At 72.3% G+C, this 109,488-nt stretch carries 111 protein-coding genes, 5 tRNA genes and 2 pseudogenes (1 of these 118 only partly in view); 76 read left to right on the top strand and 42 right to left on the bottom strand.

Annotated elements, in window-relative coordinates:
- The 3 genes from ACFQO7_RS15365 to ACFQO7_RS15355 form a co-directional block, all read right to left on the bottom strand.
- On the bottom strand, nt 1-1,616 hold the 5' portion of the coding sequence (locus ACFQO7_RS15365) for an MMPL family transporter (protein WP_376806961.1). The gene continues 439 nt to the left of window position 1, outside the view; the window shows 1,616 of its 2,055 coding nt (coding positions 1-1,616); the start codon lies at nt 1,614-1,616; the stop codon falls past the left edge of the window.
- Nucleotides 1,617-1,820: 204 nt separating this feature from the next.
- A complete protein-coding gene (locus tag ACFQO7_RS15360) occupies nt 1,821-2,474 on the bottom strand; it encodes a response regulator (RefSeq protein ID WP_376806960.1) in 654 nt (217 codons plus the stop codon).
- Nucleotides 2,471-3,724, bottom strand: a complete 1,254-nt coding sequence (locus ACFQO7_RS15355; RefSeq protein ID WP_376806959.1) for a sensor histidine kinase — start codon at nt 3,722-3,724, stop codon at nt 2,471-2,473. The genes ACFQO7_RS15360 and ACFQO7_RS15355 overlap by 4 nt, the downstream gene beginning before the upstream one ends.
- 171 nt (nt 3,725-3,895) lie before the next feature.
- Between ACFQO7_RS15355 and ACFQO7_RS15350 the strand changes: the two genes are divergently transcribed.
- From ACFQO7_RS15350 to ACFQO7_RS15340, 3 genes are all read left to right on the top strand, one after another.
- Nucleotides 3,896-4,156, top strand: a complete 261-nt coding sequence (locus tag ACFQO7_RS15350; protein ID WP_376806958.1) for a Prokaryotic metallothionein — start codon at nt 3,896-3,898, stop codon at nt 4,154-4,156.
- Nucleotides 4,157-4,392: 236 nt separating this feature from the next.
- Nucleotides 4,393-4,608 carry a hypothetical protein gene (locus tag ACFQO7_RS15345; protein ID WP_376806957.1) on the top strand — a complete coding sequence of 72 codons (216 nt, stop codon included), beginning with the start codon at nt 4,393-4,395 and terminating at the stop codon, nt 4,606-4,608.
- A 104-nt stretch (nt 4,609-4,712) separates the two neighbouring features.
- Nucleotides 4,713-7,523, top strand: a complete 2,811-nt coding sequence (locus ACFQO7_RS15340; protein WP_376806956.1) for an ATP-binding protein — start codon at nt 4,713-4,715, stop codon at nt 7,521-7,523.
- 17 nt (nt 7,524-7,540) lie between these two features.
- Here the strand turns inward: ACFQO7_RS15340 and ACFQO7_RS15335 are convergent, their stop codons facing one another.
- Nucleotides 7,541-8,746 (bottom strand): cytochrome P450, encoded by a 1,206-nt coding sequence (locus ACFQO7_RS15335; protein WP_376806955.1) that lies wholly within the window; start codon nt 8,744-8,746, stop codon nt 7,541-7,543.
- A 414-nt stretch (nt 8,747-9,160) separates the two neighbouring features.
- Here ACFQO7_RS15335 and ACFQO7_RS15330 point away from each other — a divergent pair, with 414 nt between their 5' ends.
- From ACFQO7_RS15330 to ACFQO7_RS15270, 13 genes are read left to right on the top strand one after another with little or no spacing between them, the layout of a single operon-like run.
- Nucleotides 9,161-9,754 (top strand): hypothetical protein, encoded by a 594-nt coding sequence (locus tag ACFQO7_RS15330; RefSeq protein ID WP_376806954.1) that lies wholly within the window; start codon nt 9,161-9,163, stop codon nt 9,752-9,754.
- The gene (locus tag ACFQO7_RS15325) at nt 9,748-10,680 is read left to right on the top strand and encodes a hypothetical protein (RefSeq protein ID WP_376806953.1); all 933 of its coding nucleotides are present in this window, start codon (nt 9,748-9,750) and stop codon (nt 10,678-10,680) included. Before ACFQO7_RS15330 ends, ACFQO7_RS15325 begins: the two co-directional genes overlap by 7 nt.
- Before the next feature lie 46 nt (nt 10,681-10,726).
- The gene (locus tag ACFQO7_RS15320; protein ID WP_376806952.1) at nt 10,727-11,398 is read left to right on the top strand and encodes an SAF domain-containing protein; all 672 of its coding nucleotides are present in this window, start codon (nt 10,727-10,729) and stop codon (nt 11,396-11,398) included.
- A 10-nt stretch (nt 11,399-11,408) separates the two neighbouring features.
- The gene (locus ACFQO7_RS15315) at nt 11,409-12,203 is read left to right on the top strand and encodes a ParA family protein (RefSeq protein WP_360528570.1); all 795 of its coding nucleotides are present in this window, start codon (nt 11,409-11,411) and stop codon (nt 12,201-12,203) included.
- Complete coding sequence (locus tag ACFQO7_RS15310; RefSeq protein WP_376806951.1) at nt 12,200-13,702, top strand: CpaF family protein; 1,503 nt, start codon at nt 12,200-12,202, stop codon at nt 13,700-13,702. The genes ACFQO7_RS15315 and ACFQO7_RS15310 overlap by 4 nt, the downstream gene beginning before the upstream one ends.
- The gene (locus ACFQO7_RS15305; protein WP_376806950.1) at nt 13,699-14,601 is read left to right on the top strand and encodes a type II secretion system F family protein; all 903 of its coding nucleotides are present in this window, start codon (nt 13,699-13,701) and stop codon (nt 14,599-14,601) included. Before ACFQO7_RS15310 ends, ACFQO7_RS15305 begins: the two co-directional genes overlap by 4 nt.
- Entirely contained in the window at nt 14,598-15,479 is an 882-nt protein-coding gene (locus tag ACFQO7_RS15300; RefSeq protein ID WP_376806949.1) for a type II secretion system F family protein, read from the top strand. Before ACFQO7_RS15305 ends, ACFQO7_RS15300 begins: the two co-directional genes overlap by 4 nt.
- 14 nt (nt 15,480-15,493) lie before the next feature.
- Nucleotides 15,494-15,709 (top strand): hypothetical protein, encoded by a 216-nt coding sequence (locus ACFQO7_RS15295; RefSeq protein WP_376806948.1) that lies wholly within the window; start codon nt 15,494-15,496, stop codon nt 15,707-15,709.
- Nucleotides 15,640-16,131, top strand: coding sequence for a TadE/TadG family type IV pilus assembly protein (locus ACFQO7_RS15290; RefSeq protein ID WP_376806947.1), 492 nt, complete (start codon nt 15,640-15,642; stop codon nt 16,129-16,131). The genes ACFQO7_RS15295 and ACFQO7_RS15290 overlap by 70 nt, the downstream gene beginning before the upstream one ends.
- Nucleotides 16,128-16,565 (top strand): TadE family protein, encoded by a 438-nt coding sequence (locus ACFQO7_RS15285; protein WP_376806946.1) that lies wholly within the window; start codon nt 16,128-16,130, stop codon nt 16,563-16,565. Before ACFQO7_RS15290 ends, ACFQO7_RS15285 begins: the two co-directional genes overlap by 4 nt.
- The gene (locus ACFQO7_RS15280) at nt 16,562-16,969 is read left to right on the top strand and encodes a hypothetical protein (RefSeq protein WP_376806945.1); all 408 of its coding nucleotides are present in this window, start codon (nt 16,562-16,564) and stop codon (nt 16,967-16,969) included. The genes ACFQO7_RS15285 and ACFQO7_RS15280 overlap by 4 nt, the downstream gene beginning before the upstream one ends.
- Nucleotides 16,970-17,013: 44 nt before the next feature.
- Nucleotides 17,014-19,182 (top strand): LysM peptidoglycan-binding domain-containing protein, encoded by a 2,169-nt coding sequence (locus ACFQO7_RS15275; protein WP_376806944.1) that lies wholly within the window; start codon nt 17,014-17,016, stop codon nt 19,180-19,182.
- Between the two features lie 44 nt (nt 19,183-19,226).
- Nucleotides 19,227-20,168, top strand: a complete 942-nt coding sequence (locus ACFQO7_RS15270) for a S41 family peptidase (RefSeq protein ID WP_376806943.1) — start codon at nt 19,227-19,229, stop codon at nt 20,166-20,168.
- A gap of 51 nt (nt 20,169-20,219) precedes the next feature.
- Here ACFQO7_RS15270 and ACFQO7_RS15265 read toward each other — a convergent pair whose 3' ends face one another.
- Nucleotides 20,220-20,648 (bottom strand): NUDIX domain-containing protein, encoded by a 429-nt coding sequence (locus tag ACFQO7_RS15265; protein ID WP_376806942.1) that lies wholly within the window; start codon nt 20,646-20,648, stop codon nt 20,220-20,222.
- Between the two features lie 265 nt (nt 20,649-20,913).
- On the opposite strand from ACFQO7_RS15265, the gene ACFQO7_RS15260 reads away from it, so the two are divergent.
- The 4 genes from ACFQO7_RS15260 to ACFQO7_RS15245 all read left to right on the top strand — a co-directional run bounded on the left by ACFQO7_RS15260 (nt 20,914) and on the right by ACFQO7_RS15245 (nt 23,838).
- Nucleotides 20,914-21,681 (top strand): putative protein N(5)-glutamine methyltransferase, encoded by a 768-nt coding sequence (locus ACFQO7_RS15260; RefSeq protein ID WP_376806941.1) that lies wholly within the window; start codon nt 20,914-20,916, stop codon nt 21,679-21,681.
- 134 nt (nt 21,682-21,815) lie between these two features.
- Nucleotides 21,816-22,115 (top strand): DUF6412 domain-containing protein, encoded by a 300-nt coding sequence (locus tag ACFQO7_RS15255; RefSeq protein ID WP_376806940.1) that lies wholly within the window; start codon nt 21,816-21,818, stop codon nt 22,113-22,115.
- A gap of 101 nt (nt 22,116-22,216) precedes the next feature.
- Nucleotides 22,217-22,942 (top strand): YidC/Oxa1 family membrane protein insertase, encoded by a 726-nt coding sequence (locus ACFQO7_RS15250; protein ID WP_376806939.1) that lies wholly within the window; start codon nt 22,217-22,219, stop codon nt 22,940-22,942.
- A gap of 53 nt (nt 22,943-22,995) precedes the next feature.
- A complete protein-coding gene (locus ACFQO7_RS15245; protein ID WP_376806938.1) occupies nt 22,996-23,838 on the top strand; it encodes an AbfB domain-containing protein in 843 nt (280 codons plus the stop codon).
- A gap of 477 nt (nt 23,839-24,315) precedes the next feature.
- On the opposite strand, the gene ACFQO7_RS15240 is transcribed toward ACFQO7_RS15245, so the two are convergent.
- Nucleotides 24,316-27,168, bottom strand: a complete 2,853-nt coding sequence (locus ACFQO7_RS15240) for an ATP-binding protein (protein ID WP_376806937.1) — start codon at nt 27,166-27,168, stop codon at nt 24,316-24,318.
- 140 nt (nt 27,169-27,308) lie between these two features.
- On the opposite strand from ACFQO7_RS15240, the pseudogene ACFQO7_RS15235 reads away from it, so the two are divergent.
- Both ACFQO7_RS15235 and ACFQO7_RS15230 read left to right on the top strand, forming a co-directional pair.
- Nucleotides 27,309-27,692 (top strand): annotated as a pseudogene (locus ACFQO7_RS15235) (metallophosphoesterase); the annotation flags it as partial.
- A gap of 453 nt (nt 27,693-28,145) precedes the next feature.
- Nucleotides 28,146-29,363 carry a saccharopine dehydrogenase family protein gene (locus tag ACFQO7_RS15230; RefSeq protein WP_376807032.1) on the top strand — a complete coding sequence of 406 codons (1,218 nt, stop codon included), beginning with the start codon at nt 28,146-28,148 and terminating at the stop codon, nt 29,361-29,363.
- A 69-nt stretch (nt 29,364-29,432) separates the two neighbouring features.
- On the opposite strand, the gene ACFQO7_RS15225 is transcribed toward ACFQO7_RS15230, so the two are convergent.
- Nucleotides 29,433-29,870 carry a hypothetical protein gene (locus tag ACFQO7_RS15225; RefSeq protein WP_376806936.1) on the bottom strand — a complete coding sequence of 146 codons (438 nt, stop codon included), beginning with the start codon at nt 29,868-29,870 and terminating at the stop codon, nt 29,433-29,435.
- A gap of 229 nt (nt 29,871-30,099) precedes the next feature.
- Between ACFQO7_RS15225 and ACFQO7_RS15220 the strand changes: the two genes are divergently transcribed.
- A complete protein-coding gene (locus ACFQO7_RS15220; protein ID WP_376806935.1) occupies nt 30,100-31,692 on the top strand; it encodes a cellulase family glycosylhydrolase in 1,593 nt (530 codons plus the stop codon).
- Between the two features lie 244 nt (nt 31,693-31,936).
- Complete coding sequence (locus tag ACFQO7_RS15215) at nt 31,937-34,657, top strand: PQQ-dependent sugar dehydrogenase (RefSeq protein ID WP_376806934.1); 2,721 nt, start codon at nt 31,937-31,939, stop codon at nt 34,655-34,657.
- A 227-nt stretch (nt 34,658-34,884) separates the two neighbouring features.
- Here ACFQO7_RS15215 and ACFQO7_RS15210 read toward each other — a convergent pair whose 3' ends face one another.
- Nucleotides 34,885-35,796, bottom strand: a complete 912-nt coding sequence (locus ACFQO7_RS15210) for a LysR family transcriptional regulator (protein ID WP_376806933.1) — start codon at nt 35,794-35,796, stop codon at nt 34,885-34,887.
- Between the two features lie 70 nt (nt 35,797-35,866).
- Between ACFQO7_RS15210 and ACFQO7_RS15205 the strand changes: the two genes are divergently transcribed.
- Entirely contained in the window at nt 35,867-36,787 is a 921-nt protein-coding gene (locus ACFQO7_RS15205; RefSeq protein WP_376806932.1) for a DMT family transporter, read from the top strand.
- A 203-nt stretch (nt 36,788-36,990) separates the two neighbouring features.
- Here the strand turns inward: ACFQO7_RS15205 and ACFQO7_RS15200 are convergent, their stop codons facing one another.
- Genes ACFQO7_RS15200 through ACFQO7_RS15185 form a run of 4 tightly spaced genes read right to left on the bottom strand, consistent with a single transcriptional unit; the run spans nt 36,991 to nt 40,571 of the window.
- Entirely contained in the window at nt 36,991-37,932 is a 942-nt protein-coding gene (locus ACFQO7_RS15200) for an acyl-ACP desaturase (protein WP_376806931.1), read from the bottom strand.
- A gap of 56 nt (nt 37,933-37,988) precedes the next feature.
- Nucleotides 37,989-38,720 (bottom strand): lysophospholipid acyltransferase family protein, encoded by a 732-nt coding sequence (locus ACFQO7_RS15195; protein WP_376806930.1) that lies wholly within the window; start codon nt 38,718-38,720, stop codon nt 37,989-37,991.
- Nucleotides 38,659-40,002, bottom strand: a complete 1,344-nt coding sequence (locus ACFQO7_RS15190; protein WP_376806929.1) for a PucC family protein — start codon at nt 40,000-40,002, stop codon at nt 38,659-38,661. Before ACFQO7_RS15190 ends, ACFQO7_RS15195 begins: the two co-directional genes overlap by 62 nt.
- Entirely contained in the window at nt 39,999-40,571 is a 573-nt protein-coding gene (locus ACFQO7_RS15185; protein ID WP_360528639.1) for a helix-turn-helix domain-containing protein, read from the bottom strand. Before ACFQO7_RS15185 ends, ACFQO7_RS15190 begins: the two co-directional genes overlap by 4 nt.
- Nucleotides 40,572-40,792: 221 nt before the next feature.
- On the opposite strand from ACFQO7_RS15185, the gene ssuE reads away from it, so the two are divergent.
- Complete coding sequence (ssuE, locus tag ACFQO7_RS15180; RefSeq protein ID WP_360528642.1) at nt 40,793-41,326, top strand: NADPH-dependent FMN reductase; 534 nt, start codon at nt 40,793-40,795, stop codon at nt 41,324-41,326.
- A 146-nt stretch (nt 41,327-41,472) separates the two neighbouring features.
- Nucleotides 41,473-42,042 (top strand): DUF4291 domain-containing protein, encoded by a 570-nt coding sequence (locus tag ACFQO7_RS15175; RefSeq protein ID WP_376806928.1) that lies wholly within the window; start codon nt 41,473-41,475, stop codon nt 42,040-42,042.
- An 86-nt stretch (nt 42,043-42,128) separates the two neighbouring features.
- Here ACFQO7_RS15175 and ACFQO7_RS15170 read toward each other — a convergent pair whose 3' ends face one another.
- The gene (locus ACFQO7_RS15170) at nt 42,129-42,632 is read right to left on the bottom strand and encodes a macro domain-containing protein (RefSeq protein ID WP_376806927.1); all 504 of its coding nucleotides are present in this window, start codon (nt 42,630-42,632) and stop codon (nt 42,129-42,131) included.
- A gap of 85 nt (nt 42,633-42,717) precedes the next feature.
- On the opposite strand from ACFQO7_RS15170, the gene ACFQO7_RS15165 reads away from it, so the two are divergent.
- Nucleotides 42,718-43,272, top strand: a complete 555-nt coding sequence (locus tag ACFQO7_RS15165) for an NADAR family protein (protein ID WP_376806926.1) — start codon at nt 42,718-42,720, stop codon at nt 43,270-43,272.
- Nucleotides 43,273-43,316: 44 nt separating this feature from the next.
- Nucleotides 43,317-44,183, top strand: a complete 867-nt coding sequence (locus ACFQO7_RS15160; RefSeq protein WP_376806925.1) for a hypothetical protein — start codon at nt 43,317-43,319, stop codon at nt 44,181-44,183.
- Between the two features lie 111 nt (nt 44,184-44,294).
- On the opposite strand, the gene ACFQO7_RS15155 is transcribed toward ACFQO7_RS15160, so the two are convergent.
- A complete protein-coding gene (locus tag ACFQO7_RS15155) occupies nt 44,295-44,978 on the bottom strand; it encodes a GntR family transcriptional regulator (protein ID WP_376806924.1) in 684 nt (227 codons plus the stop codon).
- A gap of 77 nt (nt 44,979-45,055) precedes the next feature.
- Here ACFQO7_RS15155 and ACFQO7_RS15150 point away from each other — a divergent pair, with 77 nt between their 5' ends.
- From ACFQO7_RS15150 to ACFQO7_RS15140, 3 genes are all read left to right on the top strand, one after another.
- Nucleotides 45,056-45,922: an amidohydrolase family protein gene (locus ACFQO7_RS15150; RefSeq protein WP_376806923.1), complete on the top strand. Its 867-nt coding sequence runs from the start codon at nt 45,056-45,058 to the stop codon at nt 45,920-45,922.
- The gene (locus tag ACFQO7_RS15145; RefSeq protein WP_376806922.1) at nt 45,919-46,761 is read left to right on the top strand and encodes a fumarylacetoacetate hydrolase family protein; all 843 of its coding nucleotides are present in this window, start codon (nt 45,919-45,921) and stop codon (nt 46,759-46,761) included. Before ACFQO7_RS15150 ends, ACFQO7_RS15145 begins: the two co-directional genes overlap by 4 nt.
- Before the next feature lie 147 nt (nt 46,762-46,908).
- A complete protein-coding gene (locus ACFQO7_RS15140; protein WP_376806921.1) occupies nt 46,909-48,462 on the top strand; it encodes an integrin alpha in 1,554 nt (517 codons plus the stop codon).
- Between the two features lie 68 nt (nt 48,463-48,530).
- On the opposite strand, the gene ACFQO7_RS15135 is transcribed toward ACFQO7_RS15140, so the two are convergent.
- Together ACFQO7_RS15135 and ACFQO7_RS15130 are read right to left on the bottom strand one after the other, a co-directional pair.
- Nucleotides 48,531-49,268: an SDR family NAD(P)-dependent oxidoreductase gene (locus tag ACFQO7_RS15135; RefSeq protein WP_376806920.1), complete on the bottom strand. Its 738-nt coding sequence runs from the start codon at nt 49,266-49,268 to the stop codon at nt 48,531-48,533.
- Nucleotides 49,261-50,568 (bottom strand): enolase C-terminal domain-like protein, encoded by a 1,308-nt coding sequence (locus ACFQO7_RS15130; RefSeq protein WP_376806919.1) that lies wholly within the window; start codon nt 50,566-50,568, stop codon nt 49,261-49,263. The genes ACFQO7_RS15135 and ACFQO7_RS15130 overlap by 8 nt, the downstream gene beginning before the upstream one ends.
- Before the next feature lie 124 nt (nt 50,569-50,692).
- Here ACFQO7_RS15130 and ACFQO7_RS15125 point away from each other — a divergent pair, with 124 nt between their 5' ends.
- From ACFQO7_RS15125 to ACFQO7_RS15100, 6 genes are all read left to right on the top strand, one after another.
- Entirely contained in the window at nt 50,693-51,373 is a 681-nt protein-coding gene (locus tag ACFQO7_RS15125; protein ID WP_376806918.1) for a (Fe-S)-binding protein, read from the top strand.
- Between the two features lie 141 nt (nt 51,374-51,514).
- Entirely contained in the window at nt 51,515-52,948 is a 1,434-nt protein-coding gene (locus ACFQO7_RS15120) for a lactate utilization protein B (protein WP_376806917.1), read from the top strand.
- Entirely contained in the window at nt 52,935-53,507 is a 573-nt protein-coding gene (locus tag ACFQO7_RS15115) for a LutC/YkgG family protein (RefSeq protein ID WP_376806916.1), read from the top strand. Before ACFQO7_RS15120 ends, ACFQO7_RS15115 begins: the two co-directional genes overlap by 14 nt.
- A complete protein-coding gene (locus tag ACFQO7_RS15110) occupies nt 53,504-54,499 on the top strand; it encodes an aldo/keto reductase (protein ID WP_376806915.1) in 996 nt (331 codons plus the stop codon). Before ACFQO7_RS15115 ends, ACFQO7_RS15110 begins: the two co-directional genes overlap by 4 nt.
- A 189-nt stretch (nt 54,500-54,688) precedes the next feature.
- Nucleotides 54,689-54,883 (top strand): hypothetical protein, encoded by a 195-nt coding sequence (locus tag ACFQO7_RS15105; protein WP_376806914.1) that lies wholly within the window; start codon nt 54,689-54,691, stop codon nt 54,881-54,883.
- A 292-nt stretch (nt 54,884-55,175) separates the two neighbouring features.
- On the top strand, nt 55,176-56,366 hold the full coding sequence (locus tag ACFQO7_RS15100) for a hypothetical protein (RefSeq protein WP_376806913.1): 1,191 nt from the start codon (nt 55,176-55,178) through the stop codon (nt 56,364-56,366).
- A gap of 110 nt (nt 56,367-56,476) precedes the next feature.
- On the opposite strand, the gene ACFQO7_RS15095 is transcribed toward ACFQO7_RS15100, so the two are convergent.
- Nucleotides 56,477-56,695 carry a hypothetical protein gene (locus ACFQO7_RS15095; protein ID WP_376806912.1) on the bottom strand — a complete coding sequence of 73 codons (219 nt, stop codon included), beginning with the start codon at nt 56,693-56,695 and terminating at the stop codon, nt 56,477-56,479.
- A gap of 124 nt (nt 56,696-56,819) precedes the next feature.
- Here ACFQO7_RS15095 and ACFQO7_RS15090 point away from each other — a divergent pair, with 124 nt between their 5' ends.
- The 4 genes from ACFQO7_RS15090 (at nt 56,820) to ACFQO7_RS15075 (ending at nt 59,838) form a co-directional block, all read left to right on the top strand.
- Entirely contained in the window at nt 56,820-57,548 is a 729-nt protein-coding gene (locus ACFQO7_RS15090) for a sulfite exporter TauE/SafE family protein (protein WP_376806911.1), read from the top strand.
- A 34-nt stretch (nt 57,549-57,582) separates the two neighbouring features.
- Nucleotides 57,583-58,086 (top strand): GNAT family N-acetyltransferase, encoded by a 504-nt coding sequence (locus ACFQO7_RS15085; RefSeq protein ID WP_376806910.1) that lies wholly within the window; start codon nt 57,583-57,585, stop codon nt 58,084-58,086.
- A 124-nt stretch (nt 58,087-58,210) separates the two neighbouring features.
- Nucleotides 58,211-58,576 carry a YciI family protein gene (locus ACFQO7_RS15080; RefSeq protein WP_376806909.1) on the top strand — a complete coding sequence of 122 codons (366 nt, stop codon included), beginning with the start codon at nt 58,211-58,213 and terminating at the stop codon, nt 58,574-58,576.
- Nucleotides 58,573-59,838, top strand: a complete 1,266-nt coding sequence (locus tag ACFQO7_RS15075; RefSeq protein WP_376806908.1) for an RNA polymerase sigma factor — start codon at nt 58,573-58,575, stop codon at nt 59,836-59,838. The genes ACFQO7_RS15080 and ACFQO7_RS15075 overlap by 4 nt, the downstream gene beginning before the upstream one ends.
- A gap of 125 nt (nt 59,839-59,963) precedes the next feature.
- Here ACFQO7_RS15075 and ACFQO7_RS15070 read toward each other — a convergent pair whose 3' ends face one another.
- Nucleotides 59,964-60,257, bottom strand: coding sequence for a CBU_0592 family membrane protein (locus ACFQO7_RS15070; RefSeq protein WP_376806907.1), 294 nt, complete (start codon nt 60,255-60,257; stop codon nt 59,964-59,966).
- 16 nt (nt 60,258-60,273) lie between these two features.
- Nucleotides 60,274-61,182, bottom strand: a complete 909-nt coding sequence (locus ACFQO7_RS15065) for a cyclase family protein (protein ID WP_376806906.1) — start codon at nt 61,180-61,182, stop codon at nt 60,274-60,276.
- Between the two features lie 72 nt (nt 61,183-61,254).
- Between ACFQO7_RS15065 and ACFQO7_RS15060 the strand changes: the two genes are divergently transcribed.
- The gene (locus ACFQO7_RS15060; RefSeq protein WP_376806905.1) at nt 61,255-62,172 is read left to right on the top strand and encodes a LysR family transcriptional regulator; all 918 of its coding nucleotides are present in this window, start codon (nt 61,255-61,257) and stop codon (nt 62,170-62,172) included.
- Between the two features lie 97 nt (nt 62,173-62,269).
- On the opposite strand, the gene ACFQO7_RS15055 is transcribed toward ACFQO7_RS15060, so the two are convergent.
- The gene (locus ACFQO7_RS15055) at nt 62,270-63,673 is read right to left on the bottom strand and encodes a serine/threonine-protein kinase (protein WP_376806904.1); all 1,404 of its coding nucleotides are present in this window, start codon (nt 63,671-63,673) and stop codon (nt 62,270-62,272) included.
- Nucleotides 63,674-63,927: 254 nt separating this feature from the next.
- On the opposite strand from ACFQO7_RS15055, the gene ACFQO7_RS15050 reads away from it, so the two are divergent.
- From ACFQO7_RS15050 to ACFQO7_RS15035, 4 genes are all read left to right on the top strand, one after another.
- Nucleotides 63,928-64,734, top strand: coding sequence for a lytic polysaccharide monooxygenase (locus ACFQO7_RS15050; protein WP_376806903.1), 807 nt, complete (start codon nt 63,928-63,930; stop codon nt 64,732-64,734).
- Between the two features lie 103 nt (nt 64,735-64,837).
- Nucleotides 64,838-65,419 carry a DUF305 domain-containing protein gene (locus tag ACFQO7_RS15045; protein WP_376806902.1) on the top strand — a complete coding sequence of 194 codons (582 nt, stop codon included), beginning with the start codon at nt 64,838-64,840 and terminating at the stop codon, nt 65,417-65,419.
- A 116-nt stretch (nt 65,420-65,535) separates the two neighbouring features.
- Complete coding sequence (locus ACFQO7_RS15040) at nt 65,536-66,057, top strand: RNA polymerase sigma factor (protein ID WP_376806901.1); 522 nt, start codon at nt 65,536-65,538, stop codon at nt 66,055-66,057.
- Nucleotides 66,054-66,503, top strand: coding sequence for a hypothetical protein (locus ACFQO7_RS15035; protein ID WP_376806900.1), 450 nt, complete (start codon nt 66,054-66,056; stop codon nt 66,501-66,503). The genes ACFQO7_RS15040 and ACFQO7_RS15035 overlap by 4 nt, the downstream gene beginning before the upstream one ends.
- A gap of 110 nt (nt 66,504-66,613) precedes the next feature.
- On the opposite strand, the gene ACFQO7_RS15030 is transcribed toward ACFQO7_RS15035, so the two are convergent.
- Together ACFQO7_RS15030 and ACFQO7_RS15025 are read right to left on the bottom strand one after the other, a co-directional pair.
- Nucleotides 66,614-67,618, bottom strand: a complete 1,005-nt coding sequence (locus ACFQO7_RS15030) for an acetylxylan esterase (protein ID WP_376806899.1) — start codon at nt 67,616-67,618, stop codon at nt 66,614-66,616.
- 6 nt (nt 67,619-67,624) lie between these two features.
- The gene (locus tag ACFQO7_RS15025) at nt 67,625-68,680 is read right to left on the bottom strand and encodes a LacI family DNA-binding transcriptional regulator (protein ID WP_376806898.1); all 1,056 of its coding nucleotides are present in this window, start codon (nt 68,678-68,680) and stop codon (nt 67,625-67,627) included.
- A 313-nt stretch (nt 68,681-68,993) separates the two neighbouring features.
- On the opposite strand from ACFQO7_RS15025, the gene ACFQO7_RS15020 reads away from it, so the two are divergent.
- From ACFQO7_RS15020 to ACFQO7_RS14990, 7 genes and pseudogenes are all read left to right on the top strand, one after another.
- Nucleotides 68,994-69,983, top strand: a complete 990-nt coding sequence (locus tag ACFQO7_RS15020; RefSeq protein ID WP_376806897.1) for an ABC transporter permease — start codon at nt 68,994-68,996, stop codon at nt 69,981-69,983.
- The gene (locus ACFQO7_RS15015) at nt 69,980-70,867 is read left to right on the top strand and encodes a carbohydrate ABC transporter permease (protein WP_376806896.1); all 888 of its coding nucleotides are present in this window, start codon (nt 69,980-69,982) and stop codon (nt 70,865-70,867) included. Before ACFQO7_RS15020 ends, ACFQO7_RS15015 begins: the two co-directional genes overlap by 4 nt.
- 50 nt (nt 70,868-70,917) lie before the next feature.
- A complete protein-coding gene (locus tag ACFQO7_RS15010) occupies nt 70,918-72,552 on the top strand; it encodes an ABC transporter substrate-binding protein (protein ID WP_376806895.1) in 1,635 nt (544 codons plus the stop codon).
- A gap of 66 nt (nt 72,553-72,618) precedes the next feature.
- A complete protein-coding gene (locus tag ACFQO7_RS15005; RefSeq protein WP_376806894.1) occupies nt 72,619-74,166 on the top strand; it encodes a GH39 family glycosyl hydrolase in 1,548 nt (515 codons plus the stop codon).
- Complete coding sequence (locus tag ACFQO7_RS15000; RefSeq protein ID WP_376806893.1) at nt 74,159-74,836, top strand: YesL family protein; 678 nt, start codon at nt 74,159-74,161, stop codon at nt 74,834-74,836. The genes ACFQO7_RS15005 and ACFQO7_RS15000 overlap by 8 nt, the downstream gene beginning before the upstream one ends.
- Nucleotides 74,837-74,857: 21 nt before the next feature.
- A pseudogene (locus ACFQO7_RS14995) lies at nt 74,858-75,217 on the top strand (beta-galactosidase trimerization domain-containing protein); the annotation flags it as partial.
- Nucleotides 75,200-75,451 carry a Beta-galactosidase C-terminal domain gene (locus tag ACFQO7_RS14990; protein WP_376807031.1) on the top strand — a complete coding sequence of 84 codons (252 nt, stop codon included), beginning with the start codon at nt 75,200-75,202 and terminating at the stop codon, nt 75,449-75,451. The pseudogene ACFQO7_RS14995 and the gene ACFQO7_RS14990, both read left to right, overlap by 18 nt.
- A 109-nt stretch (nt 75,452-75,560) precedes the next feature.
- Here ACFQO7_RS14990 and ACFQO7_RS14985 read toward each other — a convergent pair whose 3' ends face one another.
- Together ACFQO7_RS14985 and manD are read right to left on the bottom strand one after the other, a co-directional pair.
- Nucleotides 75,561-77,654, bottom strand: a complete 2,094-nt coding sequence (locus ACFQO7_RS14985) for an alpha-glucuronidase (RefSeq protein ID WP_376806892.1) — start codon at nt 77,652-77,654, stop codon at nt 75,561-75,563.
- Nucleotides 77,644-78,867, bottom strand: coding sequence for a D-mannonate dehydratase ManD (gene manD / locus ACFQO7_RS14980; RefSeq protein WP_376806891.1), 1,224 nt, complete (start codon nt 78,865-78,867; stop codon nt 77,644-77,646). Before manD ends, ACFQO7_RS14985 begins: the two co-directional genes overlap by 11 nt.
- A 98-nt stretch (nt 78,868-78,965) precedes the next feature.
- Here manD and ACFQO7_RS14975 point away from each other — a divergent pair, with 98 nt between their 5' ends.
- The gene (locus tag ACFQO7_RS14975; RefSeq protein WP_376806890.1) at nt 78,966-79,700 is read left to right on the top strand and encodes a FadR/GntR family transcriptional regulator; all 735 of its coding nucleotides are present in this window, start codon (nt 78,966-78,968) and stop codon (nt 79,698-79,700) included.
- A 39-nt stretch (nt 79,701-79,739) separates the two neighbouring features.
- Here the strand turns inward: ACFQO7_RS14975 and ACFQO7_RS14970 are convergent, their stop codons facing one another.
- The gene (locus ACFQO7_RS14970) at nt 79,740-80,705 is read right to left on the bottom strand and encodes an alpha/beta hydrolase (protein WP_376806889.1); all 966 of its coding nucleotides are present in this window, start codon (nt 80,703-80,705) and stop codon (nt 79,740-79,742) included.
- A 140-nt stretch (nt 80,706-80,845) separates the two neighbouring features.
- Entirely contained in the window at nt 80,846-81,745 is a 900-nt protein-coding gene (locus ACFQO7_RS14965; protein WP_376806888.1) for a LysR family transcriptional regulator, read from the bottom strand.
- Nucleotides 81,746-81,899: 154 nt separating this feature from the next.
- Here ACFQO7_RS14965 and ACFQO7_RS14960 point away from each other — a divergent pair, with 154 nt between their 5' ends.
- Genes ACFQO7_RS14960 through ACFQO7_RS14945 form a run of 4 tightly spaced genes read left to right on the top strand, consistent with a single transcriptional unit; the run spans nt 81,900 to nt 83,418 of the window.
- Nucleotides 81,900-82,259 carry a DUF1801 domain-containing protein gene (locus tag ACFQO7_RS14960; RefSeq protein WP_376806887.1) on the top strand — a complete coding sequence of 120 codons (360 nt, stop codon included), beginning with the start codon at nt 81,900-81,902 and terminating at the stop codon, nt 82,257-82,259.
- Nucleotides 82,259-82,651, top strand: coding sequence for a VOC family protein (locus tag ACFQO7_RS14955; RefSeq protein WP_376806886.1), 393 nt, complete (start codon nt 82,259-82,261; stop codon nt 82,649-82,651). The genes ACFQO7_RS14960 and ACFQO7_RS14955 overlap by 1 nt, the downstream gene beginning before the upstream one ends.
- Before the next feature lie 56 nt (nt 82,652-82,707).
- Nucleotides 82,708-82,905: a hypothetical protein gene (locus ACFQO7_RS14950; RefSeq protein WP_376806885.1), complete on the top strand. Its 198-nt coding sequence runs from the start codon at nt 82,708-82,710 to the stop codon at nt 82,903-82,905.
- Nucleotides 82,906-82,932: 27 nt separating this feature from the next.
- Nucleotides 82,933-83,418 (top strand): RICIN domain-containing protein, encoded by a 486-nt coding sequence (locus ACFQO7_RS14945; protein ID WP_376806884.1) that lies wholly within the window; start codon nt 82,933-82,935, stop codon nt 83,416-83,418.
- A 57-nt stretch (nt 83,419-83,475) separates the two neighbouring features.
- Here the strand turns inward: ACFQO7_RS14945 and ACFQO7_RS14940 are convergent.
- From ACFQO7_RS14940 to ACFQO7_RS14925, 4 genes are all read right to left on the bottom strand, one after another.
- A tRNA-Val gene (locus ACFQO7_RS14940) sits at nt 83,476-83,550 on the bottom strand.
- A gap of 13 nt (nt 83,551-83,563) precedes the next feature.
- Nucleotides 83,564-83,634, bottom strand: a tRNA-Cys gene (locus ACFQO7_RS14935).
- A 27-nt stretch (nt 83,635-83,661) separates the two neighbouring features.
- A tRNA-Gly gene (locus ACFQO7_RS14930) sits at nt 83,662-83,734 on the bottom strand.
- Between the two features lie 95 nt (nt 83,735-83,829).
- Entirely contained in the window at nt 83,830-84,912 is a 1,083-nt protein-coding gene (locus tag ACFQO7_RS14925) for a CapA family protein (RefSeq protein ID WP_376806883.1), read from the bottom strand.
- A gap of 152 nt (nt 84,913-85,064) precedes the next feature.
- Between ACFQO7_RS14925 and ACFQO7_RS14920 the strand changes: the two genes are divergently transcribed.
- A tRNA-Gly gene (locus ACFQO7_RS14920) sits at nt 85,065-85,137 on the top strand.
- Nucleotides 85,138-85,366: 229 nt separating this feature from the next.
- Here ACFQO7_RS14920 and ACFQO7_RS14915 read toward each other — a convergent pair.
- Nucleotides 85,367-85,909, bottom strand: coding sequence for an RNA 2'-phosphotransferase (locus tag ACFQO7_RS14915; RefSeq protein ID WP_376807030.1), 543 nt, complete (start codon nt 85,907-85,909; stop codon nt 85,367-85,369).
- A 106-nt stretch (nt 85,910-86,015) separates the two neighbouring features.
- On the opposite strand from ACFQO7_RS14915, the gene ACFQO7_RS14910 reads away from it, so the two are divergent.
- On the top strand, nt 86,016-86,525 hold the full coding sequence (locus ACFQO7_RS14910) for a SigE family RNA polymerase sigma factor (RefSeq protein ID WP_376806882.1): 510 nt from the start codon (nt 86,016-86,018) through the stop codon (nt 86,523-86,525).
- Nucleotides 86,522-87,883, top strand: coding sequence for a TolB family protein (locus ACFQO7_RS14905; protein ID WP_376806881.1), 1,362 nt, complete (start codon nt 86,522-86,524; stop codon nt 87,881-87,883). The genes ACFQO7_RS14910 and ACFQO7_RS14905 overlap by 4 nt, the downstream gene beginning before the upstream one ends.
- On the opposite strand, the gene ACFQO7_RS14900 is transcribed toward ACFQO7_RS14905, so the two are convergent.
- A complete protein-coding gene (locus ACFQO7_RS14900) occupies nt 87,818-88,210 on the bottom strand; it encodes a hypothetical protein (RefSeq protein ID WP_376806880.1) in 393 nt (130 codons plus the stop codon). The two genes, ACFQO7_RS14905 and ACFQO7_RS14900, sit on opposite strands and share 66 nt — an antisense overlap.
- Nucleotides 88,207-88,659: a GNAT family N-acetyltransferase gene (locus ACFQO7_RS14895; RefSeq protein WP_376806879.1), complete on the bottom strand. Its 453-nt coding sequence runs from the start codon at nt 88,657-88,659 to the stop codon at nt 88,207-88,209. The genes ACFQO7_RS14900 and ACFQO7_RS14895 overlap by 4 nt, the downstream gene beginning before the upstream one ends.
- A gap of 70 nt (nt 88,660-88,729) precedes the next feature.
- Here ACFQO7_RS14895 and ACFQO7_RS14890 point away from each other — a divergent pair, with 70 nt between their 5' ends.
- Entirely contained in the window at nt 88,730-88,954 is a 225-nt protein-coding gene (locus ACFQO7_RS14890) for a hypothetical protein (RefSeq protein WP_376806878.1), read from the top strand.
- 56 nt (nt 88,955-89,010) lie between these two features.
- Here the strand turns inward: ACFQO7_RS14890 and ACFQO7_RS14885 are convergent, their stop codons facing one another.
- From ACFQO7_RS14885 to ACFQO7_RS14870, 4 genes are read right to left on the bottom strand one after another with little or no spacing between them, the layout of a single operon-like run.
- On the bottom strand, nt 89,011-89,598 hold the full coding sequence (locus ACFQO7_RS14885; RefSeq protein ID WP_360528798.1) for a GTP-binding protein: 588 nt from the start codon (nt 89,596-89,598) through the stop codon (nt 89,011-89,013).
- The gene (locus ACFQO7_RS14880) at nt 89,579-89,968 is read right to left on the bottom strand and encodes a DUF742 domain-containing protein (RefSeq protein WP_360528801.1); all 390 of its coding nucleotides are present in this window, start codon (nt 89,966-89,968) and stop codon (nt 89,579-89,581) included. Before ACFQO7_RS14880 ends, ACFQO7_RS14885 begins: the two co-directional genes overlap by 20 nt.
- Nucleotides 89,958-90,368: a roadblock/LC7 domain-containing protein gene (locus ACFQO7_RS14875; RefSeq protein WP_230686981.1), complete on the bottom strand. Its 411-nt coding sequence runs from the start codon at nt 90,366-90,368 to the stop codon at nt 89,958-89,960. The genes ACFQO7_RS14880 and ACFQO7_RS14875 overlap by 11 nt, the downstream gene beginning before the upstream one ends.
- A 1-nt stretch (nt 90,369) precedes the next feature.
- Entirely contained in the window at nt 90,370-92,613 is a 2,244-nt protein-coding gene (locus ACFQO7_RS14870) for a sensor histidine kinase (protein WP_376806877.1), read from the bottom strand.
- Nucleotides 92,614-92,935: 322 nt separating this feature from the next.
- Between ACFQO7_RS14870 and ACFQO7_RS14865 the strand changes: the two genes are divergently transcribed.
- On the top strand, nt 92,936-93,775 hold the full coding sequence (locus ACFQO7_RS14865) for a hypothetical protein (RefSeq protein WP_376806876.1): 840 nt from the start codon (nt 92,936-92,938) through the stop codon (nt 93,773-93,775).
- 238 nt (nt 93,776-94,013) lie between these two features.
- Here ACFQO7_RS14865 and ACFQO7_RS14860 read toward each other — a convergent pair whose 3' ends face one another.
- Complete coding sequence (locus ACFQO7_RS14860) at nt 94,014-94,595, bottom strand: hypothetical protein (protein ID WP_376806875.1); 582 nt, start codon at nt 94,593-94,595, stop codon at nt 94,014-94,016.
- A complete protein-coding gene (locus ACFQO7_RS14855) occupies nt 94,592-95,086 on the bottom strand; it encodes a SigE family RNA polymerase sigma factor (protein ID WP_376806874.1) in 495 nt (164 codons plus the stop codon). Before ACFQO7_RS14855 ends, ACFQO7_RS14860 begins: the two co-directional genes overlap by 4 nt.
- 123 nt (nt 95,087-95,209) lie before the next feature.
- Between ACFQO7_RS14855 and ACFQO7_RS14850 the strand changes: the two genes are divergently transcribed.
- From ACFQO7_RS14850 to ACFQO7_RS14830, 5 genes are all read left to right on the top strand, one after another.
- Nucleotides 95,210-96,535, top strand: coding sequence for an SWIM zinc finger family protein (locus tag ACFQO7_RS14850; RefSeq protein WP_376806873.1), 1,326 nt, complete (start codon nt 95,210-95,212; stop codon nt 96,533-96,535).
- A gap of 103 nt (nt 96,536-96,638) precedes the next feature.
- Nucleotides 96,639-98,126, top strand: a complete 1,488-nt coding sequence (locus tag ACFQO7_RS14845) for a DUF5691 domain-containing protein (protein ID WP_376806872.1) — start codon at nt 96,639-96,641, stop codon at nt 98,124-98,126.
- A complete protein-coding gene (locus ACFQO7_RS14840; RefSeq protein WP_376806871.1) occupies nt 98,123-99,211 on the top strand; it encodes an ATP-binding protein in 1,089 nt (362 codons plus the stop codon). Before ACFQO7_RS14845 ends, ACFQO7_RS14840 begins: the two co-directional genes overlap by 4 nt.
- Complete coding sequence (locus tag ACFQO7_RS14835; RefSeq protein WP_376806870.1) at nt 99,208-101,601, top strand: DUF5682 family protein; 2,394 nt, start codon at nt 99,208-99,210, stop codon at nt 101,599-101,601. Before ACFQO7_RS14840 ends, ACFQO7_RS14835 begins: the two co-directional genes overlap by 4 nt.
- The gene (locus ACFQO7_RS14830) at nt 101,598-102,749 is read left to right on the top strand and encodes a VWA domain-containing protein (RefSeq protein ID WP_376806869.1); all 1,152 of its coding nucleotides are present in this window, start codon (nt 101,598-101,600) and stop codon (nt 102,747-102,749) included. Before ACFQO7_RS14835 ends, ACFQO7_RS14830 begins: the two co-directional genes overlap by 4 nt.
- A 220-nt stretch (nt 102,750-102,969) precedes the next feature.
- Here ACFQO7_RS14830 and ACFQO7_RS14825 read toward each other — a convergent pair whose 3' ends face one another.
- Complete coding sequence (locus ACFQO7_RS14825; RefSeq protein WP_376806868.1) at nt 102,970-103,398, bottom strand: TIGR02611 family protein; 429 nt, start codon at nt 103,396-103,398, stop codon at nt 102,970-102,972.
- A gap of 292 nt (nt 103,399-103,690) precedes the next feature.
- On the opposite strand from ACFQO7_RS14825, the gene ACFQO7_RS14820 reads away from it, so the two are divergent.
- Together ACFQO7_RS14820 and ACFQO7_RS14815 are read left to right on the top strand one after the other, a co-directional pair.
- Complete coding sequence (locus ACFQO7_RS14820; protein WP_120318938.1) at nt 103,691-104,122, top strand: SsgA family sporulation/cell division regulator; 432 nt, start codon at nt 103,691-103,693, stop codon at nt 104,120-104,122.
- A gap of 206 nt (nt 104,123-104,328) precedes the next feature.
- A tRNA-Val gene (locus ACFQO7_RS14815) sits at nt 104,329-104,403 on the top strand.
- 94 nt (nt 104,404-104,497) lie between these two features.
- On the opposite strand, the gene ACFQO7_RS14810 is transcribed toward ACFQO7_RS14815, so the two are convergent.
- Entirely contained in the window at nt 104,498-105,706 is a 1,209-nt protein-coding gene (locus tag ACFQO7_RS14810) for a tyrosine-type recombinase/integrase (protein WP_376806867.1), read from the bottom strand.
- A 258-nt stretch (nt 105,707-105,964) separates the two neighbouring features.
- Between ACFQO7_RS14810 and ACFQO7_RS14805 the strand changes: the two genes are divergently transcribed.
- Both ACFQO7_RS14805 and ACFQO7_RS14800 read left to right on the top strand, forming a co-directional pair.
- Complete coding sequence (locus ACFQO7_RS14805; protein WP_376806866.1) at nt 105,965-106,327, top strand: hypothetical protein; 363 nt, start codon at nt 105,965-105,967, stop codon at nt 106,325-106,327.
- Between the two features lie 93 nt (nt 106,328-106,420).
- Nucleotides 106,421-107,245: an ATP-grasp domain-containing protein gene (locus ACFQO7_RS14800; RefSeq protein WP_376806865.1), complete on the top strand. Its 825-nt coding sequence runs from the start codon at nt 106,421-106,423 to the stop codon at nt 107,243-107,245.
- Nucleotides 107,246-107,302: 57 nt separating this feature from the next.
- Here the strand turns inward: ACFQO7_RS14800 and ACFQO7_RS14795 are convergent, their stop codons facing one another.
- Nucleotides 107,303-107,833 carry a DUF4240 domain-containing protein gene (locus ACFQO7_RS14795; protein WP_376806864.1) on the bottom strand — a complete coding sequence of 177 codons (531 nt, stop codon included), beginning with the start codon at nt 107,831-107,833 and terminating at the stop codon, nt 107,303-107,305.
- Between the two features lie 129 nt (nt 107,834-107,962).
- On the opposite strand from ACFQO7_RS14795, the gene ACFQO7_RS14790 reads away from it, so the two are divergent.
- The 3 genes from ACFQO7_RS14790 to ACFQO7_RS14785 are packed head-to-tail and all read left to right on the top strand — an operon-like array spanning nt 107,963 to nt 109,393.
- Nucleotides 107,963-108,646 (top strand): hypothetical protein, encoded by a 684-nt coding sequence (locus ACFQO7_RS14790; RefSeq protein ID WP_376806863.1) that lies wholly within the window; start codon nt 107,963-107,965, stop codon nt 108,644-108,646.
- Nucleotides 108,647-108,898: a DUF7710 domain-containing protein gene (locus ACFQO7_RS37790; RefSeq protein WP_465252385.1), complete on the top strand. Its 252-nt coding sequence runs from the start codon at nt 108,647-108,649 to the stop codon at nt 108,896-108,898.
- Between the two features lie 45 nt (nt 108,899-108,943).
- A complete protein-coding gene (locus ACFQO7_RS14785) occupies nt 108,944-109,393 on the top strand; it encodes a hypothetical protein (protein ID WP_376806862.1) in 450 nt (149 codons plus the stop codon).
- Nucleotides 109,394-109,488 lie beyond the last annotated feature (95 nt).

Genomic DNA, 109,488 nt, shown 5'->3' with positions numbered 1-109,488 from the left:
ACCAGCGAGCGCAGCAGCACGATCAGCACGCCCAGCACGACCGCCAGGATCAGCGGGATGAGCAGGCGCAGGTCGGCGTCCATGGTGGTGTTCTCGTCGAGTTCCTGCGCGGTCGCGCCGCCGACCAGGGCCGCCGGGTCGACGGTGTGCACGGCGTCGCGCAGCCGCAGCACCGTCTGCTCCGCCCGGTCGCTGGACGGCGCGTCGGCGAGCACGATGCGCAGCCGGGTCCAGCCGCCCGCCGGGGACGGCTCCGCCGCGCCGACCTCGGCGACGCCGGGCAGGGCGCGCAGCGTGCCGGTGACCTGCGTGGCCGTGGCGGTGTTGGTGTACACCTCGGTGGGATCGCCGGAGCCGGCGGGGAAGTGCTCGGCGAGGGCCTCGAAGCCGCGTACCGAGTCGGGTTTGGTCACGAACGACTCGGACTGGCGCAGGCCGGTGCCGAGGGTGGTGGCCGCGAGGCTGAGCGCGGCCAGGCCGAGCGCGGTGACGATCCAGATCGGGCGGGCGTGCCGGGACACGAACTCCGCCGTGCGCGCCCACAGGCCCGGTCCCCGGGCCGGCGCCGCGGTGTCGCGTACCGCGGGGATCAGCGGCCAGAACACCCGCCGCCCGCACATCACCAGCAGGGCGGGCAGCAGGGTGGTCATCGCCAGCAGCGCCGAGACGATGCCGAGCGCGGCGACCGGGCCCAGGCCGCGGGTGGAGTTCAGCCCGGCGGCGAGCAGCGTGAGCAGCGCCAGGATCACCGTGGCGGCCGACGCGATGATCGCGGGCAGGCTGTGCCGCAGGGCCAGGCGCATCGCGTGCCGGTGGTCGGCGTGCCGGGTCAGCTCCTCGCGGTAGCGGGAGATCAGCAGCAGCGCGTAGTCGGTGCCCGCACCGAAGACCAGCACGGTGAGGATGCCCGCGCTGGCCCCGTTGACGACCAGGCCGAGGTACTTCGCGCCGACGTAGACCAGGGCGCTCGCGAGCTGGCTGGCGACGCCGACGGCGACCAGCGGCACCAGCAGCAGCACCGGGCTGCGGTAGGTGAGCAGGAGCAGCAGCGCGACCACGCCGACGGTGACGCCGAGCAGCGTGGTGTCCAGCGAGTCGAACGCGGCGTCGAAGTCGGCCCCGGCGGCCGGTCCGCCGGTCATCCACGCGCCCAGGCCGGCGGGCAGCCCGTCGGCCAGCACCGCGCGGGCCTGGTCGAGCACCGGGCCGATCGCCTCCTCGGCGGCCTGCTCCGGGCTGAGCGGCACGGTGACCAGCAGCGCCGCGCCGTCCTGGGACGGGATCGGCGGGGACACCGGGCCCGCGGCGAGGGCGGCCAGCGCGGTGGCGTCGGCGGTGGCCGCGTCGCGGTCGGCGGTGGTGAGGCCGCCGTCGCGGGCGTACACGAGCAGCAACTGCTCCGGTTCGGCGGCCGGGAACTCGCGGGCGGCCAGTTCGAGCGCGCGGGTCGACTCGGCCGAGGCGGGCAGCCAGGAGCTGAGGTCGTTGGTCTCGACGTCGCCGACCTTGGCGAACATGGTGGCGGACACGGCGACGATCAGCCAGCCGACCAGCACGGACCAGGCGGTGCGGCGGCCGGCGGGGGCGGTGGCGATCCGCTGCCAGGCGGAGGACATGGGAGGCCTTCCTGTTCGGGTTCGAGAACCCGAACAGGTTCGCGGCCCACCCCCGTCGCGCACATCAACGCGGGCGCGTATCCGCGCCTACGTCACCCCGCGCCCTCACCGCGCCTACCCCCTTGCCGCAACTCTTAAAGAGTCGCGGCTTCGGACGGAGAGGATCGGCCCAAGTCTTTAAGAGTTGCGAAAGGAGGGGGCGGGTCAGGGGTGGGGGATGGGGAGGCCGGATTGGTAGGCGATGACGACGAGTTGGGCTCGGTCGCGGGCGTGGAGTTTGATGAGGGCGCGGCTGACGTGGGTGCGTACGGTGGCGGGGCTGACCACCAGGCCCGCGGCGATCTCGTCGTTGGACAGGCCGGTCGCCACCCAGCCCACGATCTCCCGCTCCCGCTCGGTGAGCAGGTGCAGCTCGGGGTGTACGCGCAGCGGCGGAGCCGCCCCCGGCGTCGCGCCGAACCGCTCGATCACCCGGCGGGTCACCGTCGGCGACAGCAGCGAGTCCCCGGCGGCCACCACCCGCACGGCGCGCAGCAGCTCGGCCGGCTCGGCGTCCTTGGTGAGGAAGCCCGACGCCCCGGCCCGCAGCGCCTCGAACACGTACTCGTCCAGCTCGAACGTGGTCAGCACGATCACGCGGGTGGGCCCGTCGAGGCGGCGCAGCACCTCCAGCCCGTCCATCCGCGGCATACGGATGTCGAGCAGCAGCACGTCCGGCCGCTGCTCGGCGACGAGGTCGAGCGCGCCGAGCCCGTCCTCGGCCTCGCCGACGAGTTCGAGGTCGGGTTCGCAGCTGAGCAGGGTGCGCATGGCCAGCCGCAGCAGTGCCTGGTCGTCGGCGAGCGCGACCCGGATCATGCGACCCCGCCCGGCACGGGCAGCGGGTTGCCGGCCGTGCTCGGCTCGGCGGCGCTGTCCGGGTGCGGGTTCACGGCCCCGCGCTGCGGTCCGGGGACCCGGGGTGCCGGGTCGGGGGCGTCGCCGTACGGGAGCACGGCGCGCACCTCGAAGCCGCCGCCGGGCAGCGGGCCCGCGTCGAGCGCGCCGTGCAGGGCGCGGGCGCGTTCGCGCATGCTGTCCAGGCCGGAGCCGCCGGGCAGCGGGGTTCCGCCACGGCCGTCGTCGGTGACGGTCAGTGCCACCTCGTGCGGGCCGTAGGTCACCTCGACGGTGGCCCGCCGGGCGGCGGCGTGGCGCAGCACGTTGGTCAGGGCCTCCTGCGCGATGCGGTATCCGGCCAGGTCGACCGCGTGCCGCAGCGGCCGGGCGGTCCCGTGCACGGTGAGCCGGACCGTGAGCCGGTCGGAGGTGGTCGCCGCGGCGAGTTCGGGCAGCAGGCCCAGCCCGGCCGCGGGGCGCTCGGGGGCGGGGCAGACGCCGGTGAATGCGGACAGGGTGACCCGCAGTTCGTCCAGGGCGGCGGTGCCGGCCTGCCGGATCGCCCGCAGCGACTCCTCGACCTGCGGCGCGGTGTCCGGGCTCCGGCTGAGCACGTGCAGGGCCGCGCCGGCGTTCATGCTGATCACGGCGAGGCTGTGGCCGACCACGTCGTGCACCTCCTGGGCCATGCGCAGGCGCTCCTCGTACGCGTGCCGCCGTCGCTCCTCGATCGCCGACTGCTCCAGCGAGTGTCGCCGCACGCGCACCGCGATGCCCGCGATCAGCGGGGTGGCCAGCCAGAAGGTGGTGGTGGCCAGGTTGAACAGCACCCCGTCGGGTTCCTTCTCGACCCACGCGCTCAGCCAGACGTAGAGCACGACGAGCACGGACGTCACGGTGACGGACCAGCCCGTGCCGCGCCAGGCGGCCAGCGAGTACACGGTGATCATGACGTACAGGAACAGCGGTCCGTACGGGTAGCCGGCGCCGATGAACACGGTGACCACGGCGAAGGTGACGGTGCAGGCGAGCACCGCCCAGCGGCGGCGCACCACCAGGGCCAGGGCGCCGAGGGCGAGCAGCGCCAGCGCGGTGGTGTCCAGCCGGAGCCGGTCGGGCTGCTCGCTCTGCGTGGGGAACGAGCAGCCGATCACCAGGACGCCGACGACCAGTGCGAACAGGGTGTCGGCGAGCTGGGGGCGGGCGGCCAGGCGTTGGAGCAGGTGCACAGGTGCGAGGTTACGGAGTCGGCGGGTCCGGCCGCATCCGCGCGGGGGCGTACGTCGAGCTGCGTACGCAGCGGATCACACCGGTGGTCGGGGCAAATGGGTTGTTTTGCCGATAACCGGCGGTGACTGACCGGAGACTGTTCATGGATACGCCGATGGGAGGGGTTGTCTGTGGGCACGTGTGAGGTCTGCAAGAACGACTACTGGCTGTCGTTCGAGGTGCACACCGCGGGTGGCGCGGTGCACGTCTTCGACTCGTTCGAGTGCGCGGCGCACATGCTGGCGCCGGTGTGCGAGCACTGCGCCTGCAAGATCATCGGGCACGGGGTCGAGGTGTCAGGGCATTTCTACTGCTGTGCGCACTGCGCCCGGTCGGCCGACGCGCGGGAGGGTTTCAAGATCCGCGACGCCGTCGGTGTGCATCCGGGCTGAGACCTCCGGGTGCTCGAAGGCTCCGTTTCTGCCGAAGACCGGCGCGAACGGAGCTTTTCCCTATAAAAAGGGTATGAGTCGGGCGGACAGTACCGCCGGGTGGCGGATGTTTCGCTGCGCCGGGTGCCGGATCGTGGATGTCACGGAAGCACCGGCGCTCGTCGCTCCGCCATGCGGGCAGGCAGGCCAGGGCCTCCGCACCGACCACGACACGAGCCGGCAGCTGGGAGATGAGCATGTACGTCACCGCGGACCACGCACTGTGCCTGATCGACCAGGCCGTGGCCACCGGCGGCGCGACCGCCCACGACGCCGGCTCGCTGCGCTCGGCGATCCGGGAGGCGTTCGCCAGCAACGCCCCCGTCGAGCACATCGCCACCCGTGCCCGCACCTCCATCCATGACGTGCTCACCGTCGTCAACGAGATGTACGCCGGACGCGCGGACCACTGACGTTCCTCGCACCCATCCCAACCCCACCCCGAACACGGCGGCCCACCCGCCACGTTCGGCCCCATGGCGCCGCCTGGGACATGCCTGACGACTAGGCTTGTCCCATGGCGGCGCCTGTGTTCGTGGGCCGCGATGCCGAGGTCGAACTCCTGCGAGGGCTGGCCCGATCGGCGGCCGCCGGAACCGGCTCCGCGATCCTCGTCGAGGGCGAACCCGGCATCGGCAAGACCAGCCTGCTGGACGCGGCCGCGGCCGAGTGCGGGCGGCTCGGCATGCGGGTGCAGCGGGGCGCGGCCGAGGACCTCGAACAGCGGCTGCCCTTCTCCGCCATCGGCGCGTGCCTCGGGCTGCTGACCGTCACCGACGATCCGGCCCAGGCCCGGGTGGCGCGGCTGCTGCGCGGCGAGGGCGTGCTGGCGCTGAGCGCGGCCGCGGCCAACCACCAGCTCGCGGTCACCGAGGCGATCCTCGACCTGGTCGACGCCTGGTGCGCGGCCGGCCCCGTCGCGGTCATCGTCGACGACGTGCAGTGGGCCGACCCGGCCAGCCTGGTGGTGCTGCACCGCCTCGGCCGCGGCATCGACGAGTACCCGCTGCTGGTCGTGGTCGCCACCCGGGCCACCGGCCGCGCGGAGGCCGCCGGGCTGCTGCGCAGCCTGCAGTCGCGCGGCGCCGACCTGGTCGAACTGGCCGCGCTGCCCGAGAACGCGGTCACCGCGCTGGTCACCGACCGGCTCGGCGCGCCGCCGGGTCCGCGGCTGGCCCGGCTGGTGGCGGGTGCGGGCGGCCACCCGTTCTACGTCACGGAACTGCTGGCCGCGCTGACGCGCGAGGACCGGATCCGGGTGGTGCGCGGCACCGCGGAACTGACGCCGCACGCCGCCGACGCGGGTATGCCGCGCTCGCTGCTCGACATGATCATGCGCAGGCTGTCCTTCCTGCCCCGCAAGGAGCGCGAGACGCTGCAGCAGGCGGCCGTGCTGGGCCGCGCCATCGACGTCGGAGAACTGGCGGCGGTGCTGGAGATGCCGCCGATGGCGCTGTCGGAGGTCATGTTCGCGGCGCTGGACGCCGGCGTGGTCGTCGACGCCGGGCCGTACCTGGAGTTCCGCCACGCGCTGATCCGCCAGGCGCTGTGCGAGGGCGTGCCCGCGCAGATGCGCACGGCGCTGCACCTGCGCGCCGGGCAGGTGCTCACCGCGTCCGGGGCCCCGGTGGAGCGGGTGGCCGAACACCTGGTCGCGGGCACCGCCCTCGACGCGGCGACGCTGGACTGGCTGGTCGCCTCCGCCGACGAGCTGATGGCCCGCGCCCCCGCCACGGCCGTACGGCTGCTGCGCCGGGCGCTGGCCGCGGTGTCCGAGGACCGGGCCGGGGAGCTGCGTTTCCACCTGGTGCGGGCGCTGATCTGGGAGAGCAGCCTGGGCGAGGCCGAGCAGACGGCCCGGGAGGCGATCCGGCTCGACCCCGACCCGCACCGGCGCAGCACGCTGTACTGGCTGCTCATGGACGCGCTGTTCCGGCAGGGCCGGCAGGCCGAGGCGGTACGGGTCGCGACGGCGGCGCTGGCGGCCGACGACCTGCCCGCAGCCGACGTCGGGCGCTTGCATGGTTTCTGCGCGAAGTGCCGGTTCTTCCTGCGCGAACATCCGGCGGCCGCGTCCGCCGCGGCGCTCGCGATCACGCACGGCGAGCAGGCCGGCGACGGGTACGCGGTGGGGCTGGGGCGGCTCGTGCAGGGTGTGCTGCGTTTCGTCGAGGGCGACATCGGGCAGGGGCTGGCACTGAGCGAGCAGGCCATCGCCGACCTCGGCCGGGGCGTGCTGCCGGACATGCCCGCGGGCCAGTGCGTGCTGCGCGGCTACTGCCTGCTGCAACTGGACCGGTTGGACGAGGCCGAGCAGGAGCTGGCCGACGCGCTGGCGAGCAACCAGCGTTACGGCGGGCCGTACCTGACGCTGGTCCACGCGCTGCGGGCGCAGCTGCGCTTCCTCACCGGGGCCTGGGACGACGCGCTCGCCGAGATCGAAGCCGGGCTGGAGTATCCGGACCCGCTGGGCGACAAGCCGTGGCTGCGCGGCCTGCGCCGGCTCATCGCGATCCACCGCGGCGAACCGGTGCCGGAGGCGACGATCGTGGCGCAGGGCCAGGGCGGCGCGGCCGAGGCGCAGTACGTCTACCTGGACACCTGGGCGCGGGTGCTGCAGGAGGAGCCCGCGCGGGCGTTGCACTGCCTCGACCTGTTCTACCCGTTCTGGGAGCACGCCTCCGCGCGGGATCACCTGCCGCACCGGGTGATGTACCACATCTGCCCCGACCTGGCCCGGCTGGCGGCCGCGGCGGGCGACCGGGACCGGGCCGCCGCGCTCGTCGCCAAGACCGAGGAGTTGGCCGCCGCGCAGCCCGCGGTGAGCCTGACCGCGACCGCCCAGCTGTGCCGAGGGCTGGCCGAGGATGACCCGGAGCTGCTGATGGCCGCCGCGGAGTCCTATACCGCCTGCGGCTGGCGGCTGTACGAGGCGCAGGCCCGCGAGGACGCCGCCGTGGCGTACGCGGCGCGCGGCGAGTCCGAACCGGCGCGTGCCGCGCTGACCCGGGCGCTGGACCTCTACGCCGCGATGGACGCCAGACGCGACATCTTCCGGGCCGACGCGCGGCTGCGCCGGCTCGGGGTGCGCCGCGGCCGGGCCGGTTCCCGCAAGCGCCCCAAACACGGCTGGGAGGCGCTCACCGAGACCGAGCACCGGGTCGCGCTGCTGGTCGCCTCGGGTCTGTCCAACCCCGACATCGCCGCGCAGCTGTTCCTGTCCCGGCGCACCGTCCAGTCGCACGTGTCGAGCATCCTCGCCAAACTCGGCATCCACTCCCGCGTCGAACTCGCCGTCACCGCCCACCAGCGCACCGGCTCCACCTGACGCCCGAGCGGCGCGGGTCAGGACCAGCGGAGGTGCAGGGGCAGGACGCGGGCGCCGGTCATCAAACGCGGGTCGTAGAGTTCGACGCCGTCGGCGACGGCCAGGTCGGCGCAGCGGCGCAGCAGGGTCTGCACGGCGATGCGGCCCTCCAGCCGGGCCAGCGGCGCGCCGATGCAGAAGTGGATGCCGTGGCCGAAGCTCAGGTGCGGGTTCGGCGTACGCGCGATGTCGAAGGTGTCCGGCTCGACGAACTGGGCGGCGTCCCGGTTGGCCGAGGCCACCCACAGGATCAGCACCTTGCCCGCGGGCACCTGCCGCTCGCCGACCATGGCGGGGGCGGTGGTGAGCCGGGCCAGCCGGGGGAACGGCGAGCGGTAGCGCAGCACCTCCTCCAGCGCGGCCGGGACGCGCTCGGGGTCCGCACGCAGCGCGGCGGCGGCCCCGGGGTTCGCGTCCAGGCAGAGCACCGTGTTCGTGAGCAGCGTCGTCGTGGTGATGTGCCCGGCGATGAGCAGCACGCCGAGGAAGCCGACGATCTCCTCGTCGGTGAGGTGCTCGCCGTCGACCTCGGCCTCGATCAGGGCGTTGGTGAGGTCGTCGGCCGGGTTCGCGCGCCGCTGCCGGATGTGCGCCAGCAGGTAGTCGATCATGCCGCGCAGCCGCTTGCCGGCCTGCTGCATCATCTGCTCGTCCGGGATGACGGTGTCCGGCACCTGCGCGCTGAGCAGCTCGTCGGCCCAGCGCCGGAAGACGTCGCGGTCGCTTGCGGGCACCCCGATCAGCTCGGCGATCACCGTCACCGGCAGCGGGTACGCCAGCGCCTGCACCAGATCGACGCGCTCCCGTCCGGCCACCTGGTCGAGCAGCTCGTCGGTGATCGTCTCGATGCGCGGGGCGAGCCCGGCGACCACCCGCGGGGTGAACGCCTTGCTCACGATGCGGCGCATCTTGGTGTGCTGGGGCGGGTCCATGCGCACGAAGTTGCCGCGGCTGAACAGCTCGATCTCCTCCTGCGGCGGGACCAGCCCGGTCAGGTCGGAGGAGAAGACCGCCGGATCGGAGAGCACCTTCTCGATGTCGGCGTACCGGAAGACCTGGTAGGCGCCGTAGTGCTCGTCCCAGCTGACCGGGTCGCGCTCGCGCATCCGGGCGAACCAGCCCAGCACCTCGTCCAGCCGTCCGGGCACCTCGGCGAAGCTCGTGCTCTTGTCGACAGTCACCACAGCCATCACTCCCCGTCGATAACTTTGTCATCTTACCGGTGTATCACAGGCATTTTGCCTGATATGCGGAAGTGATCATGTTTTCCGGTGCGCGCGGAGCGGTGCGCCAGTCGCCCCGCACCGTCGCATTCATGACGCGGGGCGCTGCACTTACCATTTGTCATGTTCGATGGATCGAAGGCCGCTGTCAGGGGAGCTTTCCGCGCCGACGAGACGATCGAGATCGGAATGATCGTGAGTCGTAAATGGAAGATCTGATGACAAACACTGTCCGTGTGGCTATTCCTCACCCCTTGTTATATCGGCGGAGTTCATCGTACGATCGGCCGTCTGATGCGGGGGGATCCGCTTACATCGCAACGACTTCTGGCAGGTGAAGGACTCAGCGAGGCTCGTCGGGGACGAGGGGGGCGCATGATTCCGTACAGCCGAAGAGGACGGTCGGTCGCCGCCGCGGCCCTGCTGGCCGCTGCCTCTCTGGTGGCGTTCACCGGGTGCGCGGCCGAGGTGCCGATGCCCGAGACGCCGCCGACCCAGGCCGCGGTGCGCTCGTCGCCCGGCCCGAAGCTCAGCGACGACCAGCAGCGCACGGTGGACACCGCCTGGACGGCGTTCCAGAAGCTGAACGGCATCTACCTCGCCGCCGGTCAGACCGGCAAGTACGACTGGAACAAGGACATCACGCGCCGCCCGCTCTACCGGTACGCGGGCGGCCGCTACATGGCCCTGCTGGAGCGGGACCTCGGGCTGCTCGCCGAGCAGGGGCTGATCCGCACCGGAAAACCCACGGTCACGCTGCGCCGGGTCGTCTCGGTCAGCTCGACCTCGATCGTCGTGGAGGCCTGCGTGGACGACGCCGGCACGGACACCGTCAACAAGAAGACCCGCAAATCCGTCGCGGCTCCCGGGCAGAACAAGCGCTACCCGGTGACGCTGCGCGCCGGGCTCTACCCGGACAGCCTCTGGCGCTGGGTGGACTCGCACACCGACCGGGCGGCGTCGTGCTGACCCGGACCCGCGTGCTGGCCGCGCTCGCCATGACCGCCGTGACGCTGGCGCTCACCCTGGTCGTGACGCAGAGCCCCGCCCACGCCGACTACATCTACTGCCCGCCCAACAACGGCCCCTGCGTCCTCATCGTCACCGGTGGCGGCGGGGGAGGCGGGGGTGGCGGCGGGGGAGGCGGCGGTGGCGGCAACGGCATCGACTGCGAGCACGAGGACCTCGGCCTCATTCCCTGCCACGACGTGAGCATGGGCTGGTTCAACCACACCGACAGCTGTTACTACAAGCGCATGGAGCTGGCCGTCGACGACCCGCTCTGGGGCGGCAACGACCCGGCCGAGGGCTTCATGTACGCCGTCTGGTGCTACGGCGGCCTCTCCGCGGGCTGGCAGCAGGGCAGCGATGAGTACCTGACCGAACCGCCGCCGGGTTATGGCGCGATGCCCTCGCCGATGGCGCTGGCCGTGCAGGCGATCAAGGAGATGGGACTCACCGGGCCCGACATCGGGCTGGCACCCGACCCCGCCGGCGTGGGCCTGGTCGGCCTGCCGGTGTGGATGTGGACCCGGGTGAACTCGACCACCTGGGGCACGGTCACCGAGGATGCGGAGGTTCCCGGACTGAGGGTCGTCGCCACCGCGACGGCCATGAAGATCGACTGGAGCATGGGCGACGGAAGCGTCGTCGAGTGCGACTCGCCCGGCACGCCGTACGACCCCGCCGAAGGCAACAAGCCGTCACCGGACTGCGGGCACCGGTACACCCGGCCTTCCCGTGGCGAGGAGGACGGAAAGTACGCCGTCCGCGGCACCACCACCTGGCACGTGGAGTGGCACGTCGACGGCGGCGGCGAGAGCGGCGTCATCGACCTCGAGCGGTACACCGACACCGCGGTCCGGATCGACGAGATGCAGGTAGTGAACAAGTGAGCCGGCGTCCGGCCGGCGGGAACGTCGAGAAACGAGGCAAGGCGGCATGAGCGTCAACACCAGTGCGCCCGCGCGGGCGCTGCCCGCAGCGCCGATCCCGGTGCCCCGCACCGCTCCCCGGCGCAGGTCGGTCGCCCAGGGCGCGCTCGCCGTGCTGCTCATCATCGTCGGCGCGCTGACGGCGGCGTACGTCGCGCAGCGCATCGGCAGCACGCAGGACTACCTGGCGATGGCCCGGCCGGTCGGCAAGGGCGCGCTGATCGCCCGCGAGGACCTGGTGGTGGTGCGGGTCAACCAGGCGGTGGGCCTGCGCCCGATCCTCGCCGCGAACGCCGCGCGGGTGATCGGCAAACGCGCCGTGATGGCGCTGGTCCCGGGCACGCTGCTGACGCTGGACCAGGTCACCGAGACACCGGTCCCGGCTCCCGGCCACCAGCTGATCGGCATCGCCCTCGGCGAGGACAAGATGCCGTCGGCCTCCCGGCTGTCGGTGGGCGCGCAGGTGCTGCTCGTCGTGGTGCCCGAGCGCGGCGGCGGGTCGAACGACGGCCCGGACCTGGTCCCGCCGCGCACCGTCACCGCCACCATCGTGCAGCTGGCCGCGGGCGCCAGGTCCGGCCAGTGGGTGATCAACGTGGAGGTGGCCACGGTGGACGCGCCGTCGGTGGCCGCCCTCGCCGCCGGCGACCGCATCGTGCTCGTCCTCGACGGATCGTGAGCCGCCGCCGATGACTCTGATCGCGATCGTCTCCGCCAAGGGCTCGCCCGGTGTCTCCACGGCCGCGTTGGCGTTCACGCTGACCTGGCCGTCGCCGGTGCTGCTGGCCGAATGCGACCCGGCCGGCGGTGACCTGCTGGCCGGTTACCTGGCCCGCTACGAGCTGCCCGCCGGCCGGGGGATGCTGCCGTTGGCGTCGGCGGCCCTGCGCGGCACGGCGGAGCAGGAACTCGCCGGCAACCTCATCGACCTGGACGCGCCCCGCCAGCAGCGGATGGCGCTGCCCGGGCTGACCGAGCCCGGTCAGAGCGCGACCCTGAACCTCGCCTGGACGAGCCTCGGCGAGTTCTTCTCCCGGATGACGGCGCAGATGGTGATCGCCGACTGCGGGCGGCTGTCGTCGGCACACCCGCCGTGGGCGCTGCTGGCGCGGGCCGACCTGGTGCTGCTGGCCCTGCGGCCGCACTCGCTGCGCACGGTGTCGCCCGCGGTCTCCGCGGTCAGCGCGATGCGCCGCCAGTTGCCCGCCGGCTTCGTGGAGAACAGCCTCGGCCTGCTCCTGATCGGGGGCGGGATCGCGGGGCGGGAGGTCTCCCGGCACCTGGGCGTGCCGGTGGTGGCGAGCCTGCCGTGGGACGCCGCGACCGCGGGGGCGCTGTGCGGCGACGGCCGGGGCCGCCGCCGGGCCGCGCTGATGCGCAAGTCGGCCGCGGCGTACGAGAACGTCACCGGTCTGATCGCGAACCGCCGGATGGACAGCGCCCTGTCGCGCCGCGACACCGAGCCGCTGCCGGTGACGCCGTGACGGCCCCGCGGTTCATCCCGATCCCGCCGGAACCCGCGGCGGTGCCCCGGGTCAACGGCCACGCACGGGTGGGCTACCAGCCCCAGCCGCCCGGCGCGCACGCCGCGCCCGCGACGCCGGTGGACTACGCGGTGGTCCGCCAACTGCAGGGCCGGGTCACCGAGACGCTGACCCGGCTGCTGGCCGACTCCGCCAACGTCACCGCGGCGTATCGGCGGGAGACGGCGTCGCGCATCGGCCGCGAGATCATCGCCGACTACGTGGTCGCGATGGCGCACGCGGGCACCCCGGTCAGCCCCGCGTACGAGCAGGCGCTGCTCGACGCGGTGGTGGCCGGCATGTTCGGGGCGGGCCGGCTGCAGCGGCTGCTGGACGATCCGAAGATCACCAACGTGCACATCATCGGCTGCGACCAGGTGCTGCTGCACCACGCCGACGGCAGCCGCAGCCGGGGCGAGCCGGTCGCCGACACCGACGACGAGCTGATCGGCATGCTGCAGGTGCTGGCGATGCGGGTGGCGGCCACCGAGCGCCAGCTGTCGGAGTCCAATCCCGAGCTGGACATGCAGCTGCCCGACGGCTCCCGGATGACGGTGCTGTACAAGGTGTCGCCGCGGCCGGTCGTGTACATCCGCAAGCACAGTCTGTTCACGGCGACGCTGGAGGAGCTGCGCGACCGCTGGGGCATGATCGACCTGCTGCTGTACCGCTTCCTGATCAAGGCGCTGGAGTCCGGCGCGAACATCATGATCGCGGGGCTGGCCGCGTCCGGCAAGACCACGCTGCTGCGCGCGCTGGGGCGCACGATCCCGGCCGGCGAGCCGTACATCACCCTGGAGGAGTCCCGCGAGCTGGGGCTGCACGAGTCCGTGCACCCGTCGGACGAGAACTGGGTGATCAGCCTCGAAGCCCTGCAGGGCCACGGGGAGTACGACAACAACGGCAAGCGCCGCGGCGAGAAGACCCTGCACGACATGATGCCGATCACCCAGCGGCTCGGCGTGCGTCGGGTGATCGTCGGTGAGACACGCGGCCGCGAGATCGTGCCGATGCTGCGCGCGATGACGGTCAGCCGGGGTGCGATGTGCACCATCCACGCCCGCCAGGCCCGCGAGGTGATGGACTCGATCGTGCAGCTGGCCTGCTCGTACGGCAACGACATCGGCGCGGACCAGGCGCTGCGCATGGCGGCCCAGGGTATCGACCTGATCGTGTACACGGCGGTCGTCGACGAGCGCGCCATCGGCGGCGGGGAGCACCGGTTCGTCTCCCACGTCATCGAGGTCGGCGGCATGCGCGAGGACCGCGTGGTCACCACGACGGTGTTCGGGCCGGGTCCGGACGGCCGGGCCGTGCCCCGTCACCTGCCGGAGCGCATCCGCGACGACCTGATGGACGTCGGCTACGACCCGCGCGAGCTGGTGCCCTACATCGAGGCCGGGCCGCACAACCGGGGCGCCTGGACCAGGGAGCTGCACGTCAAGCGGGTGCGCCAATGATCCAGATCCTCGCGGCGCTGTCCGTGCTCACGGCGGGCTCCGGTGTCGTGCTGGCGGTGCTGTTCATCGTCGGCACGCGCCGCCCGGCGGGCCCGGCCTCGCCGACCCGGCTGTGGCTGCGCCGGTTCTGGCGCGGGCCGGGGCGCACCGCCGCCCAGCGCCATACCCGCCAGGGGGTGCTGGTCTTCGCGGTGTGCGCGGGTGCGGTGGCCTGGCTGGTCACGGGGTGGCCGGTCGGTGGGATCATCGTCGCGCTGGCGGTGCCCGGGGTGCCGTGGCTGTTCTCCGCGGCCACCGCCGAGAAGAAGGCGCTGGCCCGGCTGGCGGCGCTGGAGGCGTGGACTCGGCGGGTCAGCGACTACGTGCGCAACGGCATCGGGTTGCAGGCCGCCATCGTCGCCACGGCCCGCACCGCGCCGCCGCTGCTGGCGACCGAGATCCGTACGCTGGCCGCGCGCCTGCAGGCGGGCACCGGCCTGCCGGGGGCGCTGCGCGCGTTCGCCGACGAACTCGACGACCCCAGCTGCGACGAGGTGGTCGCGCCGCTCATCCTGCAGTCGGCCGACGGCGGCGAGGGACTGCACCTGGCCCTGCTGGACATCGCCAACGGATTGTCGGAGGAGATCGTCGCGCGGGCCACCGTGGACAGCGAACGCTCCTCGGCCCGCTTCACCGTGCGCTTCCTGACCGGGGTGACCGTGGTGCTGGTGCTGTTCGGCGCGCTGAACCCCGGCTACGCCGCGCCCTACCGCACTCCGCTGGGCCAGCTGATCCTCGCCGCGCTGGCCGGCCTGTACGTGGCGCTGATGATGTGGATCCGCGGGCTGTCGCTGCCGGAGCGGCTGCCGCGGCTGCTGCGCTCGGAGACCGCCGCCGCACCGGTGGAGGTGGCGCCGTGATCAACGGCAACCTGTGGCTGGCGTTGGGCATCGCGGGTGGCGCGGTCGCCGGGTTCGGGGTGTATCTGCTGGTCATGCAGTTCGTGCCGGCCACGCCCGCGCTCGGCCCGGCGCTGCGGCGGCTGCACCCGGGGGCGGATCCGAGTTTCGCCGCCCCGGAGCACGCTCCGGCCGTGGACGGCGACTGGTTGTCGAGGCTGCGGCTGCCCATGGCCGACCTGGCGATCCTGGACCGCACCCCGGAGCGGCACGTGTCCGGCGTCGCGCTGTCGGCGCTGCTCGGGCTGGTGCTGCCGGTGCTGGTGACGGTGGTGCTGGTCGCGACGGGGCGTTCGGTGCCGTTCGCGGTGCCGGTGGCGCTGACCATGGTGCTGGCGCTGGGCATGGGCGCGCTCGCGCACTACGACATGCTCAACAAGGCCAAGTCGGCGCGCGCGGAGTTCGTCCGGGCGCTGTGCACGTACGCGACGCTGACCGCGCACCAGGTGCGTTCGGGCCACGGCGCGGTGGAGGCGATGGAGCGCTCGGCGCGCATCTGCGACGGCTGGCCGTACGTGCGGCTGCGGACCGCGCTGCTCAGCGCGCAGTTGCAGATGAGAGCGCCGTGGGACGAGCTGAAGGGCCTCGCGACGACCATCGGCGTGGTCGAGCTGACCAGCTTCGCCGACATCATGCGCAGCGCCGGCAACGACGGCGCCCAGGTGTACCAGACGCTGCGCGCCCAGGCGGCGTCCCTGCGCGACCAGATCCGGGTCCGGGCCCTGGAGGTGGCCAAGACGCGCACCTCCAAGCTGGACATCCCATCCACGATGATGATCATGATCTTGCTGGTCCTGGTCGGCTATCCGCTGATGGTGAGCCTGTTCAACCAACGATGAGGAGTAGAGGCGATATGTTCAACACGTTCTGCGCCGCGGTCGAGGTCCGCCTGCGCACCCTGCTGTCCCCGGCCGTCCGGGACCGCGGCGAAGGTCCCGTGCCGCACATCGTGATGGTCACCATCATGGCGCTCGCCGCGGCCGCCATCGCCTTCGCGGTGTGGGAGATCGCGCAGGGGTGGATCGAGCAGGTCCCCGTCGACGCGCCAGACGCGCCGGCCGGTCCGTGACCTCGCGCCCGCTCCGTGACCGGCTCCGTGGGTGGAGCCGGTCACGGGCGTGCCCGGACCGCGGCGGGGCCGCCGTCGAGTTCGCGATCATCGCCGCGCCGCTGCTGTTGGTGTCGCTGATGGTGGTGCAGACGGGGCTCTACTTCTATGCCCGCTCCGTCGCGCTCGCGGCGGCGACCCAGGGCGCGTACGCGGGCCGCCAGCAGGGCGGCACCGACGCCTCGGCCAAGGCCAACGCGGAGGACTTCCTGCGCCGGATCGGGATCGGCCTGCAGGGCGCGGAGGTCACCGCGACCCGCAACGTCACGAACACCGAGGTGACCGTGGTCGTCACCGGGCGGGCGGTCAGCCTGCTGCCGTTCCTGAACCCGTTCGACGTCACGCAGCAGGCGCACGGGCCGGTGGAGAGGTGGGTGCCGTGAGCACGCCTGCCCGCCGCGGAGACCGCGGCTCGGCCGCCATCGAACTGGCCATCCTGGTGCCCTCGGTGCTGCTGTTCTTCGCCGCGGTGATCGTCGGCGGCCGGTACAGCCTGGCCCGGCAGGCCGGGGAGGCCGCCGCGTACGACGCCGCGCGCACCGCCAGCCTGGCCCGCACCGAGGGCGACGCCCGCAGCCAGGCGGAGACCGCCGCGCGCAACTCCTATCTGGCCGCGGGCCTCACCTGCGACCCGCTCGACGCGGAGCTGGTCGACCCCAGCGGGTTCCAGCAGCCGGTGGGCGTGGCCGCCACGGTCACCGTGCGGGTCGTCTGCGAGCTGCAGTTCGCCGACATCGCGATGCCGGGTGTGCCGGGCAGCTTCGTCATCGAGTCCTCCTTCACCAGCCCGCTCGACACGTACCGGAGCCGCACATGAGGTGGCGTGACGACCGGGGCAAGGCGACGGTCTTCGTGGTGATCATGGCGCAAGCCTGGGTCTTCGTGTTCGGCCTCGTCGTCGTCGGCGGCGGGCGGCTGCGGGCCTACCAGCGGGCCGACAACATCGCCGCCGAGGCCGCCCGCAGCGCCGGGCAGGCCATCAACCCGGCCCTCGCGATCCAGGGCGGCGACAAGATCATCGACTTGACGCTGGCCACCAACGCCGCGCAGGCCTACCTGAACACCGTCGGCGCGACCGGCACGGTCACCATCGCGCCCGACAACACGACGGTCACCGTCAGCGCCACGATCACCTACGAGAACCCCACCGGCCTGGCCTTCCTCGGCGGGGCGACGTGGCGCGCCACCGGCGAGGCCACCGCGACACTCCTCATCGGATAGACCTGCTCGGCCGGCCGAGCAGCCACACACGAAAGGGCGCGATCATGGCACCAGTCCGGCGCAACCGCCCCCACTGGACCCTGCGCCTGCTCGCCGGGTTGGCTTCGCTGACCGGGATCGTGGCGATCGTCGCGGGCGTGCCCGTGGCGCTGATGGAGCTCGCGGGCAACCCGCTGCCCCGGCAGATGCCCACGCTGGACGAGATCACCACCGCGCTGACCTCGCCCGACAACGGCGACCTGTTCCTGAACACGCTCGCGGTGGCCGGCTGGATCGCCTGGGCCACCTTCACGCTCAGCATCCTGGTGGAGATCGGGGCCCGGATCAGCGGCCGCCGCGCCGCCCGGCTGCCCGGCCTCGGCCTGCAGCAGCGGGTCGCGGCCGTGCTCGTGGGTGCGCTCATCGCGGTGTTCGCCGGGGCGAGCGTGGCGACCGCCGCGCTGCCGTCCCTGCCCGCGCCGAGCGCCGCCCGGCTCGTGGCGACCGCTCCGTCCGCGCCGTACGCCGGTGTGGTGGCCGCACCCCGGGTCGCGCCCGCCCTGGCGTACGCCGCGCCCTCGGTCGCGCCCGTGCAGGCCTACGCGGCTTCCGCGCCCATGCAGGCCCATGCGGCTCCCACGCCCGTGCAGGCCGTCGCGGCCGCGGTGGAACGGCACCAGGCCTCGCTCCGCGAACGCGTCGAACGTCCCGTGTACGTCGTCAAGAAGGGCGACTACCTCGGCTGCATCGCGCAGCGCTTCACCGGCGACTTCGACCGATACCAGCAGCTCGCGGCGCTGAATCCGCAGCTGATCCGCAACCCGAACCACATCGAGCCGGGCTGGCGGATCGTGCTGCCCGCGGACGCCCACGACCGGGGCCAGATCCGCCACGCGACCGGCAAGCTGCTGCTGCCCGCCGTCGAGACACCCGCACCCCAGCAGCCCACCACCCCGCAGCAGCCCGCCACGCCGCCCCCGCCCGCGACCCCGGCCCCGGCGACCCCGTCCCCGCAGGCCAGCCCGCCGCCGGCGGCGCCCGCGCCGGCGACCGCGGTGACGCCCTCGGCCCCGGCCCCGGCCACCTCGGCGGTGCCCGCCCCGGCGACCCGCCCGAACGTGATACCGCTGGACGAGACCGACCCCGGCACCGGCCGGACCAAGGTGCTCGCCGCCGGCGCCGGGCTGGCGCTGGCCGGGGTGCTCGCCGGGCACGTCGTGGTGCGCCGCCGGATCCGTCGCCTGCACCGGCTGCGGGTGGGCCGCCGCCGGGGCGTCGGCGGTGTTCGCAGCCCGCTCGGCTACCGGACCCGTGAGGTGCCGCCGCGCCACCGTGCCACCGAACGCCTCGACGCCGGGCTGCGCCAGCTCACCGCAGGGCTGCGCGGGCGCGCCCCGTGGGAGATGCCCGACATCGCCGCTGCCTGGGAGCACGGCGGCGACCTCGCGATCATCCTCGCCGCCCCGTGCGCGGACCCGCCGGAGCCGTTCGACGTGCAGTGGCCCAACACCTGGTCGCTGTCGGCGTCGTCGTGGCTGCCCGATCGCGTCGACACCCCGTCGCTGCTGCCCGGCCTGCTCAAGATCGGCACCTGGCCGCAGGGCGGCGAGCTGTTCGTCGACGGCGAGCGCACCGGCCTGCTGACCCTGCTCGGCGACCCGCAGCGCTGCGACGACCTGCTGCGCTACCTGGTCGCCGAGGCCGCCACCGCCAGCTGGGCCGACGAGGCCGCGGTGACCGTCGCGGGCCTGAGCAGCGCGGACATGCGAGCCCTCGGCGCGCTCAGCGACCGGGTGCGCACCAGCTCGTCGGTCAGCGACGCCCTGGCCCGCATCGGCCGCCGCGCCGCCGCCAACGCCGCCGTGCTGCACGACTCGCAGACCGCAGACATGCCGACGGCCCGCATCAACAACGTGACCGGCGACGCCTGGGGCATCCAGCTGCTGTTCGTGGCCGACCCGTGGGGCGAGCACACCGAGCAGCTGCGCGACCTGGACGCGCTGCTGGCCGACCTGGGCCGGGTCGGGGTCGCGGTGATCGCCACGCATCCCACCGGCACGCGCTGGTCGGCGAGCATCTCCGCCGACGGCGGCGTGCACATGTCCTGGCTGGCCGTCACCGACATCACCGCCTGCGAGCTGACCAGCGCCCGGTTGGCCGCGCACGTGGCCGGGCTGGCCCAGGTGGCCCGGGTGCCGGTGCAGTCCACCGGGCCCCGCCACCGCCTGCGCTGAAACCCCGACGACCGCCCACCGGGCGGCCCGTTACGGTGTCGGCCATGCCAAAGCTTCTCGTCGAGCGTGCCATGGAACTCATGTGCGCCAACTACGTGTTCCCCGAGCGTGCGGTCCCGGCGGCGGCCGACGTTCGCCGCCGCCTGACCGAGGGCGAGTACGACGGCCTGGACGAGGCGGCGCTCGCCGAGGCGCTCACCCTGCGGCTGGCCGAGCACTGCGCCGACAAGCATCTGCGGGTACGCGTCCGCGACCCCCGCCTGCACACCACCGTCGACCCCGCCGAGGCCGACGCCGTCTACCGCGAGCACCTGCGCGTCACCAACCACGGCATCGCCCGCGTGGAACGCCTCGACGGCAACGTCGGCTGCCTCGACCTCCGTGGCATCACCATGGCCGGGCTGGGCGGCCGGGCGATCGCGGCCGCGATGGAACTGGTCTCCCAGACCGAGGCGCTGATCATCGACCTGCGCCGCAACCGTGGCGGCTCACCCGACGGCGCCATCTTCTGGACCAGCTACTTCTTCCCCGACGGCGAGACCCACCTCAACAGCATCGAGTCCGGCGCGGGCACCTCGCTGCGCCAGTACTGGAGCGTGGCCTACCTGCCCGGCGAGCGCTACCTGGACCGTCCCGTATACGTCCTGACCAGCGACTCCACCTTCTCCGCCGGCGAGGAACTCAGCTACAACCTGCAGTCCCACGGCCGGGCGACGCTGATCGGCGATACCACTCGCGGCGGCGCGCACCCCACCGACCGCTTCCCGATCACCCCCACCCTGGAGATCACCGTCCCGGTGGCCCGCTCCATCAACCCGATCACCGGCACCAACTGGGAGGGCACCGGCGTCGTCCCCGACATCGCCGTCCCCGCCGACCAGGCCTTCCCCACCGCCTACCGCCTCGCCCTGGACCACGTGCTCGCCACCACGGCCTCCCCGGCAACCCGCGACGAGGCCCTCGCCGCCGCCGCTGTTCTTGGTTGATCATGAACTTATGGCAGTGTTCGACGGCGTGTCACTGCCATAACTTCATGATCACCGCGCGGTGGGTGGGCGCAGGTGGCGCTGGTAATCGGGTGAGGACAGGAAGGCGATGAGGGCGGGGCGGGCGTAGCTGGCCAGGTCCAGGGAGAGGATTTCGGCCGGGGGCACGAAGAGCATGGCGCGGCCCTCGCCGAGCACGACGTCGGCCTGGCGGGCGGTCGTGCGGCCGTGGAAGAGGTAGCCGTACAGCGGGCTCTCCGGCATCGGGCCCGCCCAGTACAGGGCCAGCTCGGCGACGCGCAGGCCGGTCTCCTCGTACAGCTCGCGGTGGGCGACCTCCAGGGGCTGCTCGCCGGGCTCGGCGACCCCGGCCGGGAAGGCCCACTGGTTCGGGAACGTCGGCGCGTGCTCGTCGCGCTCCTGCAGCAACAGCGCCCCGTCGGCGTCGACCAGCAGCACCCCGGCCACGAACTTCCGCATGGGCGGGGATCTTAGCCAGGTACGGCGTCCGGCAGGGACCGTCCTCCGGGCCGCCGTGGTGACGTCAGAACCCCGTGTCGCAGTACATGCCTCTGCCGCAGTCCACAACTATTTTGATGTGGCCACATCAAAATAGATGTAGCCGTGCCGGGACCGCTGTCAGTCGGCCGCCGCCACGCCCGGCCGACCGGGTCGACGCCGGCGGAGGACCCGTTCGAGTCGCGGCCGTGCCTGTCGGCGTAGCCTGGCCCGGGTCGGGGGAGGGGTGCCGGTGCGGGCGGATGTGATCACGACGTTGCGGGCGGCGGGCTGCGTGTTCGCCGAGGACGAGGCCGAGCTGCTGATCTCGGCGGCGGCCGGGCCGGCCGAGCTGGAGCAGATGGTCGCGCGCCGGGTCGCGGGGCTGCCGCTGGAGCACATCGTCGGCTTCGCCGAGTTCTGCGGGCGGCGCATCGCCGTGGACCCGGGCGTGTTCGTGCCGCGCCGGCGCACCGAGCTGCTGGTCGAGGAGGCCGCGCGCCTCCTGCGGCCGGGATCCGTGGTGCTGGACATGTGCTGCGGGTCGGGCGCGGCCGCGACCGTGCTGGCCGTGCAGGGCGGCATCGAGGTGCACGCCACCGACATCGAACCCGCCGCGGTGGCCTGCGCCCGGCGCAACGTGGAACCCCTCGGCGGCCACGTGTACGAGGGCGACCTCTACGAGCCCCTGCCGGACTCGCTGCGCGGCCGGGTGGACGTGCTGGTGGTGAACGTGCCGTACGTGCCGACGGACGCGATCGCGCTGATGCCGCCGGAGGCACGGCTGCACGAACCGGTGGTCGCCCTCGACGGCGGCCCCGACGGGCTCGACATCGCCCGCCGGGTGCTGGCCGGCGCGGGGGACTGGCTCGCCCCGCACGGCCACCTGCTCCTGGAGACCAGCGACGAGCAGGCGGACACGGCCTGCGCCCTGTTCGCCGCGACAGGACTGAGCCCGCGGCTGTCCCACTGCGACGAGCGTGGCGCGGTCGTGGTCGTCGGGCGACGGGCCTGAACGCCGCCGATTCGGTGATTGAGGCGCCCGCGGAAGAGGTTCGCGCGGAGCCGAGGCCGGGAGGCGGTCGACCTTCCGAGGGCTCTCAACACCGGATTGCACGACATCTTGCGCGGTGCGGGTACGGTGACCGCGTGCCGATCGCCGCCGCCTCCCGCTGGGCTCTGACCCTGTGGCTGGCCGTGCTGTGCGCCGGCGTGGCGGCGGACCAGCCGAGCCTCGGCACGGTGCTCGCCGGTGCGGCGGCCCTGCTGCTCATCACCGCCCTGGCGGTAGCCGCCCACGGCATCGCGGGCCGGCCGTCGAGCCGGGCCGCGATCGACCTCGCGCTGCGCGAACTGTCCAAGCACACCGGCGTGCTGCGCCAGCGCGACCCCGACGCGGCGGGCCGCCCCCGGCCGCGAGCACCCGGTTCCACCCCTCTGGCCTGCTGACCCGGCGCACACCGGGCGCGGCCCACACGGTCCGAGTCCACGCCCGCCGGTCGACCGACGTCCCGGCCGGGCAGCCGTACCCGCAGAGGGGTCTGCCTTCCATGTTCGCTTCGCTGTTCCATGCCGCGCACACCGCGGTCGTCCACCTGTCCACCCTGCTCGCTCCCGTCGGCGGCGTGGCCGCGGCGGTCGTCGCCGTGACCATGCTGGTCCGGCTGCTGCTCCACCCGCTGACCAGGGCCGCCGTACGCGGCGAGCGGGCCCGCGCCGCGCTCGCGCCGCAGCTGGCCGCCTTGCGCAAGAAGCACGGCAAGGACACGGCTGCTCTCGCCCAGGCCATGACGGACCTGCACCGCGAGGCGGGCGTGTCGCCGCTGGCCGGGTTCCTGCCGATGCTGCTCCAGGCGCCCGTATTCATCGTGCTGTACCAGCTGTTCGCGAGCGCCACGGTCGCCGGGCAGGCCAATGTGCTGCTGGACAGCACGCTGTTCGAGGTGCCGCTGAGCGCGCACCTGCTCGCCTCGTCGGCGGCGTGGCTGCCGCACCTGGCCGTGTTCGCCGGCGTGGTGGCGGTGCTGACGGCGCTCGCGTGGGCCTCGTCACAGCGGGCGGTACGCCTGGCGGCGCTGCAGCCGGAACCGCCGACGGGCCTGCTCGCTGCGCTGCCCCGGGTGCTGCCGTACACGATCCTGCTCAGCGCCGTGGTGTTGCCGCTGGCCGCGCTGCTCTACCTGGTCACCTCGACGGCGTGGACGGTCGCCGAGAACGCGCTGCTGCGCCGCGGCTACCCGGTCCTGGCCGCGGCCGTGCGCCCGGCGGAGGCGTGACTTCGGTCGGACAGCCGATCGCGAGCACCGGGGCTCGTCGGTAGCGTCCTGGCGTGACCAAGCATCGGGCGAACGAGGACGACGCGACGACGATCCTGCCCAGGCTGAGCCTGCCGGCGACAGTCGAGGAACTCGCGGCGCAGGAGCGGGCGCCGGAGCCGAGGCGCTCCCGGCGGCCGGTCGTGATCGTCGTCGCCGTCGCCGCCGTGCTCGGCACCGCGACGGCCGGCTGGGCGCTGACCCGGCCCTCCGACCAGGTGATCCCGCAGCCCGCGGCGCTGCCCACCGCGGGTTCGCGCGGATACGTCGACGGGTTCGGCGCGGTCAGCGAGTCTGCGGAGCCACCGGTGCGGGAGTTTCCGGGCGGCCCGGCGGCGCGGCCGTCCGCGCACCCGTCGGCGGCCGCGCCGTCGTCCGCGGCGCCGGTGCCGGGCCAGTCGCTGGCCCCGTCGGCGCTGCTGGCGGGCAGCCAGCGGTCGCTGCGGGCGGCCGACCGCCCGGACCGGTTCGTCCGGCAGAGCGGCGGCCTCGCCTCGCTCGTGAGCGTCACCCTGGCCAGCCCCGGCGGGGTGCGGCAGGCGGCCACGTTCACCGTCGCGGCGGGGCTGGCCGACAAGAGCTGCTTCTCGTTCGTCGGTGTGGACGGCGGCTACCTGCGGCACCGCGACTGGCGGATCCGCCATGAGCGCAGCGACGGGTCGTCGCTGTTCCGGGCCGATGCGACGTTCTGCGTCCGGCCGGGCAAGGTCGCGGGCGCGGTGTACCTGGAGTCGTACAACTACCGCGGCTACTACGTCCACCTGCGCGGCGAGGAGCTGTGGATCGACCGGTGGCGGGACCGGGACGACCGCTTCGACCGCGAGTGCGCCTTCGCGGTCAGCGCACCCTGGGGCTGACCTGCAATTTGCATGGTCCACGCCCATCCGTAGGCAGCCCCGGTTACTTGCGTATGGCTACGTAGCGCTCTACGGATTGTCGCCACAGCCGCGCTCGGCGATCGTTGAAGGCATGGGTGGACCACCTGGGAACCGCCGAGCGACTCCCCAGCGGCACGTGACTTCGTCTCCGTGTCGCTGGGTGGATTCGCACCCCGTCGGAGGGACCCGAACGGTTTGAAGGTAACGGCCGGTCACCGCCGGTCGGAACCAGTGCTCTCGCTGAGCGGTGTGGCAGGGAGATGCGTCGTCATCCAGAGCTGGCGGCGTACGACCCTGAGGTGGGGGAGCGGCCGATCGTCGCTCCTCCACCACCAGCACGAACGACAGGCTCGATCCACCGTCGCCCGGTCTGTGCCAGGGCCGCGACGGGGCCTGGGGAGGAGGTGGCCTCCGGCGCCGGCAACGGCTCCGGGGGCCGCTCACATCGACGTCCAATCAACCAGGCAGGTCCAGCTCCACCCCGGCCAGTTCGGCTCGGGAGTGGACGCCGAGTTTGTGCAGCGAGCGCGCGACGTGCTGTTCGACGGTGCGCGGCGACAGGAACAGCATCTGGGCGATCTCGCGGTTGGTGCGCCCCTGCGCGGCCAGCCGGGCCACCTCCCGTTCCCGTGGGGTGAGGCCGCCGCCGTAGCCGGGCCGCCCGCCCCGCGCGACCACCCCGTGTTCGCGCAGCGTGTGCTGGCAGCGGGCGGCGTCCCAGCCCGCGCCCAGCCCGGTGAACACGGCTCCGGCCGCGGCCAGCACCGCCAGCGCGTCGGCGTCGCCGGGTCGTAAAGCCAGTTCGCTGCGGGCCCGGCCTTCCTCGGCCTGGGCCGCCTCGTACGGGCGCGGCTGCGCCGCGAAGCCCTTCGCCGCACCGGCGAAATGTTCCACCGCCTCGGCATGGCGGTCCTCGGCGGCCAGCAGATGCCCGCGGCACAGCTCCAGGGACGCCTCCGCCAGCGGCGACTCCCGCCCGCGCATGCCCGCGGCGAACTCCTCGGTCAGGCCTCGCGCCTCGGCGGTCAGGCCCGCCTGGCCCAGCACGTGCACCGCGTACGGGGCCAGTTCGGCGGCCCAGTTCCAGATGGCCTTGGCCCGCACCCGGGCCACGGCGCGGCGGGTCTCGGCGACGGCCTCGTCGAGCTGCCCCCGGGCCGCCAGCACCCGGATGTACGCCCCGGACGCCGCGGCCACCACGGGCACCGTGCTGGTGTGCGGAGCGGCGACGCCCGCCGCCGCCAGCGAGGACTCGGCCGTGTCCCAGTCGCCGCGGGCCATCGCCAGCAGCCCGGTCACCAGGTGGCCCTCGACCTCGGTGGTGGGACCGTCCGGCCCGATGAACTCGGTGGCCCGGTCGGCCAGCCCGGTCCAGCGGCCCATCGACCAGTCCAGGCGCAGCATGGTGCAGCGGGCCGTGGTGGAGGTGACCGACGCCCCGACCTGCGCGGCGAGGTCGGTGGCCTGGCGCAGGAAGTCCTCGGCGGCGCGGTGGCGGCCCAGCAGGATCGTCGCGTCGGCGAGGTTCTGCAGGCCCCGCGCGACCTGCTGGCGTACGGCCAGGTTCGGGCCGCCCTCGGTGGTCAGCCGCTGCGCCACCGTCCAGGCCGCGGGGTCGCCGCAGTTCATCAGCAGGGTGGCCCGGTTGGCGAGCACGGCCATCTTGATGGCGGCGTCGTCGCAGGCCGCGGCGGCCTCCTCGGCGCGTTCCAGCCAGCCCAGGTCGTGGCTGAACGAGGAGAAGTGCAGCACCGGCCAGGACAGCACGGCCATGGCGCGGGCGGCCAGCGCCGGGCGCTCGTGCAGCTCGTCCACGGCCTGTTCCACTTCGGCCGCGCCCTCGGCGTACTCCCCGGCCTGGTTCATCAGCACCAGCCCCAGCTTGAGCCGCAGCTCGCCGCGGGCGGCGACGGGCAGCCGGTCGTCGGCGATGATGCGGCGCAGCAGCGCGACGGTCTGGTCGGAGCGGCGGCCGACCTCGGCGGTCTGCGCCAGCCGGATCGTCAGCCGGGTGCGCACGTTGCGGGGCACGGTCTGGTCGGCGAGCACCTCCTCCAGGGTGGCGATGGCCGCTTCGTTGTCGCCGTCGGCGATGTAGCGTTCGGCGGCCGCCTCGGCGTGGCGCATCCAGGCCTTGTGCTGGCCGGAGCGGCGGTGGTGGTGGGCCAGCCGGGCCAGCTGCGGGGCGGCGTTGCCGTGGGCGAGCGCGGCGGCGGCGCGGCTGTGCAGCTCGCGCCGCCACGGTCCGGGCATCACCTCGTACACGGCGCGGGCGGCCAGCGGGATGCGGTAGCCGTAGCGGCCGTCCTCAGCCTCGGCGAGCACCGCCCCGGCCAGCACCTCGACGAGCGCGTCGCGGCCCTGCCCGGCGTCCATCCCGGACACCTCGGCGAGCAGCTCCTCGGCGACGGGTTCGTCGAGCACGGCGGCGGCTTCGGCGATACGCCGCCCGGCCGTGGACAGCGCGGCGACGCGGGCGTTGGTCAGTTCACGCAGCCGGGCGGGCGGGGCGAACCGGCCGAAGCCGGTGCCGTCGGGGTCCTCGCCGGGCAGGCGCAACTGCTCCAGCACGTCCTCGATGACGCGGGGCACCCCGCCCGTCGCCGTGGCGAGCCGGGCGGTGAAGTCGGCCGGCACGTCCGGGTTGGCTCCGGTCTGCCGCCGCACCTGGCGTACCAGCTGGCGCACCTCCTCGGCCTGCAGCGGCTGGACACGCACGGTGGCCGAGCGCATCTGCGGGGCGTACGCCGCGGCGACGCCGAGCGGCAGTCCCGGCACCGCCAGCTCCTCGGGCCGATAGGACAGCACCAGGCACACCTCGGGCAGCGGCGCGGACATCAGCAGCGACAGCAGGTCGCGCGAGTCCGGGTCGATCCACTGCAGGTCCTCGACGACGAGGGTGACCCGGCCCAGCGAGCCCAGCAGCACGCGGATCGCCCGCAGCATCCGGTGGCGCTCCTCGGCGGGGTCGGCCAGCCCCGGCAGATCCGGCGGCATGCGGTCGGCGAGTTCGGGCAGCAGCGGGCGCAGCGCGCCCAGCAGTGGGTTCAAGGCGGATGCCGGGGGCAGGTGCGGCTCGGCGCTCAGCAGCAGCCCCGTCACCGCGGCCAGCGGCAGTGGCGGCCGGATCGGCGGGCACGCGGCAGCCAGCACCGTGCGGGCGGCCTGCCGGCGCCACTCGTTGATCAGCCGGGTCTTGCCGCTGCCGGCTTCGCCCGCGACGAACAGCACTGCGGGTGGATCGGCCACAGCGTGGCCGAAGCGTTGCAGAGTCTCGTTGCGCCCGACGAACCCGCGGTCTGTCTGCACGACCGTATCTTCGCCGCTGTCGGGCATCGACGCCAAGTCGTCCCGTGCTGTGATCACGACAGCGGTGGCCCGGGCTTGCCGGGACGGTCGACCGCGCGGGCCGTGGGTAGTGTTGCGGCGCAGGGAAAGAGGAGGCGCGGATGGGCCGGGTCATCGTCATCGGGGACGTCGGCGGTTTCCCCGATCAGCTGCGCGCGGCCCTGATCGCGGCCGGGGCGCGGAAGAAGGATCTGCGGCTGCCCGCCGACCTGACCGTCATCCAGGTCGGTGACCTGGTCGACCGCGGCCCGGACAGCTCCGGTGTGCTGCGCATCGTGGCCGACCGCCTCGACGACCAGCCGGACCAGTGGATCCAGCTGCTGGGCAACCACGAGTCGCAGTATCTGCCCGGCGGCGACCACTTCTTCCCGGAGCGGCTGTCCAAGAACGACGCCCGTCTCCTGCGCGACTGGTGGGAGGACGGCAGGCTGCGTGTGGCGGCGGCGGTGCGCACCGCCGACGGCGACGACTACCTGCTCAGTCACGCCGGCCTGACGGTCGCGTGCTGGCAGGAGCTGGGCGAGCCGGCCACCGCGGCGGCCGCGGCCCGGCTGCTCGACGAGCGGCCCGAGCCGATGCTGTGGCGCGGCTTCTACACCGGCACCGACGGCAAGTCCGGGCCGCTGTGGGCCGAGGCGGGCTCCGAGCTGTACGGCGAATGGCTCAGCTTCCACGCCACCGGCGGCTTCGTGCCGTTCGGGCAGATCCACGGCCATTCACAGGTCGTCGGTTTCCGGGACCGGAGCTGGCGCTGCACGGGCAGGATCCGGCAGCGGGCGACCGTCGACTGGGCGGCCCGGCACGTGCGGGTGCGCGCGGGTGGCCGGGTGCTCATCGGCATCGACCCCAAGCACGGCCGCAACGGCGCGGCGTCGTGGCGTCCGCTGGAACTGGACGGCGCCACGGTGCTCGACTTCGGGCACCGTGCGGGCGACGCGGTGAGCGCGGGCGCCGGTGAGTCGCGACCCGGCCGCGGGACGGATCGGCCGTACGACGTCGTGCTGTTCGGGGTGACCGGGTTCACCGGCGGGTTGACCGCCGAATATCTCGCGCGGCACGCGCCGGAGGGCTGCCGGTGGGCGCTCGCCGGGCGGGACCCGGTCCGGCTGGCGGCGGTGCGGGAGCGGCTGGCCGCCGCCGTGCCCGGCTGCGCCGAGCTGCCGCTGCTGCACGCCGACAGCGGCGACCCGGTCTCGCTGGCCGCGCTGGCGGCCTCGGCCCGCGTGGTGATCAGCACCGTCGGCCCGTACGTGCTGCACGGCGAGCCGCTGGTGGCCGCGTGCGCGGCGACCGGCACCGACTACGTGGACCTGACCGGAGAGCCGGAGTTCATCGACGACATGTACGTGCGCCACCACGCCACCGCCGTCGCGTCCGGGGCGCGGCTGGTGCACGCGTGCGGGTTCGACTCGGTGCCGCACGATCTCGGCGTCTACCTGACCGTCGGGCGGCTGCCGGCCGACGGCCCGATCCGGGTCGACGGCCACGTGCGGGCCGGTGGCACGGTCTCCGGCGGCACGCTGGCCTCGGCGCTGCTGGCGTTCTCCCGGCGGCGGGAGACCGCACGGGCGGCCCGCGACCGCCGCGCGCTGGACCCCCGTCCGGCGGGCAGGCGGATCCGCACGCCGCTGGGCGGGCTGCGCCGGGTGCACCCGGACAGCGGACTCCAGGGCTGGTCGGTGCCGCTGCCGACGGTCGATCCGCAGATCGTTGGCCGGTCCGCGGCGGCACTGGAGCGGTACGGGCCGGACTTCGCCTACACCCATAGCGCGGCGGTGCGCCGTCTGCCGGTCGCGCTGGCCGGGCTCGCGGGCGCGGCGGTGCTGTTCGTGCTGGCCCAGCTCGGGCCGGTGCGGCGGTGGCTGATGCGGCGGCTGCCGAGCGGGCAGGGGCCCGGCCCGGAGCAGCGGGAGAGGAACTGGTTCAACGCCCGGTTCGTCGGCGAGGGCGGGGGCCGCCTGGTGGTCACCGAGGTGTCGGGTGGCGACCCGGGTTACGGCGAGACCGCCAAGATGCTCGCCGAGTCGGCGCTCTGCCTGGCCTTCGACGCGCTGCCGCCGACGTCGGGACAGGTCACCACGGCCGTGGCGATGGGTGACGCGCTTGCCGCACGACTGGTCGCGGCCGGGTTGCGGATCAAGGTCGAGCAGGTCTGAGCGCGACCGCACGGGTCGGCCGAGGCCGGAAACGGAAGTGGCCGCCGGGCTGACGCCCGGCGGCCACTGTCATACGCCGACCAGCTTGGCCCACTCCGGCACGGTGATGCCGAACATCAGGATCGGCTCGGCGGAGCTGACCGAGTTCGCCGAGCTGGGACCGGTGTTCTTCACGCCGAGCGTCGCCGTGACGGTGTCGCCGACGCCGCCGGCCAGGTCCGCGCCGATCGCGGAGAGGTCGAACGGGGTCTTGATGTTCCAGCTGGAGTCGGCCCAGTTGTCCCGGGTGTCGATCTCGACGACGCGGGCGGTGCGCTGGCTGGGCATGGTGGCCGGGACCAGCTTCAGGTGCTTGCCGGAGCCGCGCTCGGCGAAGCCCATCCGGGTGCGCGCCTGGGCGGGGAGCTCGTCGCCGACGTCCACGCTGGAGGTGCCCCGCTCGAACGTCGAGGTGTCGGCGGCGATGCGGCCCTGGCTGTGGCCGGTCGGCGGCGGCACTCGTCCCATCGGCCGACCTGCCGTGTCGCGGGGCATCGGCATGAACCGGTTCAGCCGAATGTTCGCGGCTCGGGATGTGCGGGCCGAAGGAGGCACCTTAACCGGTTGCGTCCATCGGTGCATCAACCTATGCTGATGCGGACGCTTGTAGGGAGCCGTCGGGCTGCGTCATACCGATTCCTCGTGTCCGTCCCCCCGCGTCGGCCGTGCCGGCGGGGCTGCTCCCTCCGAGGTGAACATGAAGAGAAAGATCGCGCTGGCCGCTGCGTCCCTGCTGACGCTGGCCGCCGCCGTGGTGGCGTTCAGCCAGCCCGCGCAGGCCGCCACCGGCATCCGCGTGTCCAACGGCAAGCTCGTCGAGGCCAACGGCACCGCCCTCAAGCTGCGCGGCATCAACCACCCGCACGCCTGGTACGCCACCCAGACCAGCTCCTTCGCCAACATCAAGGCGGCCGGGGCCAACTCCGTGCGGGTGGTGCTGTCCGGCGGGCGGTGGACCACCAACACCGCCTCCGACGTCGCCAACGTCATCTCGCTGTGCAAGACCAACAAGCTGATCTGCGTACTGGAGAACCACGACACCACCGGGTTCGGCGAGCAGAGCGGCGCGGTCAGCCTGGACACCGCCGTGAACTACTGGATCAGCATCCAGAGCGCGCTGACCGGCCAGGAGAACTACGTCATCCTCAACATCGGCAACGAGCCGATCGGCAACAACGCGGTCACCCCGAACTGGACCGACGCCACCAAGAGCGCCATCCAGCGGCTGCGCAACGCGGGGTTCCAGCACACCATCATGGTGGACGCGCCGAACTGGGGTCAGGACTGGTCGTTCACGATGCGCGACAACGCGCCGAGCGTGCTGGCCGCCGACACCACCGGCAACACCATCTTCAGCGTGCACATGTACGGCGTGTTCGACACGGCCGCCGAGGTGACCGCGTACGTCGACTCGTTCACCAGCCGCAACCTGGCGCTGTGCGTGTGCGAGTTCGGTGACAACCACTCCGACGGCAACCCCGACGAGGACACCGTCATGGCCAAGACCCAGTCCGCCGGGATCGGCAACATGGGCTGGTCGTGGAGCGGCAACGGCGGCGGCGTCGAGTACCTGGACATGGTGACGAGCTTCAACCCGGCCCAGCGCAGCAGCTGGGGCAACCGCTACATCACCGGCAGCAACGGCCTGTCCACCACCTCGACGCAGGCGACGATCTACAACACCGGCGGCGACACGCAGGCCCCGACGACGCCGGGCACCCCGTCGGCGTCGAACGTGACCTCGTCCTCGCTGTCGCTGTCGTGGTCGGCGTCGACCGACAACGTGGGCGTGACCGGGTACGACGTGGTGCGGGTGTCGGGTTCGACGGAGACGGTGCTGGCCTCGCCGAGCACGAACTCGGCGTCGCTGACCGGCCTGTCCGCGGGCACGCAGTACACCCTGGCCGTGTACGCCAAGGACGCCGCCGGCAACCGCTCGTTGCGCTCGTCGACGGTGAGCGTGACCACGCAGACCGGTGGCGGCACGGGCGGCTGCACGGCGACGTACACGATCACCAATCAGTGGCCCGGCGGCTTCGGTGCGAACGTCACCGTGACCAACGGCGCCACCGCCAGCACCAGCTGGGCCGTGACCTGGACGTTCGCCAACGGACAGACCATCACGCAGATCTGGAGCGCGGTGGACACCGCCAGCGGCGCGAGCCACACGGCGCGCAACATGAGTTACAACGGCAACCTGGGCCCGAACGCGTCCACGTCGTTCGGATTCAACGGGACCTGGAACAACTCGGTCAACGCGGTGCCCACGCTGACCTGCACGCGTAGCTGACGCTCGCTTTGCGAACAGTTGAGCCCGTCCCGTGCCCGCGGGGCGGGCTCAACTGTTTAGTTCCCGACATAGCCTTTCTCCACGCGTATTGGGGAAATTAGGGCTTATTTGGAAACACCCGCGTGTAAGAGCCTGAAATATGCATTCCGCTCGTTAGCCTGTCGCACTGTCAGCGGACACCACACGAGCAGGAGGCTTTCACGCTATGGGTCATCGGAGATCGCTGCCCGTCGGTGCGGCGCTGATGTCAGGAATCCTGTCGATCGCCATGCCCGGCCCGGCCGCGCACGCCGCCTCGCCGCCGACCGCGCCCACCATCACCGAGCCCGGCGCGGACAACACGCTGGTCAGCGCGGCCGACGTGCACATGGAGGCCGCGCCGTTCAGCGACCCGGACGGCGACGCGCACCTGTGCAGCGAGTGGGAGATCAGCACCGGCGGCGAGCGGATCTGGGCCAGCGGCTGCACCGGCGGCGTGCTGCGCAACCACATCCACATGGGCGACGGCGTGTTCGAGAACTCCCACGCCGGCCGCGGTGACCTGATCCCCGACAAGGACTACGAGCTGCGGGTCCGGTTCAAGGACAGCAGCGGCGACCCGGGCACCGAGTGGAGCGCCTGGACCGAGCGGCCGTTCCGCACCGCCAAGGAGCTCAAGCCGCGGCCCGACGCGCCGCAGTGGGTGGTCAAGCAGGACGGGTACAAGGTCGAGGAGGTGGCCGGAGGCTTCTCGCTGCCGGTCAACATCGCCATGGTGCCCGGCCACGTCGCCGACCCGAGCAAGCCGATGTTCTACGTGACCGAGCTGTACGGAAAGATCAAGGTGGTCAAGGCCGACTACTCGGTGTCCACCTACGCCGACGACCTGCTCAACTACGACCCGTCCAAGGTCTTCCCGGGCAGCGGCGAGATGGGCCTGGCCGGCCTGGTGATGGACCCGGCGTCCGGAGACCTGTTCGCGTCCATGGTCTACAAGGACGGCAGCAACTACTACCCGAAGGTCGTGCGCTTCCACAGCACCGACGGCGGCAAGACGGCCGCGTCGAAGAAGACCATCCTGGACCTCGACGACGAGCCGCAGAGCGCCTCGCACCAGATCTCGAACCTGAGCATCGGCCCCGACGGCAAGCTGTACGTGCACCTCGGCGACGGCTTCGAGCCCGACACCGCGCAGGACAAGGACTCGGCCCGGGGCAAGGTGCTGCGGCTGAACCTGGACGGGTCGGTGCCCAGCGACAACCCGTTCTACAACGACGACGACGGCATCAGCGCCCGTGACATGATCTTCGCGTACGGCCTGCGCAACCCGTTCGGCGGCGCGTGGCGCGCCACCGACGGCCAGCACTACTCCGTCGAGAACGGCCCCGGCGCCAACGACCGCCTCGCCCGCATCACCAAGGGCACCGACTACGGCTGGGGCGGCAGCGTCAACGACATGAAGAAGAACGCGCTCTACTACTGGGAGCGCACGCACGCGCCGGTGAACATCACCTTCACCGAGCAGAGCGACCACCACGCGGGCGGCTTCCCCGAGGACAAGTGGGGCCACGCGTTCGTCTCCGAGAGCGGCCCGACGTACGCCACCGGCCCGCAGGAGAAGGGTAAGCGCATTGTCGAGTTCTCGTTCAACGGCGACGGGTCGGTCTCGGCCCCGAAGACGCTGGTCGAGTACAACGGCGGCGGCAAGACCACGGTCGCCGGCCTCGCCGTCGGCCAGGACGGCCTCTACTTCACCGGCCTGTACCCGGACAGCGGCGACCCGACCAAGGCCGGCGCGAAGATCTACCGGGTGCGGTACGCGCCGCAGCAGGCAGCGTCCCCGGTCATGATCTACGGCGATCGCGACTTCAAGGGCTCCTTCCAGGCGCTCGGCGCGGGCGTGCACGACAACGCCGCCGGTGAGCTGGGCTCGGTCGGCAACGACAAGATGAGCTCGCTCAAGGTCGGCCCCGGCTACCGCGTCGTGGTGTGCCAGGACGACACCTCCCAGGGCCGCACCAACGCGCTGAACCTCGGCGCGTGCCGCTACTACGGCCCCGGCCAGCACGAGTTCGTCGGCACGGACCTCAACGACAAGGCGTCGCTGATCGCCGTCCTGGGCGGCCCGGCCAAGGGCAAGGGCGTCACGGCGTACACCGGGACGAACTTCTCCGGCGACTCCCAGGGACTCGGCGTCGGCGGCTTCGAGGCCAGCGTTGGCGAGCTGAACCAGGTCGACACCGAGACCAGTTCGATGAAGGTGGCCACCGGGCACGAGGCGCTGGTCTGCCAGCACGACCGCGACGCGGGCGTCAACAGCGGCCAGGTCGGCCCGTGCCGGTACTTCACCGCCGGCGACCACCCGGCGCTCGGCCAGAACTTCGAGGACAACGTGCACCTGATCGCGGTCGGCGGCCCGGCCGTGACCGTGTACGAGGGGGCCGCCCTGACCGGCGTGTCCCAGCAGTTCCCGCCCGGCATCCACCAGGCGTGGCAGGGCAACCTGAACGTCGTCGGCAACGACGCGATCACGTCGTTCCGGGTGGAGCCGGGCTACCGGTTCGTGGCGTGCAGCAACGACGGCAAGAACTTCTCCAACAAGGGCGACCTCGGCCCCTGCCGGACGTTCGGCGCGGGCGAGCACACGCTGCAGGGCAGCACGCTCGACAACAAGATCTCCCTGATGGCGGTGCTGGCCGGGCCGAGCAACGGCGCGCGCATGACGGTCTACCGCGACCGCGACTTCAAGGGCGTCTACAACAAGTACGGCATCGGCATCTACGAGTCGGCGGAGATCGGCCCGGTCGGCAACGACAAGATCAGCTCGCTGAAGGTGGCGGCCGACCACGAGGCCGTGGTGTGCCGCCACGACAGCGCCAAGGGCGAGGCCGACATCAACCCGTGCCGCCTGTACGTCGCCGGCGACCACAAGTACGTCGGCGCCGACCTCAACGACGACATCTCCCTGGTGGCGATCTCGAAGTGAACACCGCTCGAAGCGCCGTCGGCCCTCCGGCCGGCGGCGCTTCGGCGTCCTGCGCGACAGGACACGACGCCTGCCTTGACCGTGCGCCCGCCTCCGCGCCTCGGCCTCGGATGCCTACCTCGCGTCGCGGCTACATCTATTTTGATGTGAGCACATCAAAATAGATGTAGCCGTGTCCTCGACGATCCTCCGCCGGGCGTGCCTCGGGCGATCCCGACGGCGCGGCGTCACCGGAGGCCGAGGGACTCCGGGGCGGCGAGCAGGTTGCGGGTCAGCTCCTCGACCAGGGGAGACTGCTTGCCGCGGCGGGTGATCAGGCCGATGTAGCGGGTCGGGGCGGGGGCGCGCAGGGTCAGCGCCGACACCCCGGGCGGCGGCCCGGCCAGCGCGACCGACGGGATCAGGCCGATGCCGACCCCGGCCGCGATCAGCGACACCGCGAACCCGTAGTCGGTGGTGCGGCACGAGACGTTGACCTCGAATCCGGCGATCGCCGCGTACCCGTCGAGCAGCTCGCCGACGCTGACGCAGCCCTGCACCCACCGCTCGCCCGACAGCTCGGCGAGGTCGACCTCGCCGAGCCCGGCCAGCCGGTGCGCCGCGGGCACCACGATCCGCATCGGATCGTCGAGCAGCGGTGTCCAGGCGAGCCCGGACCGATCACCCGGGCGGACCGGGGGAGGGCCGTCGAAGTGGTACACCAGCGCCAGCTCGGCCCGGCCCTCGCGGACCAGGGCGAGGCTCTCCTCGGTCTCGCTCTCCAGCACGGTCAGCTCGGCCCGCGGGTGCGCCGCGGCGAACCCGGTCAGCGCCGGCGGGAGCAGCAGCTGCCCGCCGCTGATGAAGGTGGCGACCGCCAGCCGCTCGGCTCGGCCCTGCGCCAGCCGCGTGATGCGCTCCTGCGCGTGGACCAGCTCGGCGAGCACCACATCGGCGGACTCGACCAGCACCCGGCCCGGGTCGGTGAGGGTGGTGCCCCGAGTGGTGCGCTCCACTACCGGCGTGCCGAGGCTGCGTTCCAGGGCGGCGATCTGCTGGGACACGGCCGAGGGCGTGAGCAGGAGCGCCGCTGCCGCGCCGCTGAAACTACCGTGCTCGGCCACCTCGCGCAGGATGCGCAGCCGCTGTACGTCGATCATTAGAACCTCTGCAAGCCGCGTAAGGAAGTCATCACTACCGCTAACAACTCTAGCGCGCGAGGCTGAACACATGAAGCGTCAAGCCTGGGTCCTGCTGGCCGCGATGTCGGTGCTCTGGGGCATCCCGTACCTGTTCATCAAGATCGCGCTGACGGAGCTGTCGCCGCCGGTCGTCGTCCTCGGCCGCACGCTCATCGCCGTGGCGGTGCTGTTGCCGCTGGCCCACCGGCGGGGCGCGCTGGCCGCGCTGCGCGGGCGGTGGACCGCGATCGGGGCGTTGTCGCTGCTGCACGTCGTCGCGCCGCAACTGCTCATCACGTACGGCGAGGTCCACATCAGCTCGTCGCTGACCGCGCTGCTGCTGGCCTCGCAACCGCTGGTCATCGCCGTGCTGGCGCTGCGCTTCGACGCCTCCGAACGCGCCGGCGGCCGCAAGCTGCTGGGACTGTTCGTCGGCCTGGTCGGCGTGGCCGCGGTGGTCGGGTTCGACCTCGGCGGCGGCGACGGCCTGGAACTGGTCGGCGCGGGTCTGGTCCTGCTGGCCGGGGTGTCCTATGCGGGCGCCACCACACTGGTGAAGAAGAAGCTGTCGGATGTGCCGCCGCTCGGCGTGGTCGTCGGCACCACCGGCATCGCCAGCGTGCTGCTCCTGCCCGCAGGCCTGCTCGCCGCCCCCACGGCCCTGCCGAGCCTGGACGCCACCGCGGCGGTGCTCGCCCTCGGCCTGCTCAGCACGGCCTTGGCGTTCCTGGTCTACTACAAGCTCATCGCCCTGGCCGGAGCCGGCTCCGCCGCCCTGGTCTCCTACACCAGCCCCGCCGTCGCGGTCGGCCTCGGCGTACTCCTGCTGGCCGAGCCCCTCACCCCCGCCACCATCCTCGGCTTCGCCCTCATCCTCCTCGGCTCCTGGCTCTCCACCCGCAAACCCACCCCGCACCCCAAACCCACCCCGCATCCCACCGCCCTCCGCCACCCCGCCCTCACACGTTGATCATGAACTTATGGCACGGCTGAACGGTGTGTCGGCGGCCTAACTTCATGATCGATCAGGCCCCTCATCCAGCGCGGAAGAGGGGCCTGATCGATCATGAAGTTGTGGCCAGGACACGCCGTCGAACCGTGCCATAAGTTCATGATCAACGCGGCGGGGCGCGGCGGGGCGGGGTGGGGTGGCGGTCCGGAGGGGCCGGGGGGTCAGGCGGTGCGGGCGGCGGCGCGGGCCTGGTGGGCGGCGCGCTTGTCCTCGAAGCGGGAGGCGGCGGTGTTGAGCTTGGCGAGGACGTCGACGAGCTCCTCGCGGATGCGCTCGCCCTCGGCGGACAGGCCGGTGCGCTCCAGGACCTTGAGCTGGCGCAGCACGGGCATGACCACCTCGTCGTGGTGGATGCGCAGGTCGTAGATGCCGGCCATCGCGATCTGCACCGACTTGCGGCCGAAGTTCTCGATGGTGTGGCCGGGCATCTGGAACGACTTGACCACCCGCAGGATCGCTTCCATGGTCGCGTTCGGAACCAGGTCGAACGCGGCCATCAGCAGGTTGCGGTAGAAGAGCATGTGCAGGTTCTCGTCGTTGGCGACCTTGGCCAGCAGTGCGTCGCAGATCGGGTCGCCGCTGACGCGCCCGGTGTTGCGGTGCGCGACGCGGGTGGCGAGCTCCTGGAAGGAGACGTACGACAGGGAGCCGAGCACGTCGGGGTGGTCGGCGGTGAAGCCGGTCTCCATGTGCGTCATGCGGGCCCGCTCCAGCGCGATCGGGTCGACGGCGCGCGTGGTCAGCAGGTAGTCGCGGATCGCGGTGCCGTGCCGGCCCTCCTCGGCCGTCCAGCGGTGCACCCAGGTGCCCCACGCGCCGTCGCGGCCGTACAGCGTCGCGATCTCGTGGTGGTAGCTGGGCAGGTTGTCCTCGGTGAGCAGGTTGACGATCAGTGAGGTGCGGGCGACCTCCGACAGCTTCGACTGGCTCGGGTCCCAGGCCTGGCCGCCGAGCGGGCCGTCGAAGTCGCTGCCCTGGCTCCACGGCACGAACTCGTGCGGGAACCACTCCTTCGCGGTGGCCAGGTGGCGGTTGAGGTTGGTCTCCACCACCGGCTCGAGTTCGCGCAGCAGTACCAGGGTGTCGGTGGTTTCGGTCGTCAACGCAGTCCTCCTGAGATGGGCTGGTAACTACGGTACCGTAACCTACGGCACCGTAACTAGTCCTCGTCTTCGGAGTCTTTTGCCTGCTCGGGGGCGGGAGCGGTGCCGCCCAGGTGGGCGGGCAGCCACCAGGAGTCCTCGGGGCCCTGGGGTTTGTCCGGATAATCCTGCTGTGCCCGGTCCAGCAGCTCCTGCATCCGCCGGTGCAGCTCGGCTGTGACGATGTCGGACTTGTCCCGCTTGCTGGGATACATCGGCTCGCCGACCAGGATCTTCACCGCCACGTGCCGCTGGTAGAGCTTGCGCGGCCGTCCCTTCGTCCACAGGCGCTGCGGGCCCCACAGCGCCATCGGGATCAGCGGCACCCCGGCCGCCGCGGCCATCCGCCCGGAACCGCCCTTGAGCTCCTTGACCGTGAACGACTGGCTGATCGTCGCCTCCGGGAAGACGCCGATGACCTCGCCCTGCTTCAGCGCCTCCAGCGCCGCCTTGTACGACGACAGCCCCGCCTCGCGGTCCACCGGGATGTGATGCATCCCACGCATCAGCGGCCCCGCGATCCGGTTGACGAAGATCTCCTGTTTCGCCATGAACCGGACCAGCCGCTTCGACGGCTGCGCGGCGAACCCGCACAGGATGAAGTCCAGGTAGCTGATGTGGTTGCAGGCGATGACCGCGCCCCCGGTGGTGGGCACGTGCTCGGCTCCCTGCACGTCGATACGCAGGTCAAGAACGCGGAATGCGGTCTTCGCGAGGGCGATCACGGGCGGGTATACGCGGTCCGACATGGCGTAACAGTAGAGCCCGCGCCCGGACGCTCCGACGGCGCGGCAGCCCCCACAGCGTCAGCGCCGCCGCCGCGAGCAGCAGCCCCGCCCCCGCGAACGCCGGGCCCGGCCCGTACGCGGCGGCCAGCGCCCCCAGCGCGACCGACCCCGCGGCCGCACCGAGTTGCAGCAGCAGCGACTGCACCGACAGCACCGTGGCCCGCTCCGCCGCCTCGACCCGGTCGTGCAGCAGCCGCCCGACCGGCGCCACCGCCGCCCCCAACCCGAGGAACATCAGCAGGTACGCCGCACCGGCCGCGACGACGCCGACCCACCCGTCCAGCGCGGCCGTGCCGGCGAGCCCGCCCAGCGCCAGCGCGGCCAGCGCCGTGCCCGCACACGCGGCGCGCCCCGGCGAGCCGAGCCACCTGGTCAGCGGCACCCCGAGCGCGCTGCCCGCCCCGTCCGCCGCGAAGCCGATCGCGGCCACCAGCGCGTACGCGAGCACCCCGCGTCCCGCCCCGCCCGACAGCACCGCCATCCACGCCGGGGTCAGCAGCTCGATCACCGCGAGCCCGGTCCCCGTTGCGGCGGCCACCAGCAGCACCCGCACCAGCACGTGATCACGCCCGGCCAGCCGCAGCCCCGTGGCCACGGTCGCCGGAACCCCGCGCAGCACCGCCGCGAACCCGGGCCGTGGCCCCCGCAGTTCGGTCATCGCGAACAGCACCACGAGCAGCAGCACCAGCTCGCACACCGCCGCCAGCAGCACTGGCACGGCCAGGCCGGTCAGCGCGCCAGCCGGTGTGGTGCCGGGCCACAGGAACGGGATCAGGCCACCGGCGAGCACCCCCAGGCCGAGCGCGGCCGACGCGGCGATGCCGCCGCGGGCCAGTCCCGGTCCCAGGTCGGCGTCGCGGCCCTGCGCCGCGTGCACCGCGTCCACGTACCAGGCCTCGGCCGGGCCAGAGGACAGTGCGCGGGCCACCCCGCGCAGCACCGCGGAGACGACCAGCAGCCACACCGCCCCGGTCAGCCCGAGCAGGGCCAGCCCGCCCAGCCCGGCGACCGCGGAGGCGGCCAGCACGGGCCGTCGGCCGAGCACATCGGACAACCCGCCGGTGGGCAGCTCCAGCACCACCACGGCGACCGAGTACACCGCGCCGACCGCCGCGAGCGCGCCCAGGCTGAGCCCGCGGTCGAGCAGCAGCAGCACCAGGGGAGCGGTGTAGAGGCCGGCGGGCAGCCAGGTCAGGAAGGTGATCGCGACGTAGCGGCGGCGCGCCGCGGCCGCGGCGATCACGCGGCGTCCCTCGGCAGGCCGGACACGACGATGCTGACCGGGCGCGCGGCCGGGTCGGCGGCGTCCTGCGCGACGAGCTCGTCGACGTGCGCGTAGAAGCGATCCCAGAGCGTGTTCACCGACTCGGGCGTGAGCCGCACCAGCAGGTCGCCGATGCCGGCGGCCTCGACCCACGCTGCGGGCAGCGAGCCGAGCGCGGCCTCGTACCCCTCGACGTCCCTGATCAGAATGTCGACCTGCTGGCGGCGCATCACGGCGGACGCCTCGCGGCCTTCGGCGGTGGCGGCCATGGCGGTGGCGCTCCACTCGTTGACCCGGTGCACCGCCTGCCAGCGGCGCGCTCGCGGGTGGCCCGGGTCGCCGGCCTCCGCGATGAACCCGTACTGCGCGAGTTTGCGCAGGTGGTAGCTGGTGGACCCGGTGTCGGTGGCGAACCGGTGCGCCAGCTCGGTGGCGGTCGCGGGCCCGTGCTCGCGCAGCGCCCCCAGCAGCCGCGCCCGCAGTGGATGCGCGAGCGCCTTGAACTCCTCGACCTCGCCGACCCGGCGCACGCCGTCACTCTGACTCATGCCCGGCACGGTACCTATGCAGAGTTTTCTTTGCAAACATAATTCTGCATAGCCCGGTGATCATCCGAGTTGCCTGGCAGGTGTGCGTATCTTGAAGCCGCATACCGCCATGTGCCCGGCAAGTCGGACGATCTTGGCCGGGTTGGGCGCGGCCGCGCCTGCGCGGGCGGACCGCGGCGCGATACGGTGGCTGCGGGATCCGTGGGACGAGGGAGGTGCACGTGGCCGTCGTGGTCGCGATCAGCGGCTCGCCGTCACCGACCTCGCGGACCGCGCGGGTGCTGGCCAACGTGGCCGGCGCGCTCGACGCCGAGATCGACACCATCGCCGTGCGCGACCTGCCCGCCGAGGTCCTGCTCGGCTGCGACCCGTCGCACCCGGTCATCCTCGACATCGCCGAGCGCCTGGCCGCGGCCGACGGCGTGATCGTCGCGACGCCGGTCTACAAGGCCGCCTACAGCGGCATCCTCAAAGCGCTGCTCGACCTGCTCCCGCAGTACGCCCTCGCGGGCAAGACGGTGCTGCCCCTGGCCACCGGCGGCACCGTGGCACACGTGCTGGCCATCGACTACGCGCTGCGGCCCGTGCTCACCACGATGGGCGCGACCCATGTGCTACCCGGCTACTTCGTGCACGACCAGCTGATCAGCGACGGCCCCGACGGCGACGTCGTCATCGCCGAACCGGCCCGCACCCTGCTCGACGGCGTCGTCGCCGCCTTCGCCGCCGCGCTGACCCCGAAGGTGCGCGCCTAGGGCTTCCGCCGCCAGTCGGCGACGACCTCGATGCGCAGGTCGGTCCCATCGCGATCCGGCCGGGGCCGCCAGTGGTCGACCGATACACAGGTGGTGCGGCGCAAACCCGGTCGACGGCGACGGTGCGGTGCTGGATCATCCAGGCCATGACAGTGCCGACAAGGCAGATCCGGGCGCTGCACGACGACGAGACCGTCACCGTCTACCAGGCGTACCGGCCGGAGATCGGTGATGCCGCGGCCGGGCTGGGGCGCTTCCCGGACTGGTACCGCCGCGACCGGATGACCTGGATCAAGCCGTCCTTCCTGTGGATGATGTACCGCTGCGGCTGGGCCACCAAGGAGGGCCAGGAACGGGTGCTCGCCATCCGTCTGCGCCGCGCCGGCTTCGACGCCGCCGTACGCCAGGCCGTGCCGAGCCACCACGACCGCGACGTGTACCCCGACCAGGCGACCTGGCAACGGGCCCTGAAACGCTCCCCGGTGCGCGTGCAGTGGGACCCCGAGCGCGACCTGCACCTGCGCCCGCTGGCCCACCGCGCGATCCAGATCGGCCTGTCCGGCACGGCGGTCGACGGCTATGTCGACGACTGGACCGTCGCCATCACCGACGTGACCCCGCTGGTCCGCGAGATCCACGCCCTGGTCCAGTCGCGAAACCTCCCCCAAGCCACCCTCCTCCTCCCCGACGAGCAACCTTATGAGCTGCGGACCTAGCTGATTTGTGGTCGCTGGAGCGACAACAAATCAGCTAGATCCGTTCGCGGCGACCGCCACAGCGGCGCGATCCTGGAGAACTCGGTCTACGGCGACGCCGCCGGCGGGAGCGGACTCTGGAAGTCGTACACCGTCGTCGGCACCCCTGCCGCGAGCAGCGTCTCCCGCACGATCGGCTCGATGCGCTCCCAGCGGCCGCCGGCCAGGCCGCAGCCGATGCGCGGCATGTGCACGGACGCGCCGAGCCGGGACGCGTGCCCGGCGAGCGTACGCAGGCAGGACTCGACGGCCTCGTATCGGATCGGCGGCCCGGAGCTGCCGGTCTTGATGCCGCGCTGGGCGACCATGTTCGCGACCCAGGTGTCGGGCAGCACCTGCACCAGGCGCACCGCGCCGAGCCCGAAGTCGTTGCGGGCCCGCTCGCGGTGCCAGCGCCGGAAGTCGCGTTCCGGTTCCGGCCACCGCCGGGAGATCGCCAGCACGAAGCCCTTGCCCCAGCCGCCGATGTCGTTGCACACGTGCGCGATCACCTTCGGGCCCTTGGCCTGCGGGCTGGTCGCGTCGCCCTTGATGATCGTCAGCGTGGTCACGGTGGGCATCATGCCGCCGAGGTGCGACACGGGTCGACCGAAATCGTGACGCGCGCCGGGCCCGCGCTGGGCGACACTGGCGGGCATGTCACCTCGCAACGTCGCCGACCTGGTCGCTCTCGCCGAACACGGGCGGCGGGTGAAGTACCTGATGTTCTGGGGGCACCAGCCGAACACCGACGGGAGCATCGGCCCGAGCTGCCTGAGCCAGTGGTGGGAGGCCCCGTTCACGGTCGACGGGCGGAGTTTCGCGACCGCCGAGCACTACATGATGTGGCGCAAGGCGACCCTGTTCGGCGACGCGGACGCCGCCCGGCGGGTGCTCGCGGCCGGGCATCCGCAGCAGGCCAAGGGCGTCGGGCGCGAGGTCCGCGGCTTCAGCCAGGACGTCTGGGAGCGGGAGCGGTACGCGATCGTGGTGGCGGGCAGCGTCGCGAAGTTCGGCCAGGACGAGGCGCTGCGGTCCTACCTGCTGTCGACGGGCGAGCGGGTGCTGGTCGAGGCCAGCCCGGTGGACGCGATCTGGGGGATCGGCCTGTCGGCCCGCGACGGCGACGCGTGGCACCCGCAGCGCTGGCGCGGCCTGAACCTGCTGGGGTTCGCGCTGATGGAGGCCCGCGAGCAGCTCGCATCCGGCTGAGAAACCACGCTGCGGGGTACGCGCGGACGGCGTATCCTCGCGCGATGTGCGTCTCGGCTGACCAAGCGGACTTCCGCGGCACGACCGTCTACGCGGGCCGCCGCAACCACCCGGTGCACGGGCGGATCGAGGTGTTCGGCTATCAGAACACCGCCGTGAATCTGGCGTCCGGCCCGAACGCGATGCTGCTGCACCTGCCCGGACGCCATCTCACCCCGGACAGCTTCATCGACGTCGGCCGCCACCGCGACGTGCTGGACCGGATGCTCGACGCGGTCGGGGGCGGTGCGGCGTCCGCGGACGGCATGGACTGGATGGACGGCCCGGTCCCGCAGGCGCACGTCTTCGACCACGACGTCTACACGGTGGTGCTGGCCGACGACCCGATGGCCGTGTACGCGGCGCTGGAGCGCGTCCCGCCGCACCGGCGACCCCCGGTGAGCCCGGACCTGTTCGAGTTCTACGCGCTGGCCTTCCCGCGCCACACCATCGCGTTGTGCTGCTTCGACAACCGCGACGCGCTGCGGGCGAAGCCGCTGCTGCTCTGGTACGAGCCGATCGACCCGGACCGGATCGTGCTGCCCGCCGTGGACTGCCACACCGGTGGCGTGCCGCTGCTCGGCAGCCCGGTGGAGCGCGACCACGTGGTGATCTTCGGGGTGGACGAGGCCGACGTCGCCGAGGACTGGGGGCGCAGCCCCGACCACCTGTACAGCGCGGTCATGGACTGGCCGGGAGACATGCGGCACCGCCTGCGCGAGTTCCTGCCCGACCGGATCGTCGCCGCCGGCATCGAGGGCCTGGACCGCCCGGACCTGCTGGCCAACGGCGACTTCGCCATCGACGTCGCCGCCCTGCTCGCCGACGAAGGCCTCACCCGCCTCGACAGCCTCCACCTCGTCACCCCCTGACCCCGACCCGGCCCTCCACCCGCCGCAACTCTTAAAAAGTCGCGGTCTCCGAGGCGGCCCGATGCCGCGACTCTTCAAGAGTTGCGGCATCGGGGCGCGGTAGGGGGCGGGTCAGGAGGGGAAGGCGGGGAGGTGGCGGTCGCGGGCGGAGATGAGGTGCCGGCGCATGGCGTCGGCGGCGGCGTCGGCGTCGGCCTTGGCGATGGCGGTGGCGATGCGCTTGTGCTCGCCGAGGGTGTCGCCGGTGCCCGCCGACGGGAAGTAGATCCGGTGCAGGTGCAGGTGGGAGTGCAGCCGGATGATGGACTCGCGGAGCAGGCCGCTGCCGGAGACCTCGGCGACGAGGTCGTGGAAGCGGGCGTCGAGCGCGGTGAACGCGGCGTGGTTGCGGTAGCCGTCGCCGGCCTCGACGGCGGCGGTCGCGGCGGCCTCCTCGCGGACCCGGCGGCGCTGCTCGGCGTCGGCGTAGGTGGCGGCGCGGCGCGCGGCGGCGGGTTCCAGCAGCAGCCGCATCTCGAACAGTTCGTCGAACTCGGTGCGGGTGAGCAGTGGCGTCGTGGTGTAGCCGGACATCGCCCGCTTGCGGACCAGCCCGTCGGACTCCAGGCGGGCGAGCGCCTCCCGGACGGGGGTGGGGGAGACTTCGAGGGTACGGGCAAGACCGTCGATGCTCACCCGCTCGCCGGGAGCGATCGCATGCTCCATGATGAGGGTCTTGAGCGACTCGTAGACGTCATCGGTCAGCGTGAGCCGCTGCGCGGGCCGGATCCGGCCGGAGATGGGCGTAGTGGCCATCGGACACCCCTTGACTGTCACCGTCGTGAGCGAGTACACCTTACCGATACGGCAATGATATAGGATCTATGATTCCGATGGACGTGACAGGGGGCAGACACGTGCGGATCGACGCGCACCACCACCTGTGGACCGCCGACTACGCCTGGCTGGCCGAACCCGGCCTGGAGCCGCTGCGCCGCGACTACACGGTCGAGGATCTGCGCCGCGAGCTGCCCACCGGCAAGGTCGACGCCACCGTGCTGGTGGAGGCCGGGCGATGCCGGCTCGACGAGACCGTGGGTTTCCTGGCGCTGGCCGCGGACACGCCCGAGATCGCGGGCGTGGTCGGCTGGGCCTCGCTGACCGATCCGGACCTGCCCGGCACCATCGCCGCGCTGCTCGACGGCGTCGGCGGCGACCTGCTCGTCGGCCTGCGCGACCAGGTCCAGGGCGTGACCGACCCCGGCCACCTGGCCCGCCCGGACGTACGCGGCGCGCTGCGCGCGATCGGCTCCGCCGGGCTCACCTTCGACCTCGTGGTGCGCGAAGACCAGCTGCCCGCCTGCGCGGCGGCCGTCGCGGCGGTGCCGAACACCATGTTCGTGCTCGACCACCTGGGCAAACCGCGCATCACGCCGGACGGGCTGCGCGAATGGCGGGACGCGGTCGAGCCGCTCGCGGCGTGCGACAACGCGGCGGCCAAACTGTCGGGGCTGCTCACCGAGGCCGGTCCGGGCTGGACGGTCGAGGCGATCGCGCCGTTCGTGGAGACCGCGCTGGAGCTGTTCGGCCCCGACCGGCTGCTGATCGGCTCGGACTGGCCGGTCTGCGAGCTGGTCGCCTCGTACGCCGACGCGCTGGCCGCGGTCGGTTCCTGCCTGTCGGGGCTGTCGCCCTCGGAGCGGGCCGCCGTGGCGGGCGGCACCGCGATTCGCACCTACGGTCTGGAGATCAATCAATGAAGTTCATGCGGGTCGGCGCCCCGGGCGCGGAGAAGCCGGTGCTGCTGTCCGGCGGCCGGCACTACGAGCTGTCCGGGATCACCGGCGACATCGACGGCGCGTTCCTGGCCGGGGACGGCGTCGACCGGGTCCGGGCGGTCGCGGCGGAGCTGCCCGAGATCGACGTGACCGGCCTGCGGGTCGGCGCGCCGGTGGCCCGGCCGGGCGTGGTGCTGTGCGTGGGGCAGAACTACGCGGCGCACGCCGCCGAGTCCGGCGCGACGCCGCCGACCACCCCGATCGTCTTCTACAAGGCCCCGAACAGCGTCGTCGGCCCGTACGACGAGGTGCTGATCCCGCGCGGCTCGACCACCACGGACTGGGAGGTGGAGCTGGCCGTGGTGATCGGGCGGCGGGCCCGCTACCTGGAGTCGCCCGCGCAGGCCCTCGACCACGTCGCGGGCTTCGTGCTGTCCAACGACGTGTCCGAGCGGGACTTCCAGCTGCACCAGTCCGGCGGGCAGTGGTCCAAGGGCAAGTCCTGTGAGACGTTCCAGCCGCTGGGTCCGTGGCTGGTCACCCCGGACGAGATCGCCGACGTGCAGGGCCTCGGGCTGCGCTCGTGGGTCAACGGCGAGGTCCGGCAGGACTCGAACACCAAGGACATGATCTTCGACGTGGCGTACCTGATCTGGCACCTGTCGCAGTACACGGTGCTGGACCCGGGCGACGTGGTGAACACCGGCACGCCGCAGGGCGTCGCGCTGTCCGGCCGGTTCCCGTACCTGGCCGCGGGCGACGTGGTCGAGGTCGAGATCGACGGACTGGGCCGCCAGCGCGCCACCATGGGCCAGGCCTGACGGGGCGGTGACCCTGGGGCGGGGCGGGCGGCGGCGTCCCGCACCGCCCCCGTCCTGTGTGTACTGCACGACAGTTTCGGGGGCAGCAGGACTTGCCCTCGTTGCGTAACCTCTGGCGATCAGCTGTTCACAGAGAGCGGGGGCCACATGAGACAGTTCAGAATCGCCGCGGGCGCGGCAGCCACGATCGCCGCGCTGGTCGCGGCACAGCTCGGCACGGTTTCGCCGGCGGCGGCGGCCATCGGGTACGCCTCCATCTACTCCAGCGACCTGACCCGCGAGCTGCGGATGGCCTGCGACGGCCCGTCGCACGTCTTCGGCCCCGGCGGTCGCGGGCACACGCGGTCGGACTTCGACGGCGACTACTCCGAGGACGTCGTGACCTTCGGGGTCAACCAGACCACGGGCAACCGGGTCGTGGTCGTCCAGCTCACCGGGATGCGCTGCGTCTTCTACGGCGCGGCGGCCGGACTCGACTCGATCGTCTCCATGACGGCGGGCGACATCGACCACGACGGCTTCGACGACCTGGTGCTCGGCCTGGCGGGCCAGACCGCGGGCGCCGGTGGCGTCTGGGTCGTCCCCGGCCACCCGTCGGGTTTCGGCATCTCCTCCTCGGAGTACTGGGACCAGGACACCGCCGGTGTTCCGGGCCAGCGCAACGCGGGCGACGGCTTCGGCTCGGCGCTGGCGCTCGGCGACATCAACGACGACGGGTACGCCGATCTCGCGGTCGGCGCGCCGGGCGAGCAGGTGAGCACCTACCCGGGCGAGGGTGCGGTGACCGTGCTCTACGGCTCCGCCACCGGCCTGACCGCCACCGGCGCGCAGCGCTTCCACACCAGCCTGTCCACGGTGCCGGGCGCACCCGCCGGTCCGGGTGAGAACTTCGGCCGGGCGCTGGCGATCGGCGACGTCACCAATGACGGCAACGGCGACCTCGTGGTCGGCTCCGCGGTCGGCGGCGGCAACGTCATGCTGCTGAAGGGTGCGGACACCGGGGTCACCACGACCGACGTCGACGCCTTCACCGGCGCGGAGGTGTCCACCGCGAACGTGACCGTGCACGGCTACGGCACCCGGCTGCTGGTCGCCGACGTCACCGGCGACGGCTTCGGCGACATCGTCGCGGGCACGCCGGACAGCGACGTCAAGGGCAAGGCCGGGGCCGGCGCGGTCGTCGTGCTGGAGGGCAGGGCCGGCGGCGTCCAGGCGACGGGCAAGCAGCTGCTCGTCCAGGGCAGCACGGCCGGCATCCCGGGCACCCCGACCGCGGGCGACCGCTTCGGGGCGTACGTCGCGGCCGGTGAGCTCACCGGCACCGCACCGGTCGACCTCGCCATCGGCGTACCGGGCGAGGACATCGCGGCCCAGCCCGACGCCGGTGTCGTCGCGATCCTGCCGGGTCTGGCCACCCTCGGGGTGGGCGCCACGCAGATCAGCCTGTCTTCGATCAACATGGGCTCGCAGCCCAACGGCGAGTTCGGCCTGTGGCTGACCGTGATCGACCGCTGGCACAACAACGCCCAGTTCGACCTGGTCGTCGGCCTGCCCGGCGCATCGGGCGGCACGCTGCCCCAGAACGGCATCATCTACGCGTTCGAGGGTGTGCCCGGCGGGCAGCAGTACGACGAGCTGTTCCTGGCTCACTACGTCCAGACGCCGACCGACGTCGTCCTGCAGCGCCTGGGCACGTCCTGACGCACGGCTGAACGAAAGCGGCGCGGTCCTGTGGGGGACCGCGCCGCCGCTCTTTGCGCACGCGCCGGTCAGCGGACCAGGCGCAGGCCGCTCATGCCGCCGTCGACGGCGAGCGAGGTGCCGGTGGTCGCGCCGGAGCGCGGCGAGGCCAGGTAGGCCACGGCCTCGGCGACCTGGTCGGCCGTGACCAGGCGGCCGGTGGGCTGGCGGGCGGCGAGCTTGCGCTTCTCCTCGGCCGGGTCGTCGGCCCCGGCCAGTAGCCGGGTCACCCAGGGCGTGTCGACGGTGCCGGGCGCGACGCTGACCACGCGGATGCCCTCGCCGACCAGGTCGGCGGCCATGGCCAGGGTCAGCGCGTGCACCGCGCCCTTGGTCGCCGAGTAGACGGCCCGGTTTACCAGGCCGGCGGTGGCGGCGATCGAGGAGATGTTGACGATCACGCCGCTCTTCGAGCCGCGCAGGAACGGCAGCGCGGCGCGGCTGGCGCGGGCGATGCCGACGACGTTGACGTCGAGGCAACGTCGCCATTCGTCGTCGGCGGCGTCCTCGACCGTGCCGACGGCACTGATCCCGGCGCAGTTGACGAGGATGTCGAGGCTGCCCAGGCCGTCCACGACCCGGGCCATCGCCTCGTCCAGCGGCGCGGTGACGTCGGCGGTGACGGCCAGGTGCCGGCCGCCCTCGGCGGGGGCCCGGTCGAGCACGGCGACCGCCGCGCCGCGGTCGGCGAGCAGGTCGGCCACGGCCGCGCCGATGCCGGACGCGCCACCGGTGACCGCGGCCACCAGGCCGGCGAACTCACTCATCTTTCCACTCCGGACCGTCGGGGAAGCTGTAGCGGAGCAGGGACTCCTCATGCATCCTGGCCGAGAACCCGGGCGCTTCGGGGGCGGCGTACCGGCCGTTCACGATGCGGACCGGGTCGGCGAAGTGCTCGTGCAGGTGGTCCACGTATTCGATCATCCGGCCGTCCAGGGAGGCGGCCACCGACGTGTAGTCGAAGAACGACAGGTGCTGCACCAGCTCGCACAGGCCCACCCCGCCCGCGTGCGGGCAGACCGGCTTGCCGTACGCCGCGGCCAGCAGCAGGATCGCCAGGTTCTCGTTGACGCCGCCGACCCGGGCGGAGTCGATCTGCACCACGTCGATCGCGTCGGCCTGCAGCAGCTGCTTGAACATGACGCGGTTGTGCACGTGCTCGCCGGTGGCCACCCGGATCGGCGTGCCGCCGGGTCCGGCCTGGGCCAGTCCGGCGCGGATCGCGGCGTGGCCGAGGATCTCGTCGGGGCTGGTGGGCTCCTCGATCCAGTACGGCTTCAGGTGTCCCAGGGCGCTCACCCAGCCGATCGCCTCGCCGACGCCCCACCGCTGGTTGGCGTCGATGCCGATCGGGAAGTCCGGCCCCAGCGCCTCGCGCGCCGCGGTGAACCGGCGCAGGTCGTCGTTGAGGTCCGCGCCGACCTTCAGCTTCACCATGGCGAACCCGTCGGCCACCGCGCGCAGCGCCCGCCGGGTCACCTTCGCGTCGTCGTAGCCGAGCCAGCCCGCCGAGGTGGTGTACGCCGGGAAGCCGGTGGCGGCGAGCTGCGCGGCCCGTTCGGCCCGCCCCGGCGCACGTTCGGTGAGCAGGTCGCGGGCGGCTTCGGGGGTCAGCGCGTCGGTGAGGTAGCGCCAGTCCACGCAGTCCACGATGGTGTCGGGGGACAGGCCGGTCAGGTAGCGCCACAGCGGGAGCCCCGCCCGGCGCGCGGCCAGGTCCCAGGCGGCGTTGACGACGGCGCCGGCAGCCAGGTGCATGACGCCCTTCTCCGGGCCGAGCCAGCGCAGCTGGGAGTCGTGGGTGAGGCGGCGGCCGAACTCGCCGAGGTCCAAGGTGTCCAGATCCTGGCCGACCACGTACGGTCGAAGCGCTTCGATCGCCGCGGCGCAGACGTCGTTGCCCCGCCCGATGGTGAAGGTGAAGCCGTGCCCGTCGGTGCCGCCGTCGGTGAGCAGTTCGACGTAGGCGGCCGAGTAGTCGGGGTCCGGGTTCATCGCGTCTGAGCCGTCGAGGTGGCGGGAGGTGGGGAAGCGGATGTCGCGTACGCGCAGATCAATGACCTTCATCGCGCCCCGTCCCGGGGTGGGCTGTGGTGGGTCGGCATGTGCTTGGCTCCTTCCGGCTACATCCTGGATCCTATAGGATCTAGCCTCAAGAGCAAGATGCCGGCCAGGGAGGAGTGCCCACGCGGTGAAGATCGCGCTGTTCGTCACCTGTCTCAACGACGCGCTGTTCCCGCAGGCCGGGATAGCGACGGTGACGGTGCTGGAGCGGCTCGGCCACACGGTCGCCTTCCCCGCCGCTCAGTCGTGTTGTGGCCAGATGCACGCCAACACCGGCTACGCCACGCCCGCCCGGCGACTCGAGCGCCTCACCGAGACCGCCTTCGCCGGCCACGACGTCATCGTCTCCCCCTCCGGCTCCTGCGTCGCCCACCTGCGCGCCCACACCGGCCTGCCCGTCTATGAACTGTCCGAACTGCTCATCGACGTCCTGGGCGTCACCGACGTCGGCGCGACCTTCCCCCACCGCGTCACCTACCACCCCACCTGCCACGGCCTGCGATCCCTGCGCCTCGGCGACCGCCCCACCACCCTGCTCCGCGCGGTAAAGGACCTGGAACTCGTAGACCTGCCCGAACCCGAACAGTGCTGCGGCTTCGGCGGCACCTTCGCCCTCAAGAACGCCGCCGTCTCCGCCGCCATGCTCACCGACAAATGCATCAACGCCGCCCTCACCGGTGCCGAATACCTGGCCGCCGCCGACAACTCCTGCCTGGCCCACATCGGCGGCGGCCTCGCCCGCCACCCCGCCGCCCCTGTGCCTATCCACTACGCCGAAATCCTCGCCACCACCGGAGCCCTCTCATGACCCCGCTCCCACCCCACTCCGCGGCGACGATCTTGCGTGAACCGTGGGTACGACACGCACTATCCGGACGGACGGGCAACAGGTCACGCAAGATCGTCTTGACCTTGGCGGGCGGGGCGCGCGCTGGCGAGGAGGGGTCTGGTGAGTAGGGATCTGCCGATCGTGGCGATCACGCCGTTCCCTGTGGCGGCGGAGCGGGAGCTTGCCGACGGGCAGTTGCGGGCGAATCTGGGACGGGCCACGCGGACCATTCGGGACAAGCGGGCGCGGGTGGTGGCCGAGGTCGCCGACTGGGAGCCGATGCGGGAGCGGGCCGCGGCCGTCAAGGACGAGGTGCTGGACAACCTGGGCGAGCTGCTGGCGCGGTTCGAGGCGGCGGCGGTGGCGGCCGGGGCGACGGTGCATCACGCGACCGACGCGGCGCACGCGAACGCGATCGTGACCGAGCTGGTCAAGGCGCAGCGGGCCGAGCAGGTTGTGAAGATCAAGTCGATGGCGACGCAGGAGATCGGGCTCAACGAGGCGCTGGAGGCCGCCGGGATCACACCGGTCGAGACGGATCTCGCCGAGCTCATCGTGCAGCTCGCCGAGGACACGCCGTCGCACATCCTGGTTCCGGCGATCCACTACAACCGCAGCCAGATCCGGGAGCTGTTCGCGCGGCGCATGCCGGGCTTCACCGCGACGTCGGACGAGCCGGCGGTGCTGGCGGGGGCGGCGCGGGAGTATCTGCGGCGCACCTTCCTGGCGGCGAAGGTCGCGGTGTGCGGGGCGAACTTCGCGATCGCGGAGACCGGGTCGCTGGTCATCGTCGAGTCGGAGGGCAACGGGCGGATGTGCCTGACCCTGCCGGAGACGCTGATCGCGGTCGTCGGCGTGGAGAAGCTGCTGCCCCGCTTCGCCGACCTCGGCGACTTCCTGCGGCTGCTGCCGCGTTCGTCGACCGGTGAGCGGATGAACCCGTACACCTCGATCTTCACCGGGGTGACGCCCGGCGACGGGCCGCGGCGGCTGCACATCGTGCTGCTGGACAACGGCCGCACCCAGGTAGCGCAAGACCCGGTCGGGCGGGCGGCGCTGCGCTGCATCCGCTGCTCGGCCTGCCTCAACGTGTGCCCGGTGTACGAGCGCGCGGGCGGCCACGCCTACGGCTCCGTCTACCCCGGACCGATCGGGGCGATCCTGTCCCCACAGCTCACGGGGCAGGAGGCGGGGTTCAACAAGACGCTGCCGTACGCCTCGACGCTGTGCGGGGCCTGCTACGACGTCTGCCCCGTGAAAATCAACATCCCGGAGATCCTGGTGCACCTGCGCCAGACCGGGCCGAAGCCGGCCGCCGAGCGGGCCGCGATGTCGACCCTGAGCTGGGTCATGCGCGACCGCAGACGATGGCGCGCGGCGCTGCGGGCCGCCCGCACCGGGGCCGCGCCGTTGCGCGCCCTGACCCGCCGCCGGGGCGGCACCCTGCGGCGCGCGCCGTGGCCGCTGTCGGCCTGGACCGCGTACCGCGACGCGCCGCTGCCCGCGGCGGAGTCCTTCCGAGACTGGTGGAGGCGCACCCATGAGCAGGGATGATGTACCGATCGGCGGGAGCCTCGCCGACCTGTTCGCCGAGCGGGCAGGCGACTACCGCGCGGGTATGCACCACTGCGCCGAGGACGAGCTGCCCGAACTGCTCGCCCGGCTACTGGCGGGAGCGTCCAAGGTGGTCCTGCCGTCTGGGCTGGCCGCGAACTGGACGGCGTCGTTGACCGTGCCCGTCCTTCACGACGGCGGCGAGCCGGGTTCGCTGACCGCGGCCGACCTGGACGAGCCCGGCCTGTCCGTGCTGACCGGGTGCGCGGTGGCGATCGCGGAGACCGGGACCATCGTGCTCGACGCCGGGCCGGGCCAGGGGCGGCGGCTGCTGACGCTGGTCCCGGACCACCACGTCTGCGTGGTACGCGACACGCAGATCGTCGCCGACGTGCCCGACATGATCGCCGCGCTGCCCGATCCGACCCGTCCCCTGACGATGATCTCCGGACCATCGGCGACCAGCGACATCGAACTCAACCGGGTCGAGGGCGTGCACGGGCCGCGCCGCCTCGACATCGTCCGCGTTCACCGAACCCCGGAAAGGCATCTTTCATGAGCAGAACGCTCGGCGGCTCCTCCGTCGCGGTCAGCGCGCTGGGCTTCGGCGCGGCGTCCATCGGCAACCTCTACCGGGCCGTATCGCCGGAGCAGGCCGCGGCCACCGTCGAGGCGGCCTGGCAGGCGGGCGTCCGCTACTTCGACACCGCCCCGCACTACGGGCTCGGCCTGTCCGAGCAGCGGCTGGGCGCCTTCCTGAACACTCGCCAGCGCGACGAGTACGTCATCTCCACCAAGGTCGGCCGCATCCTCGTCGACGATCCGGGCGGCGCGGGCGACGACATGGCCAACGGCTTCGCGGTGCCCGCGACCCGGCGTCGGGTGTGGGACTACAGCGCCGACGGCGTGCGCCGCAGCATCGAGGACAGCCTGGCCCGGCTGGGCCTCGACCGCCTCGACATCGTGCTGATGCACGACCCGGAGGAGAGCCCGGAGCCCGAGCGGGCCCTGCGGGAGGCGTACCCGGTGCTCGACGGGCTGCGCCGGGAGGGGGTCGTCGGCGCGATCGGCGTCGGCTCCAAGGACCCGGCGACCCTGGCCCGCTTCGCCACCGAGACCGACGTGGACGCGCTCATGGTCGCCGGCCGGTACACACTGCTGGAGCAGCCCGCGCTCGACGACATCCTGCCCGCCTGCACGGCACGCGGCATCTCGGTGCTCAACGTCGGCGTGTTCAACAGCGGTCTGCTGGCCGTGGAGTGGCCGGACGAGACCCGGCCGTACGAGTACGGCACCGCGCCCGCGGACATCCTCGCCCGCGCCCAGGGCATCGCCACCGCCTGCCGCCGCCACGGCGTGACCCTGCCGCAGGCCGCGCTCGCGTTCGCCGCCGCACACCCGGCCGTCGCCTCGGTCGTGGTCGGCGCGGGCAAACCCGAGCACGTCAACCGCAGCGCGCAGTGGTTCGCCCTGCCCACGCCGCCCGCACAGTTGTGGGCCGAGCTGGTCGCCGAGGGCCTGCTGCGCCCCGACGCCCCGTTGCCGGCATGACCTACCTGCACCTCGACCTCGACGGCGGCGGCCAGTGCACCGAGCCGGAGCTCGGCTGGGGCGGCCCGCTGCAGGCACTGTCCATCCTGCACAAAGCCCTGGACGGTCCGGTCGATCCGGCCGATGCCCGGCTGCCCGTCGCACTCGTCACCAGCACCGTCGCCGGGCTGGGCGCGGTCGGCAAAGCGGGTGTTCGCCCTCGGGCGGGACCGGCTGCGCGCCCAGCAGGAGATCAACGACCGGCTGGGCGTGCCCGCCGGAACGCTGCCCGCCAGGTTCTTCGACGAACCCGTGACCATCGGCGCACACCGCGGCGCGGTCCTGGATCGGGCGGAGTTCACCGCCGCCGTGGAGGTGCTCCGCCGCCAGTGGCACGCCTGCTGAGGCCCGGCACGTCCGGCACGCCCGGCAGGCGAGCCCGCGACCGGCGAGCCCCGCGACCGGCGTGGCGCGGTTCGCGGCGTGGCGTGACCGGCGTGGCCTGGGCGGCGTGAGCGCCAAGATCGTTCGACTTGCCTGGCAGGCGTGCGTATCTTGAACGCGCTTTCGCACAGGTGCCTGGCAAGTCGGGCGATCTTCGGGGCGTCCGGTGGGGAGGGCGGTTCGGTCCTGACCGGAATGCGCGAATCGCTCGATTCGGCACGGTGGAGCGGGGGTCGTTGCCTAGGCTTACGGCATGGCTCGTACCGCCGCTGACCAGGTGCGCAGTGAGGACTTGTTCACGACCGCGCTGTGGGGATACTCCATGGACGAGGTGGATGCCTACGTCGAGGACACCGCGAGACGCATGCGCCGGCTCGCCGCCGAGATCCAGCGGCTGTCCATCGCGGAGAACCAGCTCGGCGCCGCCCGGATCGAGATCTCCAAACTGACCTCCGAACTCGCCGAGGCGCGGCCGCTGGCCGGCGTCGGACCCCGGGTGCAGGCGATCCTGCGGATGGCCGAACGGGAGGCCGAGACGCTGCGCCGGACCGCGTTCGAAGTGCTGCGCAAGGCCTACGAGGAGGCGCGCGAGGTCCGGCAGAAGACCGAGGACGACGCGTACCAGGCCAAGCGCGACTACGAGCTGGCGCTCGCGCACCGCCGCAAGCACGACAAGGACGAACTGGCCGCCGCGGCCCTGGCCGCCGTCGACGGGGCCGCCCCGAGTGCCGAGCCGGAGCCCGAACCCGAGCCGCGCGAGACCGTGGGGATGCGGGAGCTCTTCGCGGTCGCGTCCGCGAAGAAGCGCGTGCCGGTGGACGAGGCGGAGAAGCACACGGCGAAGAAGCGCCTGCCGGTCGATGAAGCCGCCCGTAAGGCCGTCGGCGAGCCGGAAACGGCCCAGACCGGGTCGGACCTGGAGTTCGCGCCGGATCTTGAAGCCGAGCGCGACGTCGAGCCGATTCCCGCCCCGGCGGACGCCCGCGCTGCGGGCCCGGCCAGGGCGAACGGTCGAGCTGCGGGCCTACCGTCGGCGAACGGCCGGGGTGCCGGCTCGCCATCGGCGGCCCCTCGATCCGAGCGTCCGGGGCCGGAGGGCGGTCGGGCCGGTGGTGCGGTGCCGACGGGCCGCGCGGTGCCGATGAGTGGTGCGGTGCCGATGGGCGGTGCGCGCGGCCGGGCCGTGGCGGCGGAGGTCTCAGCCGCCGATGACGCCCCCGTCCAGGCCGCCACGCAGGCCGGCGAGCCTGAGGGCGAGGCGCGCGCGGTGCCCGAGGTGCTGGAGGACGAGTACCCGGTGATCGAGGAGCCGGTGGAGCGGTTCCACAACGGGTCGAACAAGTCCCGCCGCAAGCGGGCCCGCAACCAGCGCGCCAACCCCGCCGGTGCGCAATCCGCCACCTCACCCGACCCTGCCGACACCCTTCCCGCCAAGCGCCCTTGAGCGGGCCCCGCGAGGGCGTGAAGATCGACGTTTGAGGTCATGATCTGCGGTCCAACCGCAGATCATGACCTCAAACAGTGATCAACATGCCGCGAAACGCGGCGGCGAGGTCAGCGGGCTTCGCGCCAGCCGCGCTTGAGGTCGCCGTTCCAGCCGCGCTTGATGTCGGCGGCGGCGTGCGGCGCTCCGACCCGGAGCACGTCCCAGTGGCGGCGCGGCTCCTCGGAGCTCTTCAGCGTGATCCGGTCACCGACTCTGACCTTGGGCTCCACCCAGCACGTCAGCATCCGGTTTCCGGATCTCAGGTCGACCTGAACCAGCGTTGTCATGACGGCGACGGTAGCAGTGATCTTGGTCGAAGTCCTGCGAGTTTCGTGGTCGCGGGTGGGGACTGGTTCACATTCTGTCCACGGGCAGCGCGGGCGGCCTCACGCTGCGGGTACGGTGCCGCCCGTGACCCTGTACCTGCTCGCCTTCCTGGTGATCACCGTCGCGGCCTTCGCCCAGGCCATCTCGGGCTTCGGCTTCTCGCTGGTGTCCGTGCCGCTGCTGGCGATGATCGTCGACCCGCAGCCCGCGGTGGTCGCCGCCACGATCGTGAGCTGCTGCCTCAACGCCGGCAACGCGTACGGGCACCGCGGCCACATCGACGCCGGCGCGTCGCGGCGGCTGCTGCTGTGGGTGCTGGCGGGGCTGCCGGTGGGGGTGCTCGCGCTGCGGCTGCTGCCGTCGGGCGCGCTGGTCGCCACGATCGCGCTGGTCACGCTGGGCTGCACGGTGATCGTCTGGCGGGGCTGGCGGATCGCGCCGAACGGCTGGAGCCTGCGCGGCGCGGGCCTGCTGTCCGGGGTGCTGACCACGGCCACCGCCACGAACGGCCCGCCGCTGGTGGCGGCGCTGCAGGCGATGCGGCTGGAGCCGCGGGCGTTCCGGGCCACGCTGGCGCTGCTGTTCGCCGCGGTGTCGCCGGTCGCGGTCGTCGGGTTCGCGCTGGCGGGCCTGCTCGGCGCCCGCGCGGTGCTGGTCGCGGCGGTCGGCCTGCCCGCGGCGGCGCTGGGCGGCTGGGTGGGCAACCGGGTGTTCGCCCGGTTCGACGCCGCGACGTTCCGCCGGATGGTGCTGGGCGCGCTGGTGGTCAGCTCGGCGGCGGCGCTGGTCAAGGCCGGGGCCGGGGCGCTGTAGCCGGATGTCGCAGGGTTGGGGCAGGGTGGACGGCGTGACTGATCAGCTGGTACGCCTCGTCCCGTGGTCCGACGACGATCTCGACCTGCTGCGCCGGGTCAACACGCCGGAGATGAAGAAGCACCTCGGCGGCCCGGAGACCGAGGAGAAGGTGCTGGCGCGGCACCGGCGCTACCTGGCGCTGCCGCACGGCCGCATGTTCCGGGTCGCGCTGGCGGCGACGGGCGAGCCGGCTGGCACCATCGGGCACTGGGACCGGGAGTGGCAGGGCGAGCAGGTGTACGAGACCGGCTGGAGCGTGCTGCCGGAGTTCCAGGGCCGGGGCATCGCCGTCGCGGCGGCGCGGGCGCTGATCGAGGCGGCGCGGGCCGACGGGCGGCACCGCTGGCTGCACGCGTACCCGGGGGTGGACAACCTGCCGTCGAACGCGATCTGCCGCAAGGCCGGGTTCGAGCTGGTCGGGCCGTACGACTTCGAGTACCCGCCGGGCAGCCTCATGCTCAGCAACGACTGGCGCTACGACCTGCGGAAACCGTGATCGACGCGTACCCGCCAAAAAATCTTGGAAGAATTTCCCGGCGGATGTAGAGACCGGCGCGCCGGCTCCGTCCGTGAGGTGAGGGCGGGCCGACGGGGCTCGCCGGACCGGAGGGAAGACCACGATGAAGTACCTGCTTCTGATCTACGGCAACCAGGAGAAGTGGGCCTCGATCCCGGCGGACGAGTTTCCGGCGGAGATCGCCAAGCAGGACGCCTGGAACAAGAAGTACAAGGAGACCGGCGAGCTGCTGGGCGCGTACGGGCTGGCCGACGCGGCGATGGCCAAGCTGGTGCGCCGCGCCGACGGGCAGCCCGCGGTGACCGACGGGCCGTACCTGGAGACCAAGGAGTACATCGCGAGCTTCTACCTGCTCGACTGCGAGAGCCAGCAGCGCGCCGAGGAGATCGCGGCGGACATGCCGTGGACCGACAAGGACCCGGTCGAGCTGTGGCCGGTGCTGCACGAGGCCCCGGGCAACGACCTGTGATCGTCGACCGGCGTGTCGAGGACCTGCTGCGCGAACTCGCGCCGCAGGTCCTCGGCGTGCTGGCGCGCCGCTACGGCATGTTCGACGCCTGCGAGGACGCGGTGCAGGAGGCGCTGCTGGTCGCCGCCCAGAAGTGGCCCGTCGGCGGGGTGCCGGACAACCCGCGCGGCTGGCTGATCACGGTCGGCGCGCACCGGCTGCTCGACGAGGTGCGCAGCGAGTCGGCCCGCCGCCGCCGCGAGGAGTCGGTCACCCTGGCCACGCCCCAGTCGGCGCTGGTCGGCGCGCCCGCCGACGCCGCACCCGACCGCGACGACTCGCTGACGCTGCTGTTCCTGTGCTGCCATCCGGCGCTGGCCGCGCCGAGCCAGGTCGCGCTGACCCTGCGCGCGGTCGGCGGTCTGAGCACCGAGCAGATCGCCACGGCGTTCCTGGTGCCGACGGCGACCATGGCGCAGCGCATCAGCCGGGCCAAGGCGAGCGTGAAGGCGGCGGGCGCGTCGTTCGCGATGCCCGACGCCGCCGAGCGCGCCGGCCGCCTGCGGGCCGTGCTGCAGGTCCTCTATCTGATCTTCAATGAGGGGTACGCCACCACGGCCGGCCCCGACCTCACCGCCCCGCAGCTGTCCGACGAGGCGATCCGCCTCACCCGCTGGCTGCGCCGTCTGCTGCCCGACGACGCCGAGGTCGCCGGCCTGCTCGCCCTGATGCTGCTCACCGACGCCCGACGCCCCGCCCGCACCACGCCCGACGGCGGCCTCGTCCCCTTGGCCGAGCAGGACCGGGGCCGGTGGGACCAGGCCCGGATCGCCGAGGGCGTGGCCCTGATCAGCGAGGTGTTACCCCGCGGCCAGGTCGGCCCGTACCAGCTCCAGGCCGCCATCGCCGCCGTGCACGACGAGGCCGCCACCATGGCCGACACCGACTGGCCTCAGATCCTCGCCCTCTACACCCTGCTGGAACAGGTCGCCCCCAGCCCGGCCGTCACCCTCAACCGCGCCGTCGCCGTGGGCCACGTCCACGGCCCTCGCACGGCTCTGGACCTGCTCGCCACCCTCGACAGCGACCCGCGCATGTCCCACCACCACCGCCTCCTGGCCACCCGGGCCCACCTGCTCGAACAAGCCGGCGACCACGCTTCCGCCGCCACCGCCTACCGGGCCGCCGCCGCCCTCGCCGCCAACCTCCCCGAACGCCGCCACCTCACCACCCGCGCCGCCCAGAACGAAGGAAGGGCACCTTCACCACGCTCCGCGTTGTAGAAGGTGCCCTTCCTGACGGCGCGTGCCGCTGAGCTGCGGTTCGGCAGCGGTTCGACGACCGGGGCGGGCGGCCCGGCCGCCGGGGCGGCGGCCAGGCGCATGGCCTGCGGCCAGGCTTGGGGCGGTCAGGCGGGCTGGTCGGGGTTCGGCGCGGTGTCGGCCCCGCCGGCGCGGCGGCGGTGGAGGGCCAGGCCGCGCAGGGCGGCCAGGCCGATGACCAGCCAGACCACGTTGACGGCCACCGACGGCAGCGCCCGGTGCACGACGCCGTTGACCGCGAGCGCGACCGCCCCGGCGAGGTTGAGCAGCTGGTACGTCGTCCCCGCGGCGATCCGCCCGCTGGACAGCAGCCCGTACGCCAGCAGCAGCGCGGCCGCCCCCAGCCAACCGACCACCTCGACGAGCAGCTCGCCGCTCACGGCAGAGCCCCGGTGCTCATCGCGGCACCAGCGCGTACGCCCGCACCGGGAACGTGCCGAAGTCGCGCACCGGGGCGGGCGCCGCGTGCAGCCGGGCCCCGTGTACGGGCAGCCCGCCCAGCCCGGTCAGGTGCTCCAGGACCGGGATGCCCGCGTGCAGCAGGATCGAGTGCGCGGGCCGGGTCTTGCCGTCGGTGCAGTCGATGTTGACGCTGTCGATGCCGACCAGCGTCGCCCCCGCGGCGACCAGGTGGTTCGCGCCGTCCTCGGCCAGGTACGGCGCGGCGACGCCGTACTCGGCGGTGCGCCAGTGCCGGTCCCAGCCGGTGTGCAGCAGCACCGCCTTGCCGGCCACGTCGTATGGCGCGAGCGTCTGCGCGGTGATCGCCCGCTCGGTCGCGCCGGTCAGCCGGGCCACCACGACGGGCAGGTCGGCCAGCGACTCCAGGGGCAGCCCGGCCAGGTCCACGCCGCCCTCGTAGCGGTGGAACGGGCTGTCGATGTACGTGCCGGTGTTGCTGACCATGCTGATCCGGTCGATGGTGAACTCGGTGCCCTCGGCGTAGACGCCGCGCGAGTCGGCGCGGGTCAGGTGCGGCAGGATCTCTGGTCCCGGCAGCCCCGGGTAGGTGGTCATCCCGGCCTCGATGACGTGGCTCAGGTCGACCAGCCGGGTGCCCGCGCCGGTGGCGGCGCCGGCGGACGGGCCGCCACGCGACCCCTTGTGCGCCTCGGCGAACACCTCGACCCCCGACAGCCGCACCTGGTCCACCATCAGCAGGCCGAGGTGGCCGACGAACAGGCCGGCCAGGTCGTCGGCGGTGACGTCCGGGCCGGGCACGTCCAGCCGGAAGCCCTGGACCTGCAGTCCGCCGCCGTTGGAGAAGGTCACGTCCGCGTCGAAGGACGCCCGGTACTCGGTCATGTCTCCATGATCCGCCGATGTCGGCATACAGCACAAGCGACGATCTCTTCATGCGGCATGTAGCCTGACTGAATGCAGATCGACCCGCGCCGCCTCGCCGTGCTGCGTGCCGTCGCCGACGCGGGCGGGGTGCTCGCCGCCGCGTCGGTGCTGCATCTGACCCCGTCGGCGGTGTCCCAGCACATCGCACGGCTGGAGGCGGAGACCGGAGTGACCCTGCTCGACCGCTCGCAGCTCGGCGGGCGGCGGGCCGCCGGGCTGACCCCGGCCGGGCGGCTGCTGGCCGGGCACGCCGCGAAGCTCGGGCAGGTGCTCGCCGCCGCGGAGCACGAACTGGCCGCGTTCACCGGGCAGGTGGCCGGGCCGGTGACCGTCGGCGCGTTCCCGACCGCGATCCGGCACCTGGTCGTGCCGGTCGCCGCCGAGCTGGGGGAGAGCGCGCCCGCGGTGGCGCTGCGCATCCGGCAGTACGAGCCCGAGCCGGGGCGCGCGGCGCTGCGTACCGGCGAACTGGACCTGCTGATCACGGAGTCCGACGCCGCCGCACCGGCCCGCGACCCGGCCGGACTGCGCACCGTGAAGCTGTTCGACGACCCCTACCGGATCGTGGTGCCGCGTCGCTGGGGACCGGTCAGCGACCTCGACGTGCTGCGCGACCGCCCCTGGGTGGACGGCCCGCCCGACACCGCCGTGCGCCGTGTGCTCGACCGCGTCTGCGCCCAGCACGGCCTGACCCTCGACCGCCGGCACGAGTGCCTGGAGTTCCCCGCCGCACTCGCCGTCGTCGCCGCGGGCCTGGCCGCCGCCGTGGTCCCCGCCCTGGCCCTGCCCGAGCAGCACCCCGCCGTACGCGCCATCACCACCCCGCTCGTCGGCGCCCGCCGCCTCGACCTCATGCACCGCCGCGGTCGCCACGAACCCAGCCCCGCCGCCCGCCTGGTCGCTGCCGCCATCACGACCCGAGCCCACGACACCGCCCCATCCTCCTAGGACAATCCAACCGTCGTGACAAAGGAAGGGCACCTTCTTATCGCCATGTGTTGTAGAAGGTGCCCTTCCTTTCCTCGCAACGCTGTGAGCTGCGGGGTTAGGCGTTGTTGGCGAGGGTTGCGGTGAGGCGGCCGACGATCGGCTCGAGCACCTGGTACGCGCCGTCGGAGAGGTCGCCGTCGCCGCGCATGTCACGCAGCTTGGCCAGCAGTTCGCGAGCCTCGGTGGCGGCCTCGCCGTCCCCGTCCCGGCGCAGCCGCTTCTCGATCTCCTGGACCTGCTTACGCAGCTCGGATGCCTCCTTGCCGGCGATCCCGCCCGCCCGCGCCAGCCGGTCGATCTCCTGCCGCAGCTGCGCGAGCGGGTCGGCGGGCCGGGCGGCCGACGGCTTGGGAGCGGCCGGGCGGGTCGCACCCGCCGCGTTCGGCGGGCCCGCGTTGCTCGACGGCCCCACGTCGGCGGCGTTGCCGGTCGGTGCACCCGCCGAGGCGAGCACGATCAGCATGAGACCGGCCACGATGGCCACCACGGCCGCCGTGCCCCACAGCACCGGGCGCAGCCAGCGGTCGGGCCGGTCGGGGCGGGCAGACCGCACGCGCTCGGGCCGGGCGGGTGCGGGAGGTGGCACGGCCGCGACTCCGACCAATGTGCCGCGCGGCGAGGCGTTCCCGGATGGCGACACCGGCGCGGAGACGAGGGTGTCCGACAGCTGGGCCGTCGTGTACGGGTCGGGCACGATCGCTTCGCCGATCGTGAGCAGCTGCGCGGCGACCTGCTCGGCACTGCCCGGCCGGTGCCGGGGGTCGGCCGCGGTCAGCTGTCCGGTGAGTTCCGCGAGCGGCTCGGGCACCCCGGCGCGCAGCAGGTCGTCGCGGACGATCTTGCCGTCGTGCCCGGCGGGTGGGGGAGCGCCGGTGAGCATCGCGTACAGCGAGCAGCCGAGCCCGAACACGTCGGTGCGGGCGTCGACGGGGCCCCCGGCGGCCTGTTCGGGTGCCGTGTAGCCGCGGGTGCCGGCGACCAGCGACGGGTAGGCCGCCTCCTGCCAGGCGGCGATGCCGAAGTCGCACACCTTCACCACGCCCGACGAGTTGACCAGCAGGTTCGCGGCGGTGACGTCGCGGTGCACGATGCCGGCCGAGTGCGCGGCGGCCAGCGCGGCGCAGGTCTGCACGGCGATGCCGACGGCCTGGTCGCGGTGCAGCGGGCCGTCCTGCAGCAGGGTGTGCACGCTGGGCCCGTCGACCAGCTCCATCACCACGTACGCCTCGGCGGCTTCGACGGCGACGTCGTACACGGCGACGATGTGCGGGTGCGGCAGCGCGGCGACGGCCTGCGCCTCACGCCAGAAGCGCTGCCGCGTCGCGGTGTCGGCGAATCGCGCCGGGTCCAGGATCTTCACCGCGATCGGACGGCGCAGGCGCAGGTCCTGCCCACTCCAGACGGTGGCCATGCCACCGTGCCCGATCTCCTCATCGACCCGGTACCGGGCGCCCAGCATTCGGCCCATCGTGTGGCTCTACCCGTTCCCGCGGCCCACAAACCGATTCCGGCCGACGTCACCCGTCCGCGTCGGGAAGCCGACTCGGTCCGGTTCAGGTTTAGGCGGATCTTGTGGGCTGCTTAAGGTCTCCACAAGGGAGTCCTCCGTAGCGTTGGGTCATCGGCCGTGCACCGCGGTCACCGCCGCACGCCGCCGCCCCGCGAGCCGGGTTGCCGGCCGCGTGTGCCCCCGGCAGGAACGGAGTTCACCCCATGCGAAGACTGGTCGCCTACCCGCTGATGGCGCTGGGTCTCGTGACCGCGTCGCTGGCGATCGCCTCGCCCGCGTCCGCCCACGGGTACGTCTCGTCGCCCCCGAGCCGGCAGGCGCTGTGCGCGTCGGGCCGGGTCGCCGACTGCGGGCCGATCCAGTACGAGCCGCAGAGCGTCGAGGGCCCGAAGGGCCAGCGCAACTGCCACGGCGGCCTGGCGCAGTTCGCCGTGCTGAACGACGACAGCCGCAACTGGCCGGCGACCTCGGTCGGCTCCTCGGTGACGTTCAACTGGGTGCTCACCGCCCGGCACTCCACCAGCAGCTGGGAGTACTACATCGGGAGCAGGCGGATCGCGTTTTTCGAGGACGGCGGCCGCCAGCCCAACGCGACCGTGTCGCACCAGGTGAGCCTGGCCGGGTTCAGCGGCCGGCAGAAGCTGCTGGCGATCTGGAACATCGGCGACACCCCGATGGCCTTCTACAACTGCATCGACCTGCAGATCGGCGGGGGCGGCCCGGCTCCGTCGCCGACCGCCGCCCCGTCGCCGACGGCCCGGCCTGGCGCGTCGCCGACCGCGCGTCCGAGCACCCGGCCGACGGTGCGGCCGTCGAGCCCGGCAATCTCGCCGACGCCCCGCCCGACGGGCACCGTGCCCGGCGGTGCCGAGTGGGCCCCGGGCACCACGTACCGGACCGGCGACGAGGTCACCTACCAGGGCGTGCGGTACCGCTGCCGGCAGTCGCACACCTCGATCGTCACGTGGGAGCCCTCGTACTACACGCTGGCGCTCTGGCTGCCGATCTGACGAGCTTCCGGCGGGCCGTCCCCCCGTGCGGCCCGCCGGTCACCGCTCCGCCTCCCCGCACCCCCGCCCGGCGGTCACGCCGCCTCCGAACAGGACACCGACGATGAGAGAGTTCCGGATCGCGCTGGCCGCCGCAGCGCTCACCCTGCTGGCCGCCTGCGGCACCGCCGCGCCCGAGCCGGCGGCCTACCAGGTCCCCGTCGCGCCCAAGGCCGACGCGACGTTCAACGCGACCGACGTGATGTTCCTGCAGATGATGGTCACCCACCACCAGCAGGGCCTGGAGATGGTCAAGCTGGCCCGTACGCGGGGGACCAGTGAGGAGGTGGCGATGCTTGCGGGCGCGATCGAGGTCACCCAGACCACCGAGCTGGAGGTCATGCAGGGCTGGCTGACCGGCTGGGGCGAGACGACCACCGCGGACCACCACCCGAACGCGCACGCCTCGCACGGCGGCCTGCCGATCACCGGCGCGGACGAGATGGCGGCGCTGAAGAAGGCCACCGGCGCTCAGTTCCAGACGACGTTCCTGAACCTGCTGATCGGCCACCAGCACAACGCCGTCGAGATGGCCCGCATGGAGACCGACGGCGGCGCCAACCCGCAGGTCAAGGACCTCGCCAACCGCATCACCCTGTCCCGCGCCGAACAGATCAAGCAGATGCTCGGCATGGTCGCCGCCTGACCACTGTCATCTCCGGGGCTCCGCCGGTGCTGCTCTGGCAGCATGGGCGGAGTCTTTTCGTGGCGGCGTGAACCTGGGCGGCCCGTCCGGCGACTGTGCTGGGCGAGGAGGCGGGTATGAGCGACGAGTTGCTGGTGGTGCGGTGCCGGCTCGGTGAGCGGGACGCGCTCGCGGAGCTGGTGCGGGCCTGGCATGCGCCGGTGTGGGGATACGTGCGGCGCATGATCGGCCCGGCTGAGGCCGACGACGTGACACAGGAGGTATGGCTGGCCGTGGTGCGCGGCCTGCCGGGGCTGCAGCAGCCGGAGCGGTTCACGCCGTGGCTGTTCACCATCGCGCGGCGGGCGGTGACCAACCGGCTGCGCGCGGAGTACGCCCGGCCCGAGGTCGCCGCCGACGCCGAACCGGTGACGCCAGATCCCGCCGAGGCCCTGGTGGACCGGGCGGAGCTGCTGGCCGGGCTGGCGGCGCTGCCGGCCCGCGAGCGCGAGGTGCTGATCCTGTTCCACGTCGAGGATCTGCCGCTGGAGACGTGCGCGGTGATCTGTGACGTGCCCGTCGGCACGGTGAAGTCACGTCTGAACCGTGCGCGGCGGCTGCTGCGCGCGGAACTGAACCGGAAGGAAGGCCGCCCGTGAACGCCGACGAACTGATCTCCCGACTGTCCGGCCCGCTGTCGTTGCGCCGCCGGGTGGTGACCACTGTCGCGCTGCTGGGCGGCCTGCTGGGGGCTGCGTTCGTCGGCCTGCTGTGGCTGACCGAGCCGGTGCTGCCGGTTCGTACGCAGCTCGCCTTCGGGGCGCTGGTGCTGGTCGGCCTGGGCTGGGCCGGTTACGGGGCGTGGGTGCTGACCCGGCGTACGCCGCTGTTCGCGCTCGACCGGGTGATCGCCGGGTGGCTCGCGCTGGCCGCCACCGGCCTGCTCGCGGGGCTGACCGTGCTGGTGGCGGCGACCCGGGGCGGGGTGCACGCGGCCGCGTACGCGATGGTGGTGGTGCTGGTCCTGGTGGCGGTAGGGAACCTGGTGCGGGCCCGGGCGCTGCGGGCCGCGCTGCTGCGCCGGAAGCGGGAACTGGGCGGCTGAGTGCCGCCGGGCCGCAGCCGCGTTCATGCCGTTGGACCGCATGAACGGGGCTGCGCTCGTGTGCAGAGGAAGCGATGTCGTCGCTGCGGGCGAGCCTCGGGATGGCGGGATCACGCCGTCCGATCGCCGTGCAGCAGCTCCGACAGCCAGGTGAGCTGCCGTTTGACCTGGTAGGCCTCGCCGCCTTCGTGGTGGTTGAACGGGTAGGCGTGGATCTCCCGCGCGGGCCGCTCCGGGCGGCCGTTGGCCGCGCCGTAGTGGTTGTGGGCGGCGAAGACGCCACGCGGCGGGCACACGTTGTCGCGCAGCCCGGTGCCGAAGTGCGCGGGCGCGACGGCGCGGCGCGCGAACGAAACGCCGTCGACATAGGACAGCGTGCGCCGGACGGCGTCCTCGGCCTCCCGGTGCACGGCGAGGAAGTTCACGATCTCGCCGTACGGCGGCGCGTCGGTGATCTCGATGGCGCGCTGCAGGTCGCACAGCAGCGGCGCGGTGGTGATCAGGGCGGTGAGGTCGGGCACGAGTCCCGCGACGGCCAGCGCCACCCCGCCGCCCTGGCTGTTGCCGGTGGCGACGACGCGGCCGTCGGTGCCGGGCAGGGCGCGGGCCGTGTCGACGGCCCGGACGGCGTCGGTGATGAGCCGCCGGTAGTAGTAGTCGTGCGGGTCCAGGATGCCGCGGGTCGCCGGCCACGGTCCGCCGAGCGCGCCACTGTGCGGGTCGGGGGTGTCGCCGCCGCTGCCGTACTGGCCGCCCTGCCCACGCGCGTCCATCAGCAGGTGCGCGTATCCGGCGGCGGGCCAGGTCAGGCGCTCGTGGGGCAGTCCGCGGCCGCGGCCGTAGCCGACGTATTCGACGACCGCGGGCAGCGGAGTGTCGACGCCTGCGGGGCGGGTGTACCAGGCGCGTACCGGGTCACCGCCGAAGCCGCTGAAGGTGACGTCCCAGGTGTCGAGCAGGGGCAGGCCGGTCCGCACGGGGCGGACGTCGCCGAGCACGGGCTGGGCGGTGGCGTTCTTGAGCGTGGCGGACCAGAACTCGTCGAAGTCGGCGGGTTCGGCGATATCGGGGGTGTAGTCGCGGAGCCGGTCGAGCGGCAGGTCGAACAGGGGCATGGGTCCTCACCGGGAGGTCGGGTTCGGGCGCGGGTGCGCGGGTGGCGCGGTCGTCTCGCGGACGACGAGTTCGGTGACCAGGTCGATGCGGCTGGTCGTGAGGTCGGTCTTGTCGGCGAGGTCGAGCAGCATCTGGGTGGCCGCGCCGGCCATGTCGCGCAGCGGCTGGTGGACGGTGGTGAGGGCGGGGTCGGTCCAGGCGGCGACGGGCAGGTTGTCGTAGCCGATGACGGACAGGTCGTCGGGCACGTGCAGGCCGAGCTGCCGGGCGGCGCGCAGCACGCCCATGGCCTGCATGTCCGACTGGGCGAAGATCGCGGTGGGCCGGTCGGGCCGGGTGAGCAGGTCCAGGGCGTGCTCGTGGCCGGTGGCGACGTAGAAGGCGCCGTGCCGGACGAGGTCGGGGTCGACGGCGATGCCGGCTTCCTCGTGCGCGGCGCGGAATCCGGCGGTGCGGGCGCGGCTGCACAGCACGTCGGTCGGTCCGGAGATGACGGCGATCCGGCGGTGGCCGAGTTCGATCAGGTGGCGGGTGGCGATCAGGCCGCCGCTCCAGTTGTTGGCGCCGACGGTGGGCACCGAGGCGGAGGTGGCGCTGTCGGTGTCGATGACGACGAACGGGATCGCGCGGCGTTGCAGTTGGCGGCGCTGGGGTTCGGTGAGGTGGCACTGGACGAACAGCACGCCGCGGGGGCGGCGGGCCACGACGCCGTCGAGCCATTCCTGGGGTGGGCGGTGCCGGCCCTGGAGTTGGGACAGCACGAGGTCGATCCGGGCCGGCACGGTGACCGTCTCGACGCCACGGATGATCTCCATGGCCCAGGTGGAGTCGTACTCGTGGAAGACGAGGTCGATCTGGCCCGCGCCGGTGGGCTGGCGTTTGGCGCGGCGGCGGTAGCGGTGGCGTTCGAGGCTGGCTTCGACGCGGGCCCTGGTCAGGGCGGAGACGTCGAGTCGTCCGTTGAGGACTTTGGAGACGGTGGCGGTGGAGACACCGACCTCGTCGGCGATGGTCGCGATGGTCACCGTGCCGGGGCCGGTGCTCGGACGGGCCTTCGTCATGTGTCGCCTCACCGCTGCCTCGGAAGTTTCGGAACCGAACTCTAAATCACGATCGGCATTTTCGGCCAGAGTGTTCGGCGATGGGGATCGTCCAGATCGATGGTCCTCACCGGAGTATCACGCACTGCAATCGTTTGTGTCAGCGCTTCCGTGCCCTTGACACGTCCCGATGGGACGCTTAAGTTGCCCGGCACAGGTAACGCAATATTTCCGAAACTTTCGGCGAAACACGAAGTGCGGCAGTCGCTGCGGGTCGGGGACCGTGCCGGGGCCGCACGAAAAATGCGTCGGCGCGAACAGGGGAGGTCTGAGGATGAGCGTGCCCGGGACGCTGGACCCGCCGCGGTCCACGCCGCAGGCGGGCAAACCGCCGCCCGCCGCGCCGCCCGTTCGCGCCCGGCGGCTGACCTGGCGGCGGGCGCTGCGCCGGGATTGGCAGCTGTACTCGCTGGCGGTGCTGCCGCTGCTGTTCTTCGCGGTGTTCCGCTACCTGCCGATGATCGGCAACGTCATCGCGTTCCGTAAGTTCCAGCCCGGCGGCAACCCGCTCGGGGAGTACTGGGTCGGCCTGCGCTACGTCGAGATGTTCCTCAACGACCCGACGTTCTGGAACGTCTTCACCAACACCCTGATCCTCGGCGTGCTGAGCCTGATCGTCTGCTTCCCGCTGCCGATCGTGCTGGCGCTGCTGTTCAACGAGCTGACCAGCCGCCGGCTCAAGCGCTTCGTGCAGTCGGTGTCCTACCTGCCGCACTTCCTGTCGGTCGTGATCGTCGCCGCGATGGTCATGCAGCTGCTGTCCGTCGACGGCACGGCCAACCAGGTGGTACGGGCGTTCGGCGGCGACCCGATCCCGTTCCTGCAGCAGCCCGAGTGGTTCCGCACCATCTACGTGTCCTCGGAGGCGTGGCAGACCGTCGGCTGGGGCACCATCCTCTACCTGGCGGCACTGACCACGATCGACTCCGACCTGTACGAGGCGGCCCGCATCGACGGAGCGAGCCGGTGGCGGCAGACCTGGCACGTGACCCTGCCCGGCATCCGCCCGACGATGATCACGCTGCTGATCCTGAACATCGGCACGTTCATGGCGGTCGGCTTCGAGAAGATCCTGCTGCTGTACAACCCGCTGACCTACCCCACCGGCGACGTGATCTCCACGTACCTGTTCCGGATGGGTGTGCTGTCCAACAGCTTCAGCTACGCCGCCGCGATCGGCCTGTTCGAGGCCGTCATCGGCCTGACGCTGGTGCTGACGGCCAACCTCATCGCCCGCCGCGCGGTGGGGACAAGCCTGTGGTGACCGGCAAACCCCGCCGGATGCGGGTCACCCGGGGCTACCGGGTGTTCCAGGCCGTCAACGCGGTCGTGCTGACACTCGTGGTGATCGTGACGCTGTACCCGTTCGTCAACGTGGTCGCGCGCTCGCTCAGCCAGGAGGCGTACATCCGCGCCGGGCAGGTCAGCCTGGTGCCGCGCGGGTTCAACCTGCACACGTACAAGCTGGTCATGGCCGACGAGATGTTCTGGGCCAACTACCGCAACACGGTCTTCTACACGGTCGTGGCAACGGCTGTCGCGATCACCCTGACCACCTGCTACGCGTACGTGCTGTCGAAGAAGCAGCTGCGCGGCCGCTCGGCGCTGGTCGGCATCGCGGTGTTCACGATGTTCTTCTCCGGCGGCCTGATCCCGAACTACATCCTGGTCACCAGCCTCGGGCTGAAGAACTCGGTGTGGGCGATCGCGCTGCCCAACGCGATCAGCGTGTTCAACCTGCTGGTCATGAAGGCGTTCTTCGAGTCCATGCCGACCGAGCTGGAGGAGGCCGCCGCCGTCGACGGCCTGGACACCTACCGCATCCTGTGGCGCATCGTGCTGCCGCTGTCCAAGGCCATGATCGCGACGATGGTGCTCTTCTACGCGGTGGCGTTCTGGAACTCGTGGTTCTCGGCCTTCCTCTACATGGACCAGTCGGAACTGTTCCCGGTCACCGTCTACCTGCGCAATCTCATCGCGGGCGCGACCGGGGCCGGCTCCGTCGGCGCAGCGGACGCGGATCTGCAAGTGGCGGCCAACATCCAGGCCGTGACGATCGTGCTCACCGTCGTGCCGATCCTGCTGGTCTACCCCTTCGTCCAGAGGTATTTCGTGTCCGGCGTGATGCTCGGGGCGGTCAAGGGGTGAACCGGCTGCAAGTAGCACATTCCACTTATCGACCGGAAAGGCGATTTCTGATGGCTACCCGCTCCCGCAGACGCGTCGCGGCCTTCGCGGCCGCGCTGCTCGCCGTGTCCCTTGCCGGGTGCACCGGCGAGGAACCGACCTCCGAGGACCTGTCCGGCAACCGCGTCGGCGCGATGGCCGACTACGGCGTGAACTCGCAGTTCAAGGCCACCGAGGCGCTGAACTTCTCGATCCTGTACAACAACCACCCGAACTACCCGCTCAAGAACGATTGGCTGTTCTGGTCCGAGCTGACCGCGCGCACCGGCGTCACGCTGACACCGACCGCGGTCCCGCTGTCGGACTACGAGCAGAAGCGCAGCCTGCTCATCGGCGCGGGCGACGCACCGCTGATCATCCCGAAGACCTATCCGGGCCAGGAGACGCCGTTCGTGGCGTCGGGGGCGATCCTGCCGGTCAGCGACTACCTCGACCTGATGCCGAATCTCAAAGACAAGATCGCCAAGTGGAACCTGCAGCCTGACATCGACCAGCTGCGCCAGCTCGACGGCAAGTTCTACCTGCTGCCGGGCCTGCACGAGAACGTGTGGACCGACTACTCGCTCGGCGTGCGCACCGACATCCTCGCCCAGCTCAACCTCACCGTGCCCAAGACCTGGGACGAGGTGTACACGATGCTCAAGGCGATGAAGGCCGCGTACCCGAACCAGTATCCGATGTCGGACCGGTGGAGCAAGCCCACGCCCGGCGGCTCGCTGTTCAACTACATGTCGCAGGCGTTCAGCACCAACGGCGGCTGGGGCTACCGCAACGACTACTGGGACGCCAGCGCCAAGAAGTTCGTCTTCACCGGCGCCACCGACGGCTACAAGCAGATGGTCACCTACCTGAACAAGCTGGTGAAGGAGGGCCTGCTCGACCCGGAGAGCTTCACCCAGGACGACGACACCGCCATCCAGAAGCTCGCCACCGGCAAGTCGTTCGTGATCAGCGCCAACGCGCAGGAGCTGGTCAACAAGTACCGGCCGACGATGGCCGAGACCCAGCCCAAGGCCACCATCGTCAAGATCCCGCAGCCGACCGGCCCGGCCGGCGAGGTCAAGGCCGGCAGCCGGCTGGAGAACGGCGTCATGATCTCCAAGAAGGCCCGGGACAGCAAGAACTTCGTCGCGATGATGCAGTTCATCGACTGGCTGTACTACTCCGACGCCGGCCAGGAGTTCGCCAAGTGGGGCGTGCCCGGCACCACCTACAACAAGGACGCCTCGGGCAAGTTCACGCTCGCGCCCGACGTCGACTACGTCAAGCTCAACCCGACCGCGACCAAGCACCTGCAGAAGGACTTCGGCTTCGGCAACGGCGTGTTCGCCTACGGCGGCACCACCGCGCTGCTGCAGTCGACGTTCTCGGCCGAGGAGCTGGAGTACCAGAAGGCGATGGACGCCCGGAAGATCCTGCCGGTGCCGCCGCCGCACCCGTACGAGGACGCCGAGGCCGAGCAGGCCACGCTGTGGGAGACGCCGCTGAAGGACCACGTCGCGCAGATGACGCTCAAGTTCATCCTCGGCCAGCGTGACCTGTCCGAATGGGACGCCTACGTCGGCGAGCTCAAGGCCAAGAACATGGACGCCTACATCGAGCTCGTCAACAAGGCGTACGACCGCTTCGCCAAGCAGCGGGGCTGACCCGAGTCCCGGCCCGGCCGCGCGCCGGCGCGGCCGGGCCGTTCGCACCGACGCGGAGGAACCGCCATGCGCATCCACGTACCCGAGACCGCCTCCGGCCGGCTGTCCGACGCCTGGCGCTTCTGCGTCGGCACCGGCCGGTTCGAGCTGGCTCTGCGGCGCGACTACCAGGACTCGCTGGCGATGATCCAGCGCGACATCGGCTTCCGGCACATCCGCGGCCACGGCCTGCTGTCCGACGGAGTCGGCGTGTGCCGGCCGTACGAGTACCAGGGCGCGACCCGCACCCGCTACGCGTTCACGTACGTCGACCAGGTCATCGACGCCTACCTCGACCTCGGCATCCGCCCGTTCCTGGAGCTGGGCTTCATGCCCGCCGCCCTGGCCTCCGGCGAGCAGACCGTGTTCTGGTGGGCCGGCAACGTCACCCCGCCCCGCTCCTGGAACCAGTGGGCCGACCTGGTCCGGGCGACCGTGTCGCACCTGGTCGACCGGTACGGCATCGAGCAGGTGCGGACCTGGCCGATCGAGGTGTGGAACGAGCCCAACCTCAAGGAGTTCTGGGCCGGCGCCGACCGCGACGCCTACCACCGGCTGTACGAGGTCAGCGCCGACGTGGTCAAGGCCGTCGACGCGTCGCTGCAGGTCGGCGGGCCGGCGATCTCGCCCGGGGCGGACGACTGGCTGATCTCGTTCGCGGAGTTCGTCGACGGCCGCGGGGTGCCCTGCGACTTCGTCAGCAAACACGCGTACACCTCGGGGCCCGCCCAGCACGTGCCGTTCGGGGTGCACCAGACCCTGGCCCCGGCGGAGCGGCTGCTGGAGCAGTTCGCCACCCCGCGCGAGCTGCTGGCCGCGACCGGGCTGGCCGGGCTGCCGGTGCACATCACCGAGTTCAACTCCTCCTACCGGCCCGACAACCCGGTGCACGACACGGCCCTGCACGCCGCGTACCTCGCGCCGGTGCTGGCCAACGGCGGCGACCTGGTCGACTCGTTCTCGTACTGGACGTTCTCCGACATGTTCGAGGAGGTGGGTGTGCCGGCGTCGCTGTTCCACGGCGGCTTCGGCCTGCTCACCCACCGGCAGCTGCGCAAACCCACCTATCACCTGTACGCGTTCATGGCCCGGATGGGCGAGCACGTGCTCACCCGCGGCGGCGACCACCTGGTGACCCGCGACGGCACCGGCCGGGTCACCGTGCTGGCCTGGGCCCCGGTCGACGTCACCGGCGGCCCGCCCGTCGACGGCCACACGCTGCGCCTGTCGATCCCGATCGGCGGGCTAGGCACCGCGTCGGTGTATATGAGCCGCTCGTCGGTCAGCGAGGAGGCCGGCAACGCCTGGGCGGCCTGGTGCGAGATGGGCCGTCCGGCCTCACCCGGCTCCCGGCAGCTCGCCGACCTGTACGAGGCCGCCGAACCGGCCCGTAGCCACCGCAGCCTGCCGCGGGTCGGCGGCTGCGTCGAGCTGGACCTGGTCCTGTCCCGGCACGAGGTGACCCTGGTCGAGCTGACCCCGGTCGTCGACGAGACCCCGCCCTGGTGGGACGACGACCGCCTGCTCGGCCTGGGCCGCCCCGCCCCGCAGCCCTCGGGGCGAACCGATGACTGAGACCGTCCGGTTCGGCCACGGCGTGCTGTCGCGGGCGGCGGCGCTGATCTACACGCTGCTCGTCGTCGAACTGCTGCTCCTGCTGACCACGTTGCCGGGGCTGGTGCCGCTGGTGCTGCTGGCCCACGACACCAGCAACATCCCGCTGTACGCCGCCTGCGCCCTGCCCCTGGGCCCGGCGGTGTCCGCCGCCCTGTACACGCTGCACCACCATCGCGCCGACCTGGCCGATCTCACGCCCGCGTCCGCGTTCTGGCGCGGCTACCGGCTCAACGCCGGGCCGGTGCTGCGGGTCTGGGCTCCGCTGCTGCTGTGGCTGGCCGTCGTCGCGGTCAACCTCGCCCACCTCGACGCCGCGGCGGTGCCCCGCTGGTGGGCGGGGCTGCTGGTCGTGCTCGCCGTGGTGGCGGCTTTGTGGGCGACGAACCTGCTGGTGATCACGTCGCTGTTCGCGTTCCGGGTCCGCGACGCCGCCCGGCTCGCCTCGTACTTCCTCGTCCGCCGCCCCGCGGTGACCCTCGGCAACCTCAGCGTGCTCGTCGCGGCGGCCGGGCTGACCGTGCAGCTGTCCGAGGCGGTGCTCACCCTGTTCGGCGCGGCGCTGGTCCTGGTGCTGCTGCGCAACTGCCGCCCGATGGTCGGCCAGATCCGGACGGAGTTCACCGCATGAGCCTGAGCGCGCGGCGGCTCGGTCGTGACGACGTTCCTGTCGGCGCGGGTCGACGAGGACGACAACGTGTTCCTGACCGACGTGCCCGGCCCGCTCGGGACGCTGACGGGGGTACGGGTCGACGAGTGGGACGCCCGCGAGGCCGACGTCGTCAACCCGGTCCTGCTGTCGTCGGGCGGCGAGGAACGCGAAGTCGCGTCGCGGCTGCTGTTCGAGCTGGTCATCCCGCAGGGCGCGGACGTCGTCGGCACCTACCGGGCCGACTTCTACGCGGGCACGCCCGCCGTCACCCGCAACACGTTCGGGGCCGGGCACGGGTGGTACGTCGGCGCGGGACTCGATCAGGACGAGGTGTCCTGGGTGATGCGGCAGGTCCTGTCCCGGCATGGCATCGTCGGCCCCTACGCCGACGTGCCCGACCTGGAGACCGCCGTCCGGGTCGCGCCGGACGGGACCCGGCTGCTGTTCCTGCTCAACCATGCGACGGCCGCGGTGGAGGTGGTCGCCTGTGCGACCGGTCTCGATCTGCTGAGCGGGCAGCGGATGTCGCGCGGCCGGCCGCTGGTCCTCGATCCTGCGGGTGTCATGGTGATCCGATGCGACGCCTCGCTGTGATCCACTAGGCGCGAGTGCCGTCGGTCACCGGCGATGATCCGTTTTTGTGGACGCCTGATGCCCCTATAGGGGCGTCCAGCGTCCACAAAAACGGATCATCAGCGCGGTGTCAGTGGATGCGGCGACCGTGGGCGTCAAGGATGCCGGATTTGCGGTAGAAGTAGGTGTTGATCTGATCGCGCCACTCCTGCGCGCAGCGCATCTGCTCGTCGAGGCGTTCGCGGACCCGGGCGTCCACGTCCGGGGCGACCAGCCCGGCGTCACCCAGTCGCGCCCAGTTCGACCGCATCAGCGCCACCCGTTCCGCTCCGGCGAAGTGGGTGTCGTAGATGTGCTGGACGACCGTCTTCCCGCTGTGCAGCACGTGGGTGTAGGGCACATGGTGGAAGAACAGCAGCAGCTCGTCGGGGCAGGAGGCGAGCGACTCGTAGACGTCCGACCAGGGTTTCGGGTACTGGCCGGTGTAGCCGGTGCCGGTGGCGCGGGTGCGGTCGACGCCGATGCCGTCGCGGTCGGCGAAGTGGTACGTGCCCCACGGGGTGTACTCGTAGCCGTCGACGTCGGGGCCGTAGTGGCTGCCGGGCCGGACCATGAACCCGACGCCCAGCGGCGCGGTGTAGGACTCGTAGACCTGCCACGAGCCGTCCATGACCTCGTGCAGGGTGCGCCGGAGCAGGCCGGGGTCCGCGGTCGCGGCCGGGGTGAAGGTGAGGTCGATCCACTCGTCGAGGAGCGTGGCCGGGTCTAGCAGCGGGTTCCAGGCGAGGCGGCCGAAGGCGTACAGGTTCGCTTGCGCGAGCGGGTGTCCGGTCCAGAACGGGTCGTCGCCCACGTTGGACACGGCGACCAGGCCGCCCTGCCCGGACGGCCGCCGACCGGGCGCGGCCCGCTCGTCACCGTGGGCGACCCCGGACGCGACCTCGGCGACCGTCGGTCGCGTGGCACCCCAGGGGGTGAACGCGAGCACCTCGCTCCACATCGGGCCCAGGTAGCACACGTGCCGCTGCTGGCCGGTGTACTCCTGAGTGACCTGCAGCTCCACGGCCAGGTGGGTGCTCGGCATGGCGGCGATCACCGGGGACACCGGCTCGCGGGTCTGGAAGTCGATCGGGCCGTGCTTGACCTGCAGGATCACGTTGCCGGCGAAGTGGCCGTCGAGCGCTGCGAAGTGGTCGTGGGCAGCGCGCGCCCGGTCGGTGGAGCGGTCGCGCCAGTCCTGGCGGTGGTCGTAGACGAAGGCACGCCAGTGCACGACGCCGCCGAACGGTTCCAGCGCGGCGGCCAGGGTGTTCGCGCCCTCGGCGTGGGTGCGGCCGTACCCGAACGGGCCGGGCTGCCCCTCGGAGTCGGCCTTGACGACGTAGCCGCCGAAGTCGGGGATCGCCGCGTACACCTGCCGGGTCGTCTCCGCCCACCAGGCGCGCACGTCGGGGTCGAGCGGGTCGGCGGTGGGCAGGCCGCCGAGCGCGGTGGGGGAATTGAAGCCGACCGACAGGTGCACGCGGACGTGGTACGGCCGCAGCACGTCGGCGAGCGCCGCGACGTCGCCGAGCCGGTCGGTGAGCAGGTGTGCCTCGGTGGCGTGCACGTTGACGTTGTTGACGGTGATCGCGTTGACGCCGACCGAGGCCAGCAGCCGGGCGTAGGCGCGGATCCGGTCCAGGTCCGGGGTCAGGCCGCCGTCGCGCCAGAAGATCGAGCCGCCGGAGTAGCCGCGTTCGACCTGGCCCATGACCGGGTGGGTGTCGATGTTGTCCCAGTGGTTCAGCATCCGCCGCGCCGTCACCGGGTGATGCACGTCGAGCGGCAGCGCCGCGCCGAACGCCGCCTCGCCGAGCCGGACGACGTGGAACAGCCCGTACAGCAGCCCTGCCGTGCCGTCGGCCAGGACCACGGTGACGCCGCCACGCCGGGCGAGGGCGAAGCCTTCCGTGCCGAGCGTGCCCCGGCCCGACCGGTAGTCCAGCTCCGCCAGCACCGACGCTGCCGTATCCGGCAGGCCGACCGTGTCCGTCAACGCGAGCACCAGGTCGAACCGGCCGTCGTCGCCCACGCTGCCACCGTGGTGGTCGGTTGCCCGGGTGGCCTCCTGCATGACGGTCCGCGCGAGCGGCCCGTCGGCGCGGACCAGGACGCGGCGGGAGCCGACGGCCTGCCACGCCTCGTCGGGCAGCCAGGCCGGATGTATGGCGTCACCAGTCATGGACGGTGCCGTCCTTGAGGCGGTTGACCGGCAGGTACGCGGCGACGTATGGGAAACGCGCTGCGGCCTGCTCGTCGAGTTCGACGCCGAGGCCGGGCTGCTCGCCGGGGTGCAGGTAGCCGCCGGTGAAGGTGAACGACTGCCGGAACACCTCGTCGGTCAGCGGGCTGTGCTGCATGTACTCCTGGATGCCGAAGTTGTGGATGGCCAGGTCCAGGTGCAGCGCGGCGGCCATGCCGACCGGGGAGATGTCGGTCGGCCCGTGGATGCCCGACTTGATCTGGTATTGCGCGGCGAAGTCGAGCAGCTTGCGCATGGCGGTGATGCCGCCGGTATGCGTGACCGCGCTGCGCACGTAGTCGATGAGCTGTTCGCGGATCAGGGTCTGGTAGTCCCAGACGGTGTTGAAGACCTCGCCGATGGCCAGCGGGGTGGTGGTGTGCTGCCGGACCAGCCGCAGCGCCTCCTGGTTCTCCGCCGGGGTGCAGTCCTCCAGCCAGAACAGGTCGTACGGTTCGAGGTCCTTGCCGAGCCGGGCGGCCTGGATGGGGGTCATCCGGTGGTGGCCGTCGTGCAGCAGCGGCAGCTCGGGCCCGAACTCGTTGCGCACGGCCTCGAAGACGCCGGGCAGGTGGCGCAGGTAGGCGCGGGTGTCCCAGTCCTCCTCGACGGGCAGCGGGGTGCGCTGGGCGGGCTCGTAGTCGTAGCGCTCGCCCTCGGTCTGCGCGGCGACGCCGTAGACGGCGTTGATGCCGGGCACCGAGGTCTGAATGCGGATCGACTTGAAGCCCAGCGCCAGGTGCTTGCGCACGGAGTCGAACAGTTCGGGCAGGTCGCGGCCGGAGGCGTGCCCGTACGCCATGACGCCGTTGCGGGACGCGCCGCCGAGCAGCTGGTAGAGCGGCATTCCGGCGGCCTTGGCCTTGATGTCCCACAGGGCGACGTCGACGGCGGCGATGGCGGCCATGGTGACCGGGCCGCGCCGCCAGTAGGCCGAGCGGTACAGGTACTGCCAGGTGTCTTCGATGCGGTGGGCGTCGCGGCCGATGAGCAGCGGCACGACGTGGTCGGTCAGGTAGGAGGCGACGGACAGCTCGCGGCCGTTGAGCGTGCCGTCGCCCAGGCCGGTGAGCCCGTCCTCCGTCGTGATCTTCAGCGTGACGAAGTTGCGGCTGGGGCTGGTGACGATGACTTCCGCGGCGACGATCTTCACGAGGTGCCCTTTCAGGACGGTTCCGGGCCGACCAGCGATGCTAGGCCCATAAATCAGACGTAATCAAGGCCAACCCACAAACTGGTATGTTGTATGGGATGGACACCCGACCCGCCGCGTCCCGGCTGCACTCCCGCGTGCTCGACGAACTCGGCGTCGCGATCTGCGGCGGGACGTTGCCGCCCGGCACCGTGCTCTCCGTCGACGAGCTGGTCGAGCGGTGCGCCGTGTCGCGTTCGGTGGTCCGCGAGGTGCTGCGGGTGCTGGCTGCCCTCGGCCTGGTCGAGGCGCGCCGCCGGGTCGGCACCCGGATCCGCCCCGCCGCCGACTGGAACGTCTTCGACCCGCAGGTGATCCGCTGGCGGCTGGCCTCCGACCAGCGGCTGGCGCAACTGCGCTCACTGACCGAACTGCGTGCCGCCGTCGAGCCGCAGGCAGCCCTGCTCGCGGCGCAGCGCACGTCCCCGACCGACGCCGCCGACCTGGTCGCGCTCGCCGCGAAACTGTGGGCCGCGGCCGAATCCGGCGACGAGGCGGGTTTCCTGGCCGCCGACATAGAGTTCCACCGGCGGGTGCTGCTGCACTCCGGCAACGAGATGTTCGCCGGCCTGCACGAACTGGTCGCCGAGTCACTGACCGGCCGCCACCACTACCACCTCATGCCGCAGCACCCCGACCGCCGGGCGCTCACCCTGCACGCCGACGTCGCGCAGGCCATCCAGCGCCGCGACGCCGACCGCGCCCACGCCGCCATGACCGCCCTCACCCAGCAGATCCACGACGAGCTGCCCGAAGCCGAAGGAAGGGCACCTTCCCAACGCTCCGCGTTGTAGCAGGTGCCCTTCCTAACGGGCGTCGTGCTGCGGTGCTGGTCAGAGGCCGCTGAGGGTCTGGGTGACGCCGGCGGCGAGCAGGCCGTCGTAGTACGCGCCGCCGGGGTAGTGGGTGGCGGTCGTCGTGCCGGCGACGCCGTCGACGGCCCAGGTGACGGCCAGGGTCTGCAGCGCGGCGACGTTCTGGGCCTGCGGGGTGCCGGAGGTCAGCGTGCACAGGCCGTCGGTGCTGGCGCCCTCGGCGTCGCAGTGGCAGCCGGTGCTCAGCCGTACGCCGAGGAACGGGCGGGGCACGTCGTTCGTCAGCTCGACGGTGCCGCTGGCGTTGCTGTTGGCCAGGTACGGCGGCGACGAGATCGCGTACATCGGCAGGGCGGTGGTCTTCAGCCCGTTGAAGGCGTTGGCCATGCTCTGCCCGACCGGCGACTTCACCGGGTCGAGCAGCACCAGTGCCTTCACCTTGGCGAACTGGGCCGCGTACGAGGTGCGCAGCCGGTTGGCGACGTACGAGACGACCTCGCCGCCCGCCGAGTGCCCCGACAGCACGTAGCTGGTCGGCAGCGCCAGCCCGGCGCGCCCGGCCCGGGTGCGCGCGTCGGCGAAGCTGCGGCCGAGCTTGTCGGTGCTGTCGGTGGCCTTGCCGAGCAGGTCGGCGACGTTGTTCAGGAAGTCGGTGTTGTTGCCGATGTTGTTGACCGTGCAGCCGTAGAGGTTGGCCGAGGGCAGCGTGGGCGCGAAGACCACGAAGCCCGCCGTGGCGTACTGCTCGGCCAGGTCCTGCAGGTTGCCGTTGCTGCGGGAGAACCCGTGCTGCAGGTAGACCAGGCCGCGCGGGGTGCCGGCCGGGAAGTACCAGTCGGCGTTGGCCTTCATGGTGTAGAACGCGCAGCGGATGTCGACGGTGTTGCTGACCTCGACGACGCCCGGGGCGGCGGACGCGGCGGCCGGTGCGGTGAGGAAGCTGGCGGCCAGCGCCAGGACCAGGGCGGCTCTGCGGAACGACATGGTGTCTCCGGTTTCCCTTGGTGAAACAGCGTTTCCCTTAGGAAAGATTAAGGAGGTCGATCGCCGACCACGTCAAGGTTTTCGATGTGCCATGTTGGACAAGCCCTCCGGCGTGCCCGGCCGGGCGGCGACCGCCAGGGTCACCGTGCCGCAGCCGCCGGCGAGTTGGCCTCGGCCGCGGCGCGGACGAACTCGCGCACCCGGGCCGTCGTGTTCGACTCCAGCCACACCGGCCCGCGCTCGATCGGCGGCGCGTCGGAGATCGGCACGTAGGCGATGTCCGGCCGCGGGTGGTAGTGCCGCGTCTGCTCGCCGACCGGCAGCACCCCGCGGCCGAGCGCGACCAGCGACAGCATCTCCGAGAACGTCCGGCCCGACGGACCCTTCGGCACCGGCCGGCCCGACGGCGTGTGCTCGGGCGTGCGGTCGCGTTTGAACTCCGCCGACGTCACCGCCGGGTACTGGACCACCGGGTGGTCGCCGAGCACCTCCAGCGACACCGACTCCTCCCCGGCCAGCGGATGGGCCGCGGGCACCGCCAGCACCCGCCGCTCGGTCATCAGCGCCGGACCGCGCGCCATCCCGTCGAACGGGTACGCCGCGACCAGGATGTCGATCGAGCCGTCCAGCAGGCTCGCCCGTGAGTTGTACAGCTGCACCTCGTGCACCTCGACCTCGCACTCGGGAAACCGCGAGGTGAACAGGCCGACCGCCTTGGACAGCACCGGCGCGAGATACTCGCCGAGGAACGCCACCCGCAGCCGCCCCGCCACTCCTCGCCCGGCGTCGACGGCCCGGCGCAGCGCCTCGTCCATCTGCGTCACCAGCGGAGCCAGGTCGTCGGCGAGCTGCCGGCCGATGGGCGTGAGCCGTACGACCCGGCTCGTGCGCTCGAACAGCGGTGCGCCGACGCGCCGTTCCAGCTTCTTGACCACGTGGCTGATCCGGCCGGTCGTCACGCCCAGGCGCTCCGCCGTACGGCCGAAATGCAGTTCCTCGGCCAGCGTCAGGAACGTCTCCAGCTCGTGCCGCTCCAGCATGCCGCCTCCGGTTCGTTGAATACGAGTAAACGATCGTAGTCCGATCATGGCTTGGTCGGACCCGCCGGATGGCGAATCGTAAGAGGTGTCACCGGGTCACCCGGACAGACCGGGAGCGGACCCGCCCCCGACCTCTCATGAACGAGGAAACACCATGACGACGAGCATCACCGACTACCTGACCGGTCTCGACGCCGCCCTGCGCGAGATCGGCGAGCAGGCCCGGCCGGTCATCGACGCTGCCCTGCCCGACGCCGGCAGCGCGATGTGGCACGGCCACCCCGTGTGGGGCCTGGGTGAGAATCCCGGCCGCCGGCCGATCTGCCTGCTGAAGGCGTACACCTCCTATGTCACCTTCGGCCTGTGGCGCGGCCAGGAGATCACCGACCCGTCCGGGCGGCTCGAACCCGGCGCCCGGCAGATGGCCTCGGTGAAGCTGCGCTCGGCCGCCGACATCGACCCCGTCCTGTTCGCCGACTGGCTGCGCCAGGCCCGCGCCCTGGAGGCGAACTGATGCGCGTCAAGGCCTTCGACCACCTGGTCCTCAACGTCACCGACGTCGAACGCGCCCTGGAGTTCTACTGCGGGCTGCTCGGCCTCGAACCGGTCCGGGTCGAGCAGTGGCGCGCCGGCCAGGTCGGCTTCCCGTCCGTGCGGATCACCGCCGACACCATCATCGACCTGGTACGCCGGCCCCGCGGTGAGTCGAACGTCGACCACCTCTGCCTGGTCGTCGACCCCCTGGACTGGCACGAGGTCATCGCCTCCGGCGTGTTCACCGTCCTGGAGGGACCGGTGCAGCGCTTCGGCGCGAGAGGCACCGCCACCTCCCTCTACGTCCAGGACCCCGACCACAACACCGTCGAGCTGCGCTGGTATCCCGCCGACGCCGAACCCCAGCCATGACGGCAAGACGCCCGCCCATCGAGAGAACGGGCGGGCGCCTGCCGGACGTTTCTCACGTGATCAAGCCCGAACTCCGCAGCGTGTACCGGCGACTGCTGGACGCCGCCCGGGAACTGGCCGATCAGGGCACTTTCACGTACGCCGACGACCAGGTCGGCCAGAACGACCTCAACGACATCTTCCGGGGGCCGCATGCGGTGAGGCCGATGAGATTCATACCTGTCAAATTGAGGTGTCTCGATTTAGGATGCTGACTTGTCAGTCCCTAGCAGGAGGCGCCCATGATTGCCCGTACCACCCGAGCGCTGCTGGCCGCACTGGTCGCGCTGTCGGCCCTGGCGCTGCCGGCCACCCCGGCACACGCCGCCTCGTGGACCGCCGTGTTCCTGGAGAGCCAGTGGACCGGCACCTGCGTCGCGGTTCCCGACGCCGCCGACGGCTCGGCCGCCACCCAGGAGATCTGCACCGACGTGGACCTCAAACTGTGGAACGTGACCGAGATCGTCGCGGGGGTCTACCGGATCACGAACTTCGGCAGCGGCAAGTGCCTGGCCGCGGTCGGCGCCACGACCGGATCACCGGTGCAGCAGCTGACCTGCAACGGCGGACCCGCGCAGCAGTGGACCGGCAGCGGATCGGGCAACGCGCTGCGGTTCACCAACGTGTCCACCGGCAAGTGCCTGTCCCGTCCTGGCAAGGACCCGGGCACCCCGCTGATCCAGGGCAGCTGCGCGGTGCCGTACGCCCTGTGGAGCCTGCTCTACTGACACCGGCACCCGGCAGGAACGACGAAAGCCCCTCCGGAGAGGGGCTTTCGTTCTTACTGGTGGGCGATACTGGGTTTGAACCAGTGACCTCTTCCGTGTCAAGGAAGCGCGCTCCCACTGCGCCAATCGCCCGTGCTGTACTGCGAGGTGGAGACGGGATTTGAACCCGTGTACACGGCTTTGCAGGCCGTTGCCTCGCCTCTCGGCCACTCCACCGTGGTGACGCCTTGCGGCGGTTCTCCGAGCGGATGACGAGACTCGAACTCGCGACCCTCACCTTGGCAAGGTGATGCGCTACCAACTGCGCTACATCCGCTTGTCACGCTTGCCCGCCTTCCGGCGTGCTTGCCCAACGGATGAGAACTTTAGCCGGTCCGCAGAGGTCTTGACAAACCGGGGTCCCCCGGCGCGTCACGCAGCGGGGTTCTTCGCCAGCCCGGTGCAGCGTGCGGCCTGGTCAAGCCTGCCCTGGACGGCCTTGAGCGCCGCTCCGGTGACGGGCTTGGGCTGTCCGTTGTTCGCGACGACGCCGGGGGTGAACTGCCGGGTTTTGACCTTCCCGTCCTTGATCGTCACGGTCAGCAGGCCGGTGTCGGTGCTCTTGGAGGTGGAGTACCAGAGGAAGTTGCCCAGGCCGTAGTGCACGTAGGCACCGCCGAGGAAGCCGTCGGCGAGCAGCACGTGCGCGTGCGTACCGATGATCAGGTCGGCGCCGGCGTCGGACAGCGCCTTGGCGATGCTCTTCTGGTCGCCGTTGGGGCAGCCCTGGCCCTCGGTGCCCCAGTGCATGAAGGCGATCACCACGTCGGCCTGCGCGCGGGCGGCTTTGACGGCGGCGACGGACAGCTTGCGGTCGAACGCCATGGCGATGCCGGGCCGGGTGGCGGTGGGCTTCCACTGCTCCTTGAGCTCGTGGACCTGCGACAGGCCGATGACCGCCAGCCGGACGCCCTTCACGGTGACCAGGTGCGGGGCGTACGCCTCGGTGGTGTTGTGCCCCGCGCCCACGATCGGCATGCCGGCGGTCTTCGCGGAGTCGAGGGTGTCGAGCAGGCCGACCTGGCCGTAGTCGAGGGTGTGGTTGTTGGCGATGGAGACCAGGTCGATCCCGGCGGCCTGGATCGCCGCGTACGCCGTCGTCGGCGCCCGGAAGTGGAACTCCTTGGGCTGCGGGGTGCCCCGGTCGGTGACCGCCGTCTCCAGGTTGACCATGGCGAAGTCCGCGGCGCGCAGCTGCTCGGCGTACGGGCCGAAGGCGGTGTCGGGGTTCTTCAACAGGGGCAGGGTGCGCCCGGTGAAGTGCACGTCACCGGCGAACGCCAAGGTGATCTCCTCGGCCGGCGGGGCGCTGCTGGGCGCGGCGCTGTCGGCGGGCGCGGGCACCGGGGGTGTGCCGGCGGGCTGCCAGACGGCGGGCTCCTCGGCCGAGCAGGCCGCCAGGGCCGCGACGAGGGTCAGGGCGAGGGCGAGGCGCGCGGCGCGGGGGGTCGTCACGGCACGAGGGTACGGGCAGGTGAGGGCGTTTCGCATCACCGTCTCGACCGGGTTCGCGGCGCGCAGGGGGATACCCGGTGGCGGGGCCGTCGGACGACCCGCTAGAGTTCTGTCCTGTCAGGCAGCGGGCCGCGAGGTCGGCTGAGGGACATGCGGATGTAGCGCAGTTGGTAGCGCATCACCTTGCCAAGGTGAGGGTCGCGAGTTCGAGTCTCGTCATCCGCTCTTCTCCACCGCAATCGCCGGGACCCCACGGGTCACCGGCGATTCGCCTTTCTGCCCCCCGCCCGCCCCACCTGACCCCGCGCCGCGCCGCGCGACCCTGCCGCAACTCTGACGGACTTGCGGCCTCGGAACTGCCCGGTGGGCGCGACTTTTTAAGAGTTGCGCCGGGGAGCGGGCGGGACGCGCGGGGGAGGGGCGGGACGCGCCGGGGAGGGGTGGGACGCGCTGGTCAGGCGGGTGGGGTCTCGGCGCGGAGGTAGGTCGGTGGGACCTTGTCGGTGAGCCAGACGCCGTTGGCGCTGCGGTAGAAGGTGTGGCCGTCGGCGGCCATGGCGGCGGCGTCGACGATGAGGATCACGGGGGAGCCGTGGCGGCTGCCGACCTTGTGCGCGGTGCCCGTGTCGCCGGACAGGTGCACGTGGTGGCGCGAGCCGCGGTGGACGCCCTCGGCCATGATCGAGTCGAGGTGACGGCGGGCGGTGCCGTGGTAAAGCAGGGCGGGTGGGGCGACCGGGGTCAGCCCGAGATCCACTTCCACCGAGTGGCCCTGGCTGGCCCGGATGAGGTCGCCCTCGATCGCGAAGCGCTGCTTGTCGTTGTCGGCGACGACGGCGTCGAGGGTGGCGCGGCTGACGCCCTTGCCGTGGGCCCGCAGCGCGGCCAGCAGGGTGTCGATCGGCACCCAGCCGCCGGGGCCGAGGGTGATGCCGATGGTGTCGGGGCGGTGCCGCAGCACGTACGCCAGTTGCTTGCTTATCTTCTTCACGTCCATGTCGCGGCTCACGTTAGCCGCGCCCCGCGGATCAGTCGATCGAATAGGTCGCCGGGGGCACCCCTCCGCGGAGCCTGCCCGGCGCGTGTACGAGGCGGAGGTGCTGATGACCGACGCCGAGTCGTTCGACGAGTACGCGCGCTCCCGGCTGCCGATGCTCGGCCGGGTCGCGTACCTGCTCACCGGCGACGCCTACCTGGCCGACGACCTGGTGCAGCTGACGCTGCTGCGGTTGGCGTCGCGCTGGGAGCACGTGTCCGCCGCGCGGGAGCCGGACGCCTACGTGCGCCGGATCCTCTACACCCAGCATGTGTCCTGGTGGCGGCGGGTGCGCCGGGAGGCGCTGCCGGTCGCGGTGCTGCCGGAGCGGGCCGCCGCCGACTTCTCGGGCGATACGGCGACCGCGCTTGCGGTGCGGCAGGCGCTGGCCAGGCTCGCCCCGAAGCAGCGGGCGGTGCTGGTGCTGCGCTACTTCGAGGACTTGAGCGAGGCGGAGACGGCGGCGGTGCTCGGGGTCGCGGTCGGCACGGTGAAGAGCCAGACCAGGGATGCGCTGGCGCGGCTGCGGGTGATCGCCCCGGAACTGTCGGGGTCGCTGGTGGGGGTGAACCGGTGAGCGAGACGTTGCGGGAGGCGCTGCGGCGGGCCGCGGAGTCCGCGCCCGCGCCGCGGCTGGGCGAGCAGTTGTGGCGGCGGGGCCGCCGCCGCAGGCGGGTGCGCCGGGCGGTGACGGCGCTGGCCGGGGTGCTGCTGGCGGCGGGACTCGCGACGCTGCCGGGCCTGGTCGCGGGCGGGACGGGGTTGCAGCCGGCCGACGGCGGCTCGACTCCGGCGGCGCTGGGGCGGCCGTATCCGTGGCAGCTGTCGTACGAGCAGGACCTGAACGGGCCGGTGGTGGCGGCGTTCATCGACCCGGGCACGATCTACCTGGAGGCGACCGGGGTGCTGGTGGGCCGCGACGGCTCGTACCGGCTGTTCCCGATGAACCCGGGCGAGGAGTTCGGTTTCGTCTCGCCGGACGGCCGCTACCTGGCGCGCTGGTCCGAGATCGTGGATCTGACCACGGGGCGCAGCATCCCGACCGTGGACCGGGCCTTGCCGCTGGCGTGGTCGCCGGACGGCCGGCGGCTGCTGCTGGTCGTCGACCGCGACGACGGCTACATCGAGTACCGGGCCGACGGCAGCGAGAGCGACCCTTCGCACCCGGATGACATCGGGTACTTCGACCTGGACACCGGCAAGACGACGTTCCTGCTGACCACCGACGCGGACACCCCGGAGGGAGTGTTCTCGCCGGACGGGCAGCGGGTCGCGGTCACCACCGGCAAGCACTCCCAGCCGCAGCGGCTGGTGGTCGTCGACCTGGCCACCGGGACGCCGAACCTCCTGGACGAGCTGACCGACCGGCAGCGGCTGGCCGGGGAGGCGGCGTGGACGCCCGATGGCCGCTCGGTCGTGCTGCTGGCCTCGCAAGGGTGCGCCTGGGCGGACTGCGACACCGGCATGGGCAGCCTTCAGGGCTGGCGGATGCAGTACGTGGACCCGGTCACCGGCAAGGTCACCGACGGGGCCGGCGCCACACGCCAGGGCCGACCGGCCAGGCTCGTGGGCTGGCGGGACGGCGCACCGGTGTTCGTGCACTGGGGTGCCGACACCGACGAGCCGGAGAAGCTGGCGGTGGCCGAGGCGGACGGCTCGACACGGGTGCTGCTGACCCTGGCCGGGGGCTCCGGCGCGCTGAACGTGCCCCGGGACCTGGTCGAGCGCGGGACGTTCGCCAGCCACTCGGCGAACCCGCTGGCCGCCCAGCCGTGGGTGTTCGGCTGCCTGCTGGCCTGTCTGACGCCGCCGGTGCTGCTGGTGTTGCTGCTGCGCCGCCGTAGGCGGGCCGTACGGGCGGCAGCGGGGTCAGGGGTAGGGCAGGGTGCGGGGCCCGACGATCTGCGCGCCGAGGGCGGTGACACGGTCGCGTAGACCGCGGTCGGCGGTGGCGACGACGATGGTGGACCGCTCTGCGGTCTCCTGGCGTACCAGGTCGACGATGGCGTCGTCGCCGCTGCGGGGCGCGGCCAGCACGTGTACCCCCGGGGTGTCGGCGACGCCGCGGGCCGCGCCTTCGACGACGAGTACGACGTCCAGGGGGCCGGGCAGTTGCGGCAGGCCGGTGTCGGCGATGCGGGCGACCGCGTCGCGCAACCGGGTGGCGGCCCCGAGGCGGTCGCGCCACCAGCCGTCGGGCACGGAGCCGACGACGTTGGCGGCGTCGACGACGAGCAGCGGGCGGGGCTCGGGCGGGGTCACAGTGCCAGTTTCATACCCAGGTGCGTCGCCTCGAAGCCCAAACCCTCGTAGAAACGATGCGCGTCGGCGCGGGACCGGTCGGTGGTGAGCTGGACCAGCCCGCAGCCCTGGCTGCGGGCGTGGTCGATCGCCCACTGGACCAGTTGCCGGCCGGTGCCGTGGCCGCGCTGGTCGGCACGTACCCGCACGGCCTCGATCAGGGCCCGGCTCATGCCGCGGCGGCTCAGCCCCGGGATGACGGTGACCTGCAGCGTGCCGACAATCTCGCCGCCGCGTTCGGCGACGGCCAGCAGCTGGTGCGGGTCGGCGTCGATCGCGGCGAAAGCCATGGCGTACGCGGGATCGCCCGGGTCGCCCTCACGGGTCGCGCCGAGCGGGTCGTCGGCGAGCATCGCGACGATGACGGGCACGTCGGCGAGCACGGCCCGGCGAATCTCAAGATCATCCACAGGCGCGACGGTAGCAGAATGCCGACGTAGTGCGGACCCACCGTGGCGCGTGCCCTCTACGCTGGCGCGCATGGAACGTATCTCTCGTGTTTGGGCCGCGTTGGTGGCCGGTTTCCTGGCCAGCGTTCTCGTGCCCGCGGTCGCGTGGGCCGAGGAGTCCGGTGTCGCCGACGTGGTGCGCAAGAAGAAGGGCATCGGCTTCGGCGGCTTCGGGCTGTTCGGCGCGATCTGCTGCCTCGTGGTGGTCGCGATCATCGTCATCGCTGTCGTCATGGTGATGAAGCGCAAGAAGTGACACGACAGACGCCGGCGGGCGCGCGGGGCGCGTCCACCGGCGTCTGTCGTGGCAGGTCAGGCCGGGACGGAGCTGCGGACCATCGTCAGCACGTGCTCGACCAGCGTGATCAGCACGTTCTTCACCGACATCCGGTCGCGGGCGTCGGTGAGCAGCACCGGCACGTGGCCGTCCACGTCCAGCGCCTCGCGCACCTGCTCCGCGGTGTAGCGCTGGTCGTTGTCGAAGCAGTTGACCGCGATGACGAACGGCGTGTTGCGCTGCTCGAAGTAGTCGATCGCGGCGAACGAGTCGGCCAGGCGGCGGGTGTCGGCGAGCACGACCGCGCCGAGCGCGCCGGTGGCCAGCTCGTCCCACAGGAACCAGAACCGGTTCTGCCCGGGGGTGCCGAACAGGTACAGCACCAGGCTCGGGTTGATGGTGATCCGGCCGAAGTCCATCGCCACCGTCGTGGTGGTCTTGGTGGCGACCCCGGTGGTGTCGTCGGTGCCGACGCCCGCGGTGGTCAGCACCTCCTCGGTCCGCAGTGGAGCGATCTCACTGACCGCGCCGACCAGGGTCGTCTTGCCGGCGCCGAAGCCTCCGGCGACCAGGATCTTGAGCGCCTGGGGGACCGGTGCCGTCTCAGAGCGCACGGAGTCCATGGATCACCGCCTGCAGGGTTTCGACGTTGGGGAGATGGTCTGTGGGGGGAGGATCGTAGCGGGCGATCAGCCCGTCCGAAAGCAGATCACACAGCAGCACGCGGACGACACCCAGGGGCAGGTCCACCCGGGAGGCCACTTCGGCCACCGCGCGGGGCTCCTGGGTCAGCGCCAGGATCGCCTGGTGCTCCGGGCTGGGGGTGTCCGCGGCGAGCGTCGCCGTGGCCACCAGGTAGGTGATCAGGTCGAAGTCGACGGTGACGGGCCGGACCCGCCCGCCGGTGACCATGTAGGGGCGCACCACCGGGCCGGCCTCGTGATCCCACCAGGCCGGGCCTTCCTCGACACCGTCGAGCGGGTCAGTGGACATCGGTGCCCGGCCGGGACGGTGTGGCCAGGTGCGTGCCCACGCGGGTCGCCAGCATGGCCATCTCGTACGCCAGGATGCCCAGGTCGCTGTCCGGGTCGGCCAGCACCGCCAGGCAGGAGCCCTGCCCGGCCGTGCTCACCAGCAGGAACGCCTCCTCCATCTCGACGATGGTCTGGCGCACCTGGCCGCCCTTGAAACGCTGGCCGGTGGCGGTGGCGAGACTGGAGAACCCGGACGCGACCGCGGACAGGTGCTCGGCGTCGTCGCGGGACAGTCCGCTGGAGGCTCCGGTGAGCAGGCCGTCGACGGAGAGCACGACGGCGCAGCGGGCCTGTGGCACTCGGGCGAGCAGGTCGTCGAGCAGCCAGTCGGTCGCGGGTCGGGTCGTCGTCGGTACCACGTCAGGCACGTCCTTCCAGGGTGGAGCTGTCTTCCATACCGGCGCTGTCTTGCTGGGTCGGTGCGGTGGCGGGTTCGTCCCCGTCCGGGGTGCTCTCGGTGCTGGCCTTCGCACGCCCGCGCACGGTACCCGACTGGAACGCGGACATCATCGTCCGGACCTGGTCGGCGCTGCGCTGGCGGGGGACCGGGGCGGATTCGCCGAGCGAGATCGTGGTCTCCTCGGCGGCCGGGGCGGTCTCGACGGCCGCCTTGCGCACCCGCTTGGGCAGCACGGTGGTGGTCTCGTCGCCGCCGCCGTTGCCCAGGTCGACGGTCTGCTCCTCGACGGGGGCGGCCGGGGCCTCGACCGCGCGGGGCGCGCGCGGGGCGAAGATGCCCAGCGGCTCGCCCTTGTCGGTCGGGTCGGTCAGGGCCAGCTCGGCGGGGATGAGCACGACGGCCGTGATGCCGCCGTACGACGACGAGCGCAGCCGCACGGTGATGCCCTGCCGGGCGGCCAGCCGGGCGACCACGAGCAGGCCCAGGCGGGAGCTGCTGGCGGGGTCGAACGCTGGCGGCTCGGCGAGCTTGCCGTTGGCCTCGGCCAGCTCGGCGTCGCTCATGCCCAGGCCGCGGTCCTCCACGTGCAGGGCGAGGCCGTTGCCGACCTGCTCGGCGAAGACCCGCACCCGGGTGTGCGGCGGGGCGAACGAGGTGGAGTTCTCCAGCAGTTCGGCCAGCAGGTGGATGACGTCGCCGACGGCCCGGCCAACGACCTTCACGTCGGGCAGGCGGTCGATGGTGACCCGCTGGTAGTCCTCGATCTCGGAGGTCGCGCCGCGCACCACGTCGATGACCGGCACCGGGTGCCGCCAGCCGCGGCCGGGAGCCGCGCCGGCGAGGATGACCAGCGCCTCGGCGTGGCGGCGCATGCGGGTGGCCATGTGGTCGAGCCGGAACAGGTCTTCCAGCTCCTGCGGCTCGGTGGTGCGCCGCTCCATGCGGTCGAGCAGGGTCAGCTGGCGGTGCAGCAGCGCCTGCGAGCGGCGGGCGATGTTGAGGAAGACCTCGCTGATGCCGCGGCGCAGCACGGCCTCGTCGACGGCGGCGCGCACCGCGGTGCGCTGCACGGCGCCGAAGGCGTGGCCGACCTGGCCGACCTCGTCGGTGCCGACGGCGACCAGCGGCACGTCGGTCAGCGACGGGTCGTTGACCAGCGCGCCGGGCTGGCGCAGCGCGGCGATGGCGCGCGGCAGGCGCTCGTGGGCGACCTCAAGGGCCGACACCCGCAGGCGCTCCAGGCGGCGGACCACGGAACGGCCGGTGCGCAGGGCCAGGACCAGGGAGATCGCCGCGCAGAGCAGGCCCAGCAGGGCCGCGACGATGGTCTGTGCGAAGGCGGCGATGCCCAGCTCGTTGGCCAGGTCGGAGGTCGCGCCGGCGGCCGCGCCCTCGGTGGCGTCGAGCTGCTTGTAGATGGCGTCGTTGGTGCTGCGCCAGATCGCGGCGTCGATCAGGACCTTGCCGGGACGCGTGGTGGAGAGCGTCTCCTCCATGGCGTACAGGGTGCGGTAGGTCTCGCTGTCGAAGATCTGCCGGAACTGCTCGTTGTGCGGGGCCGGCAGTGAGCCGAGCGCCTCGTCGTGGACCTGGCGGCGGGCGCCGATGGTGCGCAGCAGGTAGTTCTGCTCGGTGACGGTGACCTTGCCGTCGACGACGACGCTGGTGATCACGGCGTCCTCGCGGGCCATCATCTCGCGGGAGCGGCTGATCGCGAAGATGCCGTGCGCGAGTTCGGCCAGGTCGGGGTCGGCCAGCTTGGTCATCGGGGTGAACGCCCGGTAGAGCGTGTCGACGATCGTGGAGTAGTCGCGCACCACCGAGGCGGGCTCGGCCTTGCCGCTGTCGACGTCCAGGCGCAGCTGGGGCAGCTTGTTCAGGGCGGCGACGAAGGCGTCGACGTTCTGGAGCTGGTCGGCGGGCAGTTCGTCGCGCAGCTTGCTGCTGCTCAGGCTGCCGCGGAACTGCTGCTCGCGCTCGTCGGTGGCCTTGCGCTGGTCGCCGAGCACGGTCGAGCCGGGCTTCTCGGCGACCGACAGCCGCCGCTCCTTCTGGATCTCGACCATGAGGCGCTCGCCGAAGCCGCCGAAGACCTGCTCGTAGTTGCGTGCGGCCAGCAGGTTCAGCGCGTCGCCCGCGCTGACGGCCACTCCGAAGACGGAGAGGCCGGTGATCGCCACCAATGGCACCACTGCCAGGGTCATGATCTTGGCGCGAATGCTCCAGCCACGGTTTCTCACACTGACCACGTCCAAGGTACGGCTCACCGCGACGTCACCATCGTGTCCCGGGGGCCAACCGGTGCACGAAGCGGAACCATGACACGCCACAGGTCGCTATCTGACAATGCCTCCGGGCAGTGAACCTAGTCGGCTCTTGAGTTCCTGTCCACTGCGGTGGATGTCCATTGTGGACAAGGTCACTTATGGCGATGGAGTGCTTGCTTTGGGTGCACCGGCTTGGCATGCCCGCCGGCCGCCCGGCACACTGTCGCACGGCATCGGCCACACATCTGGAGGATCATCGATGGGCGACATCGTCACCGTGGTCTCGGCGGCACTGTCCGTGCTCGGCGCGATCGTCGCCGGCGTCATGACCACCTGGTCGGCGCGCCGCAACGCCATGTTCGAGCACCGGCTGGCCGCCGAACGCCACGAGGCCAGCAAAGCCGAGCAGGCCCAGGAGGTGATCAGCCGGTACCGCGAGCCGCTGCTGCTGGCCGCGTTCAACCTGCAGTCCCGCCTGCACAACGCCGTCGGCGGCGTCTACATGCGCGAATACCTGAACCACCCGGACGAGGACGAGCGCCGCTACGCCCGCGACTACACCGTCTACGTGCTGGCCGACTACTTCTGCTGGGTCGAGATCATCCGGCGTGACCTGCGTTTCCTCGACCTCGGCGACGAGGACAGCAACCGCACCTTCCACCGGCATCTCAACCTCGTCGGCACCGCGTTCTCCTCGATGAAGCTGCCTGGCAACCACTTCCGGCTGTTCAAGGGCCAGCAGCGCGCCATCGGCGAGCTGATGATCGTCGCGACCAACGGCCGGGCCGACAGCATGACCTACCCGGCGTTCTGCTCGCAGCTGGACAACAACGACGAGTTCCGCCGCTGGTTCCGCCGGCTGGTCGAGGACGTCCCCGAGGTCGTGGCGCAGGACTGGGCGGGCAACGAGCGGCTGATCCGGGCCCAGCACGCGTTGATCGACCTGATCGACTTCCTGGACCCCGCGCGCACCCGGCTGCCCGACGACCGCGCCAAGTTGCTCGAACCGCCACCGGTGCAGCAGCCGGACCTGGCGATGCAGGCCTCGCCCGGCGGTGTCTGGGCCGGCCCGGGACCGGTCGCTCCAGGAACGGTGTAGCCCGAGGCGGTCCCGCGGCGGGCGACCATCGCCGCACCCGCCGGCGGCAACGGGAACGTCCGTCCGGCGCCGGACGGACCTCCCTCCCGCGTCCTGACACGACGCGGCACGGACACACCTGCGGCCACGTCTGGCCGCCGTGTGACGGATCAGCGGCCGGGAACGGCCGCGGTGTGGCGGAACGGTTCGGCGACCGGGAACAGTCGCAGTGTCGCGGGGCGGTTCAGCGGCCGGCCTGTCACTGCGCGGCCAGGTCCGGGCGTTGCGAAGCGTTCGGGTCGGCGGGCAGCACCGGCGGGGAACCGGCCGCCACCCAGGCCGCACAGACCGCGTCCGCGGCAGCCGTGGCCTGCGCGGGCGTCAGTCGCTCCGTGTCGACCAGGCAGGAGCCGCCGGTCACCGTCACCGTCAGCGTGCCGCCGGAGGCCAGCGGCAGCACCAGCGTGCCGCCCTCGCCCCAGCCCAGGTCCATCGGCAGCTCCGCCAGCGCGACCCCGGGCGGCAGCGCGCCCGCCACGGCGTCGACCGCGCTGCCCAGCGGGAAGCCCACGGCCAGCTGCGATCCGGCGTTCGGGTCGAACACCGGCTCCGCCGACGGCGACGGCTGCGCGGTGACCCGCGCGGGCGGCGCGCTCGGCCAGACCGCCACGGCGACCGCCCCGGCCAGCAGCGGCGTCAGCGCCAGCGCGCCGATCACCGCGTACCGGCGGTTGCGACGGCGCATCCCGCGCCGTTCGATGTCAGCCGTGCCGCCGGGCAGGTCCGGTTCGTCGGCGACCAGCGCGGCCAGGGCCGACCGGACGTCCTCGTCCTCGTTCATGTGAGTTCTCCTTCCAGGGCGCCGGAGCGTGCCAGCGCCTCGCGTAGGTGCGCCAGGCCACGGGAGGCCTGACTCTTGACGTTGCCCGTGCTGCACCCCAGCGCCGCCGCGGTCTGCTCGACCGACAGGTCCTCCCAGTAGCGCAGCACCACGACCGCCCGCTGCGACGGGTGCAGCCGCGCCAGCGCCCGCAGCAGGACATCGCGGGTGCCGTCGTCGTGCGGGTCGGCGACCGCCGTGTCGGGCAGTTCGGCGGTGGCCACCTCGCGCCGCCACTTGCGGCGGTGCGTGGCGAGGTAGCCGTTGACGAGCATGCGGCGCACGTACGGGTCGACGTCGCCGCCGGCCCGTACCCGCCGCCAGTGCACGAACAGTCCGGCCAGGGCGTCCTGGACCAGGTCGTCGGCCTGGTGCCAGTCCCCGCACAGCAGGTACGCCGTGCGGCGCAGGGCGGCCCGCCGGGAGCCGGCGTACTCGCGGAAGTCGTTCATCCGCCCTCCGGTAGGTGGTCTCGTTCGTGACTGTCGCTCATACCGACTCCATGCGAACTGATGGCGTGCGGGTTGCACGGGCCGCGACAGTCGTTGTCGGACGGGGTGGCTACGGTGGCGCGCATGTCCGAACCGACCGAGCCGCCCTGGACCGCCGAACAGGTCCAGGGGCTGGCCCCCGACGCGTCGAGTTTCGCCGCGGCCCGCAAACTCGCCGGGGCGTCCGGCTGGAGCGCCACCGGCCACGGCGGCACCCCGGCGGGGCTGTGGGGGCTGTGCAAGGGCAGCGGCAGCACGCCGTACCAGATCTGCGTGGATCTGGACGAGCCCGCCTACCGCTGCTCCTGCCCGAGCCGCAAGTTCCCCTGCAAACACGCGCTCGCGCTGCTGCTGCGCTGGTCGTCCGGCCAGGTCGCGGCCGACGAGCCGCCGCAGTTCATGACCGACTGGACCACCTCCCGCGGGGCCCGCGCCGAGAAGAAGGCCCAGCAGGCCGCCGCGCCGCGCACCGAAGCCCAGGAGCGGGCCGCGCAGCGCCGCGCCGACAAACGCGCCGAGTCCGTCGCCGCGGGCATCGCCGAGCTGCGCACCTGGCTGTCCGATCAGGTCCGGCACGGCATCGCCGGGCTCGACCAGGCCGGTTACCGCCCGTTCGAGCAGGTCGCGGCCCGGCTCGTGGACGCCCAGGCCCCGGGCCTGGCCGGTGCGGTGCGCCGCCTGGCCCCGGTGCCCAGCTCCGGGCCCGGCTGGGAGCAGCGCCTGCTGGCCGAGCTGTCGCTGCTGCACCTGCTGTCCGGTGCCGCCGCGAACCCCGAGGCGCTGCCCGAGGACCTGGCCGCGACCGTGCACAGCCGCGTCGGCCAGGCCGTGCCCACCGAGCAGGTCCTGGCCGGGGTGCCGGTGCGCGACCGGTGGCAGGTCGTCGGCACCCGCGACGAGACCGAGGACAAGCTGACCAGCCGCCGGGTATGGCTGCGCGGCCGCGACACCGGACGCCCCGCGCTGGTGCTGTCGTTCGCGATGCCGGGCCAGGCCCTGCCCGTCGACCTCGTGCTCGGCACCGAACTCGACGCCGATGTGACCTATTACCCCGGCGCGGCCCCGCTGCGGGCCCTGGTCGCCGCGCGCCACGGCGCACCCGCGCCGTGCCCGGCGCCCGGCCCGGCGCAGACCGTCGCGCAGGCGCTCGACGAGGTCGGCGCGGCCCTGGCCGGCGACCCGTGGCTGTTCCAATGGCCGGTGCTGCTGCGCGGCGTGCTCGCCCCCGGCAACCCCTGGCACCTGGTCGACCCCGACGGCGACGCGCTGCCCCTGGACCCGGCGCTCGGCGAGCCGTGGCGGCTGGCCGCCGTCGCGGGCGGACACGAGATCACCCTCGCCGCCGAGTGGGGACCCGCCGGGCTGCGGCCGCTCGCGGTGTACGACGGCACGGAGGTGGTCCGCGCATGACTCCTTATATCTATGGCGTGACTCGCGGCCATGAGCCGAAGGAGCAGCGCGCATGAACCTTGACCACACGAAACCGGCCGTCGGGCGTAAGGGGGGAGCAGGCATGAGCACGAGCATCTGGTCCGATCTGATGTCCAGCGCGCTCGTCGGCACCGACCGGCGCAGGCCGGTGCTGACCGGCGTGGACGGCCCGCTGTCCGACGTGCTGGATCCGCTCGGCACCGAACTGGACCCCGACGGGCTGCTGTGCGCCGCGGCCGCGGTGACCGTCGCCCGCCGCGCGGGGCAGGTCCCCGCCCGGCCGCAGCGCCCCGACCCGGCCGAGGCCGAGACCGCGCCGTACGCGTCGGCCGCCGCGCAGCAGCGGGTCGCGGCCCTGCTGTCCGGCGGGGACGCCGAACTGGACCGGACCACGACCCGGGAACTGGCCGGCGAGTGGCTGCGCATCGCCGCCGGGCGCGGCCTGCTCGCCGAGCCCGGCCTGCTGGTCGCGCTGCTGGACCTGGGCGGCTCCGACTCCTCGGTGCGCCCCGCGGTGCGCGCCGTCGGCGGAACGCGCCTGAACTGGCTGGCCCTGCAGGGACCGGGCCGCTGGGCCTGGGCCGCGCAGCCGGAGGACGCGGCGCAGCCCGCCGACTGGGACACCGGCCGGGCCGCCGACCGGGTCCGCCACCTCGGCGAGCTGCGCGCCCGCGACGCCGCCGCCGGGCGGGACCTGCTGCTGGAGGCGTGGCCGCAGGAGAAGGCGTCCGATCTGGCCGCGCTCATCGCCGCCTGCGCCGCCGGGCTCGGGCCCGACGACGAGCCGTGGCTGGAGAAGGCCCTCGACGACCGGCGCGCGCAGGTCCGCGAGGCCGCCGCGCGGCTGCTCGCCATGCTGCCCGGCTCGGCGTGGCGGCAGCGCATGGCCGAACGGGCCCTCGCATGCGTGCACGTCGCCGCGCGCAAGCTCGTCGCGACGGCGCCGACCGAGTGCGACGAGTCGATGCGACGCGACGGGATCAGCGTCAAACCGCCGCAGAGCGTCGGCGAGCGCACCCACTGGCTGCGCCAGATCATCGAGTACGCGCCGCTGGACTGCTGGACGGCGTTCGACGACACCCCGGCCGGGCTGCTCGGCCGCAAGTTCGACGACACCTGGGGCGCGGTGTTCCGGGCCGGGCTCAGCCGCGCCGCGATCACGCAACGCGACGGGGCCTGGGCCGCCGCGCTCATCCACGCGGAGCTCGGCCGCCGCGACATGAACGAGCTGCGGGAACTCGCCGCGGTCATGCCCGAGCAGGATCTGGCCGAGCTGATCGCCGCACAGCTGCGGCGCGAGGTCGACATCGCGACCCGGCTGCTCGACGTGCTCCCCACGCCGTGGGCCGCGCCTGTCCCCGAAGCCGTCCTGGAGTGCTTGGCCGACACCCAGCGCCGCCGCTCCGGCTGGTGGCAGCTGCTGCGCCACGCCGAATGGGGCTTCGACCCGGCGTACGCGCCGCAGGCCCGCGCCCTGCACGACTCCCTGCCGATCCCAGACCAGCAGCTGCTGGCCCGCTTCATCACCATGCTGCAGATCCGCCACGACATCCACCAGGAGCTCTCATGACCGCCACCCTCGACGCCACGCCCACGGTGCTGCGCCCGCACGCCGAGCAGCTCTACGCCGCCGAACTGGAGCAGCTCGCCGCGGCCGACGACCTGCCGCGCCCGCCCGGCTGGCGGCTGTCCCCGCAGGCCGTCGTGACGTACCTGCTCGGCGACGGCAAGGACGTCAGCGCGAAGTACATCGGGCCGCGGCGGCTGATGGAGGTGGCCGTGGCGACGCTGGCCACCGACCGGGCGCTGCTGCTGCTCGGCGTGCCCGGCACCGCCAAGACGTGGGTGTCGGAGCACCTGGCCGCGGCGATCAGCGGCGACTCGACGCTGCTGGTCCAGGGCACCGCGGGCACCCCGGAGGAGGCGATGCGCTACGGCTGGAACTACGCGCGGCTGCTCGCCGAGGGCCCGACCGCCGGTGCGGTGGTGCCCAGCCCGGTGATGCGCGCGATGCGCACCGGTGCGATCGCCCGGATCGAGGAGCTGACCCGGGTGCCGTCCGACGTGCAGGACACGCTGCTGACGATCCTGTCGGAGAAGACGCTGCCGGTGCCGGAGCTCGGTGAGGAGGTGCAGGCGGTCAAGGGCTTCAACGTCATCGCGACCGCCAACGACCGCGACCGGGGCGTCAACGAGCTGTCCAGCGCGCTGCGGCGGCGGTTCAACACCGTCGTGCTGCCGGTGCCGGGCACCGTCGAGGAGGAGGTCGAGATCGTTTCGCAGCGGGTTGCGTCGCTGGGCAGGGCGCTGGAGCTGCCCGCGGTGCCGGACGCGATCAGCGAGATCCGCCGCGTGGTGACCGTGTTCCGGGAGCTGCGGGAAGGGCTGACCGCCGATGGGCGTACCAAGCTGAAGAGCCCCAGCGGCACCCTGTCCACCGCCGAGGCGATCTCGGTGATGACCAGCGGCATGGCCCTTGCCTCGCACTTCGGTGACGGTACCGTGCGGGCCGCCGACGTCGCGGCGGGCATCCGCGGGGCCGTGGTCCGCGACCCCGTCTCCGACGCCGTGATCTGGCGGGAGTACCTGGAGACCGTGGCGCGTGAGCGCGACGGCTGGAAGGACTTCTACCGCGCCGCCCGGGAGGCGGAGTGAGCACCGACCGGGTGCACGTGTTCGGCATCCGCCACCACGGCCCGGGTTCGGCCCGGGCCCTGGTGCGGGCGCTGGACGAGCTGAAGCCCGACATGATCCTGGTGGAGGGGCCGCCCGAGGCCGACGGCCTGGTCGCGCTGGCCGCAGACGAGCGGCTCGAACCGCCGGTGGCGCTGCTGGCGTACCCGACCAACGCGGCCAAGGGCGAGCAGGGCCGCAACGCGTCGTTCTGGCCGTTCGCCGTGTTCTCGCCGGAGTGGCAGGCGCTGCGCTGGTCCGTCACCCACGACGTGCCGCTGCGCTTCTGCGACCTGCCCGCCGGCCACCGGTTCGCGGCCCGCGCCGCCGAACCGGCCGGCCCGCTGGACGGGACCGCCCCTGCGGCGGAGCCGCCGGCCACCGGTGCGCCTGCCGGTCAGGAGCCGACCGCCGCGCCGGGCGCGCCCGCTGCCGGGCCAGACGTCGCGACTGCCGGGCCGCAGCTGCCGACCGGGCCCGGGGAGCCGGGCACGGCCGCTGCCGACCCTGAGGAGGAGCTGCGGATCGACCCGATCGCCGGGCTGGCGCACGCGGCCGGGTACGACGACCCGGAGCGCTGGTGGGAGGACGTGATCGAGCACCGGCGTGACGTGCCGCCGTTCGAGGCCGTGGCCGAGGCGATGGCGGCGGTCCGCGAGGTCGCCCCGGCGATCGCCGAGGATCTGGTGCGCGAGGCGTACATGCGCCAGGCGCTGCGTGCCGCGCTGAAGGAGGGCCACCAGCGGATCGCGGTGGTCTGCGGCGCGTGGCACGTGCCCGCGCTGGCCGGCGACCTGCCGCCTGCGAAGGACGACGCGGCACTGCTCAGGGGCCTGCCGAGCATCCCGGCGACGGTGACGTGGGTGCCGTGGACGCACGGGCGGCTGGCGTCGTGGAGCGGCTACGGCGCGGGCGTCACCGCGCCGGGCTGGTACCACCACCTGTTCACCGCCGAAGACCAGCCGGTCGAGCGGTGGCTCGTCGGCGTCGCCGGGGTGCTGCGCGACGAGGACATCGCGGTGTCCAGCGCGCACGTCATCGAGTCGGCGCGCCTGGCCGACACTCTGGCCGTGCTGCGGGGACGGCCGGTGCCCGGTCTGGCCGAGGTGACCGAGGCGACCCGGGCGGTGCTGTGCGAGGGCGACGACACTCGTCTGGAGCTGGTGCAGCGGCGGGTCGTGGTGGGGGAGCGGCTGGGCGCCGTACCCCCCGACGCCCCCGCGGTGCCGCTGGCCCGCGACCTGGACGCGACCGCCCGCCGGTTGAAGCTCGCCCAGCAGGCCCTGGTCACCGACCACGACCTCGACCTGCGCAAACCGAACGACCTGGAACGCAGCCGGCTGCTGCACCGGCTGCGCCTGCTCGGCGTCGGTTGGGGCACCCCCGTGCAGCGCAAATCCGGCAAGGGCACCTTCTGGGAGTCCTGGCAGCTGCAATGGCACCCGGAGTACGCGGTCGACCTCATCGCCGCCAGCGCCTACGGCACCACCGTGGAGCAGGCCGCGACCGCCAAGGCCGTCGAGGCCGCCGCGGACGCCGACCTGGCCGCGCTGACCGGGCTGCTGGAGTCGTGCCTGCTCGCGCAGCTGCCCGACGCGCAGCCCGCGGTGCTACGGCAGCTGTCCGACCGGGCGGCACTGGACACCGACGTCGCGCAGCTCATGGCGGCCGTGCCAGCGCTGGCCCGCACCCTGCGCTACGGCGACGTCCGCGCCACCAGCACCGACGCGCTCGCCGAGGTGCTGACCGGCCTGGTCACCCGGATCCGGCTGGGCCTGCCCGGCGCGCTGACCGGCCTCGACGACGACGCGGCCCGCGCCACGCGCACCCACCTGGACACCACGCACGAAGCGCTGAGCCTGCTCGCCGAGCGGCTGCCGCTGCGCGCGGAGTGGCTGGACACCCTGGCCCGGCTCGTCGACCGGCCGGACCTGCCCGGCCTGCTCGCCGGCCGGCTGCTGCGGCTGCTGCGCGACGCGGGCACCCTCGACGCCGACGCCGCCGAACTGCGACCGCGCCTCGCGCTGACCGTCGGCGCGCCGCCGGTGACCGCGGCCGGGTACGTCGAGGGCTTCCTGTCCGGCGGGGGACTGCTGCTGGTGCACGACGAGGCGCTGCTGGCGCTGACCGACCGGTGGCTGTCCGGGCTGGCCCCGGACGTGTTCACGGCGGTGTTGCCGCTGCTGCGGCGTACCTTCGCGGCGTTCGCGGCCCCGGAACGGCGCGCGGTCGGCGAGCAGGTCCGGCGGCTCGGCAGCGGCGGCACGCGACCGACGTCCGATGTGGACGATTTTGAGCTGGACCCGGCGCGGGTCGGGCGGGTGCTGCCGACGCTGGAACTGCTGCTGGCAGCGGGAAGGGGAGCACGGTGAGCGACGACGAGCGGATGCGCCGGTGGCGGCTGGTGCTCGGCGGCGAGGGCGCCGAGGGCACCGGGGTCACGCTGGCCGGAGTGGACAAGGGCATGGACGAGGCCCTGGCCGCGCTGTACCGCGACGGCGGCGGTGAGGGAGGGTCCGGGCGCAGTGCCGGGCTGGGCGGCTCCGCGCCGAAGGTGGCCCGGTGGCTGGGCGACATCCGGCAGTACTTCCCGTCGACCGTGGTGCAGGTGATGCAGGCCGACGCGATCGAGCGGCTCAATCTGACCCGGCTGCTGGTCGAACCGGAGATGCTGGAGGCCGTCGAACCGGACGTGCACCTGGTCGGCACGCTGCTGTCGCTGAACAAGGTGATGCCGGACAAGGCCCGCACCACCGCGCGCATGGTGGTGGCGAAGGTCGTCGCGGAGCTGGAGCGCAGGGTAGCGCAGCGCACCCGGGCCGCGGTCACCGGCGCGCTCAACCGCGCTGCCCGGATCAGCCGCCCGCGGCACCGCGACATCGACTGGAACCGCACCATCCGCGCCAACCTCAAGCACTACCAGGCCGAACACCGCACCGTGGTGCCCGAGCGGCTGATCGGCTACGGCCGGTCCACCAAGGCGGTGCACCGTGACGTGGTGCTGTGCGTGGACCAGTCCGGTTCGATGGCGGCGTCGGTGGTCTACTCCGGAGTGTTCGCCGCGGTGCTCGCGTCGATGAAAAGCCTGCGCACGTCCCTGGTGGTGTTCGACACCGCGGTCGTGGACCTCACCGACCAGCTGCACGACCCGGTCGAGGTGCTGTTCGGCACGCAGCTGGGCGGCGGCACCGACATCAACCGGGCCATCGCGTACTGCCAGGGCCTGATCACCCGGCCCCGGGACAGCATCTTCATCCTCATCAGCGACCTGTACGAGGGCGGGGTGCGGGCGGAGATGCTGCGCCGTGTCGCGGCGATGACCGCCGCCGGGGTGCAGGTGATCGTCCTGCTCGCACTGTCCGATGAAGGCCAGCCTTCGTACGACCACAGCAACGCCGCTGCGCTGGCGGCGATGGGGGTTCCGTCGTTCGCGTGCACACCGGACGCGTTCCCGGAACTGATGGCGGCGGCGATCGAACGGCGCGACCTGCAACCGATCATCGAGAAGCTGGGTCGCTGAGCCGCGGATCAGCCACAACGCACGGACCCGGCCGCGCTGACCTGGGGAGGTTGACGGGCGCGGCCGGATCACACTGATCACACCGCTTGCCGGGCGTCCGGTCAAGTCCTCCGGACGTACGGGCCCCGCTGTCCGGAGCGCTCGGCCGCGCCGCTCACCGGTGGTCACGCGCCTGCTTCCGGCATGTTTCCGTGCGGTGTCAGCGGGTGCTGCGGCGATCTCAGCGCGTGGTGACGTATCCCCAGGCCTGGCTGACCACGTCGATGCCGAGGCTGTAGCGCAGCGTGGTGACGAGCACCGCGGCCACGAACACCAGCCCGGCCAGCCCGATCAGCAGGCGCACCAGTAGCGACTGGCGTTTGACCCACTCGGTCCAGCCGCGCACCTTGTCCTTGGTGAACTGCAGCAGGTGCCGCGCCCACACGAACTCGATCGCCCAGATCGCCAGACCGCCGATCACGATCAGCCAGCCCGGCCCCGGCAGCGGGATCAGCAGGATGCCCACCGCCACCACCACGGCGCCCAGCGCACCGATGATCACTTTGAGGACGGCTGCCCCGGTCGGATTAGCCCGAACGGTCTGATGCGCTATCCGCGCCCGGTCCCGCCAGGTGCTGGAATCCCGCGGAAAGTCCGGTTTGTCGCTCATCTCCCCACCCTTGTCGCCCATGTCGCCGGGGTCGCGGAATCACCCGTCACCAACCCCGATGACTGGACGTTACCGGAGTGTGTCGACGGTCTTGGCCGGCATCGCACGATCGGCAATACCGGGCAAAAGCACGGCATCTTACTCCCTGTGGTGGGTCCGTGCCCACGTAATCAGCGATCTTCCCGCTATCGGGTGAGATCGTAAGATGACGGAGCGTATAGGGGAGGGTCACCTTGAGTATGGGAGGGGCGGGGCGGTCAAGCTCCGCCGCAGTGCCGGGGGGAGTACGTCCATGAGTGCTATCCGTCCTACGACCGTCGAGGTCGAGACATCGTTGCGGCTGGTCGCGCCCGACGCGACCTCGCTTCCGGTGCGGGCGAGTCTTCGCTACGACCCGGTCGACCCGTACGCGGTGCATGTGCTCTTCCACGCCGAATCCGCCGGCGGCGAGGCGGTGAGCTGGTCGTTCGCCCGTGAACTGCTGGTCACCGGACTCGACGAGCCGGCCGGCATCGGCGACGTGCGGGTCTGGCCCTGGGCCACCCCGCGCGGCGACTTCGTCGCGCTCGCCCTGTCGTCGCCCGACGGCAACGCGCTCTTCGAAGTCCCACGAAGCGTGCTCGTACGCTTCCTGCGCCGCACCTACGTCGTGGTACCCCGCGGTCGCGAGACCGACCACCTCGACGTCGACGCGGCGGTCAACCGGCTGCTCGCCGGTCGATGATCAGCAGCTGACCAGCGACGGTCAGCCCTGATGATCACTCCCTGAACCAGGCAACTCCGACCGGACACCCGGTCAGCACTCCGACGAGGTGCTCGCGATGAGCACCTCGTCTCGTGCTGTTTCGGGGGGTTTGTCGGATGCGACACGCGGGAGGGGTACCGAGATGCGGACGGTGCCGCGGGTGCTGTAGAGTTCCATTCCGTTGCGGGCGATTGGCGCAGCGGGAGCGCGCTTCCTTCACACGGAAGAGGTCACTGGTTCGATCCCAGTATCGCCCACCAATATATGCAGGTCAGAAGCCGTATGAAGGGAAACCTTCATACGGCTTCATCGATTTTATGGGACTTTTCTGCTCCATTTGTAATGACTCACCAGTCAGATAGCCGTTACCGGCTTGCGATGTCTGCCCAGGTTGCGGGCCCTGTGGCTATCGGCCACCTGGACCGGTGACCTCTTCCCCTTCATGATCGGCACCTCCTCAGGCGTCCACCAGCGGGCACCGCTGTCCTGCCAGCGCCGCTGCAACGCCTCCAGCAGCGGCGGCTGCATCGCCTCGGTGACGTGGGAGTACACCCCGGCGATACCCGGCATCGCGTGCCCGAGCCGCTGGTTCTTGAGCACCTCCGGGATCCGGTCCTCGTCCATCCACGTGCGGTGAGCATGCCGCAGGTCGTGGAACCGCAACCCGGCCAGGATCGGCGCCCAGCCCCGGTCGGCCCGGCCGTCGCAGGCCGGCCGCCAATAGCGCTGGACATAGGTCGTTCGCCACATCCAGTCCCCGTCGCCGATGCAGAACACCGTGCCGTGCGGATGCGCCGCCAGCAGGATGCCCAAGCCTTCGACGAGGAACGGCGTCAGTGCGATCTGGCGCACCGACGCCGCCGTCTTCGGGTCGCCCAGCCATCTGTCGCCGCCCTCCTCGTGCAACGCGCCGACCTTGGGCACGACGTCGATGACGCCGGTGTCCAGGTGCACGTTGCGCCGGTCCAGGCCGAGCAGCTCGCCGATCCGAGCCCCGGTGTAGGCGGCCGTGACGACGAGGGTCCGGGTGATCAGGTCGGGCATCCGGGAAGCGATCTGCCACACCTGCCCGGGTGTCGCCACCGGCCGTGGCACGGCGATGCCGTCGCGCAGCCGGAGCCTCCCGGTGGGGTCGAAGTACAGGTAGTGCTCCTCGATCGCCTCCCGCAACACGAGCCCGAGCAGTGTCACGACCGACCGGACACTGACCGGAGCCAACCTCGCCCGCAGGTCGAGCGCGAAGGCTTTGACGTCGTTGCGGCTGATCTCGTCCAGGTGCTGGTCGCCGAAGCGGGGCAGGATGTGCACCCGCAGCATCGACTCATACCGGGCCAGGGTCACCGGCCCGGCCGTGTGCGAGGGCAGCCACATGCCCACCCACTGCCGCAAAGTCGGAGCGGGCACATCAGCCAGGTGCCGGCGGATCTCCCGCCGCGCCGCGGCCAACTGGGCAAGCCGAGCGACTGCTTCGGCCTCGGTCGGGTACGTCGAGTCGGTGACGGTCCGGCCGCGGTGCCGACGCCGCACCCGGAAACTGCGCCCGGTGTTCTCCATCCACGCCATGATGATCACCTCCTGATCGCCGTCGGAGCGCAGACGGCAGGCATCGGCCTGGAGGCTGGTGTCTCGGGGGTAGCGCCGGCTTCCGGCGGTCCTTCTGATCAGGCTATGCCCCTTGCGGCGGCAGGGATCTTACGAGCTGATTACCGGTCGGAGCACCAGAGTGCAGGCCCTGCACCACCTTGGCGTACAGGCGACCGAGCCTGCTGCTCGCCCAAAAGTGTGCAACTCGGTGCACCCGTGGAACGGTAGATTCGCGGCGTGGACCGTGATCAACTGATCGAGTTGTTGGGTGGCGAGGGTGAAGCCTTCCTGGCCTGTCGCCGCGCGCTGTCGTCAGGAGCGCGGTTCTGGGTCGATGCGGACGCGCTTCGGGCGTCGCACTTCCTGGCGATCTACCGCAGGCGAGAAGAAGGTGTCCGGCGAGCCGGTATCCCGGTTCTCGGGTTCGCCGCGGCGGTCGACGCCTTGCGTGCTCACGGCGAACGGCCGTTGCGACTCGGTGCCGTAGACCTCACCGACGGCACGTATCACTTCCAGCTCTTCCTCGACGAGGATCTCACCACGGTCGTGGCGTGCCTGGGTGTGGATCAGACGCTTGGGCGGTCGGTCATCGGCGGGTGATGCGCGCCGTTGGGGGTAAGCGGCCTGTCCGCGCCGGGCGGTGCAAGGAAGTCGCGCGACGGCAGGGCGGCAGAGAAGGCAGAATCGTCGGCCATGACCATCGCCGCCCCGGTGTCCGAGTTCCTGGTACTGCCGCCGCGCCTGGACGACACCGCTGCGCTGCTCGCCGCAGCGGCTCGGCGTCGAGGCCTGGCGGTGGAGCAGTTGGCCGGCCCGGTGGTGCCGGACCGGCGTCGGCACGCTCCTGGCGGGCATCTCTACGGTGGACCGATCTTCGCTGGCGCGGTTGCCGCAGACCTCGACCTCGTGCTGCTTGAGCCGGCCGATGACTGGCTGGCCCGGCTGCCGTATGAGTACTCCCGCCGCGAGATCGCCCTCACCACACTTGGTGAGGCGCGCTGGTCCCGTACACCGATGTTCGTCAAACAGCCCCGCGACAAGACGCTGCCGGCCGGCGTATACGCCGACGGCTCCCGGCTGCCCGGCGACCACACCCTTTCCGCTGACACTCCGGTGCTGGTCGCCGACATCGTGACGTTCCTGGTGGAGTACCGGCTGTTCGTCCTCGACGCCACAGTCCACGCCGCCAGCCGCTACGCGGTCAACGGTCGGCTGGACCCGGCTCCCATCGGCGCCTGCCAGCATCGCGACGCCGTGCTCGACTTCGCCGAAAGTCTGCTCAAGGGCTGCGCGGACAGCCTGCCCAGCGCCGTCGTTGTCGACGTCGGCCTGGTCAGCGACGCCGACCGCGGCGACGAGCACTGGGCTGTGGTCGAGGCGAACATGGCCTGGTTCAGCACGAGCTACGCCGCCGACCCCGACCGAGTCCTCGACGTGGTGCTCCGCGCGGCCGGACCGCGCGACCGCCTCACCGCCCGCGACCAGGTGTTCACCAAAAATCCCACCACCTCTGGCTGACTAGCGCGCCACGGCATACTCCATGTATCAGCTCGCCCTGCGATGGACAGGGAGAAGCTAATCTGCGAAGAGCGCTGCAAGTCTCGGCAGGCGCCGCCGGACCTCGTCGGCGTCCTCGAAGTCCCAACCCGGGCCGAGCTCGGGATACCGGCCAGTGACCGGACAAGGCAGCTCGATACTGCCCGTCGCGGCCTCGTAGGCGTCCCACACGACGCCATACATGGACTCGCATTCCAGGTCCTCGCCGTCGGCCGCGACGCGCTGGACCGCTAGCAGTTCCGCGAGCGTGTCGGGATCGGCGACGGCGAGTTCGAACGTCTCCCGCCCTTGGGCCAGCAGCCATCCGCGGAAGTACTCGAAGCCGTCGTCGGAGCAACCGCCGTTGATCAGATAGGCGGCCTGCCAAAGCTCCCACCGGTACGAACGGGCGCGTAGATCCCACAGCGGCCGTGCCAATGCCGCGATCTGCTCAGGCGGTAGCGCGCTCAGCAGTGCCAGCGTCCGTTCGGCGACTTCCTCAGCGTCCGAGGAGTCGCCCGCGGACTGCCGCGCCTTGGCCACGATGGTCCAGAACTCGTCGACGCTCACGACACCGGAGTATGGCAGTGCCCTGGGACATCAGCCTGAACGCCACGAGCGCTGCGTGAAGGCACTTGCCGGGTCGGCGGGCCACGTCCTCGTCGGCCGGGTCTGGCATGATCGGCCGGTGACGCAGGGGTGCCGGAGGTCGTGCTCGCCGAGGCGTACCGCCATCACCGTCAGCAGGTGAATCTGGCGCTACGCCGACCCGGCATGTATGGCAGAGACGAGGCCGGCCCGCGGCTGCTGATGGAGGCGCTCGCCGTCGTCGACAACCGCCTCGCGGACTGGACAGCGGAGTGCGACGGCCTGCGCTCGCGCGGCGCGTTCACCGCGACCGGCGTGGCGGGTGCTTTCGTTGCCTTGGTTCCCGAACAGGTCCGGCAGACCGCGGCGGCCGCCGTTTATGCACAGATCGCCCACCGGCTCGGCTGGCTGGACCTCGATCATGCTCTGCCCGCCGAGAGCTATCACCGGCTTGCCGCCGAAGTCCAGGACTGGACCGGACAGGACCGGACTCTGGCCGAAGTTGTCGACGCGTTCGGGCCGCCCTCCTTGTGGATCGGTGGATCGAACCGGCTGTACCCGAAGTCGCTGTGCTACACGACTGCGACCGGGGAGGACCTGGTCTGTTTCCACCTGGACGGCGCGGCCATCCCGCAGCAGGGTGAGCAGGAACAGCACAGCGTCGATGGCGAGCCCGCGTTGCTCGCGGTCGGGCACCGGCCCGGCCGGTTCCTCGACTCGTTCTCCTTCACCCCGCAGGGCCGCCGCCGTCAGCCCGCTGACGAGCCGTGTGACTCGACGCCGCCACGGATCTGAATCTTCCACGGCGACCGTGCACGCTACGCCTCTGGGGCGTTCGTGACCCGGGAAGACGGCCTCGCGTGGGCAGCTGCCCACGGGCTCACCGGCGTCCTGGCCGAGTGTCCGGTCGGTGGTGGCTACGACATTGCGGTACGCGAAGGCCGCTTCCGGTCCACGAAGCCGCACCATGGGGGACCGGCCCACATCGCCGGGTTCTCGCCTGGCCTGCGTCATGTCCACGTCGTCGACGGCAAACCACATGGCTGATGAGTTCAAGCCCATGGTGTTGCTGACGACCGTGAGGTGGCTGCGGTGGTGATCGGCGAAGTCGGCGACTGGCCGGTGGGGGAGGACCTCGACGACCTCGCGGCGTACGCGATGGCCCAGGGCGCTGAGGGCTACGAGGTTCACGAGGTGCGGTTGTGCCGGTGCGCGGCGTGCGGCGGTCAGGTCTTCGGTGTACACGGTGACCTTGAAGAACGTGCTGCCAAGCGGGTCTGCCGCGGCTGTGGTGCGGAGCATTTCATCGCCGACAGCGGCGGGTACTGGGACGACACCCGGTCGGCGGTCATGGTCTGCGAGTGTGACGGTGACGGTGACGAGGAAGACTTCAACGTCGCGGTGGGCTTCTCCCTCTACGCCGCCAGCGGCGGGATCCGCGCGCTCGCGATCACGAGCCGATGTGTCGCGTGCGGGCGGCTCGGCTACTGGGACGACTGGATGATCCGCGGTGGCGACATGCACCTTCTGGATCTCGCGTAGGACTTCCGCTGCCCTGTGCTGCCGCTGCCTGTCTGCTGTGTCTGTCAACGGCCATCGTGAGGTCGCCACTGGTGGCCAGCGAATGTCGCCACCTG

The organism is Catellatospora aurea (assembly GCF_042663325.1).
Lineage (GTDB): Bacteria > Actinomycetota > Actinomycetes > Mycobacteriales > Micromonosporaceae > Catellatospora > Catellatospora aurea.
Note: the sequence above shows the minus strand (reverse complement) of the source record. Positions and strands in the feature narration are given on the sequence as shown.

What these genes read in the sequence shown, in the direction of transcription:
- ACFQO7_RS15360 (WP_376806960.1), bottom strand. Translation starts at nt 2,474, where the DNA reads ATGATCCGGGTCGCGCTCGCCGACGACCAGGCACTGCTGCGGCTGGCC.
- ACFQO7_RS15345 (WP_376806957.1), top strand. Translation starts at nt 4,393, where the DNA reads ATGTACGTCACCGCGGACCACGCACTGTGCCTGATCGACCAGGCCGTG.
- ACFQO7_RS15340 (WP_376806956.1), top strand. Translation starts at nt 4,713, where the DNA reads ATGGCGGCGCCTGTGTTCGTGGGCCGCGATGCCGAGGTCGAACTCCTG.
- ACFQO7_RS15330 (WP_376806954.1), top strand. Translation starts at nt 9,161, where the DNA reads ATGATTCCGTACAGCCGAAGAGGACGGTCGGTCGCCGCCGCGGCCCTG.
- ACFQO7_RS15320 (WP_376806952.1), top strand. Translation starts at nt 10,727, where the DNA reads ATGAGCGTCAACACCAGTGCGCCCGCGCGGGCGCTGCCCGCAGCGCCG.
- ACFQO7_RS15315 (WP_360528570.1), top strand. Translation starts at nt 11,409, where the DNA reads ATGACTCTGATCGCGATCGTCTCCGCCAAGGGCTCGCCCGGTGTCTCC.
- ACFQO7_RS15305 (WP_376806950.1), top strand. Translation starts at nt 13,699, where the DNA reads ATGATCCAGATCCTCGCGGCGCTGTCCGTGCTCACGGCGGGCTCCGGT.
- ACFQO7_RS15295 (WP_376806948.1), top strand. Translation starts at nt 15,494, where the DNA reads ATGTTCAACACGTTCTGCGCCGCGGTCGAGGTCCGCCTGCGCACCCTG.
- ACFQO7_RS15280 (WP_376806945.1), top strand. Translation starts at nt 16,562, where the DNA reads ATGAGGTGGCGTGACGACCGGGGCAAGGCGACGGTCTTCGTGGTGATC.
- ACFQO7_RS15275 (WP_376806944.1), top strand. Translation starts at nt 17,014, where the DNA reads ATGGCACCAGTCCGGCGCAACCGCCCCCACTGGACCCTGCGCCTGCTC.
- ACFQO7_RS15270 (WP_376806943.1), top strand. Translation starts at nt 19,227, where the DNA reads ATGCCAAAGCTTCTCGTCGAGCGTGCCATGGAACTCATGTGCGCCAAC.
- ACFQO7_RS15265 (WP_376806942.1), bottom strand. Translation starts at nt 20,648, where the DNA reads ATGCGGAAGTTCGTGGCCGGGGTGCTGCTGGTCGACGCCGACGGGGCG.
- ACFQO7_RS15250 (WP_376806939.1), top strand. Translation starts at nt 22,217, where the DNA reads ATGTTCGCTTCGCTGTTCCATGCCGCGCACACCGCGGTCGTCCACCTG.
- ACFQO7_RS15225 (WP_376806936.1), bottom strand. Translation starts at nt 29,870, where the DNA reads ATGGGACGAGTGCCGCCGCCGACCGGCCACAGCCAGGGCCGCATCGCC.
- ACFQO7_RS15220 (WP_376806935.1), top strand. Translation starts at nt 30,100, where the DNA reads ATGAAGAGAAAGATCGCGCTGGCCGCTGCGTCCCTGCTGACGCTGGCC.
- ACFQO7_RS15215 (WP_376806934.1), top strand. Translation starts at nt 31,937, where the DNA reads ATGTCAGGAATCCTGTCGATCGCCATGCCCGGCCCGGCCGCGCACGCC.
- ACFQO7_RS15210 (WP_376806933.1), bottom strand. Translation starts at nt 35,796, where the DNA reads ATGATCGACGTACAGCGGCTGCGCATCCTGCGCGAGGTGGCCGAGCAC.
- ACFQO7_RS15205 (WP_376806932.1), top strand. Translation starts at nt 35,867, where the DNA reads ATGAAGCGTCAAGCCTGGGTCCTGCTGGCCGCGATGTCGGTGCTCTGG.
- ACFQO7_RS15195 (WP_376806930.1), bottom strand. Translation starts at nt 38,720, where the DNA reads ATGTCGGACCGCGTATACCCGCCCGTGATCGCCCTCGCGAAGACCGCA.
- ACFQO7_RS15185 (WP_360528639.1), bottom strand. Translation starts at nt 40,571, where the DNA reads ATGAGTCAGAGTGACGGCGTGCGCCGGGTCGGCGAGGTCGAGGAGTTC.
- ACFQO7_RS15175 (WP_376806928.1), top strand. Translation starts at nt 41,473, where the DNA reads ATGACAGTGCCGACAAGGCAGATCCGGGCGCTGCACGACGACGAGACC.
- ACFQO7_RS15165 (WP_376806926.1), top strand. Translation starts at nt 42,718, where the DNA reads ATGTCACCTCGCAACGTCGCCGACCTGGTCGCTCTCGCCGAACACGGG.
- ACFQO7_RS15160 (WP_376806925.1), top strand. Translation starts at nt 43,317, where the DNA reads ATGTGCGTCTCGGCTGACCAAGCGGACTTCCGCGGCACGACCGTCTAC.
- ACFQO7_RS15155 (WP_376806924.1), bottom strand. Translation starts at nt 44,978, where the DNA reads ATGGCCACTACGCCCATCTCCGGCCGGATCCGGCCCGCGCAGCGGCTC.
- ACFQO7_RS15150 (WP_376806923.1), top strand. Translation starts at nt 45,056, where the DNA reads ATGGACGTGACAGGGGGCAGACACGTGCGGATCGACGCGCACCACCAC.
- ACFQO7_RS15145 (WP_376806922.1), top strand. Translation starts at nt 45,919, where the DNA reads ATGAAGTTCATGCGGGTCGGCGCCCCGGGCGCGGAGAAGCCGGTGCTG.
- ACFQO7_RS15140 (WP_376806921.1), top strand. Translation starts at nt 46,909, where the DNA reads ATGAGACAGTTCAGAATCGCCGCGGGCGCGGCAGCCACGATCGCCGCG.
- ACFQO7_RS15135 (WP_376806920.1), bottom strand. Translation starts at nt 49,268, where the DNA reads ATGAGTGAGTTCGCCGGCCTGGTGGCCGCGGTCACCGGTGGCGCGTCC.
- ACFQO7_RS15130 (WP_376806919.1), bottom strand. Translation starts at nt 50,568, where the DNA reads ATGAAGGTCATTGATCTGCGCGTACGCGACATCCGCTTCCCCACCTCC.
- ACFQO7_RS15115 (WP_376806916.1), top strand. Translation starts at nt 52,935, where the DNA reads ATGAGCAGGGATGATGTACCGATCGGCGGGAGCCTCGCCGACCTGTTC.
- ACFQO7_RS15110 (WP_376806915.1), top strand. Translation starts at nt 53,504, where the DNA reads ATGAGCAGAACGCTCGGCGGCTCCTCCGTCGCGGTCAGCGCGCTGGGC.
- ACFQO7_RS15100 (WP_376806913.1), top strand. Translation starts at nt 55,176, where the DNA reads ATGGCTCGTACCGCCGCTGACCAGGTGCGCAGTGAGGACTTGTTCACG.
- ACFQO7_RS15095 (WP_376806912.1), bottom strand. Translation starts at nt 56,695, where the DNA reads ATGACAACGCTGGTTCAGGTCGACCTGAGATCCGGAAACCGGATGCTG.
- ACFQO7_RS15080 (WP_376806909.1), top strand. Translation starts at nt 58,211, where the DNA reads ATGAAGTACCTGCTTCTGATCTACGGCAACCAGGAGAAGTGGGCCTCG.
- ACFQO7_RS15065 (WP_376806906.1), bottom strand. Translation starts at nt 61,182, where the DNA reads ATGACCGAGTACCGGGCGTCCTTCGACGCGGACGTGACCTTCTCCAAC.
- ACFQO7_RS15060 (WP_376806905.1), top strand. Translation starts at nt 61,255, where the DNA reads ATGCAGATCGACCCGCGCCGCCTCGCCGTGCTGCGTGCCGTCGCCGAC.
- ACFQO7_RS15055 (WP_376806904.1), bottom strand. Translation starts at nt 63,673, where the DNA reads ATGCTGGGCGCCCGGTACCGGGTCGATGAGGAGATCGGGCACGGTGGC.
- ACFQO7_RS15050 (WP_376806903.1), top strand. Translation starts at nt 63,928, where the DNA reads ATGCGAAGACTGGTCGCCTACCCGCTGATGGCGCTGGGTCTCGTGACC.
- ACFQO7_RS15045 (WP_376806902.1), top strand. Translation starts at nt 64,838, where the DNA reads ATGAGAGAGTTCCGGATCGCGCTGGCCGCCGCAGCGCTCACCCTGCTG.
- ACFQO7_RS15040 (WP_376806901.1), top strand. Translation starts at nt 65,536, where the DNA reads ATGAGCGACGAGTTGCTGGTGGTGCGGTGCCGGCTCGGTGAGCGGGAC.
- ACFQO7_RS15030 (WP_376806899.1), bottom strand. Translation starts at nt 67,618, where the DNA reads ATGCCCCTGTTCGACCTGCCGCTCGACCGGCTCCGCGACTACACCCCC.
- ACFQO7_RS15025 (WP_376806898.1), bottom strand. Translation starts at nt 68,680, where the DNA reads ATGACGAAGGCCCGTCCGAGCACCGGCCCCGGCACGGTGACCATCGCG.
- ACFQO7_RS15020 (WP_376806897.1), top strand. Translation starts at nt 68,994, where the DNA reads ATGAGCGTGCCCGGGACGCTGGACCCGCCGCGGTCCACGCCGCAGGCG.
- ACFQO7_RS15010 (WP_376806895.1), top strand. Translation starts at nt 70,918, where the DNA reads ATGGCTACCCGCTCCCGCAGACGCGTCGCGGCCTTCGCGGCCGCGCTG.
- ACFQO7_RS15005 (WP_376806894.1), top strand. Translation starts at nt 72,619, where the DNA reads ATGCGCATCCACGTACCCGAGACCGCCTCCGGCCGGCTGTCCGACGCC.
- ACFQO7_RS15000 (WP_376806893.1), top strand. Translation starts at nt 74,159, where the DNA reads ATGACTGAGACCGTCCGGTTCGGCCACGGCGTGCTGTCGCGGGCGGCG.
- ACFQO7_RS14990 (WP_376807031.1), top strand. Translation starts at nt 75,200, where the DNA reads ATGCGGCAGGTCCTGTCCCGGCATGGCATCGTCGGCCCCTACGCCGAC.
- ACFQO7_RS14985 (WP_376806892.1), bottom strand. Translation starts at nt 77,654, where the DNA reads ATGACTGGTGACGCCATACATCCGGCCTGGCTGCCCGACGAGGCGTGG.
- ACFQO7_RS14975 (WP_376806890.1), top strand. Translation starts at nt 78,966, where the DNA reads ATGGACACCCGACCCGCCGCGTCCCGGCTGCACTCCCGCGTGCTCGAC.
- ACFQO7_RS14970 (WP_376806889.1), bottom strand. Translation starts at nt 80,705, where the DNA reads ATGTCGTTCCGCAGAGCCGCCCTGGTCCTGGCGCTGGCCGCCAGCTTC.
- ACFQO7_RS14965 (WP_376806888.1), bottom strand. Translation starts at nt 81,745, where the DNA reads ATGCTGGAGCGGCACGAGCTGGAGACGTTCCTGACGCTGGCCGAGGAA.
- ACFQO7_RS14960 (WP_376806887.1), top strand. Translation starts at nt 81,900, where the DNA reads ATGACGACGAGCATCACCGACTACCTGACCGGTCTCGACGCCGCCCTG.
- ACFQO7_RS14955 (WP_376806886.1), top strand. Translation starts at nt 82,259, where the DNA reads ATGCGCGTCAAGGCCTTCGACCACCTGGTCCTCAACGTCACCGACGTC.
- ACFQO7_RS14945 (WP_376806884.1), top strand. Translation starts at nt 82,933, where the DNA reads ATGATTGCCCGTACCACCCGAGCGCTGCTGGCCGCACTGGTCGCGCTG.
- ACFQO7_RS14915 (WP_376807030.1), bottom strand. Translation starts at nt 85,909, where the DNA reads ATGGACGTGAAGAAGATAAGCAAGCAACTGGCGTACGTGCTGCGGCAC.
- ACFQO7_RS14910 (WP_376806882.1), top strand. Translation starts at nt 86,016, where the DNA reads ATGACCGACGCCGAGTCGTTCGACGAGTACGCGCGCTCCCGGCTGCCG.
- ACFQO7_RS14890 (WP_376806878.1), top strand. Translation starts at nt 88,730, where the DNA reads ATGGAACGTATCTCTCGTGTTTGGGCCGCGTTGGTGGCCGGTTTCCTG.
- ACFQO7_RS14885 (WP_360528798.1), bottom strand. Translation starts at nt 89,598, where the DNA reads ATGGACTCCGTGCGCTCTGAGACGGCACCGGTCCCCCAGGCGCTCAAG.
- ACFQO7_RS14880 (WP_360528801.1), bottom strand. Translation starts at nt 89,968, where the DNA reads ATGTCCACTGACCCGCTCGACGGTGTCGAGGAAGGCCCGGCCTGGTGG.
- ACFQO7_RS14870 (WP_376806877.1), bottom strand. Translation starts at nt 92,613, where the DNA reads ATGACCCTGGCAGTGGTGCCATTGGTGGCGATCACCGGCCTCTCCGTC.
- ACFQO7_RS14865 (WP_376806876.1), top strand. Translation starts at nt 92,936, where the DNA reads ATGGGCGACATCGTCACCGTGGTCTCGGCGGCACTGTCCGTGCTCGGC.
- ACFQO7_RS14860 (WP_376806875.1), bottom strand. Translation starts at nt 94,595, where the DNA reads ATGAACGAGGACGAGGACGTCCGGTCGGCCCTGGCCGCGCTGGTCGCC.
- ACFQO7_RS14855 (WP_376806874.1), bottom strand. Translation starts at nt 95,086, where the DNA reads ATGAACGACTTCCGCGAGTACGCCGGCTCCCGGCGGGCCGCCCTGCGC.
- ACFQO7_RS14850 (WP_376806873.1), top strand. Translation starts at nt 95,210, where the DNA reads ATGTCCGAACCGACCGAGCCGCCCTGGACCGCCGAACAGGTCCAGGGG.
- ACFQO7_RS14845 (WP_376806872.1), top strand. Translation starts at nt 96,639, where the DNA reads ATGAGCACGAGCATCTGGTCCGATCTGATGTCCAGCGCGCTCGTCGGC.
- ACFQO7_RS14840 (WP_376806871.1), top strand. Translation starts at nt 98,123, where the DNA reads ATGACCGCCACCCTCGACGCCACGCCCACGGTGCTGCGCCCGCACGCC.
- ACFQO7_RS14825 (WP_376806868.1), bottom strand. Translation starts at nt 103,398, where the DNA reads ATGAGCGACAAACCGGACTTTCCGCGGGATTCCAGCACCTGGCGGGAC.
- ACFQO7_RS14820 (WP_120318938.1), top strand. Translation starts at nt 103,691, where the DNA reads ATGAGTGCTATCCGTCCTACGACCGTCGAGGTCGAGACATCGTTGCGG.
- ACFQO7_RS14810 (WP_376806867.1), bottom strand. Translation starts at nt 105,706, where the DNA reads ATGGCGTGGATGGAGAACACCGGGCGCAGTTTCCGGGTGCGGCGTCGG.
- ACFQO7_RS14800 (WP_376806865.1), top strand. Translation starts at nt 106,421, where the DNA reads ATGACCATCGCCGCCCCGGTGTCCGAGTTCCTGGTACTGCCGCCGCGC.